Source organism: Microtetraspora sp. AC03309 (genome assembly GCF_020826795.1).
GTDB classification, from domain to species: domain Bacteria; phylum Actinomycetota; class Actinomycetes; order Streptosporangiales; family Streptosporangiaceae; genus Microtetraspora; species Microtetraspora glauca.
The window spans coordinates 1-94,861 of record NZ_JADDIL010000033.1; the positions used below are offsets into that span (position 1 = coordinate 1).

Here is a 94,861-nt window from a genome sequence, read left to right on the forward strand (position 1 = left end):
CATAAGGAGTCTGGCCCCGCGTCATCCGAGGCGAGGCCAGAACGCAAGATCTTCAGTGATCTTCTAGACGAAGCCACTCCGTGCCGATCGCACAAGCATGATCGTAACGTCCCCTCGACTGAGGGGACCCGCGAGAGCCCACCCATCCCTGCCTTAACGGTTCACCCGGCCCGTGACGCAGCAAATGATCACGCCGCGACCAGGGTTTCGACTGGCGAGCAAACGACGAGCAACCATCGTGATCAACGTGGGGCGCGGGGCATCGCCAAAGTGATCATCAAGTGATGAAAGCCCAGGTCGGTGATACCGACCTGGGCTTTCTGAAGGGTGCGCCACCGCGGGCTGGGAACCGTTGATTGAGAGTCAGCGGGGGCGTGGGAGGTGTTTGGCGATGAACAGGCCCTCCGCGCTGACGCACAGCTCGCCGCCGGCCGAGATGGTGCCGGTCGTGCGGATCTTGCGGCCGTCCACGGAGATCTGGCGTCCCGTCACGGTCAGCGGCTCGAACAGCGGCGTCGGCCGGTGGTAGCGCAAGGTCAGCTCGGCCGTCATGCCGGACGGCCCGCCCCAGGCGTTCGCCACGCCGAGCGTGTGGTCGAGCAGCAGCGCCGAGACGCCACCGTGCACGAACCCGGGCGGCCCCTGGTACGGCATGCCCAGGACGACGACGCCCTCGATCGAGCCGTCGTCCTTGCCGGTGAGCGGGAGCGGCGGCGCGATGGCGTTCTCCGGCCCGGTGACCGGGTCGTGCCGGGTCACACCCTCGCCCCGCCACATGTCGATCATCCGCTCCTCGACGCCGGGAGCGTGCTCGTCCAGATAGTCGGCGACGGCGTTCAGCCGGTCCGCCACCCCGGTCATCTCGGCGTCGGAGCCGTCACCGGCGTGCAGCAGCGAGGCGATCACCCGGCGGGCGGCGGCGACGGCCGCGTCCACGCCCTTGTTGTTCGCCTTGGCGGTGAGCTCCTCCAGTCTCTCGCTCATGCCGTCACCTCCGGCGCCGCCGCGGACGACACCGTGGCCGTCGCGTGTGTGAGAACGGGCGCGTCGTCGCGTGCCGGGCAGGTCGAGGTCAGCACCAGCCGGTCGCCCTCGCGCCACACCGTGGTCCGGATCGTCTCGCCGGGGAACAGCGACCCGGCGAACCGCACCGACAGGCCGGTCAGCCGGGACACGTCACCGTCGAGCACACCGTCCACGACGGCCTTCGCGACGATGCCGTACGACGCGAGCCCGTGCAGGATCGGCCGGTCGAAACCGGCCATCCGCGCGAACTCCGGGTCGGCGTGCAACGGGTTGAGGTCGCCGTTGAGCCGGTACAGCAGGGCCTGCCCGGGGGTGGTGGGTGAGTCGAGCACGTGGTCGGGCTTCCGTTCCGGCGCAGCCCACGGGGTCTCCGGGCCCGGGTCGCCGCCGAAGCCGCCTTCGCCGCGCGCCCAGATCTGCATGGTGGTGGTCCACAGCGGCCCGCCGTCGGGGTCGGCCGCGGACTGCTCCATGACGATCACCGCGGCCTTGCCCTTGTCCCAGATGTGGGCCACGCGCGAGGTGACGGTGGCGGTGCCCGAGGCGGGCAGCGGCCGGTGGACCGTCAGCCCCTGGCCCGCGTGCAGGATCCGGCGCAGGTCGATGTCGACGCCGGGCAGGTGCATGGCCGTGGGACCACGGTCCCCGGCGGAGACGCCCTGCCCGGCGACCATCGCGAAGGTCGGGAGCACGCGCAGGCCGCGCTCGTAGGTGTAGGGCAGCTCGGGGCCGGCGTCGGTGCCGCCCGCTCCCAGGCTGAGGTGGTAGAGCAGCACGTCGCGACCGGTCCAGCTGATCTCGCGGACCGAGGGCGGCGCGCTGAGCGCCTTGTCGACGTCGATCGGCATGGTTCAGCCCTTCTTTCCTGTGTCGGAGCCGTTCAGCGTGCCCGCGCCGTACAGGGTGACGACGCAGGCGCCGCCGAGCCCGAGGTTGTGCTGCAGGCCGACCTTGGCGCCGTCCACCTGGCGGGCGCCGGCCTCGCCGCGCAGCTGCCAGGTCAGTTCGGCGCATTGGGCCAGGCCGGTCGCCCCCAGCGGGTGTCCCTTGGAGATCAGGCCGCCCGACGGGTTGACGACCCACCGGCCGCCGTACGTGGTGGCACCGGACTCGGCGAGCGTGCCGCCCTCTCCCTCGGGGCACATGCCGAGCGCCTCGTACGTGAGGATCTCGTTGATCGAGAAGCAGTCGTGCAGCTCGATCACATCGACGTCGTCGATCCCGAGCCCGGCCTCGGCGAACACCAGCTCCTTGGCGGCGCGGGTCATCGGGGTGCCGACGACGTCGATGTGCGACCGGGTGGCGAACGCCTCATCGGTGTCGGTGGTCAGCGCCTGGGCGAGGATCTCGACCGCCCGGCCCTCCAGGCCGTGCTCGCGGACGAACCGCTCACTGACGACGACGGCCGCGGCCGCGCCGTCGGAGGTCGGCGAGCACTGCGACCGGGTGAGCGGGTCGTGGATCGGCTTGTCGCCGAGCACCTGGTCGAGCGTGTACTCGTCCCGGAACTGGGCGTACGGGTTGTTCACCGAGTGCCGGTGGTTCTTCACCGCGACGGAGGCGATCTGCGCGGCGGTCGTGCCGTGCCTCTCCATGTGCTCGCGGGCCGCGTTGCCGAAGAACTGCGCGGTCATCGGCGCGTTCGCCCAGCCGCGGGTGCCGACCAGCACCTCGAGGTGCCGGTCCACGGTCGTCACCTTGGGCATGCCGCCCGACGGGTTCAGCGCGTCCTTGGTCATCTTCTCGAAGCCGACCGCGAGCGCGACGTCGGCCAGGCCGGCCTGCACCCACTCCCTGGCCAGCATCAGCGCCGTGGAACCGGTGGCGCAGTTGTTGTTGACGTTGACGACCGGGATGCCGGTCAGCCCGACCTCGTAGAGGGCGCGCTGACCGGCCGTCGAGGGACCGAACACGTAGCCGGCGGCGGCGCGCTGCACGGCGTCATAGCCGATCCCGGCGTCGGCGAGGGCCGTGCCCACGGCCTCCGCGACCATGGCCGGGTACTCCCAGTCACGGGTCTCGATCTTTTCGAACTTCGTCATCCCCACGCCGATGACGAACGTTCTGTTGCTCATTGGGGTCTTCCTTCGCGTCCGGGGGAGGTTCATCCCTTGGCGGGCACGGGCTCGGGGTCGCGGGGCAGGCCGAGCAGACGCTCACCGATGATGTTGAGCTGCACGTCGGTGGTGCCCCCCGCGATCGACATGCACCGGGAGTTGAGGAACATCCAGGTGGCGTTCCTCCGCGCGCCACGCCGCTCGGTGCCCTCCTCCCCCTCCTCGTCCGTCAGGGACGCGGGGCCGGCCCAGTCCATGGCGGTCTCCCAGACCTCCTGGATGTGCTCGACTCCGATCAGCTTGGCGACGCTGGACTCGGCCCCCGGCTGCAGGCCGGACAGCGACCGGATCGTGGTCCGCAGACCGAACAGCCCGCCGGACTGGGCGTCGCAGAGGATGCCGCCGAGCCGGGTCAGCCGCTCGTCGTCCATGTCGTCGGGGGCGGCGCTCGCGAGCTGGAGCAGCGCCTCGCCGCCGCTCCCGAGCGACGAGTCGTGCGAGAGGGACACCCGCTCGTTGGCCAGTGTGGTGCGGGCCAGTTTCCAGCCGTCGCCGGGCTGGGCGACCAGCATGTCGTCGGGGACGAAGACGTCGTCGAGGAACACCTCGTTGAACAGCGTCTCGCCGGTCAGCTCGCGCAGGGGCCGGATGTCGATGCCGGGGCTGGACATGTCCAGCAGGAAGTAGGACAGGCCCTTGTGCTTGGGAGCCGAGGGGTCGGTGCGGGCCAGCAGGATGCCCCATCGCGCCTCGCGGGCCATGGAGGTCCAGACCTTCTGGCCACTGATCTTCCAGCCGCCGTCCACCTTCTCCGCGCGGGTGCTGATCGCGGCCAGGTCGGAGCCCGCGCCGGGCTCACTGAAGAGCTGGCACCACAGGAAGTCCCCGCGCAGCGTCGCCGGGAGGAACCTCTCGTGCTGCTCGGGGCTGCCGTGCGCGATCAGGGTCGGCACCACCCAGGCGCCGATGATCAGGTCCGCGGCGCGCAGCCCGGAGGCACGCATCTCCTCGGCGATCACGAGCTGGGAGACGGCGTCGGCGCTCTTGCCCCAGGGTTTCGGCAGATGCGGCGCCGTGTACCCGTGCTCGGCCAGGTAGGTGAGCCGTTCCGCGCCTTCGAGGGCGAGGGCCGGCTCCAGCTCGGCCCGGATCTCGGCGCGTACGGCCTCGGCCTCGGGCGGCAACTCGATGCCGAGTGTGCGGCGGACGCCGTCCAGCGTGAGCCGGGCGACGCGGCGCCGCCACCACGCGGTGGAGCCGAGGAGGAGCCGCAGGCTCTGGGCCCGGCGCAGGTAGAGGCCGGCGTCGTGCTCCCAGGTGAAGCCGATGCCGCCGAGGGTCTGGATGCAGTCCTTGGCGGTGGAGAAGGCCGCCTCGACGCTGGTCGCGCCGGCCACCGCCGCGGCGAGCACCGCCTCGCGCGCGTCGGTGCCGGGGTCGGCGGCGCGCGCGGCGTCCCACGCGCACACCCTCGCCTGCTCCGCTCTGGTCAGCATCCGAGCGCACCGGTGCTTGACGCCCTGGAACTGGCCGATCGGGCGGCCGAACTGCTGCCGCACTCTCGCGTACTCGGCGGCGGTCGTGGTCGCCCAGTCGGCGAGACCGGACGCCTCGGCGGCGAAGAGCACGGCGGCCAGGTCGAGCACGCCGTACGCGTCGAGACCGGTCAGGACGTCGTCCTCCGCGACGGTGACGTCCTCCGCGCGTACCCGCGACAGCCGCCGGGTCAGGTCGTGGCTGGCGAGGTCGGTCGTCTCGACGGCGGCGCGAGGCAGCACCACCCACGCGGTGCCGTCGCCGGCTCCGTCCGGGAGCGCGACGGGCAGCACGAACACGTCGGCGACATGGCCGCCCAGGACCGGATCCGACTCTCCGGAGACGGAGAGCCGTCCGGCGTCGCCGCGGGTGAGGGTGAGGCCGCCCGGCTTCAGTCCGACGGCGCCGATCGTGGTGCCCTCGGCGAGCCCCGGGAGGTGCTCGCGGTGCCCGGCGCGGTCGAGGACGGCGCTCGCGAGGACCGTGGGCAGGAACGGGCCGGGCGTGATGGCACGGCCGAGTTCCTCGACGACGACGGCGAGTTCCAGGAGGCCGTAGCCCGCGCCGCCCGACTCCTCGGGCAGGTGCAGGCCGAGCAGGCCCTGCTCGGCGATCACCGGCCAGAACTCGGGCAGTTCCTCCTTCTTGGCGTCCACGGCCCTGCGTACCGCCTCGGGCGTCACGTGGCGGGTGGTGAGGGTACGGACCGAGTCCCGCAGGTCGCGGTGCTCCTCGGTGAGTCCGATGGTCATGGTGCTCTCAGATCCGTTCGATGATGGTTGCCGTGGAGTGGGCGCCGCCCGCGCACATGGTGATCAGCGCGGTGGACTTCCCGCTCCGTTCGAGCTCGTACAGCGCCTGGGTGATCAGGCGGGCGCCGGTGGAGCCGACCGCGTGTCCCAGGGCGATGGCGCCGCCGTTCACGTTGACCTTGTCCATGTCGGCCTTGTGCACCTGCGCCCACGAGAGCACCACGGAGGCGAACGCCTCGTTGATCTCGACCAGATCGATGTCGGACAGGGACATCCCGGCCGCGCGGAGTACATGCTCGGTGGCCTGCACCGGGCCGTCCAGGTGGTAGTAGGGGTCGGCCCCGACCATCCCGGACGCGACGATGCGGGCCCGGGGCCGCAGGCCGAGCGCCGCGGCCCTGTCCGCGCTCATCAGGAGCACGGCCGCCGCGCCGTCGCTGATCTGCGACGAGTTCCCGGCGGTGTGCACGCCGTCGGGGATCACGGGGGCGAGTTTGGCCAGTGCCTCCGGGCTGGTCTCGCGCAGCCCCTGGTCGCGCGTGACGGTGGCGGTCTCCCCCGTCGGCCCCTCCGGGCCCATCACGGGGGCCTCGACCGGGATGATCTGGCCGTCGAACCGGCCCTCGGCCCACGCCCGCGCGGCCCGCCGCTGCGACTCCAGGCCGAAGGCGTCCACGTCTGCGCGGGTGATGCCGCGCTTCTTCGCGATCCGCTCGGCGGCGGTGAACTGGTCCGGCATGTCGAGGGACCAGTCGTCGGGGCAGGGGCTGCCGGTCTCGGGTGTGAGCGCCTGGCCGAGGAAGACCCGGCTCATCGACTCGACGCCGCAGCCGATGCCGGCGTCGATCGCGCCGGACGCGATCAGGCCCGCGATCAGGTGCACGGCCTGCTGGGAGGACCCGCAGGCGCAGTCGATCGTCGTGCACGCCGTCGTGTACGGCAGGCCGGCGTACAACCATGCCTGCCGGGTGACGTTGTTCGACTGCTCCCCCGCCTGGGTGACGCACCCGCCGATCACCTGGTGGATCGCCGAGCCGATCGCGTCCGGCTCGACGCCCGCGCGGTCGAGCAGGCCCTTCTGCGCCCGCCCGAGCAACGCGGCGGGGTGGAGCCCGGACAGCACGCCCCGGCGCCTGCCGACCGGCGTGCGCGCGGCCTCGACGATGACGGCCTCAGCCATTGACTTCTCCTTGTGGTTGGTTGGTTTCGCCGGAGAGCACGCGCTTGGCCCACCGGTAGTCCGCCTTGCCGCTGGGCGAGCGCACGACGTGGTCGACGACGACGAGCGAGGCCGGCACCTTGTATCCGGCGATCTGGGTACGGCAGTGCGCGCGCAGTTCCTCGACGTCGGGGGCGGCGACGCCGTCGCGCATCTCGACCACGGCGCCGACCCGCTCGCCGAACCTGGTGTCGGGCACCCCGGCTACCAGCACGTCCATGACGGCGGGGTGGGACTTGAGCGCCTGCTCGACCTCTTCGGGGAACACCTTCTCGCCGCCGGTGTTGATGCAGCCCGAGCCGCGGCCGAGCAGAATCGTGCCACCGTCCTCCTCGACCCTGGCCATGTCGCCGAGCACCGCCCAGCGCACGCCGTCGATGACGGGGAACGTCCTCGCGGTCTTCTCGGGGTCGTTGTAGTACCCGAGGGGGACGTGTCCGGTCCTGGCGATGAGTCCGATGTCGGGCGAGCCCGGCTTGAGCGGCTGGAAACGCTCGTCGATGACGGTGACCCGCGGGTTGGGGGCGAGCCGCATGAGGCCGTCCGGTCCCACCTGGAGGTTCCCGTCGACTCCGGTCTCCGAGGCGCCGAACCCGTCGTTGATGTACAGCCCGGGAATCAGCGCGGTCGCCTCCTCCTGGACCGACCGCGACAGGAGCGCGCCCCCGGAGCCGAGCACCTTCATCGAGCTGAGGTCGTACTCCGTGCCGTGTTCCCTGATGGCGTCGACCAGCGGGCGGGCGATCGCGTCGCCGACCACGGTGACGACGATGGCGTGCTCCTTCTCGATCAGCCGCAGCGTCTCGACCGGGTCGTAGCGGCGCATCAGGATCACCGGCGACCCGCCGAGGAGGCTGGCGAACAGGGTGTAGGAGGCCGCGCCGTGCATGAGGGGGGCGGTGATGAGGTAGTTCAGCGCGAAGCCACCCACGGCCGCCGCGGCCAGCTCCTCCGCGGTCCGGTGCGGCGGGCCGTAGTGGTTGCCGCCTTTCAGGGCCGCGAAGTAGAAGTCCTCGTGCCGCCACACGACGCCCTTGGGCCTCCCGGTGGTGCCGCCGGTGTAGAGCACGTAGTGGTCGTCAGCCGTGCGCTCGGCCACCATGGGCGCGGTCGCGGGCTGCGCGGCCAGCGCCTCGTCGTAGCCGATGACGCCGACCTGGTCCGGCCATGTCACGGGGGTCGCGGCGGAGTCGCTCGCGGGGGACGCGACGACCACCGCGTGCCGCAGCTTCGGGCACCGGTCCGCCAGACCGGCGGCGGCGGGCGTGAACTCCTGCTCGATGACGAGCGCCACCAGATCCGCGTCGTTGTACAGGTAGTGCAACTCGTGGTCGGTGTAGCGGTAGTTGATGTTGATCGGCACTGCCCGGATCTTCAGACAGGCGAGAAGCGCCTCGACGAACTCGACGCCGTTGAGCATGTGCAGGCCCACATGCTGGTGCGGTTCGACTCCGGCCGACTTCAGATGGTGTGCCAGCGCGTTGGCACGCTCGTCGAGCTCGGAGAAGCTCAACCGACGGTCACCGCAGACCAGCGCCAGTCGACCGGGAATCGCGGCGGCCACCGACTCGTACAGAGTCGCCAGGTTCAACGTCATGGCGAGAGACTAGAATCAATTCTTGTTTGCCACAACGGCCTGATCCCACTGAGTGGCCGCGCTCCCTTGCTGCCTGAATGATCTCCCCCACTGAGCGGGACGACCACGTTGGCCAAAACTAGAATACGTACTAGTTTTGGCCCTCGAAGATTGATCGACCGCGTGTGACAGGAGCAAGGACATGAGCCCGAACATCAGCCTGGAGGGCAGGACCGCCGTCGTCACCGGCGCGGGCGCCGGACTCGGGCGCAGCGAGGCGCTGGCGCTCGCCGCGCGCGGCGCCAACGTCGTCGTCAACGACATGGGCCCGGCCGCCGACGAGGTCGTGGCCGAGATCAAGGCGCTCGGCCGGGACGCCGTGGCGGTGACCGGCGACGTGAGCGAGTGGTCCATGGGCGACCGCCTCGTCCAGACCGCGGTGGACACGTTCGGCGGCCTCGACATCCTGGTCAACAACGCGGGCGTGCTGCGCGACAAGATGCTCTTCAACCTGGCCGAGTCCGACTGGGACGACGTCGTACGCGTCCACCTCAAGGGCCACGCGGCGGTGTCCCGCGCGGCCGCCGCGTACTGGCGCGAGAAGAGCAAGGCCGCCGGCGGCCCCGTCTACGGGCGGGTCGTCAACACCTCGTCCGAGGCGTTCCTCTTCGGCTCCGCCGGCCAGCCGAACTACTCGGCCGCCAAGGCGGGCATCGTGGCGCTGACCCTCTCGACCGCCCAGGGCCTGTCCCGGTACGGCGTGCGCGCCAACGCGATCTGCCCGCGCGCCCGCACCGGCATGACGGCGCACGTGTTCGCCGACGGCGAGAACACCGCCGAGGGCCTGGACATCCTGGCTCCCGAGCGGGTGGGCACCTTCGTGAGCTACCTCGCCTCCCCCGCCGCCGACGAGATCAACGGTCAGGTCTTCGTGGTGTACGGCGACATGGTCGCGCTCATGGCGGCGCCCACCGTCGAGCGGAAGTTCACCGCGGCCGACGGCGTCTTCTCGGCCGAGGAGCTCGACGCGCAGCTCACGCCGTACTTCACCGGCCGCAGCCCCTACCAGAACTACGCCGCCTACAGCGTGGCCCAGCTCGACACGACGGGAGTGCAGAACGCCGCGGCGTCCAAGTGACGCCGGTCTCCGGCACGGCAGGGGCCGCCTCCGGTCGGGAGGCGGCCCCTGCCGTCCGCCCGGTCGGCCGGTCGGCGACGATCTCTCATCGATACTTTCGCGCCGGCCGATCACCAAGAACGCCGGTCGATGCCGTACGTCTCCGCCGGGTCAGTAGACGTCCGGTCCGCGGAGGGTGGCCTCGGCTCCGCCGTCGACGTAGATGACCTGCCCGGTCATGTGGGTGTTGACCGGGCTGACGAGCCATGCGAGCGCCTCGGCGATCACCTCGGCCGTGGCGTGCCCGTTCAGGGGCATCGGCACCGCCGCCTCCATGGCCTTGCGCATCGCCTCGTCCTCGAAGAGGGGCGCCGACATCGGCGTGAGCACGACGCCGGGGGCGATCGCGTTGAGCGGGATGCCGGCGCCCGCCCACTGGGGCGTGACCGACTCGCGGCGCAGCCACTTCGCCAGGGCGGACTTCGACGACGGGTAGAGCCGGCGTCCCTCTCCGCGCTCGATGGCCTGCTCCGACAGGGCGACCGCGGTGTCCTCGTCGCCCTCCAGGCACGCGGCCACCACGCCCGGGTCCACGGGCTGGGTGCCGGAGATGGAGCCCACCACGGCCGCGCGCGGCGCGGGAGCGGCGGCGAGGGCCGGGCGCAGCCCTTCCAGCAGGCCGACGACGCCGAAATGGTTGACCCGGACCGTCAGCGTGGTGACTGCGGAGACGCCCGCGCAGGCGACGACCCCGTCCAGCACGCCGCCCGACAGCCGCAGCACCGACTCCACCGCCAGCGCCCGGCCCTCCGGACCGCTGAGGTCGGCGCACACGTCGGCGTCCCTCAGGTCGACGCCGATCACCTCGTCGCCCTGCTCACGCAGCAGCTCGGCGAGCGCCTTGCCGATGCCCGAGGCCGAACCGCTCACGGCGATCTTTCGTGTCACGTGGTCGCTCCTTGTTCTGGTGTCAGGGCGCTCGGGTCAGGTGCCCGAGCCGCCGTCGGCCCGGATCTCCGCGCCGGTGATGTAACCGCCGTCGGGGGAGGCCGCGAACGCGATGACCCCCGCGATCTGCTCGGGAGCGGCGCTGCCGAGCAGTGACCGGATCCGCCCGAAATATCGGGCGTCCAGACCGTCGGGGATGACGTTCCCACTCGTCAGCGGGGTCGCGACGGTTCCGGGCGAGATCGGGACGACCCGGATGCCGCGCCCCACCACCTCGGCGGCCAGGCTGAGCGAGAAGGCCAGTACGGCCCCCTTCGAGGCGGAGTAGGCCGTCATGTACGGGGTCCCCTGGGTGGCGGCGGACGACGCGATGTTCACGATGACGCCGGTCCGGTCGGGCAGATGGCGCAGCGCCTCCCGGCAGAACAGCGCGGTGCCGACCAGGTTCACCGAGAACAACCGGTGCAGGTCCTCGACCGACAGCGTGTCGATCGGCGTCGTCTTGTGTATCCCCGCGACGTTCACCAGGACGTCGATCCCGCCGAGCTCCGCCGCGGCGGCGCGCACGGCCTCGACGACCGCCGGCTCGTCCGTCACGTCGGCGACGTGCGGGACGATCCGGCCCGGCCCGCTCGCCGACCTGACGGTCTCGGCCAGGCCGTCCTCCGTACGGTCGACGGCGAAGACCGCCGCCCCCTCGGAGACGAGCCGGATCGCGGTCGCGCGCCCGATGCCCGACCCCGCGCCGGTGATCAGGACCTTCACGCCGTCGTAACGGTTCACTGCCCCTGCCCCTCCGAGCCCTCCTGGGCGTCCGCGCCCGTGCGCCGCCCGGCCGACCGGCACGCTATCCGTACGGCGGGCGGCGCGGGGAAGGTGATCCCGGTCACCGGGAGGTGGGGGCCGCGGCCGTGGATCATCCGTTCCCGGCGGCCCCCATCGCGGCCAGCAGCCTCCGCATGCGGTCGATCTCGATGCGCTGGTCGGCGTCCACGTGCGTGGCGATCTGGTAAACCTCCGGTTCCTCTCCCCCGCCGTCGGCGAAGAGCCCCTCCACCATCTGGATGGCACCGGTGTGGTGATAGATCATAAACTCGTAGAAGAGCCGGTCGAACGCGGCGCCCTCGGCCTTCTCCAGGTCGGCGAACTGTTCCTCGGTGAGCATCCCCGGCATGAGCCCGCCGTGATCGTGGCCGGTCCCCGTGCTGTTCGGCACCTCCTCGAGGCGTGCCCGCAGCCAGCGCAGCATCAGCGCGATCTCGTCCTCCTGCGAGACCGTGATCCGCTCGGCGAACAGCGGGACGTCCTTGCTCGTGCTGCGGCCGGCGACCAGGCCGGTCATCCGCAGCGCCTGGGCGTGGTGGCGGATCATCCCCTGGACGAACCGGACATCCGCCTTGGTGTACTTCGCGCTGTCGGGTTGTCCCACGTCGTCGACGGAGAGGACCTTGCTGGACGCTCCCGGCGGGCCGGGCTGGACGACGGTCCCTTTCGGGCCTTCGGCGGTGCACCCGCAGAGCGTGGCGGCGATCAGGAAGGGAGGAAGAATATGCCGGAACGGGGTCAACGAGATCATTACGTGCACTCGCTTCCGACTACTGATGATCTATCCGTATTTGGAAGGTGTGACAGGGTATAGCACATTTCCTCCTTCTTTGGTTACAGTCCACCCAACGCCGCGTAGATCTCTCAGCGTCCTGTCAGGGTCCGCTGGGAAATCGCCCGCGCGGGGTTGCCGGGTCACGCCAGCAAGACCGGAAAAGGAGGGGTGCGACCCATGCCGGATGACCGTACCGCGCGCTGGGGACGTGCTGGATTACGCAAACTCGGGGTAATCGTCGCGGGGGCGACGCTGGTGGGCCTGTCGCCCGCCACCGCCATGACGGCCGACGCCGCGACCACCACAACGACCGCCACCACCACGACCACAGCGGCCGCCGACACCGATCCCCGAGCCGGGCTCGGAGCCGGATGGCTGAACGCGCAGCAGGCGTCCAGCGGGCTGGATCTCCTCGCGCACAAGGACAAGCCGGACGGGTTCGTCCAGACGTCCAATCCGGGGAACCTGTCGTACGCCAACTCGGACATGGCGTTCAGCGGCGACTACGCGTTCGTCGGCAACTTCAACGGCTTCAACGTCTACGACGTCTCCACACCCGCGAACCCGGTGCTGACCACCTCCGTGGTGTGTCCGGGCGGGCAGGGCGACATGTCCGTCTACGGCAACCTGCTCTTCATGTCGGTCGAGGAGACCCGCGGCCGGCTGGACTGCGGCACGCAGGGAGCGAGCGGCACGGTCAACCCGGACCGGTTCCGTGGCGTGCGGATCTTCGACGTGAGCGACATCACCAAGCCCGTCCAGGTGGCGGCGGTCCAGACCTGCCGCGGGTCGCACACCCACACGCTCGTGACCGGCAAGGACGACCCGGACAACGTCTACGTCTACGTCTCGGGCACGGCCGGCGTGCGCTCGGGCGCCGAGCTGGCCGGCTGCGCCAACACCGCCGCGACCGACCCGAACACGTCCCTGTGGCGGATCGAGGTCATCCGGGTACCCCTGGCCGCGCCGCAGAACGCGGCGGTCGTGAACGCGCCGCGGCTGTTCGCCGACCGGGAGACCGGAGCGATCGACGGCCTGCAGAACACCCCGCCCACGGCGCAGCACCCGTCCGGCTCGTCCTGGTCGCCGCGCCCGGTCACGAACCACTGCCACGACATCACGGCCTACCCCGCGATCGGCCTGGCCGCGGCGGCGTGCGCCGGCAACGGCATCCTCCTCGACATCTCCGACCCGGCCAACCCGGTCAGGCTCGACGAGGTGTCCGACCCGAACTTCGCCTACTGGCACTCGGCGACGCTGAACAACGACGGCACCAAGGTCGTCTTCACCGACGAGTGGGGCGGCGGCACCGGCGCGCGGTGCCGGCCCACCGACCAGCCGTCGTGGGGCGCGAACGCGATCTACGACATCGTCGACGGCAAGCTGACGTTCCGCAGCTACTACAAGCTCCCGGTCTCGCAGACGAACCAGGAGAACTGCGTGGCGCACAACGGGTCGCTCGTCCCGGTGCCCGGCCGCGACATCATGGTCCAGGCGTGGTACCAGGGCGGCATCTCCGTGTTCGACTTCACCGACTCGGCCGACCCGCGCGAGATCGCGTACTTCGACCGCGGCCCCGTCAGCGCGACCTCGCTGGTCACCGGCGGATTCTGGTCCGGTTACTACTACAACGGCCACATCTACGGCAGCGAGATCGCCCGCGGGTTCGACTCGTTCTCGCTGACGCCCACCCAGTACCTGGACCAGGCCGAGATCGACGCCGCGGCCACGGCCACTCTCGACCGGTTCAACGCGCAGCACCAGCCGAAGCTGATCTGGCCGGCCAGCTTCGAGGTCGTGCGGGCGCGCTACGCGCAGGCGCTGCGCGCGGACACGATGAAGAAGAACACCGCCGACAACGTCAAGAAGTTCGTCGACCGGGCCGAGCGGTTCAAGGACGGGCCGCAGAAGCACGCCGCCGTGGCGCAGCTGAGGGCCGTCGCGAACCAGCTCGACACCTCCGATACCGCGCAGGCCGCGCTCGCCCAGGCGCTGCGCGATCTGGCCGACGCGCTCGACTGATCCCGTTCCGCGTCACCAGCGACAGAGGGGGCGCCCCGGCCGGGGCGTCCCCTCTCCTGTACGTGCCGACGGGCGGCTCAGCCGCCGCCGGCGTTGGAGCGGGGGGCGAGCAGCAGGCGGCAGGCCAGCCGGATGTCGTCCTCCATGTCCGGGATCGAGGCCCGGCCGTTCAGGGTGACCTGCAGCACGCCGTACCAGCACTGCATGAGCAGCCGGATGAGCGTGACGTCCTGCGCGGTGGGATCGTCGATCCCGAGGGCCCGCAACACGATGCCGCGGAACGTGTTGTCGATCCGTCCCGCGTCGGCCACGGCGGCGGCGTTGGCGGCGTTCGCCGACTGGAGCATCGCGGTCGCCAGGGCGGGCCTGCGCAGCAGCTGCCTGCTCGCGCTCACCAACAGCTCGCCGACCACGTCCTCGGGGCTGACGCCGGGCTTCGGGCGGGTGACGTTGTCGTTGAAACGGTCGACCTGCTCCGCCATGACCGCGGTGAACAGGTGGGTCTTCGACGGGAAGTAGCGGTACAGCGTGCCGATCGCGACGCCCGCGGCCTTCGCGACCTCGTGCATCTGGACCCGCTCCAGGCCCTTGTCGGCCGCGAGATGGGCGGCGGCCCGCAGGATGCGAACATGCCGGGCTCGCTGCTCGGGCGAGCTCGGCTCGGCCGGCGGCCTGGCTTCGGCGATTCTCGGCACGCTGTCTTCCCCCTGGTCGGTTCGACAAGAGATTACACACGGGTGCGGGCGGCTACGTGAACCCGTCCATACCGGTGAGTGGGATGGGGCTGCCACCGTCCCGCCGTCCTGCTGTTGCCTGAGGCGGACAGCTGCGAGTGTTCAGCGGAAGGACGGTGGCATGGCCGCCTCGGGACTGTGGGACGACGAGTACGACGTGGTGGTGGCCGGCTCCGGAGCCGGCGCCATGACCGGAGCACTGGTGGCCGCGTCCCGCGGCCTGCGCACCGCCGTCCTGGAGAAGACCTCCCTGCTCGGCGGCACCTCCTCGTACGCCGGCGCCGCCGTCTGGCTGCCGGGCACCCGGATCCAGGAGCGGGCGGGCATCGGGGACTCGACCGAGTCGGCGCGCACCTACCTGCGCGCCCTGCTGGGCGAGGACACGGACGGGCGGCAGGAGGCGTTCCTGACGACCGCGCCCGAGGTAGCCGAGTTCCTCGAGCGCGATCCCGCGATCGAGTTCGAGTGGCGCCCCTTCCCCGACTACTTCGCCGCGCCCGGCCGTATGGACATGGGGCGCTCGTTCGTCCCGCTCGACCTGCCCGCCGAACGGCTCGGCGGGCTCGCCTCCCTGGTGCGTCCCCCGGTGGACCGCGACCGGGCCGGGCAGGGCCACCGCGACGCGCCGCTCTCCCAGGGCCGCGCGCTCATCGGGCGGCTGCTGCTCGCGCTGACCAACACCGGGAACGGCACCGTGCGCACCGGCACCCGCCTGACCGGCCTCGTCGTCGAGGACGGCCGGGTCGTCGGCGTGGAGGCAGAGACCGGGGACGGCCCGGTGCGGATCCGCGCACGGCGCGGCGTCCTGCTGGCGGCGGGCGGCTTCGAGGGCAACGACAAGATGCGCGCCGAGCACGGCGTCCCCGGCGCCGCCGGCTGGTCGATGGCGCCGTCCGGTGCCAACACGGGCGACCCGATCCTGGCCGCGACCGCCGTCGGCGCCGCGACGGACCTGATGGACCAGGCGTGGTGGTGCCCGGGAGTGGAGGACGCGAGCGGCGCAGCCTCGTTCACGCTGGGCTTCGGCGGCGGCCTCGTGGTCGACGCCTCGGGCCGCCGGTTCGCCAACGAGTCGCTCCCGTACGACCGGATGGGCCGGGAGATGGCCGCCGCGCCTGATCGGGTTCCGGCGTACTTCGTCTTCGACTCACGGTCCGGCGGGCGGCTCCCCGCGATCTCGGTGCCGGGCGGCCCCGGCACGGACTGGGTCCAGGCCGGCACCGTGGACGAGCTGGCAGAGAAGCTGGGTCTGCCCGCCGACGCCCTGACCGCCACGGTCGAGCGGTTCAACGGCTTCGCCCGTGCCGGTGTGGACGCGGACTTCCACCGGGGCGAGGACCCGTACGACCTGTTCTTCGCCGACCGGTCCGACGACGGGGACCGGGGGCCGAACCCGTGCCTGGTCCCGGTGGACCGGCCGCCGTACTACGCCGTGCGCCTGGTCCTGAGCGACCTGGGCACCAAGGGCGGGCTGCGCACCGACACCGAGGGCCGTGTGCTCGACGCCGAGAGCCGCCCGATCGAGGGCCTGTACGCCGCGGGGAACACGAGCGCCTCCTTCGCGGGGCGCTTCTACCCCGGCCCCGGAACACCGATCGGTTCGGCGATGGTCTTCGCCTACCGCGCGGTCGGGGACATGACCGAGACCGACAACCCCTGATCGAGGAGCACCCGATGGCACCCCCCTCCTTGTCCCGCCGCCGGCGCGCCGCCGCGCTTGCCCTGGCCACCCTCGCCGCCGTGACTGTGACGGGCGGCGCGCGGACCGCCGCCGAGGCCGACGCGCCGCGCGCGGGCACGGCCGCGGCGGACGGCGTGGCTCCCGGCCTGCGCGGCAAGATCGTCAGCATCCGCCCGCTGACGAACGCGGCGGCCCTGCCCAGCGCGGCGCGCAACTGGTACGTCACCTACGTGTCCGAGGGCGCGACCGGCAAGGCCGTCACGGTCTCCGGCACGGTCGCGCTGCCCAGGACGCCGCCGCCTCCCGGTGGCTGGCCGGTGATCAGCTGGGCGCACGGGACGACCGGCACCGCGGACGTGTGCGCCCCCTCGGCCGACACCCCGACCGGGCCCGCCCACGACTACGTGTCGATCGCCGCGACCACGCTGGACGCCTGGGTCGCCCGTGGCTTCGCCGTCGTGCAGACCGACTATGAGGGCCTCGGCACTCCCGGCGAGCACCCGTACATGAACGGGCGCAGCGCCGCCAACACGGTGCTGGACATGGTGCGCGCGGCGCGCAGGGCGGACAGGCGGATCGGCCGTGACTGGTTCGCGGTCGGCCACAGCCAGGGCGGCCACGCGGCGCTGTTCGCGGCCGTCGCGGAGACGGGGCGCACGGACGTGCGGCTCCGCGGCGCGGTGTCGATCGCTCCCGGCGGGTGGGGGCTCAGCCAGACCGCGCCGTACATCCAGTCCGGCCAGCCGGGCGCCGAGTACGCGGTGGCCTTCCTGCCCACGCTCCTCATCGGCGCGGCCGCCGCCGACCCGTCCGTCAAGCCGGACGAGCTCCTGACGCAGGTGGCGGCGCCCCTGCTCACCGCGGGCAGGACGGGCTGCCAGGCACAGGTCCGCGAGGTCGCCGCGGGAATCCCGGTGGACAAGGTGTTCGTTCCCGGCGCGGACCTCGGGCCGCTGACGCGCTACCTGCGGTCGCAGGAACCCGTCGGTCTCACGCTGCGGGTGCCCACGCTCGTCGCCCAGGGCACCGCGGACGTCCTCGTGTCCAAGGCGACCACCGACCTGATGGTCGCCGACATGTGCGCGAAGGCCGGGAAGGTGACCTACAAGGTCTACGAGGGCGTCGACCACCGTGGGGCCATCGCGCGCTCCTTCGACGACGCGCTGGGGTTCGTCACCTCCATCCGCGCGGGGAAGACCCCGGCGAGCACCTGCTGACGACCATGTGAACCTCCACTCGGGGGATGCCGGACGCGCCATGGCCCGTAACTCTCGGAAGGAGTCAGCATGGACGCGATCGAACCCACAGGAACCGAATCCACCAAGCCCTCATCCCCCGACGACTTATCCACCGGAGGCGTGCCGGATGCGGCACGGCGGGTCATCACCGTCGACACGACGGACCTCGACGCGCTGCGCGGCGCCCTGGCCCGCTGGCTGACCGAACGGCTGGGCGCCGACCGGCCCGTCCATCTCAGCGGGCTGACCCGGCCGGGTCACTCCGGTATGTCCAGCGTCTCCGTCCTGTTCGACGCCGAGTGGGTCGTCGCGGGCGAGGAGAACCGGGCGCGCCTGGTCGCCAGGCTGGCGCCGCAGGCGACGGCGTTCCCGGTCTTCCCCGCCTACGACATCCGCCGGCAGTTCGACGTCATGCGGGCGGTGGCCCGGCACACGGGGACACCGGTTCCCCCGGTGCACTGGTTGGAGGAGTCACCCGACGTTCTCGGCGTGCCGTTCCTCGTGATGAGCCGGATCGACGGCCAGGTTCCCGTCGACAACCCGCCGTACGTCTTCGACGGGTGGCTGCGGGACGCGGACGCGCGGGAACGTCGCGAGGTGCAGGACCTGAGCGTGGGGATCCTGGCCGGGATCCACGGGCTGGAGCGGGTCGCCGAACTCCTCCCCGACCTGGCCGCCGAGGCCGGCGACGATCCGCTGCGCCGCCACGTCGAGCGCGAGCGGGCCTACTACGAATGGACCCGCCGTTCCGACGGCGTGCGCATCCCGGTGATCGAGGACGCGTTCGCCTGGCTGGAGGACCACTGGCCGGCCGACCCCGGTCCCCCCGTGCTGCTGTGGGGCGACGCGCGCGTCGGCAACGTGGTGTACGGCGGGACGCGGCCCGTCGCCGTGCTGGACTGGGAGATGGCGACGCTGGGCCCCCGGGAGATGGATCTCGGATGGTTCGTCTTCCTCCACCGGTTCTTCCAGGACATCGCCGAGATGCTGGAGGCACCGGGGCTGCCGGACTTCTGCCGCCGCTCCGACGTGGTCCGGGAGTACGAGCGGCGCACCGGCCACCGGGTCCGCGATCTCGACTTCTACCTCACGTACGCCGCGCTGCGGCACGCGATCGTCATGTCCCAGGTCAGGCGCCGGGCCATCTGGTTCGGCGAGGAGATCACTCCGGCGACGCCGGACGAGTACGTCCTGCACCACGCCGCGCTTCGGGAACTCGTGTCCGGAACCTACTCCTGGGAGAGATGAATGAGACCCGTGCCCCTCGACGAATACCCCATCCACCAGTCGCCACTGTCGATGGCCCAGGTCGCCGCGACCGACCGCAACTTCTACGACCGGTGCTACTTCAACGCCCACGACCGCTCCGGAGAGGTGTTCCTGGTCACCGGCCTCGGCGTCTACCCGAATCTGGGGGTGACAGACGCCTTCGCGACCGTGCGGCGCGGAGACGAGCAGTGGGCGGTTCGCTTCTCCGACGCCCTCGACGACCGCGGCCTGGACGCGAGGGTGGGCGGCTACCGCGTGGAGGTGGTCGAGCCGTTACGGAAGATCAGGGTGGTCTGCGAGCCCGCCGACCGTTCGGTGTGCTTCGACCTCACCTGGGAAGGCGCGTTCCCCGCGGTCCTGGAGGACCGGCACATCCTGATGGCCGGCCCGAAGGCGATCCTGGACGCCACCCGGTTCGCACAGGTCGGCGGATGGTCGGGCACGCTGAGCGTCGACGGCGAGGACCTCCGGGTCGATCCCGAGGTCTGGGTCGGGAGCCGCGACCGCTCGTGGGGCATCCGCCCCGTCGGCGACGCCGATCCGGCCGGAAGGACCGCCGACGACCCCCTCGCCGGCCACTGGTGGTTGTACGTCCCGCTGCGGTTCGACGACTTCGGCCTGCTCGTCATCGTGCAGGAGTCAGCCGACGGGACCCGTACTCTCAACCACGCCACCAGGGTCTTCGCGGACGGCCGCGTGGAACAGCTCGGCTGGCCCAGGGTGTCCATCACGTACGCCGGCGGTACGCGTCATCCGGAGTCGGCGCGCCTGCACCTCACGACACCCGCCGGAGCTCCCCTGCTGGTCGAGATCGAGACCCTCACGTCGATCGCGCTGAGCGTCGGCGCCGGGTACGGCGGAGACCCCGACTGGACGCACGGCCAATGGAAGGGCCGGGACTGGTCGAGCTCGTCGAAGTACCGGCTCGATGACGCGACGATCCTGGCCCGGCTTCCGTTCGCCACCGTCGACCACGTCGCCCGCGCCACCTGCGAAGGCGCGGTCGGATGGGGCATGTTCGAACACGCGAGCATGGGCCGCCACGATCCCAGCGGGTTCGCGGACTGGTTCGCGACGGCGCCCTAGACCCCGCCTCCGGCTCAGATCATGTTGTCCTCGACGGCGAGGCCGAACTCGGCCTTGCCGTACAGGGCCAGGGCGCGCTCGACGTCGTTCGCCACGTGCACGCTGCCCGCGTGGGCGTCCCGCCAGGCGCGCTCGATCGGGTTGCCGCGCTGGAGCGAGTTCCCGCCGGCGGTCTTGAACAGGATGTCGATCGCCTCAAGCACCCGCTCGGTGGCGCGCACCTGATCCCGGCGGGCCCGCAACCGCAGCTCCATCGGGATCTCCGCGCCGTCCACGGCGTGCTGGTACACCTCCCGCACGTTGCGGTCCATCTGCAGGATCGCGGCGTCTATCTCGGACGCGGCCCGGGCCACCGCCACCTGGGCGAACTGGTCCTCGGCGAACCGGCCGCCGCCGAGGCTGAGCCGTACCCGGTCGCGCATCGCGGTGATGTAGGACGTGTAGCAGCCCGCGACCGCGCCGACCACCGCTCCCGTGATCGCGGAGGTGAAGACGGTCGCGAACGGCATCCGGTACAGCGGGCCGGTGTTCACCTTCTGCCCGGGGCCGCGCAGCTGCGCCTGCTCGTAGTTGCGCATCGTGCGGTACTCGGGCACGAAGGCCCCGTCGACGACGATGTCGTTGCTGGCGGTGCCGCGCAGCCCGATCACGTCCCAGACGTCCTCGATCACGTAGTCCGACCGCGGGACGAGGACGGTCATGAAGTCGACCGGCCGTCCCTCGGCGCCCACGATCAGGCCGCCGATCAGCGCCCACTGCGCGTGCTCGCACCCGGAGGAGAACTTCCACCGCCCGGACAGCTCGTATCCGCCCTCGACGGGGATCAGCCGCCCCACCGGCGCGTACGACGAGGCCACCAGCGTGTCGGGGTCGACGCCCCAGACCTCGTCCTGGGCGGCCTCGGCGAACAGGCCGAGCTGCCACGGGTGCACGCCGAGCACGGAGGCCACCCACCCGGTGGAGCCGCACGCCCCGGAGATCTCGCGCACGACCTCGTAGAACCGCACCGGGTCGCTCTCGGCGCCGCCGTACCTTCGCGGCTGCAGCATGCGGAAGACCCCGGCCTCGACGAGCTCCTGGATGCTCTCCGCCGGAACCCGCCGGTTCTCGTCGGTGGACCGCGCCCGCCCCGCGATGTACGGCAGAAGCGCGCGAACCGACTCCAGGACCTCGTTGCTCATGGCTTGCGTCTCCGTGTCACGCTCGTCGTCGTCATAGGGATGCAGACCATGATGGTGCGCCGGGATGGATGAACACGACCCGGGGCATCCCGCCCACTGGGATTCCGGGTCCGTCCCCGCCCGTCGGCGACCTACCTTTCCCATCGAGAGAACCTGCGTCCCGAAGGGTGGGGTCAACAGTGACCGCAGTCGAATCCGAACACGACGATGTGCGTGCGATCGAGGCCGAGGCCGCGCCTACACGATTCGCCCGAGGATGGCACTGCCTGGGCTTGTCCAGCGGGTTCAAGGACGGCAAGCCGCACACCGTCAATGCCTTCGGCCAGAAGCTGGTGGTCTTCCAGAGCGGTGACGGCAAGCTCAACGTGCTCGACGCGTACTGCCGGCACATGGGCGGGGACCTGTCGCAGGGCACCGTCAAGGGCAACGAGATCGCCTGCCCGTTCCACGACTGGCGCTGGGGCGGCGACGGCAAGTGCAAGAGCATTCCGTACTCCCGCCGCGTCCCGCTGCGCGCCCGTACGGCGGCCTGGACCACGATGGACCAGGACGGCCTGCTGTTCGTCTGGAACGACCCGGAGGGCAACCCGCCGCCGGCGGACGTGACGATCCCCCGCATCGAGGGTGCGACCCGTGACGACTGGACCGACTGGGTCTGGTCGGAGACGATCGTCCACACGAACTGCCGCGAGGTCGTGGACAACATCGTCGACATGGCGCACTTCTTCTACGTGCACTACTCGTTCCCGACGTACTTCAAGAACATCTTCGAGGGGCACACGGCCACCCAGATCATGAAGGGCATGGGCCGTCCGGACGCCCGCCCGCCGGCGAAGGACGGCGAGCCGCAGATGACCGGCAACACCTCCGTCGCGTCGTACCACGGGCCGTCGTTCATGATCGACGACCTGACGTACCACTACACGAACATGGAGATCAAGTCCGTCCTGATCAACGCGCACTACCCGATCGACGCGCACTCGTTCGTGCTGCACTCGGGCATCATCGTGCAGCGCAGCGACGCGCTCGAGGGCGACGCCGCCGACACGATGGCCAGGAAGCTGGGCGACTTCATCCTCAGGGGCTTCGACCAGGACATCCAGATCTGGAAGAACAAGACCAGGATCGACAACCCGCTGCTGTGCGAGGAGGACGGGCCGGTCTACCAGCTCCGCCGCTGGTACGAGCAGTTCTACGTGGACGTCGCCGACGTCACGCCGGAGATGGTGGAGCGCTTCGAGTACGAGCTCGACACCACTCGCCCGGTCGAGGCGTGGCGTAAGGAGGTCGAGGACAACCTCGCCCGCCGGGCCGCCGAGGGCCAGCCCGCATGACGATCCGCCAGGACAACCGCCTGCTGGACGGCGCCCCCATGCTGCCGCTGCGGTGCCACCAGTGCGGCACCCGCGTGCAGGTGCGCAAGTCCAGCTGGCACCAGACGAGCATCCAGTGGGACAAGGAGGCCGTGGACGCCTGCCTGGAGCGGCGTGCGTCCACCCCGGGCGGCGGCCCGAACGGCGACCGGTTCCCCGCCTGCGAGGCGTTGCGGCAGACCATCAGGCAGGCCGTGCTCGACGGCGCCATCCCGGTGCCCGACGACGGTCTGTGAGGACAAGAGAAAGACGATGACCGACAAGAACGTGTACGGCCCGTGGGCCGTGATCGCCGGCGGTTCCGAAGGAGTGGGCGCGTCGTTCGCGCACCAGCTCGCGGACGCCGGGATCAATCTCGTGCTCATCGCCCGCAAGCCGGGCCCGCTTGAGGAGACGGCGGCGCAGGTCCGGGCGAAGGGGGTCGAGGTCCGCACCATCGAGCTCGACCTGCTCACCCCGGACGCGCTCAAGGTGATCCGCTCGGTCACCGACGAGCTGGAGGTCGGCCTGCTGATCTTCAACGCCGGCGCCAACACCTACGGCCACGAGTTCGTGACCGGCGACCTGGACCGGGTCCAGGGCGTCATCGACCTCAACATCACGGCGCAGCTCGCGCTGGCCCACCACTTCGGCGCGCTGATGAAGGAGCGCGGCCACGGCGGGATCATGCTGGTCGGGTCGCTGGCGGGCTACATGGGCCAGCCGCACATCAGCGTCTACTCCGCGGTCAAGGCGTTCAGCCGGGTCTTCGCGGAGGGCCTGTGGCTGGAGCTCGGCGAGCACGGCGTCCACGTGCTCGAACTGGTCCTCGGCGTCACCCGCACCCCCGCCATGGAGCGGGCCGGCCTTCGCATGGACCTGCCGGGGCTCAACGTGGCCGAGCCCGACGACGTGGCCAGGGAGGGCCTCGCGCACCTCGCCGACGGCCCGGTCTGGGTCGCGGGCGGCAACCAGGAGGCCGCCGAGAAGCGGAGCCGGTTCCCGCGCGCCAAGCTCGTCAGGGGCGCGCACGAGGCGACCAAGCGCCTGCTCCCCTCGGAGTAGCCCGCCACGCGAAACCGCTCGCCCATGTCCATGAAGCCGTGAGCTCATGAGGCCGTGAGGTGATGAGGAGGCGGCCGGTCCCCCTGAGGACCCGCCGCCTCCTGGCGTTCCGGGCTGCCGACCCCCACACCTCTTCCTCCCTTCTCCTTGCCTCCCTTGCCCGGCCGAGCGGGCCGTACGGCGAGGGCGGCGGCGACGCAGGCGACGGGCACGACGGGCAGGACGTAGCGGTGGTCGAAGTCGAGCGCGGCGACCGGCCCGACCAGGAGTCCCATCGCCACGGCCCATGGAAGTGCCGCCCGGCCGGGCCGCAGGACCGCCCCGGCCGCACCCAGCAGCAGGATCGCCGCCAGCACGGGACCGCGCAGGTACGCGAGACGCTGGTAGGCGATGAGCACGTCGGCGTGCGGCCCGGCTGAACGCATGGCGCCGATGTCGGACGCGTAGGTCCGGCGGACCTCGGCCACGAGGGGCTGGTCGGGCAGCGACCAGATCCCCCGGGCGAACCCGAACGCCGGGACGGTCCGCGCCGGATGCGCGACGGGCGTCCAGCGGAAAGCGATGGCGGTGTCGGCGAACACATCCCGGAGATAGTCGAGCGGCTGGGCCGCGATGGCGCGCAACGCGAATTCGCGCGCCCGCTCGTTGTGCGCGAACCGGCCGCCGGGCAGCAGGTTGATCGAGGCCCCCGGCGCCCATACGTACTCGGAGGCGGCGTCCACGACGGTGCCGTTCGGGCACAGCGGGGTCAGCTCCGGCGGGGGCTGGACGACCGCGCAGTCCGCGAAGGTCATCGTGCGCGCCCACAGCGCCACCCCGTCGGCGCCGCTCAGCGCGACCTTGCCGTGCGTCGCGCCGTACCAGGCGGCGTAGCCGGCGAGCGGCACCATCCCGGCCAGTGCCAGCACGACCACGGCGCGCCAGGAGACGCGGCGCAGCGCGAGCACGAGCACGACGAGGAGGAGCAGCGGCAGCGCGATCGTCCGGGTGAGCGCGGCGCCCGCGAGCAGCAGCCCGGCCACCAGGGCACACCTCGGGGACGGCCGCTCCCGCCAGGCGAGGACCGCGACGGCGGCGACGACGAGCAGGATGAACAGCGTGTCGGACAACACCGCGTGCTCAAGCCGGAGGAACGACGCGTCGAACAGGACCGGCACGGTGGCGAGGACGGCTCCCCAGACCGGCAGCTTCTTGTGGCGGGCCAGCGCGTAGACGATCAGGCCGGTGGCCAGGCCCATCGCGTGCTGGACCGCGACGACGACCGTGACGCTGTGGAAGGGCAGCAGAGCGCGCAGCAGCAGCGGATAGCCGATCGGGTGGAACGTGGACGACGGCCGCAGATGGACGGCATTGTCCAGGTAGGTGAAGGAGTCGTACCAGTACAGCCGGGCCGGCGGATAGCCGAGCATGGTGACGACCCTGAGCGCGGCGGCGAGCGCGAGTACGACGGCGAAGGTCCGGTGGCGCGAGAGCAGCGCGCCGGTCCGGGTCCGGAGGCGGGCGGCGGTACGGCCGAGCGCGGGCACGCCCAATCCAGCGGGCATACGGAGTCCGGCGGGCACACGGAGTCCGGCGGGCATGGCGAATCCGATCGTCGGAGGGAATCCGCGCATGCCGAAGGGCCGCGCGGCGGATGGCACGGGAACGAGGGCCGTCAGCGGCCTCTCACGAGGGAGTTCAGGACGGCTCGGGCGGGATCAGGCGATGTCGGAAGCCGCCAGGGACATCAATCCGTCAGGGACCTCGGGTATCAGAAGCTCTCGGGGGCATCGGGGGCATCGGGGCCGTCAGAGGGCGTCAGAGCGTCACGGGCTTTCAGAGGACCGTCGGGTCCGTCAGGGCAGAAAGCCTCGATCGGCCGGGGCGAGGGGTTGGGCACCGGATTGGTGACCATGAGCGCCTCACCCGGAGCGGTAAGGGTCCCCGCGTAGACGTACCAGTCGCCGGGCACCGTCTTCGCCTGGTACGCGGTGAACGTGCCCTTCAGTCCACGCGCCCGGAGCATGGGCTCGACCTCGGCGACGGTCTTGTTGATGAAGTCCACGCAGTGGAACGGCTCGCCAGGAGAGTCGATCGAAATCATCAGGCCGTAACGCTCCCCCGCGCGGGCCGGCCTCCCCAGGAAGACGACCACGTCCTTCCGGTAGTTCACCGGGATGCGCAGACCGATCGGGCAGCCGAAGGAGCGGGCGCACTCCCCCGGGGCCTGCATGCGGGTGACACCGCTCCCGGTGCGCGTGCCGTCGAGGACGAGGAGTTGCCCCACGGTGCCCGCCGAGACCGGGATGACCTGCAGCTCGATGCTCAGGCCACGGGCGCGCAGCTCCCGCTGGTACATCGCCGGCTCAGCGAACAGGTCGTTCACCGTGACGACGTATTCGTCGCCCTCGCGCTCGATGTCGAGCGCGGCGGAGGCGGGCGTGACTCCGAGCCCCGCCGTTACCGCCAGCAGGGCCGCGAGCGCGCCGGCGGCCGCCACCAGGCGAGGCCGCCGCTCACCGCTTCGCACGAACCACGAACGCCACCGGCGTGGCCGGGCGGGCGTGGCCGGAGCGGCCGAGGTGATCTCGTCCAGCAGGTCGAGGGCGAGCGGCGTCATCCCGGGACCCGGGTCGGGGGCGATCCGCTCGACGAGGCGGTCGAGCCGGGCGTCGGTCATGCCTTCCTCCCCACGAGCGCGAGAGCGCGCACTCCGTACCTCGCCACGTCGACGCCCGCGCGTGACAGTTCCCGCGCCAGGCGCCTGCGGGCGCGGTGCAACCGGGAGCGGGCGGCACCGGGCGAACAGCCGAGGACGGTCGCGACCTCTTCGGAGGTCAGGCCCTCCCAGCTCGCCAGCGCCAGCACCTCGCGGTCGTCCGCGTCCAGCAGCCGGAAGGCCGCCAGGACCGCGTCGAGATCGTCGTCCGGCGGGCCCGCGCTCTCGGCCCACCGCGCGAGCTGTGCGCCGAGCCGCTCCACCAGGGCGCTCCTGCGTGTCGCGGTCCTGCGGCCGTTGGCGAGCACACGCCTGGCCACGCCGTACAGCCAGAGCCGGGCGGCGTGGCCGTCCGGGACGTCCGCCAGGCGGCGCCAGGCGGTGGCGAAGGTCTCGGCGAGAGCGTCGGCGGCGTCCTCGTGGGACTCCGTGCGCCGCCGGATGTAGGCGAGGAGGTCGGCGTAGTACGCCAGATAGATCTCCTCGAAGCGCTGTCTCGTCTCCGGGCGGCCCACGCTGCTCCTTCCCGCCGGGTGCTCCTCCACCTCGGTACGTGTCCGGATGGCGGCGAGTGTTCCACCTCGATCCTGAGAAAGAGTGATATTCCTCCGTACGGGTCAGATCCCGAGGCGGGCGGCGATGCCGTCGAGGACGCATTCGAGCCCGAGCTCGAACCGCCACTCGCCCTCGTCCTTCCTGACGCCCTGCCGGATGTAGTTCTCGAAGGCGGGGTAGCGGCCGGAGTCCAGCAGCCACATCATCCGCGATGAGTAGAGGGCGCGCAGATCGTCCATCCTCGCCACGCCCTCGCGCCGCATGAGCCGGTCCAGTCCGACGTCATCCCCGACCGTTCCGCTCACGAAGGAGGCGACCGTCGTGACCACCACCATCCGGGTGTCCGCGTCGAGGTCGAGCGACTCCAGCGAGGCCAGCAGCCGGTCGGTACGCGCCACGACATTGGGAGTGAGCGGGCTCGACGAGGCGGTGACCTGGACCAGCCAGGGATGGCGCAGGATGAGTCCCCGCAGCCCCCATGCCGCGCCGCGCAGGGTGGCCCGCCAGTTGGGCGCGGTCTCCGGCATGCCCACCTCGCCGTAGATCGCGTCCACCATGAGCTCGATGACGTCGTCCTTGCCGCGCACGTACCGGTAGAGCCCCATGGTGGCGACGCCGAGCCGCTCGGCCAGCCGGCGCATCGAGACGGCGTCGAGCCCCTCCTCGTCGGCGATGGCGACCGCCGTCGCCGCGATCTGCTCGTGGGTCAGCGTCGTGCGCGGCGGCTTCGCCGGGCGCTCGAGCCGCTGCCAGATGGACGCGTACTCCTCGGCCTCGCCGTTCCCTGCCTGATCCTTCTCGGGCATCCGGCTCTCCTTCCCTCCGTCATCTGTGTACATCGTATCTGGACTTGTACGGCGTACGCAGCTATGCGTACGCTGTCATCGTTTCTGTACGGCGTACGCACCTGAGGCGCCGCGAAGAGAGGAAGGCTGTGCCATGCCCGAGAACCCGTTGAACGTCGCAGTGATCATCGGCAGCGTCCGAGAGGGCAGGATCGCGCCCGTGATCGCGAGCTGGCTCGTGGGTCAGGCCGGGAAGCGCGACGACGTCGCCCTCGACGTCGTCGACCTGGTCGAGACCCGGCTGCCCGGAGAGCTGAAAGGCCACTTCGGGGGTGAGCGGCCGCCGGAGGTGACCGCCCTCCAGCCCCGGCTGGCCGCCGCCGACGCCTTCGTGGTGGTGCTGCCGGAGTACAACCGGGCCTACCCCGGAGCCCTGAAGGTGATGATCGACACCTACCACGCGGAGTGGCAGGCCAAGCCGGTCGGCTTCGTCTGCTACGGCGGCATGTCCAGCGGGCTGCGGGCCGTCGAGCAGCTCCGGCTGGTCTTCGCCGAGCTGCACGCGGTCACCGTACGCGACTCCGTCGCCTTCCAGAGCCCGTGGACGATGTTCGACGCGGAGGGGCACTGGCCGAAGGACTCCGCGGGTTGTGACGCCGCGGCCAAGGTCATGCTCGACCAGCTCACCTGGTACGCCAGGGCGCTGCGCGACGCCCGGACCGCCCGCCCCTACGCGAGCTGAGCGGGCCGACCATGCTGATCCGGCTCCTCCGCACCGACCTGCGCCCCCACCTCGGATCGATCGTCCTGGTCGGAGTGCTGCAGATCGCGCAGGCCGTCGGCGCCCTGGTGCTGCCGACCCTGAACGCGATCCTCATCGACGACGGCGTGTTGAAGGGAGACACCGGCCTCGTCCTGCGCACCGGCGGCGTCATGCTGGCCGGGACCGCGGCGCAGGTCCTGTGCTCCGCCGCCGTCGGCTTCCTCGCCTCGCGGGTCGCCCTGGCCGTCGGCCGCGACCTGCGCGCCGCCGTGTTCACCCGGATCCAGGCGTTCTCCGCCCGCGAGGTGGGGCGGTTCGGCGTCCCATCCCTGATCACCCGGACCGTCAACGACGTCCAGCAGGTGCAGACGCTCGTCTTCATGTCGCTGACCGGGCTGGCCGCCACCCCCATGATGTGCGCGGGCGGCGTGGTGATGGCGCTCCGTCAGGACGCGCGCCTGTCCACCCTGCTCCTGGTCGCGCTTCCCGCGCTGCTCGTCACCCTCGGCGTGCTCCTTCGCCGGACGCGCGTCCCGTCCCAGGGGGTGCAGGAGGGCATCGACACGGTCAACCGGGTGCTGCGCGAGCAGATCACCGGCGTCCGCGTCATCCGCGCCTTCGCCCGCGACCGGCACGAGCGCGCCCGGTTCGCCGAGGCCAACACCCGGCTCATGGACATGTCCGTCCGGGCCTCCCGGCTCATGATGACGCTGTTCCCCGCCGGGATGCTGGTCTCCAACCTGTCCGGGGTCGCCCTCATCTGGGTCGGCGGGCACCTGATCGACGACGGATCGATGCGGGTCGGGACGCTCATCGCCTTCCTGAACTACTTCATGCTGATCTTCGGCTCCGCCCTGCTGGCGACGTTCACGTTCCTGACGGCGCCGCGCGCCCAGGTGAGCGCCGGGCGGATCCAGGAGGTGCTCGCGGTGACGCCCCCGCCCACACAGGCGGCTTCCCCGCCGTCCGTTCCCGCGCTTCCCGGCTCACCTCATCGGGGCCTCCTGGAGTTCCGCGACGTACAGCTCCGTTATCCGGGAGCGGAACTGCCCGTGCTGCGCGGCGTGAGCCTCGTGGCCCGGCCGGGCGAGACCACGGCGATCATCGGCTCCACCGGCGCGGGGAAGACGACGCTGCTGAACCTCGTCCCCCGGCTGCTCGACCCGACCGGCGGTGCCGTACGCGTCGGCGGCCTGGACGTCGCGGAGATGGCGCCGGAGGATCTGGTGCGCGCGGTCGCGCTGGTGCCGCAACGGCCGTACCTCTTCTCCGGGACGATCGCGTCGAACCTGCGGTACGGCGATCCCGAGGCCACCGACGCGGAGCTGTGGCACGCGCTGGAGATCGCCCAGGCCCGCGACTTCGTCGAGGCGCTGCCCGAAGGCCTGGACACGCCCGTCGGCCAGGGAGGCGGCTCGCTCTCCGGCGGGCAGCGCCAACGGCTGACCATCGCCAGGGCCCTGGTCGCGCGGCCCGCCGTCTACCTGTTCGACGATCCCTTCTCCGCGCTCGACCCCGTCACCGAGCGAGCGTTGCGCGACGCGCTCGACCACGAGACGCGGGACGCGACCGTCCTCATGGTCGCCCAGCGGGTGCCGTCCATCAGGTACGCCGACCGGATCGTCGTGCTCGACGAGGGCCGGGTCGCCGGCGAGGGCACCCACCACGAGCTGATGGCGAGCAGCGGCACCTACCGGGAGATCGTGCTCTCCCAGCTCACCGAGGAGGAGGCGGCATGAAGTCCGACGATACGCCCGGCACCGTCCTGCGGCTGCTGCGGGTGGTCCGCCCCGAGCGCCCTCTCGTGATCGCCGCGCTGGCCCTCGGCGTCGGCGGCGTGGCCCTGACCGTGGCCGTGCCGCGGCTGCTCGGCGCCGCGACCGATCTGATCGTCACGGCCGCGGCCGGTGACCGCCGGATCGGCTTCTCCGAGGTCGGCCGGGTCCTGCTGGCCGCGCTGGCCTGCTATCTGGTGGCGTTCGGCTTCGCGCTCGCCCAGCAGCGGCTGACCGTCACCGTCACGCAGCGGCTGGTCTTCCGGCTGCGGGAGCAGGCGCAGGCCAAGCTGGCCCGGCTGCCGCTGGCGTACTTCGACGGGCGGACCCGGGGCGAGATCCTCTCCCGGGCCGCGGGCGACATCGACACCGTCTCCCAGACGTTGCAGCAGGCGCTCAGCGTGCTGGTCAACGCGCTGCTCACGCTCGTCGGCGTGCTGGCCATGATGGTGTGGATCTCGCCGCTGCTCGCGCTGATCTCGCTGGTGACGGTGCCGCTGTCGGCCGTGGCGGCCAGAGCCGTCGGCGCGCGGGCCCGGCGCAGGTTCGCGGAGCAGGCGGCGGCCACGGGACGGCTCAACTCGCACATCGAGGAGATGTACACCGGGCACACCCTGGTCAAGGTCTTCGGCCGGGAGCGGCAGGCGCTCGAGACCTTCACCGAGCACAACGACGCGGCGTTCCGCTCGGGGTTCGCGGCGCAGTTCGTCTCCAGCCTCGCCGGGCCGTCGACGACCATTCTCCTCAACGTCAACTTCGTGCTCGTCGCGGTGATCGGCGGGCTGCGCGTCGCCGCCGGCGCGCTGTCGATCGGCGACGTGCAGGCGTTCATCCAGTACTGCTTCCAGTTCGGCCAGCCGATCAACCAGGCCGCGTCGATGTCCGCCCTGCTGCAGTCGGTGCTGGCCTCGGCGCGGCGGGTCTTCGAGCTGCTGGACGAGGACGAGAACGCCGACGAGGGCGGTGACACGAGCGTTGGCGAGAGCGTCGGCGGGGGCGTCGGCGAGGGCGAGGTCGCCACGCCGTACGCGCACCGGGCGGATACGGCCGGCCGCGTCGCCTTCGAGAACGTCTGCTTCCGGTACGCCCCGGACCGGCCCCTCATCGAGGACCTGTCGCTGGTGGCCGAACCCGGGCGGACCGTGGCCGTCGTCGGGCCGACGGGAGCGGGCAAGACCACGCTGCTCAACCTGCTGATGCGGTTCTACGAGGTCACCGGCGGCCGCATCACCCTGGACGGGGTGGACGTCGCCCGCATGCCGGTGGAGGAGCTGCGCGCCCGGATCGGCATGGTGCTGCAGGAGACCTGGCTGTTCGGCGGGACACTCGCCGCCAACATCGCCTACGGCGCCGGCGACGTGCCGCGCGAGCGGATCGTCGAGGTGGCGCGGGCCACTGGCCTCGACCACGTCGCCCGCACCCTGCCCGACGGCTACGACACCACGATCGACGACGAGGGCGGCGGCCTGAGCGCGGGCGAGCGGCAGCTCGTCACCATCGCGCGGGCGTTCCTGACGGATCCGGCGATCCTGGTCCTGGACGAGGCGACCAGCGCGCTGGACACCCGGACGGAGGTGCTGGTGCAGCGGGCCATGACCTCGCTGCGCGCCGGACGTACCTGCTTCGTCATCGCCCACCGGCTGTCGACGATCCGCCATGCCGACCTGATCCTCGTGATGGACTCCGGGCGGATCGTCGAACAGGGAACCCACGACGAGCTCCTCGCCCGCCAGGGCGCCTACGCGCGGTTGTACGCGGCCCAGTTCGCCGGCGAGCGGGTCGGCCCGGCGGGATCGCCGATGGTTCCCTCCGCGAACGGATGACTCCAGGACCTCGATGGTGAGTGCGCGGATGTCCGCGGCCCTGGCGGCGGTTGCGTCGCGCATCCGCGACATCCCCCTTTAACCATGATGTATGGCGCCTTATCCGGATTTAGCAACCCACCCTCAACGATGATCCGCACCAGTAATTCCGCAATGGAGGATCGCCGTGAAAGGTACTGCCGCAAGTCTTCCCTCAGTCGTCCTGCTGGCACTGGGTGTGTCGTCGCTCGCCCAGGCCGATACCGGTGACGGTCAGCGAGCCCTGGATGCGCTCGGAAGTATGCTCGGCCGGAGTCCGCTTCGCGTCACGCATCGGCCCCGACTCGGTCCAGGTCCGGCCTCGCTTCCTGCACGTGGGCAACGGCGTCTGCGGGCGCCGCGCCTGATGGCCGGCGGCCTGGCCGTACTGCTCGGCGCCGGCCTCATGTCCTCCGCAGGCCCCCTCGGTGTGGCTCAGGCGGCCGCCCGGACCACCTCGGCGTGTGCGGCCACCGACGGACCCACAGGCCCCGGCGGTTCGTCCGGGCCGACCACGATCAGCACGCTGGGGCAGGCGTACGACTGCATCTTCGCCAATTACTACGGCGGGTCTGTGCTCGACGACCGCACCGTGCTCGTGTCGGCCTTCGCGGCCTTCACCCAGGAACTGCAGCGCCGTGGCATCGACCAGGCGACGGCCACCCTTCCCGCGCTCACCGGGGATCGGGCGAGTGACTGGACCGCCTTCAGTGAGACGTACGACAAGGTGGTCGGCGCGCTGCCGGACAACGCCGACCTGCGGCAGGCGCTGGCCGCCGCCGTGATGCAGGGAATGATCTCCAGCCTCCACGACAACCACGTCGGCTGGATCAAGGGGCAGAGAACGAACCCCCTTCCGCCCGGCAAGGCGTTCGGGCTGGGGATCGCCACGCTCTTCACCGGGCGTTCTCCCGCCGAGATCAGCGGGGACAACGTCCAGGAGCCGATGTACGTGAGCGCGGTGGCGCCGGGATCGCCGGCCGCGAAGGCGAAGGTCAGGCCGGGTGACGTCATCGTCGCGATCGACGGCGTCCCCGCTTTCGTCAAGGGCACGTTCAACGCGGGCATCATGGCCCTGCTCCACACGGCCTACCCGCAGGCGGACACCCTGCGGCTGACGCTCCGGCGCCCCGCCACCGGCAGGACCCGGCTGGTCGGGCTGCGGCCGGCCCTCTACCCCATGAGCGCGACCCAGCCGTCCGTCACGCTGGACGGCAACGTCGCCAAGGTCGTGCTGCCGCAGTTCGCCCCCGAACTCGCCGACACGGTGCTGCAAGATCTCACGAACCTGGGCAAGAGCACCAAGCTGCGCGGAGTCGTCTTCGATCTGCGCGGCAACGGCGGCGGCCGGGCGGAGGCGGTGGCCAAGCTGCTCGGAGCCTTCGTGCACGGCAAGGTCTGGAGCTCCGACTGTGACCTGAAGGGGAACTGCACGCCCAACCGTACGGACGACAGCACGCCGCTGCTGAACCTGCCCCTCGTGCTGATCACGGACAGTATGTGCGCCTCGGCCTGCGACGCGTTCAGCGCGGCCGTCAAGGATCTCGAGCTGGGCAAGCTGGTCGGCGGCCGTACGGCGGGCATCGTCGCGGGCCTGCCCGTCGCCTACCAGCTGGACGACGGCAGCTCCCTGCTCCTGATGCCGCGGCACCAGGTCGCGGCCAAGGGCGAGATCATCGACGGGGTCGGCGTCGCGGTGGACTACCAGGCTCCGCTGACGGCGGAGGCGCTGTCCGCTGGGCACGATCCCGGTATGGACAAGGCGCTGGCGCTGCTGAAGTCGTAGCCGGAAGAGCATGAGGGGCCGGGCCGGCGGGTCCGGCCCCTGCGTGCGTGTCGGGGCTTTGCGAAATGTGCTGCTTCTCGCTCGGCTTGGATTGTGATCAATCTGCGGGATTCGCCCGGATAACGCGGCCTGATCCGATAGGCCCTCTCGCGTGACAAGAGTCCAACTGACAGACGAAGAGTGGGAGTTCATCGAGCCTTACCTGCCAATCGGCGGGTTCGGCCCGTACCCCGAGCGGCTGCGACAGCAGTTCGAGGACGTGATCTGGCGGTTCAGGACGGGCGCGCAGTGGCGGGAGATGCCGAGGGAGTTCGGCGCCTGGCCGACCGTCCACAACCGCTTCCGTCAGTGGCGGGACGCCGGCGTCTTCGAAGCCTTGTTGGAGGGCCTGATCGCGGAAGCCGCGAAACGCGGTGAAGTGGACGTGTCCCTCGTCCGCGTGGACTCCACCACCGCCCGGGCTCACCACGACGCCGCCGGGATGCACCTCGGCCAGGACGTCGTCGCCGCGCTGGAGAAGGCCGCCGAACAGGACAAGGCCTACTCGTCCCGTGGCAGGGGATGTCGCGGCAGGACGACAGCCGGATGTTCAGGCTGTCGTCCCATGGGACCCGGGATCCACGGTGAAGGCGGCACGGTCGGGGGTCGGCAGCCATTGGTGTCTCGGATCGAACGGCCGGAATTCGCTCTCGACGAAGCGGGCGAGCAGGGCCAGCACCGGGTGATGGTTATGCCGGTGGCGAAGCAGCGAACACGGGTACATGGGCGCGGGGTCGACTACCGGGATCTGGACAGTGCGCGGATGGCTGGGCAGGCGGCACCACTCGCCCGCGAGCCCGACGCGTTCGCCTGAGCCGATCTCCTCCACGAAGTGCTCCCAGCCGAAGTCGGGGCCGGAGGTGTCGATCCGGATGTCGAAGGCCGCGCCGAAGAGGTCCCAGAAATCGGCCCACTCGCTGCCGGCGGCGTTGCCGGGCATCCACACGGTCATCCCGGACAGCCGGGCCGTCTCGACCTGCGGCAACCCGGCCAGTGGGTGGTCGCGGGCCACCAGCAGGTGTGCCTGCTCCAGGTAGGCCGGCGTGGACACCAGATCGTCCTCCAGCGTCCCGCTGACCCGGGCGAAGGCGGCGTCGACCGACCCGTGGGCGAGTGCGCCGCGCGCGGATCTGAGCCCGTTGGAGGTGATGATGTCGATCTCCACGTCCTCGACGGTCCGATGGAACGCCCGGATCACATCGATGGACGCCAGCCGGGTGTCCAGGACGTCGACGCGCAGCGACCGGCGCCGGCCGTGCAGCATCTCGAGTGCCTGGTCGGCGATGCCGACGAGAGCGCGCGCGTGGTGGAGGAACGCCCCGCCGTCCTTCGTGAGCTCGGCCCCTGTGCGCGTACGCGAGAGCAACCGCACGCCGAGGTCGGACTCCAGCTTCGCTATCCGCTTGGAGACGGCCTGCTGGGTGATGCCCAGCGTGACCGCGGCCTCGCTGAAGTAGCGGTTCTCGGTGACGGCGACGAAGGCCCGGACCGTGGCAAGGTCCAGGTCGGCCGGTTGAACCACCGTTGGTTGTGGTTCGTCGGCGTGTCGGTTGTTGGACAACCACTCCTGCTCTCGGGTCGAATGCTCGGATTCACGGCCGAGCCTACAACCAGGGGGCGTGGTTTCCTGTGGGATCCTTCGTGCATCTCCACGTGCACACCGAGTACAGCATGCTCGACGGGGCGGCCAAGGTCGGCCCGCTGATGGACGAGGTGGCACGGCTGGGCATGCCGGCCGTGGCGATGAGCGACCACGGCAACGTGCACGGGGCGTACGAGTTCTACCAGACGGCACGCAAGGCGGGGATCAAGCCGATCATCGGCATCGAGAGTTACGTCGCTCCCGCCTCGCGGCACCATCGCAAGCCGGTGTACTACAGCGACAACCTCTCGTTGCGCCGGTCCAACGACGACACCGGCGAGGGCGGGGACGTCTCCGGGCGTGGCCTGTACACGCACATGACGATGTGGGCGGTGGACGCCCGGGGCCTGGGCAATCTCTTCCGCCTGCAGTCCCGAGCCTGGCTCGAAGGTCATGTCCAGAAATATCCACGCATGGATGATGAGCTGCTCGCCGAACACGGCCAAGGGATCATCGCGACGACCGGCTGTCCATCCGGGGAGGTGCAGACCCGGCTGCGGCTCGGCCAGTACGCCCAGGCCGTCGAGGCCGCCGCGCGCTATCGCGACATGTTCGGCACGGACAACTACTTCCTGGAGCTGATGGACCACGGCCTCGCGATCGAGCGCCGGGTCCGCGAGGACCTGCTCAGGCTCGGCAGGGAGCTCGGCCTGCCGCCCCTGGCCACCAACGACTCGCACTACGTCACCGAGAGCCAGGCCGAAGCGCACGACGCCCTGCTGTGCGTCGGCACCGGCAAGCGGCTGGCCGACACCGACCGCTTCCGCTTCGGCGGCACCGGCTACTTCATCAAGTCGGCCGAGGAGATGCGCGCCATGTGGGACGGCGAGGTGCCGGGCGCGTGCGACAACACGCTGCTCGTCGCCGAGCGGGTGGGCGACTACGGCGAAGCGTTCGCCCACCGCGACCTGACGCCGCGCTTCCCCGTCCCCGAGGGCGAGAGCGAGTCGAGTTGGCTGCGCAAGGAGACCCTTGAGGGGGCGCGCCGCCGCTACGGCGGCGACCCGCCGCAGGAGGCGCTCGACCGCATCGACTACGAGTTGTCGGTCATCGACACCATGGGCTTTCCCGGGTACTTCCTGGTGGTCGCCGACATCTGCCGGTACGCCCGCGACAACGGCATCGGCCTGGGCCCCGGCCGCGGCTCCGCGACCGGCTCCATGGTGGCCTACTGCACCGGCATCACCCAGCTCGACCCGATCGAGCACCAGCTCATCTTCGAACGCTTCCTCAACCCCGAGCGCATCACCATGCCCGACGTCGACCTCGACTTCGACGACCGGCGGCGTGACGAGATGATCGACTACGTCACCCGCAGGTACGGCGACGACCGGGTCTGCCAGATCGTCACCTTCGGCACCATCAAGGCCAAGGCCGCGGTCAAGGACGCCTGCCGCGTGCTCGGCCTGCCGTACGCCCTGGGCGACCGGATCACCAAGGCGTTCCCGGCGGCCGCCGGCGGCAAGGAGATCCCGCTCGCCGCCATCCACGACGAGCGCCATCCCCGTCACGGCGAGGCGGCCGAGCTGCGCCAGATGTACGGACAGGATCCCGACGTCACGCGGGTGATCGACACCGCGGCCGGCATCGAGGGGCTGACCCGCGGCACCGGCGTCCACGCCGCCGGCGTGATCCTGTCCAGCGAGCCGCTGATCGACGTGATCCCCCTGGTGAAGCCCAAAGCCGACGGGCCGATCATCACCGGCTTCCCGTTCACCCAGGCCGAGGACATGGGCCTGCTGAAGATGGACTTCCTCGGCCTGCGCAACCTCACCGTCATCGGCGACGCCATCGCGGGCGTGCGGGCCAACAAGGGCATCGGCATCGACATCCTCGGCGTGCCGCTCGACGACGCCACGACGTACGAGCTGCTGGCGCGCGGCGACACGCTCGGCGTGTTCCAGCTGGACGGGGGCGGCATGCGAGTGCTGCTGAGGCTGATGCAGCCCACCACGTTCACCGACATCGCCGCGGTGAACGCGCTGTACCGGCCCGGCCCGATGGAGATGAACGCGCACACCAACTACGCGCTGCGCAAGACCGGCAAGCAGCCGGTCGCGCCGATCCACCCCGAACTGGCCGAGGCCCTGGAACCCATCCTCGGCGACACCTTCCACCTGGTGGTCTTCCAGGAGCAGGTGATGGCCATCGCCCAGCGACTCGCCGGATACTCCCTCGGCGCCGCGGACATGCTGCGCCGGGCCATGGGCAAGAAGAAGAAGGAGGTCCTGGACGCCGAATGGGACCGGTTCTCGGCGGGCATGCGCGGCCGCGGCTTCTCCGAGGAGGCCATCAAGGCGGTCTGGGACGTCCTGGTCCCCTTCAGCGGCTACGGCTTCAACAAGTCGCATACCGCCGGGTATGGCCTGGTCTCCTACTGGACCGCCTACCTCAAGGCCAACCACCCGCAGGAGTACCTGGCCGCGCTGCTCACCTCGGTCGGCGACGACAAGGACAAGATGGCCGTTTACCTGGCCGACTGCCGGCGCCTGGGCATCAGGGTGCTGCCTCCCGACGTCAACGCCAGCCGGCTGGACTTCGCCGCCGTCGGGTCCGACATCCGCTTCGGCCTGGGCGCGGTGCGCAACATCGGAGCGGGCGTCGTCGAGGCGATCGTCACCACCCGGGAGGCCCGCGGCGCCTACACCGACTTCAACGACTTCCTATCCAAGATCCCTTCCGTCGTCTGCAGCAAGCGCGTCATCGAGTCACTGGCCAAGGCGGGTGCCTTCGACAGCCTGGGGCACCACAGAAAAGCCCTGATCGCGGTGCACGAACCCGCCGTGGACGCGGTCATCGACGTCAAGCGGAACGAGGCCCACGGCCAGGACTCGCTGTTCGGCGACCCCGGCCGGAGCGACGCCTTCTCCGTCGCGATCCCCGAAGGCGAGTGGGACACGGCCACCCTGCTCGCCTTCGAACGCGAGATGCTCGGCCTGTACGTCTCCAGTCACCCGCTCGACGGCGCCGAACGCGTCCTGTCCGCAAACCGCGACACCACCATCGCCGACCTGCTGGCCTCCGGACGCCAGGACGGCGTGACTCGGGTCAGCGGCATCGTCTCCGGCCTGCAACGTAAGGTCACCAAACAGGGCAGTCCATGGGCGATCGCCACCCTCGAAGACCACGACGCCGCCGTGGAGTGCCTCATCTTCCCCACGACCTACACCCTGTACGGCGAGGCGCTGGCCGAGGACCGCGTGATCTCCGTCCGTGGCCGGATCAACATCCGCGACGAGACGATGAGCGTCTACGGCGAGGAGATCACCCTGCTGAACGTCTCCCAGGCGGAGACCGAACCACCCGTGGTGATCTCGGTCCAGGAGGCCCAGCTGACCCTGCGGGTCGTACAGGAGTTCAAGCACATCCTGACCACCCATCCTGGACGCGCGCCCGTGCACGTACGGGTGCACCGCCCCGGCGCCGCGAGTGTGCTGTGGAACCTCGAGCCGTTCCAGGTGGCCTCGGGGCCGGCGTTCTACGGCGATGTCAAGGCGCTGTTCGGCGCCGGCGCGATCGGCGGCGCATGACCGGCGGGCGCGCCTGCCCGCCTGCCGTACCGGCGAGGTCTCGGCTGTCGTGCGCCTGCCGCGCGAGCGCCGAAGCGGCCGGACGTGTACCTCCCGGGGAACTAGGGAGCGGGGAACACCGGGCCGCCGCCGAAGGCGGTCCGGTGCGAGGCAGGGACCCGGCCGTCCCGCTCGGTCACGCCGTACTCGACGGCCGTCTCCGCCGAGATGAGCGTCTGCCCGCTGCGGGCGCGCACCTTCGGGTCGGCGGCGAGCGCGGCGATCACCCGGCCCTCGAACTCGGGCGTCTCCGCCAGCGCGATCGGGAATCCGGCGATGGTGTCGACCCCCTTCGCCAGCACGCTCTCGGTCTGGACCAGGCCGAGCCAGAGCGACAGGACCGTGACGTCGTGATCGCCCAGTTCCACCGCCATGTCCGCGGTCATCTTGTCGAGCGCCGCCTTGGACACGCCGTACAGCACGGAGTGCAGGTGGCGACGGGTGCCGAAGGACGAGATGTTCACGATCAGGCCGCTGTTCCGCTCGACCATCCGGGCGGTCGCGGCCACGCTCGCGACGAAGTGCGCCCGGAGCCCCACTCCGATGAGGCTGTCCCAGTCGCCGAGCGGGCGTCGCCAGTACGGCTCGGCCGCCTTGTCGTAGTCGGGCCCGGCCCACACGTTGTTGACGAGGAGGTCGACGCGGCCCCGCTCGGCGTCCACCCGGTCGAAGACCGCCGCGATCTGGTCGTCGTCCCGGTGGTCGCAGGCCACGGGGACGCCCGTGCCGCCCCGGGCCGTCACCTCCTCGGCCGACCTCAGCAGACGGGCGTTGCCTTCGAGGGGGCCGCGGCCGGTGAGGTACACCGTCCAGCCCTCCTCGCCCAGCGCGAGTGCGACCCCCTTGCCGACGCCGCGGCTCGCCCCGGTGACGACGGCGACCTTTCCCGTGCCCGTCCCCATGTCAGAACCCCTGCGTGACGACGGCGCCCTCGGGGAGCGGGCGGACGATCGACCACAGCTCGCGCACGTGGCACTTCGACTTCTTCCACCGGCCGTCCTCGACGACGTAGGCGTCGTCGTACTCGACCGCGCCGAGCTTCTCGGTGTTGTCGATCAGGTTGATCTGGCGGAAGCGCAGCGTCCACCGTCCGACGGCCTCCGTGTCGGACAGCAGCGTGATGTCGGGGTGGATGCCGTGGTGCATGTCCAGGATCACGTACCGGCCGTCCACCTTGCGGAGCGCGACCTTCTCGAAGACCGCGACGAGCCCGGCCGCGTCGTCGTAGTCGCCCATCCTCCCGAACCGGATGGACGCGCCCTCCCGGATGAAGGAGTCACGGAACGTCTCGACGTCCTTGGCGTCGCAGGCCCGCCAGTACCGGTACTTGAGCGCCTTGATCGCCGCGATCCGCTCCTGCTCGGCGACGCGCTCTTCGAGAGTCCGCCGGGTTTCCGTCATGGTCGTCACGCCTCTCCCGCGGCGGCGCGCCCGGCCCTGCGGCCGAAGAACGTGCCGTCGCCCAGGGAGGTCCCGCTGATGTAGCCCTCACCGTGAATGCCGGAGCTGGCCCGGCCCGCGGCGTACAACCCCGGGATGGGGAGGCCCGACTGGTCGAGCACGGCGCCGTCCACGGTGGTGTGCAGCCCGCCGAGGGTGAACCCGGCGACGCCCGTGCCGGACCCCGCGCTCTCCCGGTCTCCGGAGGCGAACCCGAAGCGCGGGTCGACCGCGGCGTACGGCGGCCGGAGCGGCCGCAGCCACTTGGCGTCCTTGTGGAAGTAGGGGTCCTCGCCCCGCTCCGCGTGCCGGTTGTACACGCCGACCGTCGACTCGAGCGCGCCGTGCGGCATGCCGAGCGACTCTTCGAGCTCCGCGAGCGTCTCCGCGACGAACTGCGGGCGCACACCCCACAGGTCCCGCTTCGGAATGTCCTCGTAGCCCGCCTCGTCGATGATCGCCCAGTACGGCCCCGGCCGGTGCAGCACGGCGGCGACGCTGAACAGGCCCGGATAGACGTCCTCGTTGATGAACCGCCGGCCGAGCCCGTCGACCAGCATTCCCCGGGTGATCATCGCGGGCAGCACGGTCAGCGCGATCTCCACCTCCGACATGCGCCGGGTGGCCGCGCCGAGCGCCGCCGCCATCCTGATGCCGCTGCCGTCGTCGAGACCGTCGCTGACCTTGCCGTGGCCGATGAGCACGGGGGCGTGCTCCCAGAGCATCTCCTCCGAGTCGACGAAGCCGCCGGTGGTCAGGATGACGCCCTTGCGCGCCCGGTAGGCGACGGTCTCGCCGTAACGGCGGGCGATCACTCCGACGACACGGCCGGTGTCGTCGGTCACCAGGTTGGTGGCCAGGGTGTCGGCGTGGCAGGCGGCCCCGGCCTCCTTCGCGGCCGCGACCAGCTTCTCCATGATCATCCAGCCGCCGAAGCTCTCGGTCGCCGGACGGTGCCCGCGCGGCGCCGGGCGGGCGACGGTGTTGTACGGCCAGGCGTTCTCGCCCAGCCACATCAGCCCGTCCTTCGTCGGCGGCATCCAGCTCGGCGCGTCGTAGAAGCTCTCGTTGAAGGTCAGCCCGCGGTCGCGGAACCACTCGAAGTGCTCGACGCTGCCGTCGCAGTAGAGCCGCAGCTTCTCCTCGTCGGCGTGCGGGCCGAGCGCGGCCCTGAGGTAGGCGAACATGTCGTCCGCGGTGTCCTCGAAGCCGCACGCCTTCTGCACCGCCGTGCCGCCGCCGAGGTAGAGCTCGCCTCCGGACAGCGCGGACGAGCCACCCGGCCCGCCCGCGCGTTCGAGCACGAGCACCTCGGCGCCCGCCGTGGCGGCTTCGAACGCGGCGGACGCGCCGGCGCAGCCGAATCCGACGACGAGCACATCACATTCGTGGTCGAAGCCGGCGACCGAGGCCGCCGGGACCGGCTGGACCTGCCGGACCGGGGACGGGGAGGTCACGACACCACCCGGAGGTCACGCTGCGGAGTCCGCATGTCGATCGACTCGCCTCTCGCTCAGGACCGCGGGATGAAAGCGGCGAGCGGCTCGGAGCCGGACCAGTCGTGCCCCCAGTAGCTGTCGGCGGTGATCTCCTCGGCGGTGTAGTACGTCTCGTCGACGAGCATGCCCTCGGTGCCGTACTCGATGTCCCAGCCTCCGGGAGCGCGCACGTAGAACGACACCATCTTGTCGTTGGTATGCCGCCCCAGCGTCGAGGAGATGGAGAAGCCGAGCCGGCGCACCTTGTCCAGCGCCATCCCGACCGCGTCGAGGGTGTCGACCTCGATCATGAGGTGCACCAGGCCGGGCTCCTCGCCGTGCGGCGCGGGGCAGACGGCGAGGCTGTGGTGGCGCTGGTTGACCCCCATGAAGCGCACCCGCCGTACGGGCCCGCTGCCCTTGCCGCCGCCGACCTTGATGGCGCCGCGCGGCAGGAAGCCGAGCACCTCCGTGTAGAAGGAGACGGTCTCCTGCATGGCGGTGGTGGGCAGCACCACGTGGCCCATGCCCTGCGGGCCGGTGACGAACCGCTGGCCCCTGCCGGTGAGCACCGGGCTGTGGTCGAGCACGGGGCCGAAGAAGACCTCGACCGGCGTCCCGGCCGGGTCCTCGAAGGCGATGACCTGCTCGGCGGACCGCTCGGCGGCCTCCGCCTCCGACAGCACCTTGACGGCGGTGCCCGCGGCCTCGACCGCGCGGCCCACCGTGGCGAGCGCGAACTGGTCGCGCACCTCCCAGCCGACGGCGAGCACCCGGTCGGAGTCGCCGGGAAGCACGATGAGCCGCGCCTGGCGCTCGTCCATCCGCAGGTACAGGCCGTCCGGGTCAGGCCCGGTTCCCTCGGCGAAACCGAGGCCGTCGATCACGAGCTCACGCCAGCGCTTGATGTCACGCGTCTGGACCTTGAGATAGCCCAGCCCTCGGATCTGCGTCACAGTCCTCAATCCAATCTGCCGGTGCCCTGGTCGGGCGTGGAAGCCCTCCGGTCCCTCTCGCCCCCGGACGGGGCGGTCTTCTCTGCCACCAAAGGTGACAGAGCCGCCGCCGTACCGCCTTCGCTCTCCCGCTCAGTGAGAGTCCGCAGGCTCGGCCGGGTGAACGCGGCGGACGACGGGCTCCCGCTGAGCGAGATCCGTACCCCATGACGCCGGGCGGGCGTTCCACCATGCCTGGAGCTCCCCACCGGCAGACCCCACCGGTCCCCTGAACGACCGAACGATTGACGAGGTGCGCGACCCGATGGCGTCAGCGACAGGAACCCCGGCCGCACGCCCGACGGCGCTGGTCACCGGAGCGAGCCGGGGAATCGGCCGCGAGACGGCGCTCGCCCTCGCCCGCGCCGGGTACGACGTCGCGTTCACCGCCCGCACCGTCGAGGAGGGGCAGGGGGTGATCCCTCCGCGTTACAGCGACGACGGTCCGGAGCGGATCGCGGTCCCGGGAAGCCTGCGCACGACGGCCGCGCGGATCGAGGCGCTCGGCGTGCGGGCGCTGCCGATCCGGATGGACCTCCTCGACCGCCACAGCGTACGGGCGGCGGCGGACACGGTGCTCCGCGAGTGGGGGCGCGTCGACGTCCTGGTCAACAACGCGGTGGCGCACATCGCCGGGAACCACGACCGCTTCCTCGACCTCGACGTCGACGTGGCCGCCCGGACCGTCGCGGGGAACTACCTGAACCAGATCGTGCTGCTGCAGGCGGTGCTCCCCGGGATGGTCGAGCGAGGCGGCGGCACGATCGTCAACATGTGCTCGGGTTCGGCCACGACCGACCCGCCCGCACCGCCCGGTGAGGGCGGCTGGGGCGTCGCGTACTCCGCGTCGAAGGCGGCGTTCGGGCGGCTCGCCGGCGCGATCAACGCGGAGTACCTGAAGCACGGCGTACGCGCGTTCAACCTCGACCCGGGCTTCGTGATCACGGAGGCGGGTTCGGCGCGCGGCGGCACCGGCTCGATCGCGGACAAGGGGTTCGACCCCACTCCGGAGGACGCGCCGGGGAGAGCGATCGCCTGGCTGGTCTCCTCACCCGACGCGGACCGGTTCCTCGGCAGGGTGATCTGGACGCCCAAGCTGGTCGCGAGCCTCGGTGACTGACAGAACCACCATCACAGAGCAGGGATGACGATGCGACAGGACAAGGCGGAGGCGTACGGCAGGCTGGCCGGGCGGGTGGCGGTGATCACCGGCGCGGGCGACGGCATCGGCAGGGGCGTCGCGCGGAGGTTCGCCGCCGAGGGCGCGGCGATCGTCGTCGCGGAGATCGACGAGGCGACCGGGGAGAGCACCACCCGGGAGCTGGTGGAGGAGTTCGGCGCCGACGCGCGTTTCGTGCGCACGGACGTCACCGACAGGGAGCAGGTGGAGGCCATGGTGGCCGCCGCCGTGGAGACGTGGGGCCGGATCGACGTCCTGGTCAACAACGCCTGGGGCGGCACCGGCGGCGTCGGCCGGGTCGAGAACAAGACGGACGAGCAGCTGGACCGTGGTTTCGCCATGGGTTACTACGGCCCGTTCTGGGCGATGCGGGCGGCGTTCCCGCACATGAGGGAACAAGGCTGGGGGCGCGTGATCAACATGTGCTCGCTCAACGGGGTCAACGCCCACATGGGCACCCTGGAGTACAACTCCGCCAAGGAGGCGCTGCGCGCGCTGACCCGTACGGCGGCGCGGGAGTGGGCGCCCACGGGCGTCGTCGTCAACGCCGTCTGCCCCGGGGCCAAGAGCGCGGCCTTCCGCCGCAGGATGGCGGCCAACCCTGAGCTGGCGACGGCCGCCGACCGGGGCAACCCGATGGGGCGGATCGGCGACCCCGAGCAGGACATCGCCCCCGTCGTGCTCTTCCTCGCGAGTGAGGACGCCCGCTATCTCACGGGAAACACGCTGTTCGTCGACGGCGGCTCCCACATCAACGGCGTGGTGTGGGTGCCGGACCTCGACGCCTCCTGAGCCCCCGCGGCTCGGTGCGCCGCCATACGAGCGTGGGCGACACGGCGCGGCCGGACCTCGACGAACGCCGCCCCCTCCGCGGGGAGGGGGCGGGCAGGGGACTAGATCATGGAACGCATCGGGCCGTGCGGCGGCTCGATGTCGAGCTGGGTCAGAGAGGACACGTGGAAGACCGAGCCGGGCACGTGGATGGCGTGCGCCAGGCCCATGTGCGCGTCCCGCCAGAAGCGCTGGATCGGGTTGTCCATGCGCATGGCGTTGCCGCCCGAGCGGGCCACGATCTCGTCCACGGCGCGGACCGCGCGCCAGGCCGCCGCGACCTGGGTGCGCCGGCCGACCGCGCGCTCGTCGAAGGTGGCCTCGCGCCCCGAGGCGACGATGTCGTACATCCGGGAGGCGTTGTCGAGCAGCGCGGACCGGGCCGCCGCGATCTCCGCCGCCGCCTCGCCGATCGCGAAGAGCACGTACGGGTCGTCCTTGATCTTGGTGCCGGTGACCTGGACGCGGCTCTTCTGGTACGCCATGTGGTGCGCGAGGGCGCCCTCGCAGATGCCGATCAGCGAGGCCGTGATGCCGAGGGGGAACGCGGCCGAGAACGGCAGGTGGTAGGTCGGGTTGGTCAGCCCCGCCTCCTTGGCCGCGGAGCCGTCCACGACCTTGGTGTACTCCAGGGTGCGGTACGCGGGGACGAACGCGTCCTTGACGATGATGTCCTTGCTGCCGGTGCCGCGCAGCCCGACCACGTCCCAGGAGTCCTCGACGATCTGGTAGTCGGACCGCGGGAGGATCAGGTGCAGTGAGACGGGCGGGTGGGCCATCTTGCCCTCCTCGTCACCGAGGAAACCGCCGAGGAAGATCCAGTCGCAGTGGTCGGTGCCGGAGGAGAACTGCCAGCGGCCGTTGAAGACGTACCCGCCGTCCACCGGCCGGGCGATGCCCATCGGCGCGTACGGCGAGGCGATCCAGGTGTCCTGGTCCTCGCCCCAGATCTCCTCCTGCACCTTCGGGTCGGCGAACGCCATCTCCCACGGGTGCACGCCGACGACGCCGGAGACCCAGCCGGTCGACCCGTCGAAGCTGGCGATCTTCATCACCGTCTCGGCGAAGTCCCGGGGATGGAACTCGAGGCCACCGTACGTCTTCGGCTGGAGCATCCGGATGACGCCCGACTCGCGCAGCACCTTGGCCGCCTGGTCGTCCAGCCGGCCGAGCTTCTCGTTGGACAGACCGAGCGCGCTGAGTTCGTCGGCGCGCTGGACGATCGCCTCGAGTACCTGGTTGGTCATGCCTGTTCCCGCTTCCCCGCGAGTGCGACTGCGATTTCGATGAGCTGGTCTTCCTGGCCGCCGACGAGCTTGCGCCGCCCGGCCTCGATGAGGATCTCGGCGCCCGAAACCCCGTACTTCCTTGCCTGGCGGTCGGCGTGCTTCAGGAAGCTGGAGTAGACCCCGGCGTAGCCCATGGTCAGCGAGAGCCGGTCGAGCAGGCACTCCCCGTCCATGACCGGGCGTACGACGTCCTCGGCGGCGTCGATGATCTTCAGTGTGTCGATGCCGGTGCGGATGCCGAGCTTCTCGGCGACCGCGGCGAACCCCTCGACGGGGGTGTTGCCGGCTCCGGCCCCGAACCTGCGGGTCGAGCCGTCGATCTGGAGCGCGCCCGCGCGTACGGCGAGCACGGAGTTGGCGACACCGAGGCCGAGGTTCTCGTGACCGTGGAAGCCGACCTGGGCGTCCGCCCCGAGCTCGGCCACCAGCGCGGAGATCCGGTCGCTGGTCTGCTCCATGATCAGCGCGCCGGCGGAGTCGACGACGTACACGCACTGGCAGCCGGCGTCGGCCATGATCCGCGCCTGCTTGGCCAGGACCTCGGGCGGCTGGCTGTGCGCCATCATCAGGAAGCCGACGGTCTCCAGGCCGAGATCCCTGGCCAGCCCGAAGTGCTGCACGGAGATGTCCGCCTCGGTGCAGTGCGTGGCGATCCGGCACACGCTCGCGCCGTTGCCCGCGGCCTCGCGGATGTCGTCCTGCACCCCCAGGCCGGGCAGCATGAGGAACGCGATCTTCGCCCGCTTGGCGGTCTTGACCGCCGTCTTGATCAGCTCCTGCTCGGGCGTGTGGCTGAATCCGTAGTTGAACGACGAGCCGCCGAGCCCGTCGCCGTGCGTGACCTCGATGACCGGCACACCGGCGTCGTCGAGGGCGCCGACGATGGACCGGACGTGCTCGACGGTGAACTGGTGCTGCTTGGCGTGCGAGCCGTCACGCAACGACGAGTCGGTGACCCGGATGTCGAGGTCGGCGCTGTAGGGCATGGAAGGGTCTCCTTGTGACGAGGAGGTGACGGGGGACGTGACTAGGACGGCACACGCTCGGAGACGATGCGCTGCGCGAAGCCCTCACCGACCTTGGTGGCGGCGGCGGTCATGATGTCGAGGTTGCCGGAGTACGGCGGGAGGAAGTCCCCCGCGCCCTCGACCTCCAGGAAGACCGCGACCCGGGCCAGCCCGCCGCTCACCGGCGTCGGGTCGTCGAACTGCGGCTCGGCGCGCAGCCGGTAGCCCGGCACGTACGACGCGACGGTCGCGGCCACGTCCGCGATCGAGGCGGCGATGACGTCCCGGTCGGCGTCCTCGGGGATCGCGCAGAAGACGGTGTCCTGCATCAGCATCGGCGGCTCGGCCGGGTTGAGGATGATGATCGCCTTGCCCCGGGCGGCGCCGCCGATCGTCTCGATGCCGCGGCTGGTGGTCTTGGTGAACTCGTCGATGTTGGCCCGCGTGCCGGGACCGGCCGACGGCGAGGCGACGCTGGCGACGATCTCGGCGTAGGCGACCTCGGTGACCCGGGAGACCGCGTACACCATCGGGATCGTGGCCTGGCCGCCGCAGGTGATCAGGCTGACATTGGGCGCGTCCAGGTGGGCGCCGAGGTTGACCGCGGGCACGACGGCCGGGCCGAGCGCGGCCGGGGTCAGGTCGACGGCCTGGATGCCGAGCGCCTCGTACTTCGGCGCGTTCACCTTGTGGACGTACGCGGAGGTGGCCTCGAAGACGATGTCGGGCCGCTCGTCCTGGGCGAGCAGCCAGTCGACCCCGTCCGCGGAGGTGGTCAGGCCGTGCGTGTCCGCCCGCTTCAGGCCAGGGCTGTCGGGGTCCACGCCGATCATCCAGCGCGGCTCGATCAGGTCTGATCGGAGCAGCTTGTACATCAGGTCGGTCCCGATGTTGCCCGAGCCGACGATGGCGGCGGTCGCCTTGGTCACAGTCTCACCCTCATTCGAATCGAGCGGTCACGGAGCCGAGCCCGGCGAACTCGGCGCGGAAGGTGTCGCCGGGGCGCGCGTCCACGGCGCGGGTGCAGGATCCGGGGAGGATCACGTGCCCGGCTTCGAGCTTCACTCCGAAGGAAGCCACCTTCCTGGCCAGCCAGGCCACGGCGGTGGTCGGGTCACCGAGGACGGCGTTGGTGTTCCCGCGCGCGATCTCCGTGCCGCCTGACGTGCCGTCGGACGTGCCGTCGGACGTGCCGCCTGACGTGCCGACGGAGTACAGCACGGCCTCGATGTCGGCCGGGTCCAGGTCTCTGGGGCTCACCCGGGCCGCCCCGAGGAGCACGCCCGCCGAGGACGCGTTGTCGGCGATGGTGTCGGCGAGCCCGATCCTCCAGTCCGTGATCCGGCTGTCGATGAGCTCGATGCTCGGCACGATGTACTCGGTCGCGGCGAGCACGTCCGCCTCGGTGCACCCCTCGCCCGGCAGGCTCGCGCCCAGCACGTAGCCGATCTCGACCTCGATCCGCGGGTAGCAGTACGCGCCGGCCTCGATGGGCGTGTCCTCCGACAACACCATGGTGTCGAGCAGGTGCCCGTAGTCGGGCTCGTCGACGCCCATCATCCGCTGCATCACGAGGGAGGACAGGCCCACCTTGTGCCCGTACACCCGAGCCCCGCCGGCGAGCTGCCTGCGGATGTTGATCAGCTGGATCTCGTACGCGTCGACGACGTCGATGTCCGGGAGGGACTCGGTCAGCGGAGCGATCGGCTCCCGGTCCCGCTGTGCCGCCCACAGCCGGTCGGCCGCGGACACGCGTTGTGCCGCCTCCAACATCCACATCCTCCTGGGTCGTCGGCCCGTGCTCGGGTCGGCAGGGCTCCTGAGTCAAAGGTTCCAGTCACGGATCGCCGGTGGCGCCGCGTCTCCCGCTCAGTGGGAACCCGGCGAAAATCCGGCGTGAATCCGATGGAAACGGCCGTGGAGGGACCGGAGAGCGGGCAGCTCAGGCGTCGTAGGTGACCCTGAGCCGTTCGCTGACCGGGATCGCCTGGCAGGCCAGGATCAGGCCGTCGGCGAGGTCCTGCTTGTCAAGGACCGTGTTGTGCTCCATGGTGACCTCACCCGAAAGGAGGACGCAGGCGCACGCGCTGCACGAACCCTCACGGCAGGAGAACGGCGCGTCCATGCCGGCGTCGAGCAGCACGTCGAGCAGGCGGTTGCCTCGCGGCCAGGACACGGTCCGCGTCTCGCCGTCCAGCTCGACCTCGACCTCGCTGACCGGCCCGTCGGCCTCGATGACGACGCCGGACTCGGCGAACGGGTCGCCCGCGAGCGAGGAGAAGCGCTCGACATGCACCCGCCGGTCGGGCACGCCGAGGCCGGCGAGCACGGACACCGTGAGGTTCATGAACGCCTCGGGACCGCACACGAACGCCTGCCGCCCGCTGTACGGCCGGGCCAGCGCGGCGAGTCCGGAGGCGGTGGGCAGGCCCTGCACGGACTCCAGCCAGTGGACCACTGTCAGGCGGTCGCCGTACTCCGTCGCCAGCGCGACCAGTTCGTCCCGGAAGATGACCGAGTCTTCGTCCCGGTTGGCGTAGATCAGCGTGACCGCGCCGGTCCCGCCGTACAGGCAGGATTTGAGTATCGACATGACCGGCGTGACGCCGCTGCCCCCCGCGAACAGGAGGAAGTCCTCGTCGAGTGAGTCCGGGGTGAAGGTGCCCGACGGCCGCAGCACCTCCAGGATGTCCCCTTCGGTGACGTTGTCGCAGATCCAGTTCGACGCGTAGCCGTCCCTGACCCGCTTGACGGTCACCTTGAGCTTCTCGTCGCGGACCGGCGAGCTGCACAGGGAGTAGCAGCGCGCCGCCCCTCCCTCGCGCGTGGTCGGCACCCGGATGGTGAGGAACTGGCCGGGACGGTAACCGAACCGGTCCCGGCCGCCCTCAGTGGGTTCGAGCACGAGCGAGTGCGCGTCCGCGGTCTCGCGGATGACCTCGACGACGCGCACTTCGAGCGATCCCGGCTGGGTCATGCCGTGACTCCCGCCGCGTGCCGGGCGGCGATGTATCCGAAGACGATCGAGGGACCGATGGTGGCGCCCGGACCCGCGTACTCGTTGCCCATCACCGACGCGGACGTGTTGCCCGTGGCGTAGAGGCCCTCGATCACCGAACCGTCCTCGCGCCGCACCCGGCCGTACTCGTCGCAGACCAGCCCGCCCTTGGTTCCGAGGTCCCCGGCCTCGATCCGGAACGCGTAGTACGGCGCCCGGTCGATCACGTCGATGTTCGGGTTCTTGAGCGTGGGGTCGCCGTAGTAGCGGTCGTACGCGCTGTCGCCCCGGCCGAATTCCTCGTCCTTGCCGTTCCTGGCGAAGCCGTTGAACCGCTCGACGGTCTCGGCCAGCGCCTCCGGCGGGACGCCGATCTTCCCGGCCAGCTCCGCGAGCGTGTCGGCGCGGAACGCCAGGCCCTGGTCGTAGAACTCCTTCGGGATCGGCATCCCGGGGAGGATCTGCGCGAACGGGTAGCGGGCCCGCGCCTTGGCGTCCATCACGAACCACACCGGGACGTGCCCGCCCGCGAGCTGGTCGTGCACGAAGTTCACGTACGGCGACGACTCGTTGGTGAAGCGCCTGCCCTCCGCCGACACGATGATCGACGGCGGGATGCAGCGCTCGGAGACGAGCGGGATCGTCGCCCCGGCCGGGTGCCGTACGGCGGGCATCCACCAGGCGTCGTCCATGAAGTCGAGGGCGGCGCCGAGCCGCTCCCCCGCCACGATGCCGTCGCCGGTGTTCTCCCGTGCGCCCATGCTGAAGTCGGCCCGGCCGCCCTCGGGCAGGTACTTCGCGCGCAGCTCGGGGTTGTGGTCGAAGCCGCCGGTGGCCAGCAGCACGCCCTTCCTGGCGCGCAGCCGCACGGTGCGGGGCTCCGTGCCCTTCTCGCCCCGGCGCTCGGCGACGATGCCGGTGACCCTGCCGGTGACCCTGCCGTCGTCCGGGCCGCCGTCGCCGACGACCAGCTCGGTCATGGAGGTCCGCAGCCACAGCGGGATACCGGCGTCCTTGAGCGCCATCCGCAGCCGGGCGACGAGCGCCCGCCCGCCGGTCGCCATGTGGCGGCGGCGGATCACGTTGGAGGAGACCCGCCAGGCGGCCACGACCGAGGCCCACCGCCCGCGCCAGGTGCGCTTGACCATGGCCAGGTCGTGGTAGTCCTTGCTGGTGATCCAGAGGCCGAGCGGCCCCTTCATGCTGTTGGGGCGCTGGAACTTCTCGTCCTCGCCGAGCTTGCGGGTGTCGAACGGGATCGCCTCGATCGACCGGCCGAGCGGGCGGCCGCCCTCCAGTTCGGGGTGGTAGTCGGCGTACCCCTTGGTCCAGAAGAAGCGCATCCACTGGCTCTTGCCGAGCAGCGCCATCGCGGCCGGGCCGTTGTCCACGTACGCGTCGAGCCGCGCCGCGGGCACCCGGCCCTCGGTGAGCAGGTCGAGGTACCGCCGGATCGACGCGCGGCTGTCGTCGTGGCCCCTGGCCCGCAGGGTCGGGTTGTTGGGGATCCAGATGCCGCCGCCGGAGATGCCGGTGCTGCCGCCGAACATCCTGCCCTTCTCGACCACCAGGACGGAGAGCCCGCAGTCGACGGCGGCCAGCGCGGCCGTCATGCCGCCACCGCCGCTGCCGACGACGATGAGGTCGTACTCGTCGTCCCATCCGGCGGTCATGCGTTGTCCTTCCGGGTGAGGAAGGCGAGGACGGCGCTCTCCCACGCCTCCTTCTGCTCGATCATCACCCAGTGCCCGCAGTTGGGGAACACGTGCACCTCGATGTCGGGGACGGTGCGCATCGGCACGAGCGCCATGTCGAGCGGGCTGACCCGGTCGTCGCGGCCCCACGTCAGCAGGGTCCTCGCCCTGACCTTGTGCAACATCGCCCAGTACGGCGGGGCGTCCGAGGCGGCCGCGGCCCTCGCGCGCGCCGCCATGGCGGCCTTGCCGTACATCCTCCTGGCGCTGGCGAGCGTGTCCGGGTCGGTGGCCTGCGCCCAGCGCTCCTCGATCAGCTCCTCGGTGACCAGGGCGGGGTCGTAGACCATGGAGTTCAGCCACTGGACGAGCGCCTCGCGGGTGGGGTTCTCGGTGAACTCCATCAGCAGGTTGATGCCCTCGCCCGGTCCGGGGCTGAAGATGTTCCTGCCGATCCCGCCGATGGTGACCAGCCGGCGGACGCGGTCAGGATGGCCGATCGCGAACTGGGTGCCGATGATGCCGCCCATGGAGTTGCCGATCACGTCGACCTGGTGGAGGCCGAGCCCGTCGAGGAAGCGGACCACCGCGGAGTTCGCGGCGATCATCGGGTGCTCGTCGGTCGGGTCGCTCACACCGAAGCCGGGGAACTCGAGGACGAGGCAGCGGAAGTGCTCGGCGAACACGGCGAGGTTGCCGCGGAAGTTGCGCCAGCCGGTGACGCCGGGGCCGGAGCCGTGCAGCAGCAGCAGCGGCGGGCCGTCTCCGGCCTCGTGATATCGCAGGACTCCCTGGTCTGTCGCGAGCTCGCGCAGCGTCGACTCGTAGGTCAGCTCCGTGGTCATCATCCGCTCCGGTCATAGGAATGTCAGCTTGCTGGGACGGTAGCCAGCGGCGGCCCGTCCCGACCCCGGCCATCCCGATGAGCGAGACGTCGGACCCCCGGTACGGCCACCCGGGGAGGCACCGTCCATGGCCGTTGTGACCTTCCACTCATCGGGATGGTCTTCTGCATGGCATGCGGTGCGGCTTACGTTCGTTTCCTGAGCCACCGCAAACCGCCGTGACACACGAGGGGAACCCATGACAACCGAGACCCCGCTCTCGACGGAACCCGTCGACGTCGCCCCACCCACACCGCTGGAGCTGCGGCGCGCCATGGGGGCGTTCGCCAGCGGTGTCACCGTGGTCACCGGAATCGACGACGGCGAGGCGGTGGGGTTCGCCTGCCAGTCGTTCGCGTCGGTGTCGCTGGAGCCGCCGCTGGTGCTGTTCTGCGCCGACCACAACGGCCGCGCCTGGCCGAGGATCCGGAACGCCGGGCGCTTCTGCGTGAACGTCCTCAGCGAGGAGCAGGTCGACGTCTGCCGCCGATTCGGTTCCAGCAAGGGCAGCAAGTTCGAGGGGCTCGAATGGGATCGCTCCCGATGGGGTGCTCCGGCCCTGCGGGACGTGCTGCTCCGCGTGCACGCCGAGGTGCACGACGTGCACGTCGCCGGCGACCACGACGTGGTGATCGGCCGGGTGCTGGAGGTCGAGACGGTCACCGAGCAGCGGCCGATGATCTTCTACCGGGGACGGTTCGGCATCGACGAGGACGAGCCGCAGGCGCAGATCGGGCCGAACCTGTGGGGGTGGGGCGACCACTGGGGGTAGCCCCGGTCCGGGGTCACCCCTGAGTCCGGGGTCACCCCTGAGGGTGGTCACATCCAGTCGCCGTTCTGGCCGGTCTCCAGGAGCCGGTTCATCGTCGCCGACGACCACGTCTGGTCCGGCACCGCCATCATGAGGCGGGCCCGGCGCGGGGTCGCCAGGTCGGGGAACAGGGACAGCGATGCCTGCCGCGCGGCGTCGATCACCAACGGCGCGACCTTCTCCAGCGGCGTGCGGGTGTCGCCCACCAGGGAGATGCTGGCCACCGGACCCTCATAGCCGCGGATCGCCCCCGCGACGCAGGCGATGTTCGGGAAGCACTCGCCCCGCTCGAACGCCAGCCCGTGCCGCTGCCGGATGCGGTGCAGCTCCTGGTGCAGGGTGCCCATCTCTCCGATGGTGCGGTTCGTCATCCGGCTGATGAAGCCGCTGATCCGGGACTCGACCTGCTCCGGTTCGAGCCAGGCCAGGATGGCCTTGCCGAGCGCGGTGCAGTGCGCGGGGGCCCGGCCGCCGACCCGCGAGGGAACCGAGGTCGCGAACCGGCCGCCGACCTTGTCGAGGTAGAACACCTGCGCGCCGTCGAGGACCGCGAGGTGGACGACCATCCCGGTCTTGATCTGGAGCTCGTGCAGCAGCGGCGCGGCCGCCTCGCGGATCTCGCCGTGGCTCCCGTCCCTGCCGCCGAGTCCCAGCGCGCGCTGTCCGAGGCGGTAGCCGAACGAGGTGTGCTCCAGCCAGTTGAGACGGACGAGCTGGTCGAGGATGCGGTGCGCGGTCGAGCGCGGGAGGTGCGTGCAGCGCGCGACGTCCTCCAGGGTCAGCCGGGTCGAGCGGCCGGCGAAGGCATCCATGATCAGAGTCATCCGCTCGACCATGGACGGGGGCAGCTCCCGGCGTGCCGGCGCCGCGATCTCCGGTGAAGGACTGAGAGCGGTCATTGAGTCCTCCTGGCCAAAACTGAAATGAATTCTTGTTAACGCGAATGTAGCAACGAGACGCGCCGCGCGGAAGGGCGAGATGCTATCCCGGATGTCGTCGGATGACCGGTCCTCCGAGGTCCCGGGGGATGCGGCCCCGATTCGGCCGGGTTTCCGCTGCGCGGTCGAGGTTCCGGCCTGCTTCCGCCCGTCGCCGGTGACGTGCCCGGCATGCTTCCGATCCGGGCGGGCCGATCCGCGTGCCACGCGGGTCGAGGTCGCGGCGAGTTCCTGACAATCGTTTCAGTGCGGTTCCGCTGACCGGGACCGCGTCTGCCGCCCGGCGCGCCCTCCCGTTAGGAAGGAACCGTTCCAGGAGCGAAAGGTGTTGCCGTATGCGGATCGGGATCGTCACGCCGGTGGTGGTGCAGCTGCCGGGCGTGCACTCCGAGTGGGAGCGCTCAGCCGGGATCGAGGAGATCGGGCTGATCGCCGAGGCCGCGGACCGGCTCGGCTACCACCATCTGACCTGCAGCGAGCACGTGGCCATCCCGGCCCCCGTCGCCGAGGAGCGCGGCGGCACGTACTGGGACCCGCTGGCCACGTTCGGCTACCTCGCGGCGCGTACCCGCCGGATCCGGCTCGCCACGCAGGTGCTGGTGCTCGGCTACCACCACCCGCTCGCCGTCGCCAAGCGGTACGGCACGCTCGACCGGATCAGCGGAGGACGGCTCACGCTGGGCCTCGGCGTGGGCAGCCTCAAGGAGGAGTTCGATCTGCTCGGCGCCTCGTTCGAGGGGCGCGGCCCGCGCGCGGACGAGGCCATCGCCGCCCTCCGCGCGGCCCTCTCCCAGCGGGAGCCGGAGTTCCACGGCGAGTTCTACGACTTCTCCGGCTTCGTGGTCGAGCCGCACGCACGGCAGGAACGGGTGCCGATGTGGATCGGCGGCCGGACCGCGCGATCCCTGCGCCGCGCGGTGACGTACGGCGACGGCTGGGTGCCGTTCGGCCTCCCCCTCGACCGGCTCTCGGAGATGGTCCGCGAGGCCGACCTCCCGGCCGGGTTCGAAGTCGTCCTCGCCACCGGCCGCGCGCTCGACCCGATCGGCGCTCCGGACATCGCGGCACGCGCCCTCGAACGCGTACGCGACGCGGGCGCGACGGTGGCCGGGGTCACCATCGCCGCCGCCTCGGCCGAGAACTATGTCGAGCAACTCCAGGCGCTGCGCGACCTGGGCATCGGCATGGGCATCGGCTTCGGAACCCAGGACGGGAGCGCGGAATGAGCGATACCGAGCAGCGGCTGGCCAGGCTCGAACAGCGCCTGGGCGCGATCGAGGACGAGCTGGCGATCACCCGGCTGATCCTCTCGTACGGCCCGCTCGTGGACAGCGGCAGCGCGGACGCCGTCGCGGGGTTGTGGGAGGCGGACGGCGTCTACGACGTCGACGAACTGCTGATGAACGGGCGCGACGAGATCACGGCCATGGTCCTGTCAAAGGCGCACCAGCGCTGGATCTCGGGCGGTTGCGCCCACTTCGTCGGGGCGCCGCACGTCACGGTGAACGGCGACGACGCGGTCGCGGTCGGCTACACCCTCATGATCGTCAGGGACGCCGCGTCCGGCGCGTTCACGCTGCGCCGCGCCACGGCCAACCACTGGCGGCTGCGCCGGGGAGCGGACGGATGGCGGGTCACCACCCGGACCAACCGCGTGCTCGACGGCCGTCCCGAGTCGCCGGAGCTGCTCGCGAGCACGTTCGCCGACTCGCACACCGGCGAGCGCGGGAGCACCGTGTGACGTCCCCCGGCCCTCCTTCCGTCCCCGCCGACGAGGGGAACATCCGCGACCGCACCGACCGGGACCAGATCGTCGAACGGCTGGCCGAACTCGCCTCCGCGCTCGACCGGCGCGACTGGGACCGCGTCGGCGCGGCCTTCACCGAGACGGCCACCGGCTATCGCCGCACCGGACGGGCGGAGATCGTGCGGACCGTCCGGAGCCACCTGGGCGGATGCGGGCCGTCCCAGCACCTGCTCGGCAACCACCGCGTCGCCGTCGACGGCGACGCGGCCAGGTCCCTGACGTACGCGCGGGTCTACCACCAAGGGGCGGGCCCGTGGGAGGGCCGCTCATACGAATGCTTCGGCGAGTACGAGGACCACTGGGCACGCACCCCGGACGGCTGGCGGATCACCTCACGCGTCTTCACGATCACGATCTCGATCGGCGACTTCGGCGTCCTACGACACGCGTGACCGTGTCCGGGGGCGGGGTGTGCCGCCGGTAGTGTGAAGCGGTGCGCACTCGGCGGGAGACCGGCAGGAGCGCGGTCGCGGCTGTGCTGCCCAAGCTCGTTCTGCTCGCGTCCGTGCTGCTCGGCGTCGGCCTGAGTTACGCGACCGCCCACTTCTGCGGAATGCCCATGTCCGGGGCGTCTCTTTCGCACTCCTCCATGCACGGTGTGCCCGCGGCGTCCTCCGCGGACATCACTGCGGCGCACGGGATCCCCGCGGCATCCTCCTCAGCGGCGTTCTCCTCAATGGAGGGCATGACCGCACGCGGCACCTCGACGATGCCGCCCACCACGTCGTTCACCACGTCGTCGATTGCCTCGTCCATTGCCTCGTCCGGCCTGTCGGTCACAACTCGGCCGAACGTGGCGGCGGTCCACGAGGGGGCGAGCGGCGCCAATCCGTTCGTGCAGTGCCTGACGGCGGTCGCCGCCGTGCTGGTCACCGTGGCGCTGGGCCTGATCGTCCTGGGCCGCCCGTCCGGAGACGCCGCCGACGTCCGGGAGCGCCCGGCCCGGTTGCCCGCCGTACGCGGATCGCCGTCGCCGTTCGCGCTGTCGCTCCAGCGGGTCACGGTCCTGCGCGTATAGAGGCTCCCACCGGGCCCGGCGAACACGCGGCCGTCCTCGGGACGCCCCGCCACCTCGCCCGGGTCCTTCCGGATCCTCATTCAGCTGCGAACCGTGAGCGGAATTTCCCATGCCATCGATCGATCGACGGCTCTTCCTGCGCGCCGGCCTGGCCGCCGCGGCGGGCGGAGCCCTTGCTTCCGCGTGCTCCCGTGAGAGCACCGATTTCGTCCGGCCCACCGGGGACGAGGTGCGCGCCGCCGAGGCGGCCCGGCACCCCGGCCGGGTACGCGAGTTCCACCTGCTGGCCCACGAGGGCCACGCCGACCTGGGCGGCCCCGCCGTACGCACCTGGATGTACGGCGACCGCCTCCCGGGCGAGCCGATCCGGGTCAGGGCCGGTGAGGTCGTCCGGGCCCGCCTGACCAACCGGCTGCCCCAGGACACGACCGTGCACTGGCACGGCCTCGCCCTGCGCAACGACGCCGACGGCGTGCCGGGCGTCACCCAGCCGCCCATCCCCGCGGGCGGCGAGCTGGTCTACGAGTTCACCGCCTCCCATCCCGGGACATACTGGTTCCATCCGCACCACGGCCCCCAGCTCGACCGGGGGCTGTACGCGCCTCTCATCGTGGAGGATCCGGCCGAGCCGCTGAGCTACGACGAGGAATGGGTCGTCGTTCTGGACGACTGGCTGGACGGCGTCACCGGAACGCCCGACGAGGTGCTCGCCGAACTCACCTCCATGGCGGCCATGGGCCACGCCGCGAGCACCCCGAGCGGCGGGCACGGCGGGCACGGCGGGCACGGCGCATCCGGCGCGACGTCCGACGGCGGCGCGGGCGGTGGACACGGGGGCCACGGTGACATGGCGATGCCCACCCCCACCCCCTCGGCCTCCGCGAAGTGGCCGCACATGATGATGAACGCGGAGAGCGACCTCCTGGGCGGCGACGCCGGGGACGTCTACTACCCGCACTTCCTGGTCAACGGAAAGATCCCGGCGTCACCGGAGACCCGTACGGCCAAGCCGGGCACCCGGCTGCGGATCCGGTTGATCAACGCGGGCGGCGACACGGCGTTCCGGGTCGCGCTGGGCGGTCACGCCATGACCGTGACCCACACCGACGGCTACGCCGTCGCACCGGTGGAGACCGACGCCCTGCTGATCGGGATGGGTGAGCGGTACGACGTGCTGGTCACCCTCAAGGACGGGGTGTTCCCCCTGGTCGCGCTGGCGGAGGGCAAGCGCGCCCTCGGTCGTGCTCTGGTCCGCACCGCCGCGAGCGCCCGCGCGCCCCGGGCCGATGTCCGACCGGCCGAACTGGACGGCCGTCTCGTCGGCTACGACGCGCTCGTCCCGGCGGACGCCGTACGGCTGGCCGGGAAGACACCGGACCGCACGATCACGCTGACGCTCACCGGCAGCATGGCGAAGTACGACTGGGCGATCAACGGGAAGAAGTTCGATCCGAAGGTCGTCGAACCGGTCCGGCCGGGCGAGCGGGTGCGGCTCTCCTTCGTCAACCGGAGCCTGATGTGGCATCCGATGCACCTGCACGGCCACACCTTCGCCCTGGGGAGGAGCGGCGCGCGCAAGGACACGGCGATCGTGCTGCCCGGCGCGACGGTGAACGCCGACTTCGAGGCGGACAACCCCGGCCTCTGGATGATCCACTGCCACAACGTCTACCACGCCGAGGCCGGGATGATGACCCTGCTCGGTTACCAGGCCTGAAGGGAGCCTTGAGATGATCAAGAAGTTCGGCCTGGCCGCCGGGGCACTGCTACTGGCGGCGGTGCTGACCGCCTGCGGCGCGGACGGGTCGTCCCCGCAGGACGCGCCACAGAGCGCGAAGCAGAGCACGCAGCAGAGCACGTCGCGGGCCGCCGACCCGGGCGTCGGGCACGTGCACGGGCTGGGCGTCGATCCGGCCACCGGCACGGTGTACGTCGCGGGACACTACGGCCTGTTCACCGTCGAAGGGGGCACGCTGCGCCGCGTCGGCGACCGCGACGCCGACCACATGGGCTTCACCGTCGCCGGCCCCGGGACGTTCTACGCCAGCGGCCACCCGTCCGCCGCGGACATCGCGGACGGGCAGCCCCCGCACCTGGGCCTGATCCGCTCGTCGGACGCCGGAGCCACGTGGCAGCAGGTGGCACTCGCTGGGAAGGCCGACTTCCACGCGCTCCAGGTCGCGGGCACGAGGGTGTACGGCTACGACGCGCAGACCGGCCAGGTCTGGCGCGGCGAGGGCGCGACGCTCACCCCGGAGGCCCGGCTCGACCTGCTCGACCTGGGCGCGGGCGCCGGAAGGCCCGGCACCGTCTACGCCACCACACCCGACGGGGTGAAGATCAGCACGGACTCGGGCCGGACCTTCCGGCTCCTGAAGGGCGCGCCGCTGCTGTCATTCCTCGACGTGACGGACAAGGACGGCCTGATCGGTGTGGCGCCCGACGGCCAGGTGCGGTCCAGCACGGACGGCGGCGCCACCTGGAAGGCCGGAGGCCGCCTGCCCATGCAGGCCGTCGCCTTCACCGCCGTCTCGGCGGAGCACCTCCTCGCCGCCTCGATGGACGGCACCCTGTACGAGTCGACGGACGGAGGCGCGAGCTTCGCCACCATCCACCAGCCCTGAGCGCGTACGGCTCGCTCATGAGTCGGGCGATCCCCTCCGGCACCGAGCCGGAGGGGCGTCGGGCCGATGAGCCGGACGGCCGGGGAGAGGCGTCAGCCGCATCTCCGCGCGCCGCCTGACCGTCGTCTCTCCGGACGGCGGCGCCGTGCGGGCGGTGTCGTCAGACCACGTCGCGGGCGTTGTAGCCCACGCCGTCGATGTTCCATGCCACGATTCGACGCGGGTGGATACGGATGGTCTCCGCGTCGAACATCGCCATCAGAGGGGGATCCAACGTCACGATCCGCGCCTCCCCGCGAACCTCGACGCCTCGGCCGCGCTGGCCGAACACATTGGGCTCCTCGGCCGCGTCGTCGATGACGAACGAGACGTGCGGGTTTCCTTGGACGTTACGGAACTTCCTACTCGCGGAGAACGCCGGACCTCCTATGTCGACGGTCCCGGTACCAGGGTTGACGCGGAAGGTCACGGGATTGACCTGCGGTGCGCCCTCGGACCCGATGGTCGCCAGGCGTCCCAATGGATGCTCGACGAGATACCGCAGCTCGGCCTCGGTGAAGATCATGAATTCCCTCTGCTACCTCAACCATTCTTGAGGTCAATCCCGTTCGGCACGCTCATGACCCTGCGCGCACGGCCCCTGCGCGCCCCGGACGCCGCCGCCCTCGACGACACGGGCCGACCGGCGACGCACGTGATCCACGGAGAAGCGGCCCGTCGACGACGTTCCTTCCGGGCACGAATCGGGGCAAGATGAAGCATGGTCAGGCTCGGCACCGCCACGTCCTCGGACGTCCCGCGGATATGGGGGCGTGAGCTGCGCTCACTTCGCGACGCCACGGGCGCCCCGATCGCCTTCGGCGGCCCGGTCACGGACGGCCGGCTGCGCCTCCAGCACTTCGACGGCACCCGTACCGGCCTCCTGTCCGGGCTCGCGGTGTCTTCGGGCGCCGGGGTCGGAGGCCGTGCCTGGGGCGAGGGCCGTGTGGTCGGCGTGGACGACTACCGCACGGCCGGCGAGATCTCCCACGACTACGACGTCCCCGTCCTGGCCGAAGGGATTCGAGCCACCGTCGCGGCGCCGGTGCTCGTCGGCAGGACGGTCCGAGGCGTGATCTACTCCGCCGTTCGCGAGAGTCCGGGACTGGGCGACCGCCTCAAGACCGCGACCACGGCGGCGGCCCGCACGCTGGCACGGCAGCTGGCCATGGAGGATGAGATCGACCGGCGCGTGGCCGCCCACGTCGAGTCGGTCGGCAGGCTGCACGCGAGCACGGTCGAAAGGCTGCGCACGGTCCACTCCGGCCTGCACGCGTTGCTGCGGAACACGTCCGACGACACGCTCCGCCGGCGGATCGCCGAGCTGCTGGCGGAGGTGTCCGGAACCGCCGGCGAGACGTCCGGTGACGTGCCCGCGCTCAGCGCTCGCGAGCTGGCCGTGCTGTCGATGGTGGCGACGGGACGGACCTACCCGAGCGTGGCGGCGGAACTCGGCATCTCGCCCATGACCGTCAAGAGCTACATGCGCGACATCCTCGTCCGGCTCGACGCGCACAGCCGGCACGAGGCCGTCGTCGCCGCCCGTCGCCACGGCCTCATCCCGTGACCCCCCATCGGGGGGTGTCGCGGCGGGACGATCAGGGTCACCATGTGCGGCGGACGACCAAGGAGGCCGCGATGTCGATCGACCCCACATCCGCACTGCGCGCCGCGCGAGACGAGCTGCTCGACCTGCGCACCTCGTACGGCGACGCCGTCGCGAGGTTCTCGTGGCCCGACGTGGGCGACACCTTCAACTGGGCGCACGACTGGTTCGAGACGTGGGCGCGGGACAACGAGCGCACCGGCCTGGTGATCGTCGAGGAGGACGGGAGCCGCGCCGCGTACTCGTTCGCCGAGCTGTGCCGCAGGTCCGACCAGGTGGCCCGTCATCTCGCGGCCGGTGGAGTCGGCCGCGGCGACAGCGTCGTGATCATGCTCGGCAACCAGGTCGAGCTGTGGGAGACGATGCTCGCCGTCATGAAGCTGGGCGCGGTCATCATGCCGACGGCCACGGCGGCCGGTCCCGCGGAGCTCGCCGACCGGCTCGACCGCGGGAACGCGAAGGCGGTCGTCTGCAATGTGGCGGACACGGCGAAATTCGAGGCCGTTCCCGGCGGCTACCTGAAGGTCGTCGTGGGAGGAACGGCCGACGGCTGGCGCGAGTTCGCGGCGGCGTACGAGCTCGACGCCACCCCGCTTCCACACCCGGGCAACGCGAGCACGGACCGGTTGCTGCTCTACTTCACCTCGGGCACGACCAGCAGGCCCAAGCTCGTCGAGCACACCCACGTGTCCTATCCGGTGGGCCACCTGTCGACGATGTACTGGCTGGGCCTGCGGCCCGGAGACGTCCACCTCAACATCTCCTCGCCCGGCTGGGCGAAGCACGCATGGTCGAACTTCTTCGCGCCGTGGCTCGCCGAAGCGACCGTCTTCGTCTACAACTACGCGCGTTTCGACCCGGTGGCGCTGCTGGCGCGGCTGCGGTCCGAGAACGTGACCACGTTCTGCGCCCCTCCCACGGTGTGGCGCATGCTCATCAACGCCGACCTGTCCGAGTCGCCCGGAGCGCTTCGCGAGGCCGTCGGCGCGGGCGAGCCGTTGAATCCCGAGGTCATCAGCCAGGTCGAGAAGAACTGGGGGCTGACCATCCGGGATGGTTTCGGGCAGACCGAGACCTCCGCGCTGGTCGGCAACTCACCCGGCCAGCACGTCAAGCCGGGATCCATGGGCCGCCCGCTGCCCGGCGTCCCGGTCGTTCTCGTGGACGCGACGACCGGTGCACGGCTCTCCGGCGAGGGCGAGGGAGAGATCTGCCTGGACCTGTCCCGGTCCCCGTTGAGCCTCATGACCGGATACCAGGGGGACGAGACGCGCAACGCCGAGGCGATGGCGGACGGCTACTACCACACCGGGGACGTCGCGAGCCGGGACGCCGACGGCTACATCACCTTCATCGGGCGCACCGACGACGTCTTCAAGGCCTCCGACTACAAGGTCAGTCCGTTCGAGCTGGAGAGCGTCCTCATCGAGCATCCCGCCGTCGCGGAGGCCGCCGTCGTTCCCGCTCCGGACTCCGTCCGGCTGGCCGTTCCGAAGGCGTACGTGCTGCTGGCGCCGGGCCACGAGCCCGGCGAGGAGACGGCGCGGTCGATCCTCGCCTACGCCCGGGAGCATCTGCCCCCCTACCTCCGGGTCCGCCGGCTGGAGTTCTACGACCTGCCGAAGACGATCTCCGGCAAGATCCGCCGGGTCGAACTGCGGGCCCGCGAGGAGCGGCACGCGGACGCGCGACTGACCGGCGAGTGGCGCGACGACCAGTTCGACCTGTCCTGAACCGCCGGGGTACGCCTGATCCGCGCCGCCCAGCGGGGATCAGGCGGCCGGCCGGGTTCGAGGTGCGCCCCAAGATCGGGACGGCGCTCCCCGACTTTCGGCACGGACGGTCCCTACCTTCGTGTGGCCGGTCGGTCGGTCAGGGGCACACCGGCCGTTCGAAGAAGGTCTCCAGGACGACGATCGCCTGGGTGCTCGCCACTCCCTCAATGCCGTAGATCCGCCGCAACACGTCCTGGAGCTGCTCGGTGGTCGCCGTACGCACCTTGACGAGCACCGACGCCTCGCCCGCGATCACGTGCGCTTCCATGATCTCCGGGATCCCCGCGAAGGCACCCCCGGACTCCCCCATCCACGCGTCGGCGCCGACCATCACATATGCCAGCACCGGCCGGTCCAGCGCCACGGGATCCACCTCGACCGTGGTCGCCCCGATGACCCCGCGCTCGCGCAGCTTGCGCACCCGCTCGTGCACCGCCCCGGCCGACAGCCCGACCGCCCGCCCCAGCGTCGCGTAGGACTGCGCGGCGTCGCGCTGCAGTTCGGTCACGAGCGCGCGATCGACCTCGTCCAACTGAACTCCGTTTGGCATAATGCGAATATTACCGAAGGAGATTCAGTCATGGAGCGATTCCGGGCCGAGTTCGAGGTTCTCGACGAGCGTTTCGGCTACGACGGCGGCGACGACTACGTGGAGGTGCTCCACAGCGGCAGCCGCAAGACCGAAGGGCCCGCGTACTTCCCCGCCGGACGGTATCTGGTGTGGAGCGACATCCCCAACGACCGGCTGCTGCGCTGGGACGAGACCACCGGCGCCGTCGGCGTCTTCCGCACCCCGTCGGGCAACGCCAACGGCAACACCGTCGACCTCGAGGGCCGGCTGATCACCTGCGAGCAGGGCGCCAGGCGGGTCACCAGGACCGAGCACGACGGCACCGTCACCGTCCTCGCCGACCGCTACCAGGGCAAGCGCCTCAACAGCCCCAACGACGTGGTGGTCCGCTCGGACGGCACGATCTGGTTCACCGACCCGCGCTACGGCATCACCGGCTACTACGAGGGCAGCCCGGCCGAGAGCGAGATCGGCGGCGACCACGTCTACCGCCTCGACCCCGTCTCCGGCGAACTGTCGATCGTGGCCGACGACTTCGTCCGGCCGAACGGCCTGGCCTTCTCGCCGGACGAGTCGCTGCTGTACGTCGTGGACACCCGCAAGCGGCACCTGAGGGTGTTCGAGGTGACCGCGGAAGGGACTCTGGCGGGCGGCAAGGTCTTCGCCGAGGCCTGGTTCGACGGGATCCGCCTCGACTGCTACGGCCGGGTGTGGGCGGCGGCCATGGAAGGCCTCCACTGCTACGCCCCCGACGGCACCCTGATCGCCCGCCTCCGCCTCCCCGAGTCGGCCTCGAACCTCACCTTCGGCGGCCCCAAGCGCAACAACCTGTTCATCACGGGCTCGGGCGGCGACCTGTACTCGATCCGGGTGACCTTCGCCGGGGCCAGGTGAACCATGTGCTCCCCGCCCCCTCTCCTTCCAGGACGGGAGCCGGGGCGGCGACCGCGGGGGACTGTGGCGCCGGGGCGGGGGACGGTGACGGGCGCGTGACGACCGAACCCGGACATGCGAATCGCCGGGCCCCGCTCTGGCGCGGCCGTGCATCACGTCGCGGTATGCAGGTGCAGCTTTGTGGTGCCGTCGCGTCCGACCTTCGCGCACCACCCGAGTCCGGTGGCCCCGCACCCTCAAATGGCGCATTCCGTCAAACCTGGAATTGCGTCGCTGACCCCGATTCGTTTATGCGGCTGATATGTCGCCGGCAAGCTCGGCTGGTCCACGGCGATGATCGACAGCTCCCACATCCGGGCGCTCAAGTGCGGCCCAAAACTGGTCCGAGCCCGGTCGACCGAGGCCGAGCGGGCTCCAAGCACCATGTGATCGCCGACGGAAACGGCATCCCCTAGGACTTCTTACTCTCCGTGTCCACGCTGTCTTCGTCACGTGATCGGGTACGCGAGGCCATCGATCGACAGTTGCGGTAACCCGCAAGTTCCTAGGGCAGAACTGAGGCAGAACTGGGACCTAACCCCTGATGATCTGTCGGTCAGGGGAGGCGTGGCGCGACAACTGTCCTGCGACCACGCCACCCAACCTGACGTGCGAAGTTCTTACCGGACGGGCAGGCCGGTGACGGAGCGGCCGATGATGAGGCGCTGGATCTCGGACGTACCTTCGAAGATCGTGTAGATCTTGGCATCGCGGTGGAAGCGCTCCACGGGGTGCTCGCGGGTGTATCCGGCGCCGCCGAGGATCTGGATGGCCTGCTCGGTCACCCACACCGCGGCCTCGCTGGCGACCAGCTTGCTCATCGACCCTTCGGCCTGATCCATCGGGCGCCCGTGCCGGGCCATCCACGCGGCGCGCCAGGTCATCAGCCGCGCGACGTCCACGCGGGTGGCCATGTCGGCGAGCAGGAACGCGACCGCCTGATTCTCACCGATCTTGCGGCCGAACTGCTCGCGCTCGCGGGCGTAGTCCCTGGCGTACTCGTACGCGGCGCGAGCGGTGCCCACCGCCATGGCGGCCACCAGCGGCCGGGTGGACTCGAAGGTCCGCATGGCGCCCTGCTCGCCGCCACGCGCGCCGGAGCGCACGCGGGCGAGGCGGGCGTCGAGCTTCTCCTTGCCGCCGAGCAGGCACGAACCGGGAACACGGACGTTGTCCAGGACGACCTCGGCGGTGTGCGAGGCGCGGATGCCGTGCTTGCGGAACTTCTGCCCCTGCGAGAGCCCCGGGGTGCCCGGCGGGATGATGAAGGACGCCTGCCCGCGGGTCCCCAGCTCGGGATCGACGGAGGCGACGACGATGTGCACGTTGGCGATGCCGCCGTTGGTCGCCCAGGTCTTCACGCCGTTGAGGACCCAGTCGCCGTTGTCGTACACGGCGCGGGTCCTGATCGAGCCCACGTCGCTCCCGGCGTCCGGCTCGGAGGCGCAGAACGCGCCGACCTTGACGTCGTCGGGGGTCCCGAACATCTGGGGCAGCCACTCCCCCATCTGCTCCGGCGTGCCGCCGGTGGACAGGGCGGCCGCGGCGAGGCCGGTGCCGACGATGGACAGGCCGATGCCGGCGTCTCCCCAGAAGAGCTCCTCGAACGCCACGTGCAGCCCGAGCCCGGACTCCTCGAACCACTGCTGGGCGAAGAAGTCCAGGGAGTACAGCCCGATCTTGGCGGCCTCCTGGATGACCGACCAGGGGGTCTCCTCGCGCTCGTCCCACTCCGCTCCGGCCGGGCGCACGACGTCACGAGCGAACTCGCGCACCCAGTCGCGTACCTCGCGGATGTCGTCGTTCAGTTCGGGGCAGAACCCCGTCGCGCCGTCGCTCATCGCACTTCTCCACAGGGGTCGAGATATGGGGGCCGGGCCGTGAGATCACCAACCGTAGCACCGGCCGGCGAGCAAACTTACCGGCGAGTAGCATTCCCGGCAACCGGCCCGGAACCCCGTTTCTCCCCTGCTGGACGAACGCACCGCGCCCCGCCTCAAGAAGATCGACCGGACCGGCTCATCCGCGCCCTTCGCCGACCGCGGCCCGGAGCGACACCCGTCCAGCGACGCGGCGACGCGGCGACGCGGTCAGGATTGGGCGAACAAGCGGTCGTAGACGTCCGAGTGCCGGCGGCCGGCCATGAAGTTCAGGAACCGGCGGACGAACTCGGCACGGGTCAGTCGCTCGTCTCCGCCGCCCGGGTCGCGATTGAACGCCGTGCGGAAGAGGACCCGGTACTCCCGCGCGTCGATGACCTGGTCGTCATCCGCATCGGTGACGTCGAACAGGACGTCGGCGACCCTGATGAGGGCGGAGCTGGTCATGGCGGCGGTCGCCGCGGCGTACTCGTGGCCGGTGATGCGTCCGTCGCCGTCGGTGTCCAGCTCCTTCTGCAGCTCTCGCCACCAGTCGGCGAAGGCGGCGAACAGGCGGTCCTCGTCCTCGGTCGCCAGGTCGAGACGGGTGGCGATCTCCCGGGCCATCGCGGCGAGGTCGGGCCAGTCGAGGTGGCCGTTTCCGGTCTGGTCCAGGACCTCGGAGAAGAACCGTGAGGCGGACCGTAGCGTCGAGTCGCCGGTGGCGGCCGTACTCGGGGTGGGCGTGAGGAGGCGGAGGAGCGCCCCCGCCTTCGCCGCGCCGCGGCGCAGCTCTGTCAGCGCGTCGCTGCCCGGTCGAGGAGAGTACGTCGGGTCCAGCATGTCCATGACCGTGTCCAGCCGTGTCCACGCCTGCGGCAGCAGCTGCGTCGCGAGCCTTGCGGACAGGTACGTGGTGTGAATCAACGTGCGTGTGCCCGGCAACTCGGGCAGCCCCAGCCGTGCGCGAAGCGGCTCGGGCAGCGACGCCACGGTGATCGCGGTGGCCACGGGGCCGGCGACCGCCCTGCCCGCCGCCCACAAGGCCGGGCGGTCGCGAAGCAGAGGTGGAGCGGGTACCTGCGCGAACAGGCGGTCGAGGATGACGTGGACCGCTTCGGTGTTCTCCAGCCGCTCCTCGATCATGAATTCGTAATAGCGCCAGAACTCCCGCAGCGTGGGCGGAAGCTCCCCTCCGCCGGGGTCCATCAGGGCGAGGAACGCCAGGAACTCGGAGTACAGCCGGTCCGAGGCGGGGCCGTCGAGGGACTCGCCGCTCAGCCGGCACATCGTGACCGTGGACTCGAACAGCGTCGCCACCACCCAGGCGCGCGCCTCGGGATCTGCCGCATTGAACGGGCGGCCCTCGGCGTCGGTGCCGGTGATGCGCGCGTGCAGGCGGTTGAGCCGGGCCGCCTCCCGCTGCCGCACCCGCTCGTCGGGGTCGAACATCCGCTGTGCGCTGAGCACGGTGTTGCGCAGCCGCCGCCAGGGGTGCGCGACGAAGGTCGAGTTGGTCATCAGCGCCGCGCCGATCTGGGGGTGCGCGGCCTCCAGGACGATGGCTCGGGACGCCACCAGCCCCCAGCGCGTCTGGTGGGCCAGCGGGTGGAGCATCGATCCCGGCCCGAGTGGGTCGTCGGGGTCCGCGGGCATGCTGCCGTCATCGGTCCCGGCGGGTACGGCGTAGCTCATCGAAGTCCCTTTCCTGTCGCGGTCGGCACCTGTACGCCGCCGAACCGGCGGTCCCGCCGTCGGTAGACGTCCAGGCATTCCCAGAAGTGCTCGGAGCGGAAGTCCGGCCACAGCACGCGGGGAAAGACCCATTCGGCGTAGGCCACCTGCCAGAGCATGAAGTTCGAGATCCGCTGTTCCCCGGAGGTACGGATGACCAGGTCCACCTCCGGCATGTCGGGATGGGGCAGATAGCGGGCGAAGCTCTCCTCGGTGACCTGCTCGGGCCGCACCCCGTCGCGGATCAGCGACCGGGCGGCCTCGACGATGTCGCGGCGTCCGCCGTGGTCGAACGCCACGGTCAACGTCATCCGCCGGTTGTCGCGGGTCAGCGCCATCAGGTCGGCGATGTCCCGGGCCAGCGCCGGCGGGATCCGGGGGTCGGTGACCCCCAGGAAGCGGCATCGGATCCCGCGCGTGTGCAGTGCCAGGGCGTGTTTCCGGATGGCGCGCCGCACCAGCCGCAACAGGACGTCGACCTCGGCGGCCGGCCGCCGCCAGTTCTCGGTGGAGAAGGCGTACAGGCTCAACCACTCGACGCCGGCCGTGTGGGCCGCCTCGATGACATCGATCACGGCGGCCTCGGCCGCCTGATGCCCCGCGGTGCGGGGCAGCGACCGCTGTGCGGCCCACCGGCCGTTTCCGTCCATGACGCATGCCACATGATGAGGCAGGCCTCTCACACCGCCCACCGTGAGGAGGAGAACATCGCCGCTCCCGTCGTTGGCCGAACCTCAAAAGTGCGCATTGGGCAACCATGTCGCACCTCACGCAATGACCCGCCGCGCCAACTTTTACCCTGTAATCAGGCGACTACACTTTGGAATCATCACTGTCGGCCGCGGCCGGATACACGCGAGGAGCCCGGCTCAACCCGCGTGTCCGTCAACCGACGTCCGGCACGCCGAGTCGATCACAGCGCGTCAGGCCCCCTACCGGGACACCTACGATGAGCCGGCGTAGTGCGGGATGGTCACCATCGGCGGGCGCTCCGCGACGGCGACGTCACGCACCACGGGGTCGTGTCCGGACACGCCGCGCCTGAACTGGGTGAGCGCGGGAGACGGGGAGTGCAGAGAGACGATGTGGTTCTGGCGCTCCAGCCGCGACCAGGCGGTGTACATGATCTGTCCGGCCATCCCGCCGAGCGCCTCGGTGGACTGGTGGGAGTGCACCCGCCGTCCGAGGTCGACCTGGGCCAGCGCGTCCAGTCCGGCCAGGTCGAGCAGGTCGATCAGCAGGCCGAGCTCCACGCCGTACCCGGTGACGAAGGGCACCCGTTCCAGGGCGCTGCGCCGCCCGGCGTACTCGCCCGCCAGCGGCTGCACGAACCCCGCGAGCAGCGGCCAGTGCAGGTTGAGCAGCGGCCGCGCCACCAGCTCGGTGACCCGCCCTCCGCCACCCTGGAGCTCGGACAGCGGCCGGTCGTAGCACCCCTTGACGTACACGATCGAGGGGTCGGCGAGCAGCGGCCCGAGCAGGCCGGTCACGAACGAGGTGCGGAACTCCCGCAGGTCGGCGTCGACGAAGACGATGAGATCTCCGGTGCTCACGGCGAGGGACTTCCACAACGCCTCGCCCTTGCCGTCGAGCGGGTGCAGGTCGCACAGGATCTCGTCCTGCGCGAAGACCTTCGCCCCCGCCTCTACGGCGTGCGCCGCCGTCTCGTCGGTCGACCGGGAGTCGATGACGATGAGCTCGTCCACCAGCGGGACCGCCTCGACGAGATCCCGCCGGATCGCCGAGACGATCTCACCGACGGTCTCGGCCTCGTTCCTGGCCGGCAGCACGACGCTGATCCTCGTGGCGCCCTTGGCGTCCATCAGAGCCCTGACGGGCCAGTCGGCCGAGGATGTCATACGGCTGTGCAGCCAGGCTTCCACCTCAGGCAGCACGCACGACCCTCTTCTCTACGCCACAGTCCACACTCATCACCTTATGGCGTCCCGTACCGGGCGGGCGGCGGCGGCCGTACCGCACTCGCCGGAGGACGTCACCGCGCCCGGATCGCGGATGCGGTGAGGATGAGGGTGGCGCCGGCGAGGAGTGCCACGGCGACGGCGGCCACCAGGACGGCGAAACCGTACTCAGCCAGCGCGGACGCGGCCTGCGGTCCCAGGCTCGCGCCGACGAACAGGAAGAACGTGAACAGGGAGACCGCGGTGCCGCGCGCCCGCCCCGCGAGGCCGCCGACCGTCTCGATCACGCTGGGCGCGGCGATGCCGATGGCGAAGGCGAAGGCGAACACGGCCAGGAGGAGCGCCGGCCCGACGACGCCCGAGGCGGTCATCGCTATCACGACGGCGCTCGCGGCGGCCACCACCAGGGCCAGGCCGGCCCGACGACCGGCGGCGAGCCTGGCCAGCCACGGTGTGACGAACGGGATCGCGACGAACGCGGGCAGCGCGGTCGCCCGGAGTGTCAGCAGCGCGGCGGGGTTCCCGGCGATCTCGGCGGGGCCCTCGAGCTGGAGCGCGGTGTAGATCGCGACGAACGCGCCGAGGATCACCAGCGTGGCGGCGTAGAGCAGCACGAGCCGCGGGTCACGGACCAGGGCGGGTACGGCGGCGTAGGGGCTCGCGACCGCGCCGGTCGCGGTGTCCGGGAGCCATCACCCGGGCGAGGACCACGGCCATGACGGCGAAGGCGGCGCCGCCGACGAGAAACACCGTCCGCCACCCGGCCAGGTCGGCGACGGCCTTGGCGGCGAGTTGGCCGATCACGGCCGAGGCGAAGAACGCGGAGGTCACGGAGGTCATCGTGACGCCGCGGCGCCGGGGTTCGATCCGCTCGGCGATGTAGGCGAAGGCGACGGGCGCGAACGCCGCCGTGGTGGCGCCCTCGACGAAGCGCAGGGCGATGGCCGTGCCCGCTCCGGTGCTCGCCGCGACCAGCGCCGTGGTGAGCGCGGTGGCCGCCATGCCCGCCACGATCACCCGGCGCCTGCCGTACCGGTCGGAGAGCGGGCCGAAGACCAGGAACCCCGAGGCGTAGCCGAAGCCGAAGGCGCTGACCAGCCAGGTGAGCGTGTTGGCCGAGGTGCCCCAGTCGTTCGACATCGTGTCGAAGAGGGGGATGACGCCGTAGAGATGGCCGGTGGCGAGCAGGCCGGTCAGCACGAAAACGAGCACCGTACGGCCGAAGGGCGCCGGAACGGCCGGTCCGGCGGGTGACGGGACGGGTGACGAGGTGGGCGGGCGGGAGGCGGGGAGGGGCGTCGAGGTCATGCCGGGAAGGTAGCCAACCAACTAGTTGGTAGTATGGTTCGGGGTTCCGGCCGTATCCTGGAGACCCGCCACGGCAGCACCTCCCGGGAAGAGGCCTCTTCAGATGTCACCCAAGGATTCGACCGCCGCGACCAGGACGGCCCTCCTTGACGCCGCCCGCGTCGAGTTCGCGGCGAAGGGCGTCGCCGGCGCGCGCGTCGACACCATCGCCGAGCGCGCGGGGGTGAACAAGGAGCGGATCTACGGCCACTTCGGCAACAAGGAGAAGCTGTTCGACGCCGTCATCGTCACCGCGCTCGACGAGCTCGCCGAGGCCGTGGCCATGCCCGGGAAGGACGCGGGCGACTACGTGGGGCGGCTGTTCGACTATTACCGCGACCATCCGGACCTGGTCCGGCTGCTCATGTGGGAGGCGCTGCACTACCGGGGCCAGGAGCTGCTGCCCGGCCAGGAGTACCGGGTGGAGAAGTGCGGCAGGAAGACCGCGTCACTGGCCGACGGGATGGGCCGCGCCCCGTCGCCGGAGGTCGCGCGCACACTGATGACGCTCGTCGGAATGGCCATATGGCCCACCGCGATGCCCCAGTTCGGCCGGATCTTCCTCGGCGAGGACGCGGCGGGCGACCACGAGGCGATGCGCGAGAGCCTCGTGAATCTCGTCCGCTCCGCCCTGGACTGACGAGACCCGGCCGGAACCTTGAGCGGCGGGGTACATGGGCTCCGGCCGGGCGGTCCGATGGATCAGGACGCGGCGTGCCGCTCCAGGAACGCGTACACGTCGGCCTCGTCGACGCCGGGGAACGACCCCGGCGGCAGGGCCGCGAGAACGTGGGAGTTCGCCCGCGCCGACGGCCAGGCGTAGCCCTCCCAGCGCTGGGCCAGCTCGGAGGGCGGCCGGCGGCAGCACTCGCCGTTCGGGCAGTTGGACCTGGTCCGGTTGGTCGTCTCCCTGCCGCGGAACCAGCGGGACTCGCGGAACGGCACACCCAGGGTGATCGCGTAGTCCTTACCCTGGGACGGGTCCACGTGGGCCACGCAGAAGTACGTCCCCGTGGGCGAGTCGGAGTACTGGTAGTACACCGAGAACCGGTCGGGTGACAGGAACACCTGGCGGCCCGACCACTGCACGCACATCCGCTGGCCCTCGATGGCGCCCTGCTCGTCGGCGGGGAAGACGATGCCGTCGTTCTCGTACGCCTTGTAGATGATGCCTCCGGCGTTGTTGCGCACGAAGTGGCAGACGAGGTCGAGGTGCCTGGTCGCCAGGTTGGTGAACCGGTGTGCCGCCATCTCGTACGAGACGGCGAAGACGTCACGCAGGTCCTCCACCGACAGCGCCCGGTCCTGCTTGGCCTCCCGCAGGTACGGCACGGCCGCCGCCTCCGGTACGAGCACGGCCGCGGCGAAGTAGTTCGCCTCCACCCGCTGGCGGAGGAAGTCGGCGAAGTCGCGCGGCTTGTGGTGCTGGAGCGCGAAGTGGCCGAGGGTCTGCAGGAGGACGGTGCGTGGGGTGTGCATGCCGAGTTGCTCGCGCTTGAGGTAGATCCGCCGGTTGCGTAGGTCCGTCACGGAGCGGGCGGAACGCGGCAGGTCCTGCGCGGTGTGGACGGTGAACCCGAAGTGGGACACGAGCGCCTGCACGGTGCTCTCCGAGAGCGCGCCCGTGCGGTAGCCCACGGCGGCCAGCGACTCGGCGGCGGCGTTCTCGATCTCCTCGAAGTAGTTGCCCAGCTCGCGCTGCTTGCGGCGCAGCTCGGCGTTGGCGGCCCGCGCCTCCTCGGGCGTGGCCGTCCCCTTGGCCTGGCGCGCCTTGAGCTCCTCGTACAGCCCGAGGATGTGCTCGAGCACGTCGTTGGTGACGCGGGCGGAGACCTTCAGCCTGCTCAGCCCGAGGCTCGCGTAGATCGGATCCCGCTGGGCCTCCTCAAGCGCGATCTCCAACTGGGCCCGCCGGTTGGGGGCCTGCCTGCGGAGCAGTTCCTCGACCGGCACGTTCAGCGCGGCGGCCAGGGACTTCAGCAGGGACAGCTTCGGCTCGCGCTTGCCATTCTCCAGCAGGGAGAGCTGACTCGGCGCGCGCCCGACGCGTTCCCCCAGCTCAGAGAGGGTCAGGCCACGCTGCTTGCGCAGATGTTTGAGCCGCTGACCGAAGGCGAGGAGATCGAGCTCCTGCGTCAAAGACAGCGGTTCTTCGCCAAGCAAGGATGCCATACCGCGATCATATGCGAAATTTCGTGATTTCTTCCACTCCGGGGCGTCGCAGAGCGTCCGCGACTCCGCGCCGTACTGGTTCCACCGCCGCGAGACCCGCGCGCCCGCGCTCGGCGGAGCCGCGCCGCCGGTGCGGCTTCCGCTCCCCCACGCACGCCCCCGCGCTCCGGCTGCCACCAGCCCGGAGGGGCGACTGTCATTGGTCTAGTCCATAGAGAAAAGTCCGCGTTTCTTCTCTCCTGAATACCCGCCAGTATTCGCTCGGCCGAAAAATCTGCCGTCTTTCACAGTGATCTCGCCTTGCTGGAACTCCCGACATCGCCGCAAACTCGAACCAAGCACCCAGGTGACGACAGAACGCATCAAACAGGGCAAATGTCCTGTAGTGGGCGGCAGCAACAAGGGAGTGACGACAATGTCGGACCGGTTCAAGGCGGCCACGCAGCGGCTCCAGGACGACTGGGACACCAACCCCCGATGGAAGGACGTCCAGCGCACCTACACGGCGGAGGACGTGGTGCGGCTGCGCGGATCCGTCCAGGAGGAGCACACGCTGGCCCGGCTCGGCGCCGAGCGGCTGTGGCACCTGCTGCAGACCGAGGAGTACGTGCACTCCCTGGGGGCGCTCACCGGCAACCAGGCCGTGCAGCAGGTCAAGGCCGGCCTGAAGGCCATCTACCTGTCCGGCTGGCAGGTCGCCGCCGACGCCAACCTGGGCGGCCAGACATACCCCGACCAGAGCCTCTACCCGGCCAACTCGGTGCCCGCGGTCGTGCGGCGCATCAACAACGCCCTCCTGCGGGCCGACCAGATCACCTGGTCCGAGGACGACGCGAACGCTCCCCACTGGCTGGCGCCGATCGTGGCCGACGCCGAGGCCGGGTTCGGCGGGGTGCTCAACGCGTTCGAGCTGATGAAGGGCATGATCGCCGCCGGAGCCGCGGGCGTGCACTGGGAGGACCAGCTCGCCTCGGAGAAGAAGTGCGGCCACCTGGGCGGCAAGGTGCTGATCCCCACCGCACAGCACATCAAGACCCTCAACGCGGCTCGCCTCGCGGCCGACGTCTGCGGAGTCCCCTCGCTGATCGTCGCGCGGACCGACGCCCAGGCCGCGACACTGCTGACCAGCGACGTGGACCCCCGCGACCAGTCGTTCTGCACCGGCGACCGCACCGCTGAGGGCTTCTACCGCGTCCGCAACGGCGTCGACGCCTGCGTCGCCCGCGGCCTGGCGTACGCGCCGTACTCCGACCTGCTCTGGATGGAGACCTCCACGCCCGACCTCGACGTGGCCCGCGCGTTCGCCGAGGCGATCAAGGCGCAGTACCCCGACCAGATGCTCGCCTACAACTGCTCGCCGTCGTTCAACTGGAAGCAGCACCTGGACGACTCCACCATCGCCAAGTTCCAGCGGGAACTTGGACACATGGGGTACAAGTTCCAGTTCATCACGCTCGCCGGCTTCCACTCGCTGAACTACTCGATGTTCGAGCTGGCCCGCGGCTACGCCGAGGACGGCATGAGCGCCTACGTCGAGCTGCAGGAAAAGGAGTTCGCGGCCGAGTCCCGCGGCTACACCGCCACCCGCCACCAGCGCGAGGTCGGCACCGGATACTTCGACCTGGTCAGCACGGCCATCGCGCCGGACTCCTCGACGACGGCCCTGAAGGGCTCGACCGAGGAGGAGCAGTTCGCGCAGGCTCACTAACCAGCGGGATCGGGTGACGTCCGCCTCCCTCCGGGGGCGGGCGGACCCGTTACCAGGTCGATGAGAGGGCCCCGTCACGGCGCCGCAGGTCACCCCCGGGATCTGACGGCAGGTGACGGGGCCCTACTCGCGTCTCCCAGGTCTGTTGCGGGCCCTCACTCCCTCACAGTTCACGGGGCGGGGACGGTCACGCGGCGGCGGTGTCGGAGCCTCCGGCCCGGACCTCGACGGCGTTGAGGAAGCGCGACACGTGCCGGAAGAAGATCCGCGCCTCGGGCACCACGTCGGCCAGGATCGGGAACACGTGCGGCATGCGGCGCCACTCCTCGTAGGTCACCGGGACGCCGTTCTCCCGCGCGCTCAGCGCGACCCGGCGGGCCTCGTTCCGCAGGATCTCGGTCGAGCCGGTCACGATCATGAGCGGAGGAATGCCCGTGTAGTCCCCGAACACCGGCGAGACCAGGGGGTCACGGCAGTCGAGGCCCTCCGTCCACTGCCGGGCGAGCCAGTCCACCCGGCCCGCGGGCAACATCGGATCCAGCCAGCGGTTGTCCTTGCGGCACCCGTCGGTCAGGTCGGTCCACGGCGACAGGCAGATGGCGGCGGAGGGCAGCGGAACGCCCCGGTCCCGCAGGGCCAGCAGCGTGGCGAGGGTCAGGTGCCCGCCGGCCGAGTCCCCGGCCAACAGCATGTCCTTCGCCGCGAACCCCCGATCGAGCAGGCATTCGTACGCCTCGAGGGCGTCGCTGAGGGACTCGGCGAGGGAGTGGACCGGCCCCTGCCGGTAGTCGAGCGCGAGCACCGGGCGCCGGGTGGCCGCCGACAACCGCCAGGTGATGGGCCGGTGGGTGGCCGCCGAGCAGATGAAGTAGGCGCCGCCGTGGAAATAGAGCAGCACCTTGGTCTCGTCCAGGCCGGGGCCGCCCCGTACCCATTCGCCCGAGCAGCCGTTGAAGCTGGCCTGGACGGTGGAGGCCTCCGGCGGGAGACGTCCCGGCACCCATTGCCCGAGGCCGATCAACCTGCTGGCGAGGGCCATTCCGGCCGTGTGCCGCAGGAGGACGGCGGAGATGGGGCGGGCCGTACCTCGCATGATCCCGTTGAAAGCGGCGGCCTGCCAGCTGACGGGGTAGCCGGGATGGATGTCGACATCGATCTCCGATTTCACGCTGACCTCCACTCCCGTCTGCTGGGATGATTGCCGCGGACTACCGCTCTTGCGGACGGAGACCGCGCCGACCGGAAGGATTTCACTATATGTCGGGATATTCCGGAACCCCTCTGCCCAGAAAACTGGGGATCAAGCCCGGACACCGGGTACTCATGATCAACTCCCCCTCGGGGCTCGGCATCGACGACCACGAAGGGCCGGAGCCGTACGACGTGATCCTGCTGTTCTGTCCGGACATGGCCACTCTTCTGGACGAGTTCCCCGGCGCCGCCGGGCGGCTCGCGAGGGATGGCGGGCTGTGGGTGTGCTGGCCCAAGAAATCCAGCGGCGTCGCGACGGACCTGTCCGGAGGCCCGGTCCGCGAATACGGCCTCGAGCGGGGACTGGTGGACAACAAGGTCTGCGCCGTCGACGAGACATGGTCGGGTCTGCGCTTCGTCTACCGGTTGGTCGATCGTTAAATCCGTTGCCCGCGCTCCGGCGGGACGCTAAGTTTCGTCGTTCGTGCCCACACTTCATCGGAGGTTCCTCACCGAATCGCACCTCTTATCCCTTTATGCCCAACTTGTGCGATATAGCTTCCGCAAGCACGCGACCTACTGGGGAGCCGCCGCGGCCGGGGCGTTCACCAACACGGTCTTCGGGGCCCTGCGGGCGTACGTGCTGATCGCCCTCTGGCAGGCCCGTCCCGCACTCGGCGGGTACGACGTCACCGACGCGGTGACCTTCTGCTTCCTCACCCAGGCGTACATCGGGCCGATGCAGGTCTTCGGCGGCGGCCTGGAGATCACCCAGCGCATCCGCACCGGCGACATCGCCCTCGACCTGGTGCGCCCGGCACCCCTTCTGCTGTGGAGCCTGTCCGAGGACCTGGGCCGTGCCGGGTTCCTCTTCTTCGTACGGAGCGTCCCGCCGACCATCGCCGGCGCGCTGCTGTTCGGGATCGGCTTCCCCGGCGAGGCGACCGTGTGGGCCGCGTTCGCGGTGAGCTTCGCGCTCGGCGTCGTCATCAGCTTCGGCTGGCGCTACATCGTCGCGCTGGCGACCTGCTGGCTGCGCGACGACCGGGGCCTCGCGGTCATGTCACTGGTCCTGACGACGTTCTTCAGCGGGCTGATGCTCCCCCTGGTCATCTTCCCGGGCTGGCTGGGCACGTTCGCCCGAGCCCTCCCCTGGTCGGCGATGGTCCAGGTCCCCGCCGACATCTATCTCGGTAAGGCCGACATCCCAGGCGCGCTGGGGTTCCAGGTGATGTGGGCCGCCGTCCTGCTCGGCCTGGGCGCCCTCCTGACCCGGGCGGCACGGCGGAAGGTGGTCGTCGATGGTGGGTGAGAGCCGATGCGCGTCTACCTCCTGCTGATCTGGACGTGGACCAGGGCGGCCGCGCGCTATCCCGTCTCGTTCACCCTCATGACCGTCGGCGGCTGCGTGACCGCCGGTCTGGACGTCGCGGTCATCTGGGTCATCTTCGCCAACACCACGACGCTCGGCGGCCTCGGCCTGTCCGAGGTCATGTTCCTGTACGGCACGGCGGGCCTGGCGTTCTCGCTCGCCGACCTGCTGTTCAGCAACGCCGACCGGATCAGCCAGCACATCAGGGCGGGCACCTTCGACGCCATGCTGATCCGGCCGGTCGGGACCTTCGTCCAGATCACCGCCGACAGGTTCACCCCGCACCGCGCCGGCCGGGTGCTGCAGGCGGCGGTCGTCCTCGGGATCGGCCTGGCCCGGCTGGACGTGCCCGTCACCCGGGCCTGGATGATCCCCGTCATGGTCCTCTCGGGGCTGGTGATCTTCACCTCGATCTGGGCGCTCGGCGGAGCGCTCCAGTTCCTGCTCACCGACGCCCCCGAGATCGCGAACGCCTTCACGTACGGCGGTGCGCAGCTCACGCAGTACCCCCTCAGCGTGTACGGCGCCGACCTCGTCCGGGGTGTCACCTACGTCCTGCCGCTGGCGTTCGTCAACTGGCAGCCCGGCCTGTACGTACTGGGCCGCGAGGATCCCCTCGGCCTGCCGTACTGGCTGCGTTTCCTCTCACCGGCCGCCGCGGCGGCGATGGCCGCCGTCGCGGCGCTCGCCTGGCGGTCCGGAGTCCGCCGCTACCGATCGACAGGGAGTTAGAGCAGATGATCGACGTCGACCGCATCGGCCGGTCGTTCCGCGTCCGCGGCACGACCGTGCACGCCGTACGCGACCTGTCCTTCCGCGTCGGGGCCGGGGAGTTCGTCGGCTACCTCGGCCCGAACGGCGCGGGCAAGTCCACCACGATCAAAATGCTGACCGGCATCCTCGCGCCGACCTCGGGCCGGGTCACCGTCGCCGGGCTGGACCCGTCCCGGCGCCGTACGGCGCTCGCCCGCGAGATCGGCGTGGTGTTCGGGCAGCGCACGACCCTGTGGTGGGACCTCCCGCTGCGGGACAGCTTCGAACTGGTCCGACTCCTTTACAAAGTAGATCGTGCCCGATTCCGGGAGCGGCTCGACGAGATGACCACACGACTCGGGCTGGGCGACTTCCTCGGCACGCCGGTCCGCCAGCTCAGCCTCGGCCAGCGGATGCGCGGCGACATCACCGCCGCGCTCCTGCACGACCCGTCGGTCCTCGTGCTGGACGAGCCGACGATCGGGCTCGACATCGTCAGCAAGGCCGAAGTCCGCGCGTTCCTGCGCGAGCTCAACACCGAGCACGGGACGACCGTCCTGCTGACCACGCACGACCTCGGCGACATCGAACGGCTGTGCCGCAGGGTGATGCTGATCGACCACGGGCGGCTGGCCTTCGACGGCACGGTGGACGAGCTGCGCGCGACGGTGCCGGGCGAGACGTCCATCGAGGACGTCGTCGCCCACCTCTATCTCAGTAGCCCTGCTCCTCGAACTCGTCCTCATCGTCCTGAGGAGGACCCGCCCATCGCGACGGCATGAGCACCGGCAGGAAGAGGGCCACGCCCAGCATGCCGTACACGCCGGTGGAGAGGAGCGTGAGCATGCCGTGCCCCGCCTGGACGACCTCCTTGTGGAGGGACGTCGCGGTCGGGGCCAGGCCGGCCGCGCGGCTGACGTCGAGCGCGTAGACGACCGTCCACGCGAGCAGCGCCATCGACGGCACGAACGCCGCGAGCGGGGACATCCGGCCGACCAGCACCAGGCCGAGCAGCAGTCCCACGACGGCCAGCACACCGAAGGCGATGAGAATCCGGGAGTCCTTGAAGGGCTCGATGTTCTGGGCCGCGCCGCGCACCGCCTCCTGGGCGGCCCAGCCGCCTCCGAAGAGAAGGGCCGCCGCAAGAAGCACGCCGACCAGCAACCCGAAGAAGTGCCGCATGACCACCACCTCGTGTGGGAGCGCCCTGAGGGGGGTGCGGGCGCCCCGCGGTTGGCGGCAACATTAGCGACAAAATCCTCAAAACCGCATACTCCCGTCCTGACTGGCGTCAGGACGTGACGTCGCGCGAGGTGAACCGCGCCCAGGCGAGCGAACCGGAGATCACGATGTAGCCGGCGAAGACCAGCAGCCCCGTCCCCATGCGCCCGGTGTCCATGGGCGCGCGAAGCACCCCGTCGAACGCGTTCCACCACGACGTCAGCAGGAACGGCCGGAGGGCCGACAGTTGCGGGATCGCGGCCAGGACCTCCGACACCACGACGAGCACCACGGTCGCGGAGATCGCGCCGATCGGATTCTCGGTCAGCGTCGAGAACAGCAGCGCCAGCGCGCCGAGCGCCGCCATCCCCGCCGACGCGTACAGCACGGCCACCCCGGCACGCAGCAGGCCCTCGGCGAAGGGGACCGTCGTGCCGGACAGCAGCGTGACCGGCCCGGACGGGAACAGCACCAAGCCCGCGACCAGCGCGGACACCGCGACCAGCGTGCACGCGGCCAGGCAGAAGAGCAGCACGTTCGCGTACTTCAGCGCCAGCAGCCTGCCGCGTCCGGCCGGGGCGGTGAGCAGGTACCTCAGCGTTCCCTGGCTCGCCTCGCCCGCCACGGCGTCGCCCGCCACCACCGAGACCGCCAGCGGCAGGATCAGCGGCAGCATGACGAAGAACGCGGCGAAGGTGAGGACGAGGCCGTTGCCCGCCACCTGGGCGACGATCGACTCGGTCACGCCGTCCCCGGCCACCAGGCGCACCGCCACCCCGATCAGGATCGGCACGACGGCGAGCACCCCGAGCATGGCCAGGTGCCGCGGCCTGCGGAAGGTCAGCGCCGCCTCGGCTCCGAGCAGCCGCGCCGCCGCCCGGAGACGCCCCGGCCCGCGGTCCGGTACGGCTCCCGCCCGTTCTGTCGCCACCCGTGCTGTCTCCTGGTTCGGCGCCTGGTCCGGCGCCCGGTCCGGCGGGGTCAGTACCGCCGTCGACGGTCGACGTGCGCGATCCGACGGTTCATGATTCGACATCGAAACCCTCCCCGGTGAGGCGGACGTAGACGTCCTCCAGGCTGGGCCGCACCACCGCGAAGCCCCGTACGGCGACACCCTCACGGACGAGCGCGGCGCAGATCCGCTCGGGGGCGGCGTCCCCCAGCGCGGCTGTGGCCACCCCGTCGGCGTGGACCGCTCCCGCCAGGCCGAGCCCGGAGAGTACGGCCACCGCCTCGCCCGCGTCGGGCGTCTCGACCCGGATCGCGGGCGCGGCGCCCGCGCGCAGCTCCGTGATCGGCGCCTGGGCGACGAGCCGCCCGGTGCGCATGACACCGACGTGGGTGCACATCTGCTCCACCTCGGACAGCAGGTGGGAGGACACGAACACCGTGGTCCCGTCCGCGGCCACCTCCTTGATCAGCGCGCGTACCTCCCTGGTGCCCTGGGGGTCGAGGCCGTTGGTCGGCTCGTCGAGGACGAGCAGGTCCCTGGGCCCCAGCAGGGTCGCCGCGATGGCCAGGCGGTGGCGCATGCCGAGGGAGTAGGCCCGGTACCGTTTGCCGGCCGCGGCCCCGAGCCCCACCCGGTCGAGCGCCTCGCCGACGCGGCGCCGCACCGTACGCTGGTCCGAGCGGGGATCGGCCGCGTCGAACCGGCGCAGGTTGGCCTCGCCCGTGAGATAGGGATAGAAGGCGGGCCCCTCGACGAGGGCACCGACCCGCGGCAGCGCCCTGGAGATCCCCGCGGGTATGGGCTCGCCGAGCACCGAGCAGGCGCCCGACGTCGGGGTGACCAGCCCGAGAAGCATCCGGATCGTGGTCGTCTTGCCCGAACCGTTCGGCCCGAGGAAGCCGAAGACCGCCCCGCGCGGGACGACCAGATCGAGGTCGTCCACGGCCACCTGACCGCCGCGGAACCGCTTGGTCAGCCCGGTCGTGACGATCGCGTTCTCAGCAGTGCTCTCAGCAGTGCTCTCAGCAGTGCTCTCGCCAGTGCTCTCAGTCGCGCGGTCCGTCACGTTCCCTGTCGCGTTCCCTGTCGCGTTCCCTGTCACGTTCTCATCGGTGGAGGGCGGGGGCGCCGCGCTGGGCGCCCCCGCCTTCGTCGGCGGGCTCATCCCGCCGACCGTCCCGCCGCGTGCATCACCGGAGACCGTCGCGCGTGGCTCACTTCTGCCCCGCCGCGGCGTAGAGGACCTCGGGGGTGACCGCGCCCGCGACCAGTCGCCCGTCGTCCGTGAGCAGCACCGTGACGAGCTTCGTCCGGATCAGGCGTCCGCTCCCCCACTCCCCGCTCACCGGCGTCGCCGACTTCAGCAGGCCGTCCGCGAGCGATGCCGCGCCATCCGCCGAATCACGCCAGGACTTCTCCTTGCCGGACGTCTCACCGGTCGCCTCACCGGTCGTCTTGCCCGTCGTCCCGGCCGGGTCCTGCCCGAAGCCCTTGGGGACGGACGCGACGAGCACCCGGTCCCAGCCTTCGCCGACCACGCGTGGCGCGTCGGCCTCGTGCTCGTCCTTCCCGTGCGGTAGCCGCGTGAAGGACGGCACCGCCGCCTCCTCGACCTTCGCTCCCGGCGGGGGTGTGAAGGTGAAGTTCTCCGGTGCCGGCGGGGAGAAGGTCACGCTGTCGAAGCCCACCTCGAACGCGGGCTCGGCGGTCCCCTTGGCGTACACCTGGACGCGCAGCGGGATGAAGGTCTCCCCGTCGATCGCCAGTCGCACGTCCTTGATCAGCGAGCCGCCGTCCGTGGGCGTCAGCACGACCTCGTAGGCGGCGCGGCCCGCGACCGTCGCGTCCTTCCCGACGGTGATCCGGGTGTTCCCTCCGGCCGCCTTGAGCGCCTCCTCCGCCGCCTGCTGCGGGGTGATCGCGCTCGGGAACGGCGAGGCGTCCGGCTCGCCGACTGCCGGTCCCCCCTTGACCCTGGTGGCCGTGTTGGCGGCGCTGTCCCACCACCACACCTGATCACCGTTCACGACGAGATCGCTCTCGCTCATCTCGCCGGGCAGCATCAGCCGCATCCGCTCGGGCCCGCCGTACCAGACCTTGGCCTGGTGGGAGCCGGCCAGCAAGGAGAAGGGCGAGGCGCCGCCGCCCATGTTCGGCAGGGAGGGCAGGCCCAGGGACGCGGTCTCCACGATCGTCCCCGACATCGGCCGCACGGTGCCCGACTGCCACGTCCGCGCGGCGTCGGCGAGCAGTTCCTGCGCCGTACGCTCCGGCAGGGACGGGTCACCCTGGACGGCCGCGATCACCGGCCCGGCCGCCGCGACCCCGGCCACCACCGCGACGGCGACGATCGGCACTCCCCACTTCACCGCACGTGCTCCATTCCGCATGTCATGCCTCCACTCTGGTGAATCGCCCGGTGTTCCGCGCGAAACGGGTGAAACGGATGAAATTCACCGGGTCCGCTCGACGGGCCCGATGTCCGTAGCCTGCGCGACCGAACCTGAGCCGACGCTGAGACGAGCTGAGAGGGCTCTCAGCCAGGTCTCAGGCAACAGGCGCCAAGATGGGGCAATGCGGGTTCTGGTGGTCGAAGACGAACGAAGGATGGCGGCTGCCCTGAAAAGGGGCCTGCAGGCCGAGGGGTTCGCGGTCGATCTCGCCCATGACGGCGAGGACGGCCTGCACTGTGCCCGTACGGGCGAGTACGACGTGGTCGTGCTCGACATCATGTTGCCCAAGCTGTCCGGTTACAACGTGTGCAAGCGGCTGCGCGCGGAGGAGAACTGGGTGCCGATCCTGATGTTGTCGGCCAAGGACGGCGAGTACGACATGGCCGACGGGCTCGACCTCGGCGCGGACGACTACCTGGCCAAGCCGTTCTCGTACGTGGTGCTCGTGGCCCGGCTGCGGGCGCTGCTGCGGCGCGGTGGCGGGCGGCGGCCCGCCGTGCTGCGGTCGGGCGACCTCTCCCTCGATCCGGCCCGCCGCCTGGTCGCGCGCGGGGAGACCGCCGTCGAGCTGACGCCACGCGAGTTCTCGCTGCTGGAGTTCCTGATGCGGCGGCACGACGAGGTCGTGTCCAAGACGGAGATCCTCGAACACGTGTGGGACACCTACGACACCGATCCGAACGTGGTCGAGGTGTACGTCGGCTACCTCCGGCGCAAGATCGACACCCCGTTCGGCAGGAACGCGCTCCAGACGGTGCGCGGCGCCGGCTACCGGCTGGTCAGCGATGGCGGCTGAGCCGCCGCCCTGGACCGGCCCCGGGCGGTTTCCCGCCGGATGGTGGCGGCGCAGGAGCCTGCGGTTCCGGCTCACCGCGACCGCCTCTGCGATCCTGGCCCTCGCCCTGGCCGTGTCCGCGTACGTGTTCGTCGGCGTCCTCGGCAGGGCGCTGGCCGGGACGATCGACGACGAGGTGTACCAGCGCGCCCGCGAGGTGGTCGCGCTGGCCGACGCCGGGCGGCTCGGCGACCAGATCGTCACGACGGACAACACGATCGTCCAGGTGCTCGACGCCACCGGGCGGATCGTCAACGCCACGCCGAACACCGATCGGCTGGTCCCGCTGCTCGGCTGGAAGCAGCGGGAGACGGCCATCCGCTCGGGGACGCCCCTGTTCCTGGACGGCAGGCCGTACGGGATCCCCGGCCCGCTGCGGGCGCGGGTCCTCAGCGCCGACGCGGGCCGCACCGTCGTCGCCGCGCGGTCGTTCAAGGAGGTCCAGAGCAGCCTGGAGACCACCGGGCACGTGCTGATCGTCGGGACGCCGCTGCTGCTGGTGTTGCTCGCGGCGGCGTCCTGGCTGGTCATCGGCCGGACGCTGCGGCCGATCGCGTTGCTGCGCAGGGGCGCGGCCGAGATCAGCGGGACGGCCCGCGCGCGGCGGCTCCCGGTGCCCGAGGCGCGGGACGAGGTGCACTCCCTCGCCACCACGCTGAACGACATGCTGGCCCGGCTGGAGGTGGCCGACGCCCGGCAGCGCGCCCTCATCTCCGACGCCTCCCACGAGCTGCGCAGCCCGCTGGCCAGCATCCGGCTGCAACTGGAGGTCGCGCTCAGCCACCCCGAGGGCCAGGAGTGGCGGGAGACCGCCGAGGGCGTGCTCGAGGACACGATGCGGCTGTCCCGGCTGGCCGAGGACCTGCTGGCGCTGGCCCGCCTCGACGAGGGGCGGCCCGCCCGGCGCGAGCCGGTCGATCTGACCGCGCTGGCCGGACGGGCCGCCGAACGGCACGGCGTCACCGGTGAACTCACCCCGGGGATCACCGTGTACGGCGACGCCCTCGATCTCGGACGGGTCCTCACCAACCTGGTCGCCAACGCCGTACGGCATGCCACCTCGACGGTGGTCGTCGGGCTGCGCTCGGAGAAGAGCGCCGCAGGGGACGCGGGAGGGGGCATGGCGGTGCTGACCGTGGCCGACGACGGGCCGGGCATCCCGGCGGAGGACAGGGAGCGGGTCTTCGACCGGTTCACCCGCCTGGACAGCGCCAGAAGCCGGGACGACGGCGGCGCCGGACTCGGTCTCGCCATCGTCCGCGAGACCGTGCGGGCCCACGGCGGGAGCGTCCATCTGGAGGAGGCCGCGCCGGGCCTGCGCGCCGTCGTCCGGCTGCCCCTCGCGGCGTCCGGACGGGCGTCGCGACCGGCCCCGGGGCCGCAGGCAGGACCGGGGGCGACCGCCGGACGCGCCGCCCGGGGAGGGCTCGGGTAAAGGCTCCACCTCGGTCGCCGGGCCGCACCGTCCGCACAGCCCGGCGTTGTATACGTTATGTATCCGAGTGGCCACAAATAGTGTGCGGGGGGCGTGGCTCATGTCGTGCGTTCATGAAAGGCCGCGTGAACGGTCGCGCGGGTGGTTGCGGTGTGCCGCGGCTGCGGTCCTGGCGCTCGCCGGCGTCGGTTGCGGCACCGAGCCGGTCACGCCCGAGTACTACCCCACCACCGAGGGCGCCAACACGCAGGTCGGCGAGATCAAGATCAGAAACGCGTCCATCGTCGGCCCCGCTCCGACCGCCCAGGATCGGGTGGGCGCCTCCGTTCCTGTCTACTTCTCGCTGATCAACGCGGGGAAGACGGAGGACAGCCTGGTCCAGATAACCGCCGAGGGCGTGGCCAAGACCGTGGACATGTCGAAACCCGAGATCCCGATACCCGTGCTGCAACTCGTCTGGGTGGGCACCGGCCCGTTCACCGTGACCCTGCGCGACCTGGAGCGGCCGCTCACCGTCGGACAGTACGTCACCCTGCGGATGCGTTTCAGGAAGGCCGGCGCGGTGACGGTGCGGGACGTCCCGGTCCAGATGGCCTCCGTCGCCACGACGCTTCCCAGCCCGCCTCTCGTGAGCCCGTCGCCGTCAGGTTGACTCCGGTCGCGAAGGGTAGTCCCGTTTCATGACATACCAGGGCAGCGAGCCACACGAGGGGGCGCAGTCCGACCTCGTCGTCAACGCCGCGACGCGCCTGTTCGCCGCCCTCGGTTACGACGGCACGTCCCTCCACCAGATCGCCGAGGCGTCGGGGCTCGATCTGGCCACGCTCGGCGCGGTCGCCGGAAGCAAGCGGGACATCTACCTCGCGGTGCTCGACCTCGCCTTCCGGCGGCACCGCGCCATGCTGGAGGAGTCCGTACGGGAGTTCCGCGAGACCGGGTCCGTGCACGCGCTGCTGGAGAGGTATCTCGACTTCTGCCTGGAGTACCCGGACAACCTGGCGCTCTGGATGCATCGCTGGCTCGCCGACGCGGTCGACGTCACCGACTTCGAGCAGCGGTACGTCCAGCCGGTCATCGTCGTGGTCGGCGACCTGTTGCGGGAATCGCTCGCCCGGTGCGACTCCGACGTGGACATCGACATCGAATTCAGCATCTGGACCGTGATCTGGTGCGCCCACGGGTTCGTTCGCGGTGGCTTCATCGGACCTGACGGCCTGCTGCACCGAGCCTCGGATCCCCAGACACTGCGCCGGTTCCGCCGGCACATGCACCGGCTGTGGCACCGCCAGCTCTGTCTCCCCGGAGAGCCGCCCGCCGAGTACCTTCTCTAGCATCGGAATTCCCTCCGCTCTCCGTCCCCCAAGGAGATCTGATGCTTCCCGAGTACGGCCGGCCGGTTCATGAGCTGCTCGACGAGCTGGCTGAGCTGAAGGCCGGTGACCTGCCCGTCCGAGGCGGCAAGGTGACCGCGTACGTGTACGACACCGGCCGCCCCGAGATCCACGACGCCGCGCACCGGGTGTACGCCGAGATGCTCGAGGTGAACATGCTCGACCCGACGGCGTTCCCGAGCATGGTGGCGCTGGAGAAGCAGGTGGTCGGCGCGGTGGCGGACCTGCTCGGCGGCGACGGATCCATCCTGGGCATCTTCACCAGCGGCGGCACCGAGTCGATCATGCTGGCGGTGAAGGCGGCCCGGGACCACTGGCGCGCGAAGAGTGCGGGCGCGGGGCCGGGCGAGGGGACGGGCGGAGACCGCGGCGTCCCGCAGCTCGTGCTCCCGGTGACCGCGCATCCCGCGTTCCACAAGGCCGCCCACTATCTGGGCGTGGAGGTCGTCCCCGTCCCGGTGGACCCGGTGACGTTCCGCGTCTCCGTGCCCGCGGTCGAGGCCGCGATCGGTGACCGGACGATCCTCGTCGTGGTCTCCGCGCCGTCCTATCCGCAGGGCGTGATCGACCCCGTCGCGGAGGTCGCCGCGCTCGCCTCGTCCCGGGGTGTGCCCTGCCACGTGGACGCCTGCGTGGGCGGCTGGCTGCTTCCGTGGTTGCGCGAGGCGGGGGCGGAGATCCCCGCGTTCGACCTGAGCGTTCCCGGTGTCACGTCACTCTCCTGTGACCTGCACAAGTTCGGCTACGCGCCGAAGGGCGCCTCCGTCCTGCTCTTCAGGGACGAGGAGCTGCGCCGCCGCGCCTACTTCGCGTCCGCCGCCTGGCCCGGATACACGATCATCAACGCCACCGTGCAGAGCTCGCGCTCCGCCGGCCCGCTCGGCGGGGCGTGGGCGACCCTCCAGTCACTCGGCCGGGACGGCTATCTGGAGTTGGGCCGTACGACCCTGGAGGCGACCCGGCGGCTGGTCGAGGGTGTGGCGGCGATCCCCGGCCTGCGGGTCCTCGGCCGTCCCGAGTCCTCGCTCGTCGCCATCGCGGCCGAGCCTGACGGCGGGATCGACGTGTTCGTGCTGGCCGACGAGGCGCGCAGGCGCGGCTGGTTCCTCCAGCCGCAGCTCTCGTACGCCGGGATCCCGGCCAACATCCACATCACCGTCACCGGCGTCACACTGCTCGGCGTCGACGCCATGCTGGAGGTGATCGCCGAGTCCGCGGAGGCGGCGCGGCGGTCAGGCCCCGCCGTGGTGCCGGACGGCCTGCCGGAGCTCATCGCCTCGATCGACCTGGACGCGCTCGACGACGCCACCTTCGCCGAGATGGCCGCGGCGGTCGGCATCGAGCTCGGCGGCGAGGGTCCGAAGGAGATGGCCGTCGTGAACGCCGTCCTGGACGCGCTGCCCGCCGAGGTCCGGGAGGCGGTGCTCGTCCGGTTCCTGGCCGGCATCTACTCCTGATCACCCCGCCTTCCCGGGAGGTGGCGGGTCAGGCGCGCAGGCGCTCGACGACGTCCAGGGTGGCGCGGGCGCTCGCCGCGTCGTGGACGCGGAAGACCCGGGCCCCCTGGAGGGCGGAGACGGCGAGCGTGGCGAGGGTCCCGGCGTGGCGCTCCTCGACGGGCAGGCCGCCGAGCGTCTCTCCGACGAAGTCCTTGTTGGACACGGCCACCAGCACCGGCCAGCCGGTGGCCACCATCTCGTCCAGGCGGCGGCTGATCTCCAGGGAGTGCCAGGTGTTCTTCCCGAAGTCGTGGGCCGGGTCGATCAGGACCGCGTCCTCGCGCACGCCTGCCGAGACCGCTTTCTCCGCCAGCCCCGTGGTGTAGTCGATCACATCGGCCACCACGTCCGCGTACGCGATGCGATGCGGACGGGTCCGCGGCTCGACCCGTCCGGCGTGTGCGCAGACGAGTCCGACGCCGTGCCGGGCGGCGACCTCGGCGAGACCGGGATCGACCCCGCCCCATGTGTCGTTGAGCAGGTCCGCGCCCGCCTCGGCGACGACCTCTCCGACCTCGGACCGCCAGGTGTCGACGCTGATGATCACGTCGGGGTGGCGGGCCCGGACCGCGGCCACCAGGTCGGCGACCCGGCGGATCTCCTCCGCCGGGTCCACGTCGTCACCCGGCCCGGCCTTGACGCCCCCGATGTCGACGATGTCCGCCCCCTCGTCGATCAGGCGGGAGGCCGCGTCGAGCGCCGCGCGGAACCCGAACGTCGCCCCTCTGTCGAAGAACGAGTCGGGTGTGCGGTTGACCACCGCCATGATCGCGTAGTCACCGGGGCCGAAGGCCCGGCCGCGAAGCCGCAGAGTAGACATCCCGGCCAGATTACCTCTGCGACCTGAATAAGCGATCAATACGGATCCGGGATTTGGAGCGCTCCAAAACTAGGCGGCGGAGCCGCCCTCCGCGAGGGCGAGAAAGTCCTGGGCCATGGCCGGAAGCCTGCGCCGGGCGTGGACCACCGCGATGACCTTCTTCAGCGCAGGGCTCAGGGAACGGACCTCCAGGCCGGCCCTGGCGGCGGGCTCCGCCATCGCGCGGTACCAGAGCAGGTGCACGCCCGCCTCCCGCACCGTGTCCAGCCAGCCCGTCCGGTCGTCGGACTCGACCGCGACGACGGGCCGGACGCCGTACGTCGTGAAGATGTGGTCGAACTCCCTGCGGCGCGGGCTACCGGCGGTGGGCAGCAGCAGGCGCGTGCCGGTCAACCGGGCCAGCGGCACGGGCTCGGGAAGGCCGGATCCGGGAGGTGAGATCAACACGATCTCCTGCCGCTCGACCGGATGGGTCACCAGATCGGTGGGCACCGGCAGGTCGGTCAGACCGAGATCGGCGCGCTGCTCGCGCACGGCGCTGACCACGCTGTCGCGCCCGTCGCACCGCACGATGTGCACGCGGATGCCCGGATGCTCCGCCGCGTAGGCGGGCAGCAGCCGCCCGGCGAGGCCGGGCTCCAGGCTCGGCGTGGAGGCGATGCGCAGCTCGGCCCCGGCCGCGTGCGTGTTCGCCGCCAGCGACTCGATCTCATGGACGGCGTCGAGCGCCTCGCGGGCCAGCTTGACCACCCTGCGGCCCTGCGCCGTCACGACGACGCCCCGCCCCGAGCGTGCGAAGAGGGTCATGCCCAGCTCGCGTTCCAGGTCCCGGATCGCGCGGGACAGTGCGGGTTGCGCGATGTAAAGAGACCGGGCCGCGTCGGTCATGGTGCGGTGCTCCGCAGTCGCGACCACATAACGGAGCTGCTGCAGATTCATGCGAGAAAAACTAGGGCAGAAAGGCCCGGCTATTCCGGAACATCGCAGAGATCACCTCGGGCGATTACCCTCCGCTCCCGCTTACTGCGACATCCGTGACAGGTGTGAAATCAGTATGGTTTTGCCCCATATCCGGAAAAGGGGGCAAAACTTTGGCGACGCAGTACCCTCCACCGCCGCCTCAGCGCGGGAATCCGTACCCGGGGCAACCCTCGGGGTTCCCACCGCCACCACCTCCAGGCACGCAGGGCGCGCCCTATCCGCCGCCTCCGCCTCAGACTCCGCCGCAGGGTCCTCCGCCGGGCGGCCAGGCCCCGTACCCACCGCCGCCGCAGGGTCCGCCGCAGGGTCCGCCACAGGGATCGCCGTACGGGCCGCCACAGAGTCCGCCGTACGGCGCGCCTTACGGTTCGCCGCACGGAGCGCCACCGGGAGCACCCCGGGGGATGCCACCGGGGCCGGGAATGCCACCGGGGCCGCCGCAGGGGATGCCCCAGCCGCCTCCACCACCCGGTCACCCGCAAGGCCCGCAGGGCTGGTCCCCGCAACCGCCGCATCCGAACCCGCCGTACCCGCCGGGTCCCCAGCGACCCACCGGCCCGTACGGGCCGCCGCGCTACACGCCGCCCACCTGGCAGCCGCGGAAGAAGAAGTCGGGTGCCGGCGCGATCGTCGGCGGACTGCTGGGCGTGATGGCACTCGCCCTCGTGGTCCTCTTCGTCGGCGCCGCGCTGCTCAAGAAGTCCGGGCACGAGAGCTCGACCACGCCCATCGCGCTGCCGACGTTCACCTACTCGCCTCCGCCGCGCAACGAGCCGACCTCTCCCCCGACCACCCGACCCACGTCACGGCCCACGTCACAGCCGACGTCACGGCCGACGTCACGGCCCACCTCGGAGCCGGTGCGGCAGGTCAACAAGAGCCTGAAGGCCAACAGCGTCTACCTCGCCGGCACCCTGCCGACGACGCGATGCCCGGCGGGGAACACGAATATCTACAACCACGCCCAGTTCAAGGCGCTGATCCTGAAGACCGGAAAGTGCATGGGGAACGCGTGGGGACCCGCCCTGGACCGCGTCGGGATCAACTGGCAGGCACCCGGGTACATGATCGCCGCCCGTAAGGGGCGCGGCGCGTGCGGCGACTATCCGTCTCCCGGAAGCAACGTGCCGTACTACTGCCCGCGCAACAGCACGATCTACGCCTCGACGTCCGCCATGACCAAGGAGTACGGCTCGCTGGGCAACTGGCACGGCCTCATCATCAGCATGATGGCCCACGAGTACGGCCATCACGTCCAGAACCTCACCGGCATCTCCGACCAGTGGTGGAGCCACTACCTCGCGACCTCGTCGAAGAACACACGGCTGGCTCTGACGCGCCGGCACGAACTCCAGGCGACCTGCTTCGGCGGCATGTTCATGCGGTCCGTGGCGGCCAGCTACCCGATCAGCGCGACCCAGCGCAACTCGCTGCTGTGGGCCTACAACCATCTCGGCGACCCACCCGGCGGGCCACGCGATCACGGCAGCACCGCCAGTAACTACGGGTGGTTCCGGCAGGGATACATGCGCCAGAAGGCCTACCAGTGCAACACCTGGGCCGTCGGTGCGTCCTCGGTCTCATAGTCCCTTATTTGGCTTCTGTCAGCCTTGTCGGGATATGGGGCTAGAATCCGTCGTCAATTCCTGCAACTTCAGATACCGGGCATTTGCCGTCGAGACGGGAGCGGTTGACCATGCGCCGTGGGGACGCCATGGACGAGGCCGGCGACGGTCCGGAGGGACCGTCACAACCGCGCCCCCGGAGACGCCCCGCTGGAAACGCCCAGCGGGGGGCCGGGAACGCCGAGCGCGGGACGGACAACTCACGTCGCGGCACCGGAAATCCCGGACGGGAGGCGGGCGGCTCCCAGCGCGACGCGGCGAACCCCAGGCGGGATGCGGGGCGGCGCGAGCAGGAGCCGGGCGGCCCCGCACGAGAGCAGGGCACACCCGGACGAGGGCCAGGCGGCCCCGGTCGGGAGCCGGGTGGTCCCGGTCGGGAGCCGGGCCGGGAACCGGGGCGTCCGGCGCGCAGGCCGCGAGCCTCCCAGCAGGACGCCGGATCCGCCGGTCGCGGGACCGGAGAACCGCAGCCCCCGGCCCCTCCGCGTAACGGCGAGGCTCCGCCGCGCGTGGCCGGGAGCGCGCCCCGCAGGGGTGACGGGCCGCCCGGCAACGGCACGAGCAACGGAAGGGGTGAGGGCGCCCAGCGCAACGGCGACGGCCCGCCGCGTAGGGCCGACGGCCCACAGAACGCGCCCCGCGCCCCCCAGGGCAAGGGAGGGGGGCCGCGATACGGGAAACCGGTGACCACCAGGTCCCTCATCGGCTGGACCGCCCTGTCGGCGATCGTCCCCGGCGCGGCCCATCTGCGGGCGGGCAAGCGCCGTACCGGCTTCATCCTGCTGGCCGTCTTCGGCGCCATCCTGATCGCGGCGGTGGCCTACGGCGTGCAGTTCCTGTGGAACGCCGGCGCGGCGCTCCGGCCGAGCACCATGACCACGGTCACGATCGCGGCGGGGGCATGCGCCCTCGCCTGGTTCGGTCTGATCGCCATGTCGTACATGGCGCTCCGCCCGGACCGCCTGCCCCGCAAGGGGCAGATCGTCTCCGGCATCGTCGTCGGCGTGCTGTGCGTCTCGGTGATGGCCCCGTTCGCGCTGACCGCGAGCACCGTCAACACCGCGAACGACTTCCTGGACGACGTCTTCGTGCCCAACCCGGGCGGCCCGAGCCCCTCCCCGATCAGGGCGGAGGACCCCTGGAACGGGCGCAAGAGGGTGAACTTCCTCCTCATCGGCGCGGACGCCGCGGGCAACCGCGAGGGCGTGCGCACCGACTCGATGACCGTCGCCAGCGTCAACCTCTCCACCGGCAACACCGTCCTGTTCAGTCTGCCGCGCAACCTGCAGTACGTACGGTTCCCCGAGAGCAGCCCGATGCACAAGCAGTTCCCCAACGGGTTCAACGCCGAAGGCCAGGGCCTGCTGAACGCCGTCTGGTACTACGCCGACAACAACCCGCAGCTCATGGGCGGCAAGAACCGGGGCCCCGAGGCGCTGAAGGACGCGATCGGCTACACGCTCGGCCTGAACATCGACTACTACGCGATGGTCGACATGTTCGGTTTCGCGCGGTTGGTCGACGCCATCGGCGGGCTCCGCATCCGGGTCGAGCAGGACATCAAGTGGGGCGGCCACTACGGCACCGCCGGAACCATCAAGGCCGGCTACCGCACGCTGAACGGCGAGGAGGTCCTCTGGTACGGCCGCTCGCGAGTGAACAGCGACGACTTCTCCCGGATGGCCCGCCAGCGCTGCGTGATCGGCGCGCTCGCCCAGCAGGCCAGCCCGGCCACGGTGCTCGCCAACTTCAACAAGATCGCCGCCGCCGCGCGGCACATGTTCCGCACCGACATCCCACGTGACCTCCTGGAGCACCTGGTCCCGCTCGGCCTGAAGGTGAAGGACGCCAAGATCACCAGCCTGCAGTTCGTGCCGCCCGTCATCTACACCGGCAACCCCGACTGGGCCAAGATCCGCAAGCTGAGCCTGAAGGCCATCCGCGAGTCCGTGGCGGACAGCCGTACGTCGGCCGCGGGTGTCACCGCGAGCCCGAGCGGCACCGGCGTCTCGGCTTCCGGCTCGCCGGGCGCGAGCGTGTCGGCCAGCCCGTCGGTGGGCGCGTCGGCGAGCAGGCCGGCCCACACGGCCACCCCCACACCCAACGACAAGGCCGCGAAGTCGCTCTCGGAGCTCTGCGGGTTCTGAGGGACCGCCGGACATGATGGAGGTATGAAGGCACCCGTCTGGATCGTGTCCGGACCTCCCGGGGCGGGCAAGTCGACGGTCTGCTCGGCGCTTCTGCGCCGATTGGACCCCGTGCCCGCCCTGCTGGACAAGGACACGGTCTACGGGACCTTCGTCGAGGCCACTCTCGCCGCGTACGGCAAGCCGCCCGGCGAGCGGGAGGGCCCGTGGTACGACGAGCACGTCAAGCGGCACGAATACGACGGTCTGACCGCGACCGCGCACGAGATCCACGCGCACGGCTGCCCGGTGATGCTCAGCGGGCCGTTCACCTCACAGGTGCACGACGCCGACCGTTGGCGGCACTGGGTCGCCGAACTGGGCGGGCCTCCGGTCCGTCTGCTGTGGGTCCGCTCGGACGGCCCCACCCTGCGCAGGCGGCTGACCGAGCGCGGACTGGACAGAGACGGCCAGAAGCTCGACCGGTTCGAGGAGTATCTCCGGGCCATTCGTGTGGACGAGCCTCCGGCCGTGCCGTACATCGAGATCGACAACCGCCTCGGCGCCCCGCCGATCACGGACCAGCTGCGCCGGGCGGCGATCCGTTAGCGGGGCGCCCGGCGCAGCTGGTCCGTGAT

85 protein-coding genes and 2 pseudogenes are annotated in these 94,861 nt (G+C 71.0%); 42 read left to right on the forward strand and 45 right to left on the reverse strand.

Annotation, left to right across the window (positions count from 1 at the left end; genetic code table 11):
• Window positions 1-363 precede the first annotated feature (363 nt).
• From IMZ11_RS20450 to IMZ11_RS20475, 6 genes are read right to left on the reverse strand one after another with little or no spacing between them, the layout of a single operon-like run.
• Window positions 364-984, reverse strand: a complete 621-nt coding sequence (locus IMZ11_RS20450) for a PaaI family thioesterase (protein ID WP_228643809.1) — start codon at window positions 982-984, stop codon at window positions 364-366.
• Window positions 981-1,874, reverse strand: a complete 894-nt coding sequence (locus IMZ11_RS20455; RefSeq protein WP_228643811.1) for a MaoC/PaaZ C-terminal domain-containing protein — start codon at window positions 1,872-1,874, stop codon at window positions 981-983. The genes IMZ11_RS20450 and IMZ11_RS20455 overlap by 4 nt, the downstream gene beginning before the upstream one ends.
• Before the next feature lie 3 nt (window positions 1,875-1,877).
• Window positions 1,878-3,101, reverse strand: a complete 1,224-nt coding sequence (locus IMZ11_RS20460; protein ID WP_228643813.1) for a lipid-transfer protein — start codon at window positions 3,099-3,101, stop codon at window positions 1,878-1,880.
• Window positions 3,102-3,130: 29 nt separating this feature from the next.
• Complete coding sequence (locus IMZ11_RS20465) at window positions 3,131-5,371, reverse strand: acyl-CoA dehydrogenase (RefSeq protein WP_228643815.1); 2,241 nt, start codon at window positions 5,369-5,371, stop codon at window positions 3,131-3,133.
• Window positions 5,372-5,378: 7 nt separating this feature from the next.
• Window positions 5,379-6,551 (reverse strand): steroid 3-ketoacyl-CoA thiolase, encoded by a 1,173-nt coding sequence (locus tag IMZ11_RS20470; protein WP_228643818.1) that lies wholly within the window; start codon window positions 6,549-6,551, stop codon window positions 5,379-5,381.
• Window positions 6,544-8,187 carry an acyl-CoA synthetase gene (locus IMZ11_RS20475; RefSeq protein WP_228643820.1) on the reverse strand — a complete coding sequence of 548 codons (1,644 nt, stop codon included), beginning with the start codon at window positions 8,185-8,187 and terminating at the stop codon, window positions 6,544-6,546. The genes IMZ11_RS20470 and IMZ11_RS20475 overlap by 8 nt, the downstream gene beginning before the upstream one ends.
• 181 nt (window positions 8,188-8,368) lie before the next feature.
• Here IMZ11_RS20475 and IMZ11_RS20480 point away from each other — a divergent pair, with 181 nt between their 5' ends.
• Window positions 8,369-9,304 (forward strand): 3-oxoacyl-ACP reductase, encoded by a 936-nt coding sequence (locus IMZ11_RS20480; protein WP_228643822.1) that lies wholly within the window; start codon window positions 8,369-8,371, stop codon window positions 9,302-9,304.
• 150 nt (window positions 9,305-9,454) lie between these two features.
• Here IMZ11_RS20480 and IMZ11_RS20485 read toward each other — a convergent pair whose 3' ends face one another.
• From IMZ11_RS20485 to IMZ11_RS20500, 4 genes are read right to left on the reverse strand one after another with little or no spacing between them, the layout of a single operon-like run.
• Entirely contained in the window at window positions 9,455-10,231 is a 777-nt protein-coding gene (locus IMZ11_RS20485; RefSeq protein ID WP_228643824.1) for an SDR family oxidoreductase, read from the reverse strand.
• 36 nt (window positions 10,232-10,267) lie between these two features.
• Complete coding sequence (locus IMZ11_RS20490; RefSeq protein WP_228643826.1) at window positions 10,268-11,014, reverse strand: SDR family NAD(P)-dependent oxidoreductase; 747 nt, start codon at window positions 11,012-11,014, stop codon at window positions 10,268-10,270.
• Complete coding sequence (locus tag IMZ11_RS20495; RefSeq protein WP_228643828.1) at window positions 11,011-11,151, reverse strand: hypothetical protein; 141 nt, start codon at window positions 11,149-11,151, stop codon at window positions 11,011-11,013. The genes IMZ11_RS20490 and IMZ11_RS20495 overlap by 4 nt, the downstream gene beginning before the upstream one ends.
• Window positions 11,148-11,807, reverse strand: coding sequence for a DUF305 domain-containing protein (locus IMZ11_RS20500; protein ID WP_228643830.1), 660 nt, complete (start codon window positions 11,805-11,807; stop codon window positions 11,148-11,150). The genes IMZ11_RS20495 and IMZ11_RS20500 overlap by 4 nt, the downstream gene beginning before the upstream one ends.
• Window positions 11,808-12,008: 201 nt before the next feature.
• Here IMZ11_RS20500 and IMZ11_RS20505 point away from each other — a divergent pair, with 201 nt between their 5' ends.
• Window positions 12,009-13,853, forward strand: a complete 1,845-nt coding sequence (locus IMZ11_RS20505) for an LVIVD repeat-containing protein (protein WP_228643832.1) — start codon at window positions 12,009-12,011, stop codon at window positions 13,851-13,853.
• A 77-nt stretch (window positions 13,854-13,930) separates the two neighbouring features.
• Here IMZ11_RS20505 and IMZ11_RS20510 read toward each other — a convergent pair whose 3' ends face one another.
• Complete coding sequence (locus IMZ11_RS20510) at window positions 13,931-14,548, reverse strand: TetR family transcriptional regulator (RefSeq protein ID WP_228643834.1); 618 nt, start codon at window positions 14,546-14,548, stop codon at window positions 13,931-13,933.
• A 160-nt stretch (window positions 14,549-14,708) separates the two neighbouring features.
• Here IMZ11_RS20510 and IMZ11_RS20515 point away from each other — a divergent pair, with 160 nt between their 5' ends.
• From IMZ11_RS20515 to IMZ11_RS20530, 4 genes are all read left to right on the forward strand, one after another.
• On the forward strand, window positions 14,709-16,247 hold the full coding sequence (locus IMZ11_RS20515; protein ID WP_228643836.1) for an FAD-dependent oxidoreductase: 1,539 nt from the start codon (window positions 14,709-14,711) through the stop codon (window positions 16,245-16,247).
• A gap of 14 nt (window positions 16,248-16,261) precedes the next feature.
• A complete protein-coding gene (locus IMZ11_RS20520) occupies window positions 16,262-17,485 on the forward strand; it encodes a S9 family peptidase (RefSeq protein WP_228643838.1) in 1,224 nt (407 codons plus the stop codon).
• Between the two features lie 69 nt (window positions 17,486-17,554).
• On the forward strand, window positions 17,555-18,754 hold the full coding sequence (locus IMZ11_RS20525) for a phosphotransferase family protein (RefSeq protein ID WP_228643840.1): 1,200 nt from the start codon (window positions 17,555-17,557) through the stop codon (window positions 18,752-18,754).
• A complete protein-coding gene (locus tag IMZ11_RS20530; protein WP_228643843.1) occupies window positions 18,755-19,861 on the forward strand; it encodes a hypothetical protein in 1,107 nt (368 codons plus the stop codon).
• Window positions 19,862-19,875: 14 nt separating this feature from the next.
• Here IMZ11_RS20530 and hsaA read toward each other — a convergent pair whose 3' ends face one another.
• Entirely contained in the window at window positions 19,876-21,042 is a 1,167-nt protein-coding gene (gene hsaA, locus IMZ11_RS20535; RefSeq protein ID WP_228643845.1) for a 3-hydroxy-9,10-secoandrosta-1,3,5(10)-triene-9,17-dione monooxygenase oxygenase subunit, read from the reverse strand.
• A gap of 179 nt (window positions 21,043-21,221) precedes the next feature.
• On the opposite strand from hsaA, the gene IMZ11_RS20540 reads away from it, so the two are divergent.
• Genes IMZ11_RS20540 through IMZ11_RS20550 form a run of 3 tightly spaced genes read left to right on the forward strand, consistent with a single transcriptional unit; the run spans window position 21,222 to window position 23,459 of the window.
• A complete protein-coding gene (locus IMZ11_RS20540) occupies window positions 21,222-22,376 on the forward strand; it encodes a Rieske 2Fe-2S domain-containing protein (protein WP_228643847.1) in 1,155 nt (384 codons plus the stop codon).
• The gene (locus IMZ11_RS20545) at window positions 22,373-22,651 is read left to right on the forward strand and encodes a ferredoxin (RefSeq protein WP_228643849.1); all 279 of its coding nucleotides are present in this window, start codon (window positions 22,373-22,375) and stop codon (window positions 22,649-22,651) included. The genes IMZ11_RS20540 and IMZ11_RS20545 overlap by 4 nt, the downstream gene beginning before the upstream one ends.
• A 16-nt stretch (window positions 22,652-22,667) precedes the next feature.
• Window positions 22,668-23,459 (forward strand): SDR family oxidoreductase, encoded by a 792-nt coding sequence (locus tag IMZ11_RS20550; RefSeq protein WP_228643851.1) that lies wholly within the window; start codon window positions 22,668-22,670, stop codon window positions 23,457-23,459.
• Window positions 23,460-23,503: 44 nt separating this feature from the next.
• Here the strand turns inward: IMZ11_RS20550 and IMZ11_RS20555 are convergent, their stop codons facing one another.
• The 4 genes from IMZ11_RS20555 to IMZ11_RS20570 all read right to left on the reverse strand — a co-directional run bounded on the left by IMZ11_RS20555 (window position 23,504) and on the right by IMZ11_RS20570 (window position 27,518).
• Window positions 23,504-25,003 carry a hypothetical protein gene (locus IMZ11_RS20555; RefSeq protein WP_228643853.1) on the reverse strand — a complete coding sequence of 500 codons (1,500 nt, stop codon included), beginning with the start codon at window positions 25,001-25,003 and terminating at the stop codon, window positions 23,504-23,506.
• Window positions 25,004-25,209: 206 nt separating this feature from the next.
• A complete protein-coding gene (locus IMZ11_RS20560) occupies window positions 25,210-26,118 on the reverse strand; it encodes a hypothetical protein (RefSeq protein WP_228643855.1) in 909 nt (302 codons plus the stop codon).
• On the reverse strand, window positions 26,115-26,672 hold the full coding sequence (locus IMZ11_RS20565) for an RNA polymerase sigma factor (RefSeq protein ID WP_228643857.1): 558 nt from the start codon (window positions 26,670-26,672) through the stop codon (window positions 26,115-26,117). The genes IMZ11_RS20560 and IMZ11_RS20565 overlap by 4 nt, the downstream gene beginning before the upstream one ends.
• Before the next feature lie 102 nt (window positions 26,673-26,774).
• Window positions 26,775-27,518, reverse strand: coding sequence for a TetR/AcrR family transcriptional regulator (locus IMZ11_RS20570; protein WP_228643859.1), 744 nt, complete (start codon window positions 27,516-27,518; stop codon window positions 26,775-26,777).
• 133 nt (window positions 27,519-27,651) lie between these two features.
• Here IMZ11_RS20570 and IMZ11_RS20575 point away from each other — a divergent pair, with 133 nt between their 5' ends.
• From IMZ11_RS20575 to IMZ11_RS20595, 5 genes and pseudogenes are all read left to right on the forward strand, one after another.
• Window positions 27,652-28,239, forward strand: coding sequence for an NADPH-dependent FMN reductase (locus IMZ11_RS20575; protein ID WP_228643861.1), 588 nt, complete (start codon window positions 27,652-27,654; stop codon window positions 28,237-28,239).
• Between the two features lie 11 nt (window positions 28,240-28,250).
• Window positions 28,251-29,999, forward strand: coding sequence for an ABC transporter ATP-binding protein (locus IMZ11_RS20580; protein ID WP_228643863.1), 1,749 nt, complete (start codon window positions 28,251-28,253; stop codon window positions 29,997-29,999).
• Window positions 29,996-31,858 (forward strand): ABC transporter ATP-binding protein, encoded by a 1,863-nt coding sequence (locus IMZ11_RS20585; RefSeq protein WP_228643865.1) that lies wholly within the window; start codon window positions 29,996-29,998, stop codon window positions 31,856-31,858. Before IMZ11_RS20580 ends, IMZ11_RS20585 begins: the two co-directional genes overlap by 4 nt.
• Window positions 31,859-32,243: 385 nt before the next feature.
• Entirely contained in the window at window positions 32,244-33,662 is a 1,419-nt protein-coding gene (locus IMZ11_RS20590) for a S41 family peptidase (protein ID WP_228643867.1), read from the forward strand.
• A 151-nt stretch (window positions 33,663-33,813) separates the two neighbouring features.
• Window positions 33,814-34,218, forward strand: a pseudogene (locus IMZ11_RS20595) (transposase); the annotation flags it as partial.
• 33 nt (window positions 34,219-34,251) lie between these two features.
• Here IMZ11_RS20595 and IMZ11_RS20600 read toward each other — a convergent pair.
• A complete protein-coding gene (locus IMZ11_RS20600) occupies window positions 34,252-35,262 on the reverse strand; it encodes a LysR family transcriptional regulator (protein WP_228643869.1) in 1,011 nt (336 codons plus the stop codon).
• 80 nt (window positions 35,263-35,342) lie between these two features.
• On the opposite strand from IMZ11_RS20600, the gene dnaE reads away from it, so the two are divergent.
• Window positions 35,343-38,873, forward strand: a complete 3,531-nt coding sequence (gene dnaE / locus IMZ11_RS20605; protein ID WP_228643871.1) for a DNA polymerase III subunit alpha — start codon at window positions 35,343-35,345, stop codon at window positions 38,871-38,873.
• 101 nt (window positions 38,874-38,974) lie between these two features.
• On the opposite strand, the gene IMZ11_RS20610 is transcribed toward dnaE, so the two are convergent.
• Genes IMZ11_RS20610 through bphC form a run of 4 tightly spaced genes read right to left on the reverse strand, consistent with a single transcriptional unit; the run spans window position 38,975 to window position 42,786 of the window.
• On the reverse strand, window positions 38,975-39,814 hold the full coding sequence (locus tag IMZ11_RS20610; RefSeq protein WP_228643873.1) for an SDR family NAD(P)-dependent oxidoreductase: 840 nt from the start codon (window positions 39,812-39,814) through the stop codon (window positions 38,975-38,977).
• Window position 39,815: 1 nt separating this feature from the next.
• Window positions 39,816-40,313 carry a nuclear transport factor 2 family protein gene (locus IMZ11_RS20615; RefSeq protein ID WP_228643970.1) on the reverse strand — a complete coding sequence of 166 codons (498 nt, stop codon included), beginning with the start codon at window positions 40,311-40,313 and terminating at the stop codon, window positions 39,816-39,818.
• A gap of 5 nt (window positions 40,314-40,318) precedes the next feature.
• Window positions 40,319-41,809 (reverse strand): FAD-dependent oxidoreductase, encoded by a 1,491-nt coding sequence (locus tag IMZ11_RS20620; RefSeq protein WP_228643875.1) that lies wholly within the window; start codon window positions 41,807-41,809, stop codon window positions 40,319-40,321.
• A gap of 56 nt (window positions 41,810-41,865) precedes the next feature.
• Window positions 41,866-42,786, reverse strand: coding sequence for a biphenyl-2,3-diol 1,2-dioxygenase (bphC, locus tag IMZ11_RS20625; protein ID WP_228643877.1), 921 nt, complete (start codon window positions 42,784-42,786; stop codon window positions 41,866-41,868).
• A 304-nt stretch (window positions 42,787-43,090) separates the two neighbouring features.
• Between bphC and IMZ11_RS20630 the strand changes: the two genes are divergently transcribed.
• Window positions 43,091-43,945 carry an SDR family oxidoreductase gene (locus tag IMZ11_RS20630; RefSeq protein ID WP_228643879.1) on the forward strand — a complete coding sequence of 285 codons (855 nt, stop codon included), beginning with the start codon at window positions 43,091-43,093 and terminating at the stop codon, window positions 43,943-43,945.
• Between the two features lie 24 nt (window positions 43,946-43,969).
• A complete protein-coding gene (locus IMZ11_RS20635) occupies window positions 43,970-44,797 on the forward strand; it encodes an SDR family NAD(P)-dependent oxidoreductase (RefSeq protein ID WP_228643881.1) in 828 nt (275 codons plus the stop codon).
• A gap of 101 nt (window positions 44,798-44,898) precedes the next feature.
• Here IMZ11_RS20635 and IMZ11_RS20640 read toward each other — a convergent pair whose 3' ends face one another.
• The 7 genes from IMZ11_RS20640 to IMZ11_RS20675 all read right to left on the reverse strand — a co-directional run bounded on the left by IMZ11_RS20640 (window position 44,899) and on the right by IMZ11_RS20675 (window position 52,672).
• On the reverse strand, window positions 44,899-46,083 hold the full coding sequence (locus tag IMZ11_RS20640; protein ID WP_228643883.1) for an acyl-CoA dehydrogenase family protein: 1,185 nt from the start codon (window positions 46,081-46,083) through the stop codon (window positions 44,899-44,901).
• On the reverse strand, window positions 46,080-47,111 hold the full coding sequence (dmpG, locus tag IMZ11_RS20645) for a 4-hydroxy-2-oxovalerate aldolase (RefSeq protein WP_228643885.1): 1,032 nt from the start codon (window positions 47,109-47,111) through the stop codon (window positions 46,080-46,082). Before dmpG ends, IMZ11_RS20640 begins: the two co-directional genes overlap by 4 nt.
• A gap of 41 nt (window positions 47,112-47,152) precedes the next feature.
• Window positions 47,153-48,061, reverse strand: coding sequence for an acetaldehyde dehydrogenase (acetylating) (locus tag IMZ11_RS20650; protein ID WP_228643888.1), 909 nt, complete (start codon window positions 48,059-48,061; stop codon window positions 47,153-47,155).
• 10 nt (window positions 48,062-48,071) lie between these two features.
• Window positions 48,072-48,905 carry a 2-keto-4-pentenoate hydratase gene (locus IMZ11_RS20655; protein WP_228643890.1) on the reverse strand — a complete coding sequence of 278 codons (834 nt, stop codon included), beginning with the start codon at window positions 48,903-48,905 and terminating at the stop codon, window positions 48,072-48,074.
• Window positions 48,906-49,074: 169 nt separating this feature from the next.
• Window positions 49,075-50,109: a ferredoxin--NADP reductase gene (locus tag IMZ11_RS45945; RefSeq protein WP_305075890.1), complete on the reverse strand. Its 1,035-nt coding sequence runs from the start codon at window positions 50,107-50,109 to the stop codon at window positions 49,075-49,077.
• On the reverse strand, window positions 50,106-51,803 hold the full coding sequence (locus IMZ11_RS20670; RefSeq protein ID WP_228643892.1) for an FAD-binding protein: 1,698 nt from the start codon (window positions 51,801-51,803) through the stop codon (window positions 50,106-50,108). Before IMZ11_RS20670 ends, IMZ11_RS45945 begins: the two co-directional genes overlap by 4 nt.
• The gene (locus IMZ11_RS20675; RefSeq protein WP_228643894.1) at window positions 51,800-52,672 is read right to left on the reverse strand and encodes an alpha/beta fold hydrolase; all 873 of its coding nucleotides are present in this window, start codon (window positions 52,670-52,672) and stop codon (window positions 51,800-51,802) included. The genes IMZ11_RS20670 and IMZ11_RS20675 overlap by 4 nt, the downstream gene beginning before the upstream one ends.
• Window positions 52,673-52,907: 235 nt before the next feature.
• On the opposite strand from IMZ11_RS20675, the gene IMZ11_RS20680 reads away from it, so the two are divergent.
• Window positions 52,908-53,480, forward strand: coding sequence for a flavin reductase family protein (locus IMZ11_RS20680; RefSeq protein ID WP_061259566.1), 573 nt, complete (start codon window positions 52,908-52,910; stop codon window positions 53,478-53,480).
• A gap of 47 nt (window positions 53,481-53,527) precedes the next feature.
• On the opposite strand, the gene IMZ11_RS20685 is transcribed toward IMZ11_RS20680, so the two are convergent.
• Entirely contained in the window at window positions 53,528-54,418 is an 891-nt protein-coding gene (locus tag IMZ11_RS20685; RefSeq protein WP_061259567.1) for an IclR family transcriptional regulator, read from the reverse strand.
• A 374-nt stretch (window positions 54,419-54,792) separates the two neighbouring features.
• Between IMZ11_RS20685 and IMZ11_RS20690 the strand changes: the two genes are divergently transcribed.
• From IMZ11_RS20690 to IMZ11_RS20715, 6 genes are all read left to right on the forward strand, one after another.
• Window positions 54,793-55,683, forward strand: a complete 891-nt coding sequence (locus IMZ11_RS20690; protein ID WP_228643896.1) for an LLM class F420-dependent oxidoreductase — start codon at window positions 54,793-54,795, stop codon at window positions 55,681-55,683.
• Window positions 55,680-56,198 carry a nuclear transport factor 2 family protein gene (locus IMZ11_RS20695; protein WP_228643898.1) on the forward strand — a complete coding sequence of 173 codons (519 nt, stop codon included), beginning with the start codon at window positions 55,680-55,682 and terminating at the stop codon, window positions 56,196-56,198. The genes IMZ11_RS20690 and IMZ11_RS20695 overlap by 4 nt, the downstream gene beginning before the upstream one ends.
• Window positions 56,195-56,656: a nuclear transport factor 2 family protein gene (locus IMZ11_RS20700; protein WP_228643900.1), complete on the forward strand. Its 462-nt coding sequence runs from the start codon at window positions 56,195-56,197 to the stop codon at window positions 56,654-56,656. The genes IMZ11_RS20695 and IMZ11_RS20700 overlap by 4 nt, the downstream gene beginning before the upstream one ends.
• A 41-nt stretch (window positions 56,657-56,697) precedes the next feature.
• Entirely contained in the window at window positions 56,698-57,282 is a 585-nt protein-coding gene (locus IMZ11_RS20705; RefSeq protein ID WP_228643902.1) for a hypothetical protein, read from the forward strand.
• A 109-nt stretch (window positions 57,283-57,391) separates the two neighbouring features.
• Complete coding sequence (locus tag IMZ11_RS20710; protein WP_228643904.1) at window positions 57,392-58,999, forward strand: multicopper oxidase family protein; 1,608 nt, start codon at window positions 57,392-57,394, stop codon at window positions 58,997-58,999.
• Between the two features lie 13 nt (window positions 59,000-59,012).
• Window positions 59,013-59,906, forward strand: coding sequence for a F510_1955 family glycosylhydrolase (locus IMZ11_RS20715; protein ID WP_228643906.1), 894 nt, complete (start codon window positions 59,013-59,015; stop codon window positions 59,904-59,906).
• 160 nt (window positions 59,907-60,066) lie between these two features.
• Here IMZ11_RS20715 and IMZ11_RS20720 read toward each other — a convergent pair whose 3' ends face one another.
• Window positions 60,067-60,471, reverse strand: coding sequence for a PPOX class F420-dependent oxidoreductase (locus IMZ11_RS20720; RefSeq protein ID WP_228643908.1), 405 nt, complete (start codon window positions 60,469-60,471; stop codon window positions 60,067-60,069).
• A gap of 195 nt (window positions 60,472-60,666) precedes the next feature.
• Between IMZ11_RS20720 and IMZ11_RS20725 the strand changes: the two genes are divergently transcribed.
• Both IMZ11_RS20725 and IMZ11_RS20730 read left to right on the forward strand, forming a co-directional pair.
• Window positions 60,667-61,512, forward strand: a complete 846-nt coding sequence (locus IMZ11_RS20725; protein ID WP_228643910.1) for a LuxR C-terminal-related transcriptional regulator — start codon at window positions 60,667-60,669, stop codon at window positions 61,510-61,512.
• A 71-nt stretch (window positions 61,513-61,583) separates the two neighbouring features.
• The gene (locus IMZ11_RS20730; protein ID WP_228643912.1) at window positions 61,584-63,284 is read left to right on the forward strand and encodes an AMP-binding protein; all 1,701 of its coding nucleotides are present in this window, start codon (window positions 61,584-61,586) and stop codon (window positions 63,282-63,284) included.
• 139 nt (window positions 63,285-63,423) lie between these two features.
• Here IMZ11_RS20730 and IMZ11_RS20735 read toward each other — a convergent pair whose 3' ends face one another.
• On the reverse strand, window positions 63,424-63,876 hold the full coding sequence (locus tag IMZ11_RS20735; RefSeq protein WP_228643914.1) for an Lrp/AsnC family transcriptional regulator: 453 nt from the start codon (window positions 63,874-63,876) through the stop codon (window positions 63,424-63,426).
• Window positions 63,877-63,906: 30 nt separating this feature from the next.
• Between IMZ11_RS20735 and IMZ11_RS20740 the strand changes: the two genes are divergently transcribed.
• Window positions 63,907-64,791, forward strand: a complete 885-nt coding sequence (locus IMZ11_RS20740) for an SMP-30/gluconolactonase/LRE family protein (protein ID WP_228643916.1) — start codon at window positions 63,907-63,909, stop codon at window positions 64,789-64,791.
• Between the two features lie 306 nt (window positions 64,792-65,097).
• Window positions 65,098-65,243: pseudogene (locus tag IMZ11_RS20745) on the forward strand (IS5/IS1182 family transposase); the annotation flags it as partial.
• Window positions 65,244-65,450: 207 nt separating this feature from the next.
• On the opposite strand, the gene IMZ11_RS20750 reads toward IMZ11_RS20745, so the two are convergent.
• The 6 genes from IMZ11_RS20750 to IMZ11_RS20775 form a co-directional block, all read right to left on the reverse strand.
• The gene (locus IMZ11_RS20750) at window positions 65,451-66,671 is read right to left on the reverse strand and encodes an acyl-CoA dehydrogenase family protein (protein ID WP_228643918.1); all 1,221 of its coding nucleotides are present in this window, start codon (window positions 66,669-66,671) and stop codon (window positions 65,451-65,453) included.
• Window positions 66,672-66,920: 249 nt separating this feature from the next.
• The gene (locus IMZ11_RS20755) at window positions 66,921-68,384 is read right to left on the reverse strand and encodes an oxygenase MpaB family protein (protein ID WP_228643920.1); all 1,464 of its coding nucleotides are present in this window, start codon (window positions 68,382-68,384) and stop codon (window positions 66,921-66,923) included.
• Entirely contained in the window at window positions 68,381-69,115 is a 735-nt protein-coding gene (gene uppS, locus IMZ11_RS20760; RefSeq protein ID WP_308066826.1) for a polyprenyl diphosphate synthase, read from the reverse strand. Before uppS ends, IMZ11_RS20755 begins: the two co-directional genes overlap by 4 nt.
• 252 nt (window positions 69,116-69,367) lie before the next feature.
• The gene (locus tag IMZ11_RS20765) at window positions 69,368-70,318 is read right to left on the reverse strand and encodes a glucosyl-3-phosphoglycerate synthase (RefSeq protein ID WP_228643924.1); all 951 of its coding nucleotides are present in this window, start codon (window positions 70,316-70,318) and stop codon (window positions 69,368-69,370) included.
• A gap of 98 nt (window positions 70,319-70,416) precedes the next feature.
• Window positions 70,417-70,956, reverse strand: coding sequence for a hypothetical protein (locus tag IMZ11_RS20770; protein WP_228643927.1), 540 nt, complete (start codon window positions 70,954-70,956; stop codon window positions 70,417-70,419).
• Between the two features lie 10 nt (window positions 70,957-70,966).
• Entirely contained in the window at window positions 70,967-71,650 is a 684-nt protein-coding gene (locus IMZ11_RS20775) for an MFS transporter (protein WP_228643929.1), read from the reverse strand.
• Window positions 71,651-71,753: 103 nt separating this feature from the next.
• On the opposite strand from IMZ11_RS20775, the gene IMZ11_RS20780 reads away from it, so the two are divergent.
• On the forward strand, window positions 71,754-72,329 hold the full coding sequence (locus tag IMZ11_RS20780) for a TetR/AcrR family transcriptional regulator (RefSeq protein ID WP_061259588.1): 576 nt from the start codon (window positions 71,754-71,756) through the stop codon (window positions 72,327-72,329).
• Window positions 72,330-72,391: 62 nt separating this feature from the next.
• Here the strand turns inward: IMZ11_RS20780 and IMZ11_RS20785 are convergent, their stop codons facing one another.
• The gene (locus IMZ11_RS20785; protein WP_061259589.1) at window positions 72,392-73,861 is read right to left on the reverse strand and encodes an XRE family transcriptional regulator; all 1,470 of its coding nucleotides are present in this window, start codon (window positions 73,859-73,861) and stop codon (window positions 72,392-72,394) included.
• A gap of 415 nt (window positions 73,862-74,276) precedes the next feature.
• Here IMZ11_RS20785 and aceA point away from each other — a divergent pair, with 415 nt between their 5' ends.
• Window positions 74,277-75,569 carry an isocitrate lyase gene (aceA, locus tag IMZ11_RS20790; protein WP_061259590.1) on the forward strand — a complete coding sequence of 431 codons (1,293 nt, stop codon included), beginning with the start codon at window positions 74,277-74,279 and terminating at the stop codon, window positions 75,567-75,569.
• Window positions 75,570-75,756: 187 nt separating this feature from the next.
• Here aceA and IMZ11_RS20795 read toward each other — a convergent pair whose 3' ends face one another.
• On the reverse strand, window positions 75,757-76,737 hold the full coding sequence (locus IMZ11_RS20795; RefSeq protein ID WP_228643931.1) for an alpha/beta hydrolase fold domain-containing protein: 981 nt from the start codon (window positions 76,735-76,737) through the stop codon (window positions 75,757-75,759).
• Window positions 76,738-76,826: 89 nt separating this feature from the next.
• Between IMZ11_RS20795 and IMZ11_RS20800 the strand changes: the two genes are divergently transcribed.
• The 4 genes from IMZ11_RS20800 to IMZ11_RS20815 all read left to right on the forward strand — a co-directional run bounded on the left by IMZ11_RS20800 (window position 76,827) and on the right by IMZ11_RS20815 (window position 79,667).
• Complete coding sequence (locus IMZ11_RS20800; protein ID WP_228643933.1) at window positions 76,827-77,201, forward strand: hypothetical protein; 375 nt, start codon at window positions 76,827-76,829, stop codon at window positions 77,199-77,201.
• Between the two features lie 106 nt (window positions 77,202-77,307).
• Complete coding sequence (locus tag IMZ11_RS20805; RefSeq protein ID WP_228643935.1) at window positions 77,308-78,072, forward strand: ABC-2 family transporter protein; 765 nt, start codon at window positions 77,308-77,310, stop codon at window positions 78,070-78,072.
• Between the two features lie 6 nt (window positions 78,073-78,078).
• Window positions 78,079-78,864, forward strand: a complete 786-nt coding sequence (locus IMZ11_RS20810) for an ABC transporter permease (protein ID WP_228643937.1) — start codon at window positions 78,079-78,081, stop codon at window positions 78,862-78,864.
• Between the two features lie 5 nt (window positions 78,865-78,869).
• Window positions 78,870-79,667 (forward strand): ATP-binding cassette domain-containing protein, encoded by a 798-nt coding sequence (locus IMZ11_RS20815; RefSeq protein ID WP_228643939.1) that lies wholly within the window; start codon window positions 78,870-78,872, stop codon window positions 79,665-79,667.
• Here the strand turns inward: IMZ11_RS20815 and IMZ11_RS20820 are convergent.
• The 4 genes from IMZ11_RS20820 to IMZ11_RS20835 form a co-directional block, all read right to left on the reverse strand.
• Window positions 79,600-80,067, reverse strand: a complete 468-nt coding sequence (locus IMZ11_RS20820) for a hypothetical protein (protein ID WP_228643941.1) — start codon at window positions 80,065-80,067, stop codon at window positions 79,600-79,602. The two genes, IMZ11_RS20815 and IMZ11_RS20820, sit on opposite strands and share 68 nt — an antisense overlap.
• A 109-nt stretch (window positions 80,068-80,176) precedes the next feature.
• Window positions 80,177-81,037, reverse strand: coding sequence for an ABC transporter permease (locus IMZ11_RS20825; protein ID WP_228643943.1), 861 nt, complete (start codon window positions 81,035-81,037; stop codon window positions 80,177-80,179).
• 91 nt (window positions 81,038-81,128) lie between these two features.
• The gene (locus IMZ11_RS20830; protein WP_228643945.1) at window positions 81,129-82,223 is read right to left on the reverse strand and encodes an ABC transporter ATP-binding protein; all 1,095 of its coding nucleotides are present in this window, start codon (window positions 82,221-82,223) and stop codon (window positions 81,129-81,131) included.
• A gap of 49 nt (window positions 82,224-82,272) precedes the next feature.
• A complete protein-coding gene (locus IMZ11_RS20835; protein WP_228643948.1) occupies window positions 82,273-83,448 on the reverse strand; it encodes a DUF2092 domain-containing protein in 1,176 nt (391 codons plus the stop codon).
• 184 nt (window positions 83,449-83,632) lie between these two features.
• On the opposite strand from IMZ11_RS20835, the gene IMZ11_RS20840 reads away from it, so the two are divergent.
• The 5 genes from IMZ11_RS20840 (at window position 83,633) to IMZ11_RS20860 (ending at window position 88,629) form a co-directional block, all read left to right on the forward strand.
• Window positions 83,633-84,307: a response regulator transcription factor gene (locus IMZ11_RS20840; RefSeq protein ID WP_061259597.1), complete on the forward strand. Its 675-nt coding sequence runs from the start codon at window positions 83,633-83,635 to the stop codon at window positions 84,305-84,307.
• A complete protein-coding gene (locus IMZ11_RS20845; RefSeq protein ID WP_228643951.1) occupies window positions 84,297-85,781 on the forward strand; it encodes a cell wall metabolism sensor histidine kinase WalK in 1,485 nt (494 codons plus the stop codon). The genes IMZ11_RS20840 and IMZ11_RS20845 overlap by 11 nt, the downstream gene beginning before the upstream one ends.
• A 145-nt stretch (window positions 85,782-85,926) precedes the next feature.
• Window positions 85,927-86,433 carry a hypothetical protein gene (locus IMZ11_RS20850; protein WP_228643954.1) on the forward strand — a complete coding sequence of 169 codons (507 nt, stop codon included), beginning with the start codon at window positions 85,927-85,929 and terminating at the stop codon, window positions 86,431-86,433.
• A gap of 28 nt (window positions 86,434-86,461) precedes the next feature.
• Window positions 86,462-87,112, forward strand: coding sequence for a TetR/AcrR family transcriptional regulator (locus tag IMZ11_RS20855; RefSeq protein WP_228643956.1), 651 nt, complete (start codon window positions 86,462-86,464; stop codon window positions 87,110-87,112).
• Between the two features lie 41 nt (window positions 87,113-87,153).
• On the forward strand, window positions 87,154-88,629 hold the full coding sequence (locus tag IMZ11_RS20860; protein WP_228643958.1) for an aspartate aminotransferase family protein: 1,476 nt from the start codon (window positions 87,154-87,156) through the stop codon (window positions 88,627-88,629).
• Window positions 88,630-88,657: 28 nt separating this feature from the next.
• Here IMZ11_RS20860 and folP read toward each other — a convergent pair whose 3' ends face one another.
• A complete protein-coding gene (folP, locus tag IMZ11_RS20865; RefSeq protein WP_228643960.1) occupies window positions 88,658-89,491 on the reverse strand; it encodes a dihydropteroate synthase in 834 nt (277 codons plus the stop codon).
• A gap of 69 nt (window positions 89,492-89,560) precedes the next feature.
• Window positions 89,561-90,430: a LysR family transcriptional regulator gene (locus IMZ11_RS20870; protein WP_228643962.1), complete on the reverse strand. Its 870-nt coding sequence runs from the start codon at window positions 90,428-90,430 to the stop codon at window positions 89,561-89,563.
• A gap of 488 nt (window positions 90,431-90,918) precedes the next feature.
• Between IMZ11_RS20870 and IMZ11_RS20875 the strand changes: the two genes are divergently transcribed.
• From IMZ11_RS20875 to IMZ11_RS20885, 3 genes are all read left to right on the forward strand, one after another.
• Entirely contained in the window at window positions 90,919-92,058 is a 1,140-nt protein-coding gene (locus IMZ11_RS20875; protein WP_228643964.1) for a neutral zinc metallopeptidase, read from the forward strand.
• Window positions 92,059-92,780: 722 nt separating this feature from the next.
• The gene (locus IMZ11_RS20880; RefSeq protein WP_228643966.1) at window positions 92,781-94,244 is read left to right on the forward strand and encodes an LCP family protein; all 1,464 of its coding nucleotides are present in this window, start codon (window positions 92,781-92,783) and stop codon (window positions 94,242-94,244) included.
• 24 nt (window positions 94,245-94,268) lie between these two features.
• Window positions 94,269-94,832, forward strand: a complete 564-nt coding sequence (locus IMZ11_RS20885; RefSeq protein WP_228643968.1) for an AAA family ATPase — start codon at window positions 94,269-94,271, stop codon at window positions 94,830-94,832.
• Window positions 94,833-94,861 lie beyond the last annotated feature (29 nt).

Coding starts and splice junctions, on each gene's coding strand:
- hsaA (WP_228643845.1), bottom strand. CDS start 21,042: ATGAGCAACGAGGTCCTGGAGTCGGTTCGCGCGCTTCTGCCGTACATC.
- IMZ11_RS20710 (WP_228643904.1), top strand. CDS start 57,392: ATGCCATCGATCGATCGACGGCTCTTCCTGCGCGCCGGCCTGGCCGCC.
- IMZ11_RS20465 (WP_228643815.1), bottom strand. CDS start 5,371: ATGACCATCGGACTCACCGAGGAGCACCGCGACCTGCGGGACTCGGTC.
- IMZ11_RS20460 (WP_228643813.1), bottom strand. CDS start 3,101: ATGAGCAACAGAACGTTCGTCATCGGCGTGGGGATGACGAAGTTCGAA.
- IMZ11_RS20755 (WP_228643920.1), bottom strand. CDS start 68,384: ATGAGCTACGCCGTACCCGCCGGGACCGATGACGGCAGCATGCCCGCG.
- dmpG (WP_228643885.1), bottom strand. CDS start 47,111: ATGCCCTACAGCGCCGACCTCGACATCCGGGTCACCGACTCGTCGTTG.
- IMZ11_RS20480 (WP_228643822.1), top strand. CDS start 8,369: ATGAGCCCGAACATCAGCCTGGAGGGCAGGACCGCCGTCGTCACCGGC.
- IMZ11_RS20615 (WP_228643970.1), bottom strand. CDS start 40,313: ATGACGGAAACCCGGCGGACTCTCGAAGAGCGCGTCGCCGAGCAGGAG.
- IMZ11_RS45945 (WP_305075890.1), bottom strand. CDS start 50,109: ATGACCCAGCCGGGATCGCTCGAAGTGCGCGTCGTCGAGGTCATCCGC.
- IMZ11_RS20560 (WP_228643855.1), bottom strand. CDS start 26,118: ATGACCGACGCCCGGCTCGACCGCCTCGTCGAGCGGATCGCCCCCGAC.
- IMZ11_RS20675 (WP_228643894.1), bottom strand. CDS start 52,672: ATGATGACCACGGAGCTGACCTACGAGTCGACGCTGCGCGAGCTCGCG.
- IMZ11_RS20810 (WP_228643937.1), top strand. CDS start 78,079: ATGCGCGTCTACCTCCTGCTGATCTGGACGTGGACCAGGGCGGCCGCG.
- IMZ11_RS20800 (WP_228643933.1), top strand. CDS start 76,827: ATGTCGGGATATTCCGGAACCCCTCTGCCCAGAAAACTGGGGATCAAG.
- IMZ11_RS20655 (WP_228643890.1), bottom strand. CDS start 48,905: ATGTTGGAGGCGGCACAACGCGTGTCCGCGGCCGACCGGCTGTGGGCG.
- IMZ11_RS20870 (WP_228643962.1), bottom strand. CDS start 90,430: ATGAATCTGCAGCAGCTCCGTTATGTGGTCGCGACTGCGGAGCACCGC.
- IMZ11_RS20515 (WP_228643836.1), top strand. CDS start 14,709: ATGGCCGCCTCGGGACTGTGGGACGACGAGTACGACGTGGTGGTGGCC.
- IMZ11_RS20525 (WP_228643840.1), top strand. CDS start 17,555: ATGGACGCGATCGAACCCACAGGAACCGAATCCACCAAGCCCTCATCC.
- IMZ11_RS20630 (WP_228643879.1), top strand. CDS start 43,091: ATGGCGTCAGCGACAGGAACCCCGGCCGCACGCCCGACGGCGCTGGTC.
- IMZ11_RS20570 (WP_228643859.1), bottom strand. CDS start 27,518: ATGCCCGAGAAGGATCAGGCAGGGAACGGCGAGGCCGAGGAGTACGCG.
- IMZ11_RS20450 (WP_228643809.1), bottom strand. CDS start 984: ATGAGCGAGAGACTGGAGGAGCTCACCGCCAAGGCGAACAACAAGGGC.
- IMZ11_RS20750 (WP_228643918.1), bottom strand. CDS start 66,671: ATGAGCGACGGCGCGACGGGGTTCTGCCCCGAACTGAACGACGACATC.
- IMZ11_RS20455 (WP_228643811.1), bottom strand. CDS start 1,874: ATGCCGATCGACGTCGACAAGGCGCTCAGCGCGCCGCCCTCGGTCCGC.
- IMZ11_RS20610 (WP_228643873.1), bottom strand. CDS start 39,814: ATGGGGACGGGCACGGGAAAGGTCGCCGTCGTCACCGGGGCGAGCCGC.
- IMZ11_RS20550 (WP_228643851.1), top strand. CDS start 22,668: ATGACCGACAAGAACGTGTACGGCCCGTGGGCCGTGATCGCCGGCGGT.
- IMZ11_RS20500 (WP_228643830.1), bottom strand. CDS start 11,807: ATGATCTCGTTGACCCCGTTCCGGCATATTCTTCCTCCCTTCCTGATC.
- IMZ11_RS20685 (WP_061259567.1), bottom strand. CDS start 54,418: ATGACCGCTCTCAGTCCTTCACCGGAGATCGCGGCGCCGGCACGCCGG.
- IMZ11_RS20690 (WP_228643896.1), top strand. CDS start 54,793: ATGCGGATCGGGATCGTCACGCCGGTGGTGGTGCAGCTGCCGGGCGTG.
- IMZ11_RS20715 (WP_228643906.1), top strand. CDS start 59,013: ATGATCAAGAAGTTCGGCCTGGCCGCCGGGGCACTGCTACTGGCGGCG.
- IMZ11_RS20830 (WP_228643945.1), bottom strand. CDS start 82,223: ATGAGCCCGCCGACGAAGGCGGGGGCGCCCAGCGCGGCGCCCCCGCCC.
- IMZ11_RS20640 (WP_228643883.1), bottom strand. CDS start 46,083: ATGACCAACCAGGTACTCGAGGCGATCGTCCAGCGCGCCGACGAACTC.
- IMZ11_RS20845 (WP_228643951.1), top strand. CDS start 84,297: ATGGCGGCTGAGCCGCCGCCCTGGACCGGCCCCGGGCGGTTTCCCGCC.
- IMZ11_RS20735 (WP_228643914.1), bottom strand. CDS start 63,876: ATGCCAAACGGAGTTCAGTTGGACGAGGTCGATCGCGCGCTCGTGACC.
- IMZ11_RS20695 (WP_228643898.1), top strand. CDS start 55,680: ATGAGCGATACCGAGCAGCGGCTGGCCAGGCTCGAACAGCGCCTGGGC.
- IMZ11_RS20545 (WP_228643849.1), top strand. CDS start 22,373: ATGACGATCCGCCAGGACAACCGCCTGCTGGACGGCGCCCCCATGCTG.
- IMZ11_RS20505 (WP_228643832.1), top strand. CDS start 12,009: ATGCCGGATGACCGTACCGCGCGCTGGGGACGTGCTGGATTACGCAAA.
- IMZ11_RS20725 (WP_228643910.1), top strand. CDS start 60,667: ATGGTCAGGCTCGGCACCGCCACGTCCTCGGACGTCCCGCGGATATGG.
- IMZ11_RS20815 (WP_228643939.1), top strand. CDS start 78,870: ATGATCGACGTCGACCGCATCGGCCGGTCGTTCCGCGTCCGCGGCACG.
- IMZ11_RS20785 (WP_061259589.1), bottom strand. CDS start 73,861: ATGGCATCCTTGCTTGGCGAAGAACCGCTGTCTTTGACGCAGGAGCTC.
- IMZ11_RS20835 (WP_228643948.1), bottom strand. CDS start 83,448: ATGCGGAATGGAGCACGTGCGGTGAAGTGGGGAGTGCCGATCGTCGCC.
- IMZ11_RS20495 (WP_228643828.1), bottom strand. CDS start 11,151: ATGATCCACGGCCGCGGCCCCCACCTCCCGGTGACCGGGATCACCTTC.
- IMZ11_RS20585 (WP_228643865.1), top strand. CDS start 29,996: ATGAAGTCCGACGATACGCCCGGCACCGTCCTGCGGCTGCTGCGGGTG.
- IMZ11_RS20740 (WP_228643916.1), top strand. CDS start 63,907: ATGGAGCGATTCCGGGCCGAGTTCGAGGTTCTCGACGAGCGTTTCGGC.
- IMZ11_RS20670 (WP_228643892.1), bottom strand. CDS start 51,803: ATGACCGCCGGATGGGACGACGAGTACGACCTCATCGTCGTCGGCAGC.
- IMZ11_RS20855 (WP_228643956.1), top strand. CDS start 86,462: ATGACATACCAGGGCAGCGAGCCACACGAGGGGGCGCAGTCCGACCTC.
- IMZ11_RS20580 (WP_228643863.1), top strand. CDS start 28,251: ATGCTGATCCGGCTCCTCCGCACCGACCTGCGCCCCCACCTCGGATCG.
- IMZ11_RS20575 (WP_228643861.1), top strand. CDS start 27,652: ATGCCCGAGAACCCGTTGAACGTCGCAGTGATCATCGGCAGCGTCCGA.
- IMZ11_RS20680 (WP_061259566.1), top strand. CDS start 52,908: ATGACAACCGAGACCCCGCTCTCGACGGAACCCGTCGACGTCGCCCCA.
- folP (WP_228643960.1), bottom strand. CDS start 89,491: ATGTCTACTCTGCGGCTTCGCGGCCGGGCCTTCGGCCCCGGTGACTAC.
- IMZ11_RS20840 (WP_061259597.1), top strand. CDS start 83,633: ATGCGGGTTCTGGTGGTCGAAGACGAACGAAGGATGGCGGCTGCCCTG.
- IMZ11_RS20555 (WP_228643853.1), bottom strand. CDS start 25,003: ATGCCCGCTGGATTGGGCGTGCCCGCGCTCGGCCGTACCGCCGCCCGC.
- IMZ11_RS20590 (WP_228643867.1), top strand. CDS start 32,244: ATGGCCGGCGGCCTGGCCGTACTGCTCGGCGCCGGCCTCATGTCCTCC.
- IMZ11_RS20730 (WP_228643912.1), top strand. CDS start 61,584: ATGTCGATCGACCCCACATCCGCACTGCGCGCCGCGCGAGACGAGCTG.
- IMZ11_RS20860 (WP_228643958.1), top strand. CDS start 87,154: ATGCTTCCCGAGTACGGCCGGCCGGTTCATGAGCTGCTCGACGAGCTG.
- IMZ11_RS20820 (WP_228643941.1), bottom strand. CDS start 80,067: ATGCGGCACTTCTTCGGGTTGCTGGTCGGCGTGCTTCTTGCGGCGGCC.
- IMZ11_RS20475 (WP_228643820.1), bottom strand. CDS start 8,187: ATGACGTTGAACCTGGCGACTCTGTACGAGTCGGTGGCCGCCGCGATT.
- IMZ11_RS20635 (WP_228643881.1), top strand. CDS start 43,970: ATGACGATGCGACAGGACAAGGCGGAGGCGTACGGCAGGCTGGCCGGG.
- IMZ11_RS20885 (WP_228643968.1), top strand. CDS start 94,269: ATGAAGGCACCCGTCTGGATCGTGTCCGGACCTCCCGGGGCGGGCAAG.
- IMZ11_RS20780 (WP_061259588.1), top strand. CDS start 71,754: ATGTCACCCAAGGATTCGACCGCCGCGACCAGGACGGCCCTCCTTGAC.
- IMZ11_RS20775 (WP_228643929.1), bottom strand. CDS start 71,650: ATGACCTCGACGCCCCTCCCCGCCTCCCGCCCGCCCACCTCGTCACCC.
- IMZ11_RS20520 (WP_228643838.1), top strand. CDS start 16,262: ATGGCACCCCCCTCCTTGTCCCGCCGCCGGCGCGCCGCCGCGCTTGCC.
- IMZ11_RS20470 (WP_228643818.1), bottom strand. CDS start 6,551: ATGGCTGAGGCCGTCATCGTCGAGGCCGCGCGCACGCCGGTCGGCAGG.
- IMZ11_RS20530 (WP_228643843.1), top strand. CDS start 18,755: ATGAGACCCGTGCCCCTCGACGAATACCCCATCCACCAGTCGCCACTG.
- IMZ11_RS20720 (WP_228643908.1), bottom strand. CDS start 60,471: ATGATCTTCACCGAGGCCGAGCTGCGGTATCTCGTCGAGCATCCATTG.
- aceA (WP_061259590.1), top strand. CDS start 74,277: ATGTCGGACCGGTTCAAGGCGGCCACGCAGCGGCTCCAGGACGACTGG.
- IMZ11_RS20875 (WP_228643964.1), top strand. CDS start 90,919: ATGCCCCAGCCGCCTCCACCACCCGGTCACCCGCAAGGCCCGCAGGGC.